A 115,343-nucleotide genomic window follows, 5' to 3' on the forward strand; every position below is an offset into this window, starting at 1 on the left:
TTCTTGAAGCCTTTTTTTAAGGATGTGCGTTCCAATATGTTTACCCATGACAAATCTTCGTTTGTGCCCAACTAACTCCGGCGTTATAGGTTCATAAGTTTCTGCTTTTTTAATTACTCCATCTGCATGGATTCCTGATTCATGGGCAAATGCATTTTCACCTACAATGGCCTTGTTTGGCTGCAGATAAACACCAGTCATTCGGGCCACCATTTTAGAGATTTCATAAAGCATTTTTATATTTATATCGGTTTTTTGATCATAAAGTGAATATAGGGCAACCACTACTTCTTCTAGGGATGCATTTCCTGCCCGTTCCCCAATACCGTTTACTGTAACATGGGCCTGTGTTGCCCCAGCCCTTAAACCAGAGAGAGTATTAGCTACTGCTAGTCCAAAATCGTTATGGCAGTGCACACTTAAGGGTACGCCCAGTTTACTTAATCTATCATAAAATTTTGTGGCTGTTTCTGGGGTGAGCATTCCCACTGTATCACAGGCACATATTCTATGTGCACCTGCATTTATTCCTTCCTTGAAAACTTCTGTTAAATATTCAATGTCACTCCTAGTTGAATCTTCCGCTGATAATTCAACCAGTAAACCATGATCAACTGCATATTCTGTACAGTCCACTGCAAATTGTTTAACTTGGTCTCGAGTTTTATTTAATTTGTGTTCAATATGTAGGTCAGACGTCGGAACAACGAGATGTATGCTGTCAACTCCACATTCCAAAGCCGCATCAATATCAACCTTAACTGCTCGGGTAAAACTGCATATCTCTGTATCTAATCCTTCAGAAACTATTTTTTTGATTCCTAGTCTTTCACCTTCTGAAGTGATTGCAGAACCTGCCTCAATAACATTTACACCTAATTCATCTAATTTCATGGCTATTCTCAGTTTTTCATCAGGAGTTAATGAAACTCCTGGAGTTTGTTCTCCATCTCTTAGTGTAGTGTCAAAAATTCTTACTGCCACAAAATTCCCCTCTCAAATTTTGATATAATTATTAAGTCTTGTGAATTTAGATAATGTAGTTCACAGTATATCTAATTATTTAATTCTAAATAATATACAATTAATCCTAAAATTCTTGTTTTCCAAAAAAAGTTAATTGAATTGGAGTAGTTGATCTTATTCAGATTTTTTAAATAGAACTAAACATTTCTATTCTATTTTTTGTAAAACTGTAATTATCCTGGTTAAACTTTTATGCATTCTTATTTCATGTCTTTCTTTAATTTTAAACTTAGTATCTCTTATTAAATCATTAATATCAATATAATGAGGAGTGGCTAAGCATAAACGGCCCTTAATTTTAAGTAAACTCTGCATGTTTAAAAGCGCCCCTATATACAGCTTTTTACTTTCCTCACCTGCTGTTGAAGCAGATATACCATAAGGAGGATCAGTTACAATAGAATCTACAAATCCTTCCAGTTCAATATCCCTGGCATCCCCCTGAATAATATTATAATTTTTTATCCCGCAAGCATCAAGGTTTTCAATAGTACCTTTAACCATTTTTTCATCTATATCCACCCCTAAAATCCTGGCCCCTATAATACCTGCTTCAATTAATATTCCGCCAGTTCCACAGAAAGGATCAAGAAGTGTATCCCCTTGTGTGATTCTTGAAAGATTCACCATACACCGGGCCAATTTAGGACTCATAGAACCTGGATAAAAAAAAGGTCTTTTATGTGGTTTCAAATTAAAGAAATGTTTTTTATCAACTTTTACTTTCCTAATTCCTACCAAAATTTTCTCATCAGTGAAAGTTGCTCTTATAAATGTCTCAGGATTTTTTAGATTTACCTTTGCTTCATCTAAAGCAGCTCCTGTTAACCTTCCCATATCCCGTTCAATTTTTTGAGAATCAATAATACCAGAATAATTGATTTTTTTGACTCGAATTGCATAATCTTTCTTTATGTGTTCTTTCCATGGAAATTTTTCAAATTCAGAATAAAGATTTTTAATATCTGTTTCAAAGAGTTTTTCCACTATTTCATGCACATATCCCAATCTTCTACCTAGAACCTCAATATAATTTTTATTGTCTGGAATTTCAAGAATTAAAATTCCATCCAAATCATTTTTTATGTGATAATTAATTCCTTCAGATTCAAGAACAGCAATAACTTCTGATTTAGGCAGAGTTATATTTTCACGGGACAAAATTATGTAGATTTCCATAATTTACTTATCCTCCTGAATAAAACTTTAGGAAGCACTGAAAATATTATTCCGCCCTTTATCATCTCTTTTATCAAAGGAGACTGGGTGTCCATGTCGCCGTATTCTGAAATTATTTGTTCAGCACCTTCATTTTTAAGTTTTAGAAACATTGAATCAAGTTCACTGTCTTTCATCAATTCAAAAGTTTTCTGTATTTGAAGCTGGACATTTAGTTCTCTCCCAAACTTCTTTTTGCATATACGTTCGTAATCGTTTAAAAGTTGAATATCATCCTGTTCAAGAGCTTTGGTAGTGACATCTGAAGCAATTTTAGCACATTCAAATCCAATCAATAAACCACCACCAGTGGTAGGTTTTACTTGCGCAGCCGCATCTCCTAAAAGAATAACTCTATCTTTAACCAGCTTCTTTTTAGGGTCGTATATGGGTATGAAACCGTGATATTTCTTTAAGACTTTTGATTTTTTAAATTTGACATTTTTATCAATAAAATCCTTCAGGATCCTGTTCATCTTGTGATAGTCAAATCGTGAAAATAAACCAATTCTGACCAGGGAATCAGATAACGGTATCATCCAGATGAAACCTGGAGATATGCTTGAATTTACATATAAGTGTACATGATCTGGGTTTAAAATTGGTTGATCCATATCCACTAAATATTGAACAGCTTCAAATGTTTTTGGTGGTTGATTAATATAACTAGATATGGCTGAAGCATGGCCACCGGCACCAATTATAACTTTGGCTTTTAACTTTTTAACCTGATTTTTATATTTGACTTGTAATTCTCCTTTTTCAAAGTCAACATCAAAAACTCTGTGGCCTAATAACAGTTCACAGCCTTTATCAAGTGCTGATTGAACTAAAAATTGATCATAAGCAACTCTATCCAATACATATGCTGCAGGATCTTTTTTTCTAACTAAAAGAGTATTATCTGAAGGAGAATGCAAATAAGCACCGTAAACCTTGTTTATAATTACATGTTGGGGTAAAATATTCACTTCTTTAATTTTGCTTCCCAACAATCCAGCACATTGTAGTGGAACTCCTATTTTATTCTTTTTATCTAAAATAGCCACCCTATAATTTTTTTCTGCCATATATCTGGCAAAAGTGGAACCAACCGGACCTCCGCCCACAACAATTACATCGTAATCCACATTATTGTCAGTCATGATACCTTATCCAATTAATGGTATAATATGCTTTAATTTAAGTTTTTAAAATATAAATATTGTTTCTTAAGATAAATTAAAATTGGAACATTAAACTAACTTAAAACTAGGATAAATAAATTTTTAGGTAATTTGATTAACTCTTTTTCATTATTTATCTCTTAAACTTTTCAGAATGACGTTCGGTTATAGGTCTTTGTGATTTAGGTTTAGTTTTCGTCTCTTGGTGAATTTCGTCTTTTTGGGGAGGTTCATCTTCAAATCCGTAGTAGTCTCCCTCAATTAAATCATTAATCATATTCTCAACCTTGTCAGGAGTTGGTACATTTTCCAGTATTATTCTGGTCTGTTCATGTCCACCAAATATTTCAATATCTCCACTGGAAAATATTTTTTCCATAATACTTTGGCTTATATTAATGTCTTGAATTTTCTCATAATGAATAAATGCTTTATTTTTTCTGATTAATCCTTTTTTAACTACAACTCTGTAATTTGTTAACCTGTAAATTGTGTTATTCCATGAAATAAGATTCCATATACTCCATATAACTAGTAAAAATATTATAAGATAAATTATTAAGGTTACCCACTCTACAAGAGGTATTTGGATCATGTTTATAATATAGTTTTGAAGCCTTGCTGCCAGTTGAATAATTGTTCCTGAAAAATATAGTATTAGAATTATTACTATAACTTTAATAAGCGCAGATTTTGCTCCTATAAAGAAATTCGGTTTTGTTTCAAATAAGACCTTTTCTCTGGTGTGATATTCTGTATTGTCTCTGCCCATCATATTAAATCACTGGTTAAATTTTCTTTTACTTATCTAAATAATTTTTTGTAAAATCAAATAAATGAAAATTAAATTTTCTTTTACTAATCTAAATATTTTATGTAGAACCAACTAAATGAATATGATGATTAATAAGAAGATAGAAATTCATGAAACAAAAATACAGTTAAAAACTGACATTAAGCCAACTGGACTGACTGATTACATTTTCAAACTTAGAATAATGCTTAAAGATTTTATCAGAAGAAATCCAGAATTTTTAACAAGTTTAGAACCATTAAACATTTTTGACGGACCTTTAATTGCAAAAGTGATGTTAAAATCAGGGCAAATAGCTAAAACCGGGCCTATGGCTGCTGTGGCAGGAACTATAGCTCAGTTTAGTATGAATTATCTTCTAAATAAGGATTCTGAATATGTAATAGTTGATAATGGTGGGGATATTTCTCTTAAAACCGATAAAAATGTTGTTATTGGCCTATACGCGGGTTCATCATCACTTTCTGGGAAAATTGGATTTAAAATAAAATCCCACCAAACGCCCATGGGGATCTGTACATCTTCTGGAACTGTTGGTCATTCTATAAGTTTTGGCAGAGCAGATTCTGTTACTATTTTTGCAGATGAAGCAAGTATAGCCGATGCTCTGGCCACATCTATTGCTAATGAAGCACAGGCAGAACAAGACCATGATGCCGTACAGAACTGTCTGGATTTTGCAGATAATTATCGGGAATATATGAGAGGTGCAATGGTTATAGTTGGAGAGTCTGCAGGTACCATTGGAAAAATTCCCAAATTCATCCAAACTGATAAAAAAGTAGTTTTAGGAGATTTTTTTGATTTAATTTAAAGTTAATGGTTACTCTTTTTAACTTGAATTAGCTTATAATAAAAGGATATATTCTAAAAAAAGTTTAAAATAGCCTCAGATCGCCCATCATTCATCACAAATCAGAGCTCATAGGGTTCATCATCGGCTAAAAATATTTTAAAAATAAAAAATGTTCGTGGCATATTGCATTGCCACTTATAGATTTATTCTGGAGTCTAGATAAAACCTGTGTAATTATCCAAACATTACACCAGATTCTCTCTTAAATTCTTCTTCACTTTCCATGCCTACTATCTTATCAACAGCGTCCATGAAATCGTTCATAGTAACAATGTCCCTTTCTTCCCTTATTGCGAACATTCCCGCTTCAGTACATATGGCTTTAACATCAGCACCAGAAGCACCTTCAGTAATGGATGCAATAAGTTCTTTATCTACATCTTCGTCTAAAGACATTGTTTTTGTATGAATTTTGAGAATCTCTAATCTTCCCTCTTCATTAGGGATAGGAACTTCTATGAAACGGTCAAATCGACCAGGTCTAAGTAATGCCGGGTCAAGAATATCTGGCCTGTTGGTCGCTGCAACAATTCCAACATTACCCCTTGCTTCAAATCCATCCATTTCTGCTAATAATTGCATTAAAGTCCTTTGAACTTCTCTATCACCACTAGTTGAGCTTTTAAGTCTCTTAGCAGCAATAGCATCAATTTCATCTATGAATATTATGCTGGGTGCTTTTTCCTTAGCTAATTCAAATACTCCTCGAACCAACCGGGCACCTTCACCTATGTATTTTTTCACAAATTCTGATGCTACAATTTTTATGAAAGTTGCATTAGTTTCATGGGCAACTGCCTTTCCAAGAAGTGTTTTACCTGTTCCAGGAGGCCCGTATAAAAGTACACCTTTTGGAGGTTCAATTCCAATATTTTCAAATAATTCTGGTTTCTTTAAAGGTAATTCAACAGTTTCTTTTACCTCTACTACCTGTTCACGTAATCCACCTATCTGTTCGTAAGAAACATCAGGTTTTTCGTCAACCTCCATGCCAGTAACAATAGGATCCTTCTCTGATGGTAAAACATCAACTATGCTGAATGTTTGTTGGTTCAAAGCCACCCTTGCACCGGGCTCTAATAAATCTTCATCTAAAAATCTTGAATAGCCTATGACAAAATGTGGGCCAGTACTACTTTTTACAGCAATTCTTCCATCTTCTAAAACCTCAGTTATAGTAGCGATTACCAATGGTGGAGATCTAAATCTTTCTACTTCTCCTCGAAGAGATTTAACTTCTCTATCTAACCTAATTTTTTCATTTTCTATTAAAACTTTATCTTTTTCAAGTTTTCTTAATTTCCACATTAGGTTCCGCTTGGTTTTAGTGTTTTCCTCTTTAAGAATCCTAATTTCCTTTTTTAAATCTTCTATTTTTTTTAATGCAGTATTGGAGGTATTTTCCATGATCCTAGATCACTCCTATTTAAATTATATCGTTACTATCTTGTTTTTGATAATATTTAAATATTGAGGTATAAATTATATAATGAGAAATTTTTAAGGGATCGTCATGAGATGCGAGATATGTGGAAAAAATATAATTGGAAAACCAATGCGCACAAAAATTGAAGGATCAGTTATGTACGCCTGTAATGAATGTGCGAAATTCGGTAAAATACAAAGAGAACCAGCGAAGCCTAGAAAACCTAGAGGTAGTCGAAGGCCACCAATAAGAAAAGAACCTAGTTATGAGGTTCATGAAGATTTTAATAGAATTGTTAGAGAAGCTCGAGAAAAAAAAAGATGGTCAAGAGAAGATTTGGCCGAAAAAATCTATGAAAAGGTTTCAGTAATTAACAGAATTGAATCTGGAAAAATGATTCCAGATATAAAATTGGCTAAGAAATTAGAAAACAGTCTAAAAATTTCCATTGTAGAAAAAATTGAAGATACTCAGAGCGAGGAATTTAAGGCCTCAAATATACGTGGATCCACTATAGGAGATATTGCAAGAATAAAGAAAAGGTAATTTTCTTATCTCCACAAATCCACCTTTTTTTAACATATATAAAAATGAAATTTAATTTAAACAAAAAAATATTTAATAATTATCTTCTTTTTTTATTCTTTTTGGGAGAATAATAACCTTCCAATTCCTTAGCATGATCAAAAAGAATCTTTAAATCGTTAAAATCTTCATATTCCTCACTGATTACAGTTAAATGTGCAGGAGGATGTATCTTTTTTATATGCATTATGCTTTTGGTTGTATCTGCTTTTACAATTACAAGTGCAGATATCCTGGATTCTGTTCTCAATTTTTGTTTTAAAATTTTCTCTGCAATTTCATCCGCTTTTTCTGATATAATCAATTTGGGCTTACCTATTACTTTTAAATTAGCATGCCTTTCAATATCAGAAATAGAATTTAAGAGCTTTGATTTATTCAAAGCCCGTATAAGTATTAACGCCATTTTATAACCTCTATTTTAGAAATGAGGTGATCAGTGTACTTCTAAATAGAACCAGTAGCACCAAAACAAATCCTATAGCAGTTTGCATATTTCCTACAATGTCAATTATTCCAGAACTTATAGGAAGATTCCATGGGGGAGATGTTCGATCGCCTGGTAATGGATCAAAATAAACTCCAACTGCTCTTGAACTCTGTTTTACATTGATATCTTTGGGTTCAACATAGTTTACACCCACTAGAAGCCCATTATCAATACCTCGATTGATGTCGTTTGCTATTTCATTGACATTGTAACCATCCTTTTTAACCGATGCTTTGACTATTTCACTGGTAGTTTGAACTACTCCTGATTCATCGGTTCCATAAACTGAGACAACCACACTCTCTGGAGTAACTGTTATGGCATCTCCTAGAGCTTCGTATGCATAAACTGTTTTCAGAGGTGTTCCATCTATTGGACAGGTCATGTAGTTTTCAGCAGATGGAAAACCAATACCCCACCCGTCTTCTGGACATACTTTACGGTATGGTTCGTTCATAGGAAATCCGGTTTCATTAACTTTTTGTGGAGTGAACATGTCCCCAGTACTTACACTTGAAACAAGGTTAACTGCACCCCCACCATATTTCTCACCAGCTTCATTAGAAACTTTACCAAATACTTCGCTCATGATTTCAGTGGCCGGATAACCATCCCTTATCATTTTACCGATCATTACTGCAGTTTCTTTACGGACACTTTCAGCAGTTCCATATTGTGGATTTCCATGAGTGTTTCTCAGGTGAATTATAGCTCCTTTTGTTCCAGGTTCTAAAACTGCCAAACCTCCGGAATGGGGTGTTACAGTTATCACACCATCATCAGATACTTCAACCACATAAACATCAAATGATCCACCTACAGCTGCACCTCCTGTGGGGGATCCAGTCATTATACGAATCCCTGAAAATGAGTTTGCAGCATTAGCAGCTTCAGAAATTGAAGATCCAGATTCCAATCTTCTTAAAGTCTCAACTATAGCTTTAAGTCTTGGAGTAGTGTTACCTTCCCCACCAGATAAAACCGCAAAATGATTTTCTTTTGACTCTAAAAATGTCACAGAAAACATGTTAGGAGCAAAAGACATACTCCCTGCCGCAGCACCATTAGGATCCTTACCAGTAGGATCAGTAATAATTACACAGTTCATGGTTGCTGCAGACGTGCTCATAAACATTATAAGGGTGACTATTAATACTAAAACCTTTTTCAATAGCCTCCCCCCTTAACATCTGCTGTAGCGAAATCTTCAATAACATTTATGGTTACTATACCAGTTTTTGTATCAACTTTTACATCTGCCGCTGCAATTGGAGCTATCCTTGTCCCAGAAATAGTGGTACGCATAGCAAATTGTTCGGCAGTTGCTATGGCCTCACTTAAGGGTAAACTACGCTTTGACGTAACCAATGTATCGCCATCAATATAACTTCCAGGTCTAAATCCAGATGCAGCTACATTGGCCCTAATCGAATCGGTAGGAACTATATCATTACCCTTAATTATCACTCCTGCAATGGGGACACCCTCTGGTGTTTCAGTAGATGAAGCGTAAGCTACATAAGTCATAAGTCTACCTGAAACAATCAGCATGAATGCCAGTATGAGAATAATTAGCGTATCTCTTCTTATTTTAATAAACATTTTTTACACCGTTTTCAATGTAAATTTATTTAAACACCTATAAAAATTTAATTTAATAAATAAATAGTTTACTATTTTATTTAGCATTTTAAAAGTCATAATACTATTAAAAATTAATCTTGACCCAAAAATGATTTAATATAATCTTTAGATTTAAATGCAGCTTCACCAAGACATACAACAATATCAGCATCAGTTTCTATCGATTTTTTCAATCCTTCAACTACATGTTCTGGTGTTGCACCTAAAAGACCTTTTCTGAACTCTTTTGGAACTTTATCAGTGAATACTATCTTAGAATTTGAATCAAACTGTAGTGCTGCTTTTCTACTATAGAAAGAAGCAGGAATTACATAATCAACCAGATTTAATGCTCTTTCTAAAATATCCACATCTCCCGAACTTCCAGATTCTGAGGCAATGGTTATTACAGCTGCAATTTTTTTACCTATATAAATCTTACTCAATTCTTGAAGCACAGTTTGTACTCCATAAGGATTATGTCCGTAATCAATAATTATATCTTTTCCCTGGAAATTTTTAACATATTCTAAACGTCCAGGCACTCCTTCAAATATTTTAACTGCCTTAACTATATCTTCATCAGAAATTTTAAAGAATTCCCTCGCTGCAATAATGGCACCCATAGCATTGTAAACATTGTGCAAACCCAATATATTTAAATGAATATTTAGGTTTTTATCCGGACATTTCAGGGTGAAACTTCTCTTTTTAATATCAGTTGCAAGGTACATTGGTTCGGGCCTTTGAATACCGCATTTACAGTTATAATATCCCACTCCAGCAATGGTCTCATCTAATTTAATGTCTTGGCCACACCAACATGTTTTCATGTTTTCATGTGTAAATTCATAATCAATCCCAAAGGTTATAAGATCGCCATGGTAACTTAAAGATTCCACCAGACCCATGAGGGTAGGATCATCAGCATTAATTATTAATTGCTTACCCTGAAGGTATTCTACTAACTCTCCTTTAACCTTAGCATAATCTAAAAAATTTCGAACACCAGCTAAGTGATCCGGGGTTATATTAGTTATAATACCTGATGAAGGATTACATCTATCAATTATAAACTGTAAATCCCCTTCATTTCCCATGATTCCGGTTTCAAGAACTGCTACATCACCTTTTAGACGGGCCTGTAAGGGAGGAATGTATTCTGCATTTCCTTGTAAATTTTTAAAATTATGCTCTGCTGGTTTCAATCCAGAATATTTACATATATGTTTTAGAAGAGTAACTGTAGTTGTCTTCCCATTAGTGCCCGTAACAAACAAAACGGGTTTTTCAGGTTTGAACATTTCCAATATGTCTTCAACACTGATTATTTTAGTTTTATTAATTCCATCAGACTTTTCTACATGTTTTTGAATTTTTTTAAATAATTCAGAAGATTTTGATAGGCTTATAGGAGGTATCACATAATCTAATAAATCAAAAAAAGAGTCTGGATGTTCTTTAAAATATAATTCGACATCATATTTATTTAGAGTGTAAATATAATCACATACTTCGCGGGACTTTACATCAGTTCCCCTTACTTTAGAACCGTTATCCATTATTACCCGGGCCGTCAAATTACCTGTTGCACCACAAATTCCTATAACACCAAACAATTCATCCATGTTTAGCACATCCATCCCTGATTCCATTGATCATTGACTGTTTGACCTGTTCATACGCACTGATGGCTCCAGGTCCTACATGTAAAATAATATCCCCTGAATTAGAATATTTAACTGACAATTCAGCAGCAGTCTTCATATCTTCCACTGCAACTTTAACAGAATCAGAATCTTGAGCTCCTTTTAAAACTTCTTCTGCTGCGTTCATGTCTAATTTTTTGATACTTTCATTATAACCACTGGCAATTATGGCTTTACTGTGGTTTCCAAGGATTTTTCCTATAGTTATTTTATCTCTAACAGTAATTCCATCTGGGTTATCAATTACAATAACCAACGGCTTTCCATTAAAAAATTCTAGACTGGTTTGAAGTACTTCTGGTAAATGCGCTGCATCTAGATATACTTCTCGATCGCAATAATTACCTAAATATTCCATGCGACCAGGAACTCCATTAAAACTGCTTAACGCCAGTCGAACACTACCTTCACCCAATCCATATTTTAAAGCAGTAGTAGCGGCACCTACCGCATTTTCAACATAGTATAAAAATAATTTGAAATCTGTTTCAAATTCGCCTTTAAAATCAGAACTTTCATATTTTATGTTAAGTTTAGAATCATTTAATTCCCCATAAACATTGCAAAGATTTTTTATTTTAGAATCACTGGTGCAGTACCAAGTTATATTATTATAGTGAGTTAATTTATCCATAAATTCAATACATTGAGTATTTACCACCAAATTCTCGCACATGTCCAATATTAGGCTTTTTCGTTCCACATATTTTTTCATGGACCATTCAAATTCTGTTAAGTGTTCTGGATAAATATTGGTAATAACACCAACCTTAACTTTCAGTTTTGAGAGTAAACGTAAAGTTCCATGGGGAAGTTCCAGTATAGCTATATCATTTTCCTTATGATGTCCCTGAATAATTCCATCAATTATAACTTCACTTAAAAGATCGGCCATCTGTGAAGAGCAAGTCCATACCTTAAAACCGGCTGCCTTAAACATTTCAGATATGATCAGTGTCGTGCTGGTTTTACCAACAGATCCAGTTATTCCAATTACGTCGATGTTAATTTCATTATCAATTAACTCTCCAATATCCTGATCATTAACTATTTTTATATTATATTCAATTAACTGTTTTTTTATGGGAGAATTTTCAGGTACTGTGGGAGAAATATATGCTAAATCAAAATCTGAAAAATTTTGCAGTGAATCAGAACCTAATCTGAGTTCAATACCACTTTCTTCCATTTTAAATAAAATAGTTTTCACATCATCTGGAAAATCATCTATTGATTTCTGGTCAGTGACCACCACATCTGTGCCAGTATAATTTAATATTTTTGCAGCAGGTCGTCCTGCATTTCCAGCACCAATAACAATACATCTCATTAATTGGCCTCATCTATTATTATAAAATTGGTTATCATGTTTTTCTTATAAAGATCAATCAAAATATTTAATTTTTTATAATGATTTATTACAATATCTAATTTCTTACAAAAATTATTCTGCATATTATATTTCTAATAAAAATTTATTATACTGTCTTATCTACTTCGAAATTCTTTAATTTCATAAAAAAATACAGTGCATGTAAAGATTTTATCTATTAATTTAAATGAACTTAATCATATAAAACTTTTTCACATTCAGTAACATTATTAATTATTTTTGTAAGATTAGAAAATGTTTCAGTCCAAGCATTTCTGATATAATCATCATTTACTCTTTCTGCATCTTTAGAAGCAAGATCTATCCTTATAGTGGGAGAACAGCCAGGCATTCCTAATGCTGCGATTGTAACTATTTTAAAATCTCTTAAAAGAAGCATGGCAAAGATACAAGCCACGTCCTGGTGGGATAAATCTGTTTTAATATTTCTAATACGCAATTCATCCATTAGACCATTAGCAGTCAGCATAATACCTGTAGGTGTTTCTTTTATATTGCTGAATTCTTGGTTTAAAGATTGGAAGATATCTTTTTTCTTTTCAAATCCCTGAAGCATTTTTTCTGGAGTGAAATCTTCCAAAGCACGCATCATCCCTGCTATAATTGGAGGTTGTGCTTCTAATCCGAATTCATAGGCTTTTGATTTTATTTTTTGGATATAATCCTTTTTACCAGCCATAATACCTCCACGGGGGCCGTTCATCAATTTATATGTACTGGTAATTACAATATCTGCACCCATATCCAATGCCCGGGGCTGATTATATATTATCGTTCTCAGTCGTGCACCAGATGCATCATCAACAAAGACGGGAATATCTTTTGATTTGGCTATTTCAACTACTTTAATGAAGTCTTCTTTCTCAATTATATCATGATCCATGGTTGAACCAGTGAGCATTACTAGAGATGTTTTATCGGAAATAGTAAATTCGTCAATGTTATCAAATTCTTTATAAGTTCCTCCCACCAACTTTATGCTTCTGGGAGTGGCCGGATGTGATGGAGACCTCTGAAGATAGTGTACTACTTCATCTCCTTTATTTACTAGGGCAAGAATAGTTGCCAGTATACCTGCAGTGGTCCGATTAAATGCTAATATTTTTTCTCCACCAAGGTGTATTTTTCCTAATTCTTCTAGTCTTTCCTTAAATATGGCTGGCCCTACATAAGTCTCCAGAATTTCCATATCTTCTTTTTTTATTGGAAATCCTCCGCCGAGTCCTGTCAAATCATAAAGACTTGATCTTCCATTTTTAGAAATTTCTGATCTTATTATTTTAAGACCAGCCTCTCTTTTTCTTACCTCATCTTCAGAAGATAAAAGAAGCATTTTTTCTCTCCTCCGTATAATACTCCTCATTATTTTTTGGTTTGAATAAAATAGAATTCATATTATCAAAAAAGTAAGTCTTTAAATATGGATTATCTTTTTTATAAGTATTATTAATAATCTTCCTTTTTAATTTTGAGTTTAAGCCTATTTTTTTCATTTTATTTATCCTTAAATATTTTTTTCAACGTAATAAAATCCTGTTATACTCTTTAAACGGTTAATGATATCAATTCCTATGAATTATGATTACTATTAATTCTGTAAAGCTAAATTTAATGAGTTACAATATATTGTACTCTTATTGTATAATAATGCATACTCAAAAAAATAAAGAAGCTTACTTATTATCTAGTTAGATCTTGATTAATATTCTTAGAAATCATAAAAACATATAATATCAGCAAATTTATGTTAGCTTCTTTTATTTATTTATGTGATTTTGAATTCTTTTCTCTTCATGTATTTAATATTCTATTATTTTAATGTTTGTGCACTAGGTTAAATAAGATTTTAACTATAATCAATGTTTTAAATATTAATTACCATGAAAGTATTATGAGACATAAATTATAATCAATATTCATAAATCTAAATTTTTGAAAACATCTTTAACTACTTTTTGTGCTGGATCCATACCCTGTGCACCAATTAACAATATGATATCATCTCTTTTAGCAGATAAAATGGCATATTTAATTGCATCATATAGTTTATCCTTAAATACAAAATCTATATTCTCATTTCTCAATATTTTAAGGTATACATCCTTTTCATCTGCAGTTACCAGATTAGCACTGTCAACTACATCAACACTACTGGTAATGATTAAATTGTAATCAGAATCACTTAATCCTTTACTTTTTAATCCTTCAACCAGAGCATCTGCATTGAATTTATTAATCTCCCATCCTCTAGAACCTCTTATGGCAGATACGATTATAATATTAGCATTAGGTAAGGATGTTATGTTTTTTATGGTGGCTATGATTCCTTCTGGATTATGAGCAAAATCATCAATTATCAAAGGTTTTTGGTTGAGGATTGAAAATCTCCGGTCAAGAGCTTGATAAGAAGCTACTCCTTTTCTGATAATCTCATCATCAACACCTAATGCAACTGCTGCTCCAACAGCAGCCATGATGTTATAAATAAAATGCTCACTTTTAAATGGTAAAATCTTTTCTTCAATTAATAATTTATCCTTATAATAAATGCCGTCTTTTTTAGATGATATTTCCCCTTCCCCAAAGAAGATGTAATTATTACTTGGTTTTAATAAATCTTTCATTTTATAAACCAATGGATCAAGCGAATTAAGTACGGCACAGCCATTTTCTAGCGCTTTAACTGAACCAGCAGTTTCAGTAAACATTTCATGGATAGAATTTACTAGATTTACATGATCCAATGCGATATTTGTTACAACCACCACATCTGGATTTATAGCCTGGGTCATTATATAAGGATGATTTTCCATCAAACGATCCGGTAATCCTTGAACCTCTGAAACTTCAATTATTAAATATTCAATGTCTTGATTATATTCTGCAATTTGTTTAGATACCATTGGATCAATTAGGGTGTTGAATTCTGATTGGGCATCAGTATTACAATATGTAGAATACCCCGCTTCGTTTAATATATTATAAAGTAAATGAGCCGTTGTAGATTTTCCATTGGTACCGGTTACAACCACTTTCTTAGAATCCTTGGCAAAAGTGTCAATAGCCCATTTAAGGGCAAATGCATTGGCAATTTCAATCCGTTCAACAGTTATTAAAGAGATACCAATATCTTCAGCAGCTTTTATTGCAGATCCACGGGCGTCTTCAGTTATAACACAAGAAACTTCCTTTTCAGCAGCAATTCTAATACCGTTTTCATCTATCCAGTAACGTATAACTGCGTCTCCGGGAGATGCACTATTTAAAAAATTAAATGTGCCGCTTATTTTATTGTCGGGACCAACTAAATCTCCATTGATCTTATCTGCTACAAAGGATGTTTTTATTTCTGTCATTTTAATTCACTTAGAAAAATCCGTAAAAATAGATCAATGTTATACATATAATCAAAGTAGAAATCCAGTAGATGGCTGTAATTTTCTTCTCAGAAAAGCCTTTGTAATGTAAGGTATGATGTAAAGGCTCAACTGGTAATTTTATAATCTTTGATCGATGTAAAAGACTTATTATTACCGATATTATTGGTACCGCCAAAGCAATGACTGCAAAATATACTATATCTCCTAAAATAGCTGCAGTGGCATAACCTGCCCCTAAAGCAAAAGAACCTGTGTCCCCCATAAATATGGTTGCAGGATACTTATTGAAAACCAAAAATCCACAGCATATTCCAGATATAGCTATAAAAGGAACTGCAAAAGCAATATTTCCATTTAATAGTAATATAAATCCACATGCAGCAGATGCTATGGCCATTATTCCCGCAGCAAGACCATCCATACCATCAATAAGGTTAATAGCATTTATTGCACCTATTATACCAAATATTACCAGCGGAATTACAAATATTCCCCAGTTAACCCCACCAATAGTGTAACTAACTGTTCCAGTTACTATTAGAAATAGTGCAATTAAAAACTGGGCAAAGATTTTCTCTCTTTCTTCTACCTCATTTTTTATAGGAGCTTTTCCAATAATTTCCACTTTTTTCTCAGCTAAGAATTTTTTAAGTTCTTCTTTTGCCTTCTCAGTAGCAACTCGTGCTTCTTCACCAGTTTTTAAAGTCAATTTTCCAATTTTTATAGGGGCCTTGTAGATATTTCGGATTATATCCTGAACCTCTTTGGTTTTAAGTCCAATCAAATCATCCATCATGCCTATAATACCTGCAGTTAACATCATCATGCACGTTATTATAAGGTTTTTATTTCCGAAATAGATACATGAAATTATGAGCATGCTCAATAATATGGCCATTCCACCCATGGTAGGTGTACCTGTTTTGTGCTGATGCTCAGTTACAATAGGACTGTCTGTGATTCCTGCATTTTTCAGTACCTTTCTTACAAAAACTGTGAAAAATGTTGAAGCTAAAAATGTTAAAATAAATATGTAAATACCAGTATAGTAAACATTCAATCTATCACCTTTAACAATTATTCAGAGCTAATTCCTTATTAATTTTAAAATTCATCCCCATTTTTTTCATGGTTTCAAGTGCTTTTTTGGCATTTTCATCTCTTATAGTTATTCTCTTAAATGCAGGAGGACCATGCAAAATCCATGAATTGCCACTTGAAAAATCTTTTTTCATAATTAAATCTTCAGATAAACTATCCAATTTCTCATGATTTTTAACAGGTATTTCCATTGCATAATAACTCTTCATTCTAGCCTGGATATCATTGACCTTCCATTCTCCTAATGCCATGTCCACTAATTCATGCATGGGATTGATATCACAACAGGCAGTGGTTATATAACGGGTCCCGCTAGGTCTTGTGTTCATCTCTAAAACATAAATATTTTTAGTTTTCGGATCAAATATCAGATCCACATCAGTATTACCCTCAGCACCTAAAAGATTGGTAATTTTTAGTGCCATATCTCTGATATAATCATTATCCATACCTTCAATTGAGGTAGGGGCTGTTTTAATTTTATCCAGAGGATGTAAACCTTCAATCGTTGTTTTTCCCTTATTAACTGGGGTTAATGGTATGCTTTGATTATTCCATCTTAGTACTTCTACTGAAATTTCAATGCCTTTAATAAATTCTTCAGCAATAACTGTGTTGGAATTCTGGAAGTACTGTGAAAATTCTGATTCAGATTGAACAATTTTTAATCCACTACCACCCTGCCCTTCAAAAGGTTTTAAAACAACAGGTAGATTAATATTTTTATTATCATCATTAAGATCTTCACAGGATATTTTTTGATAGAGGGGAGTTCGTATATTATTCTCAAGAAGAAATTTTTTGGTTTCAAGTTTATTTACTGAAGTTTTTGCAGCATTTACTGGTGATGCCACCACCGGCAAACCGTAATTTTTTTCCAAATGTTCCTTCATTTCTGCTAGCTCAACTAATGGTCTATCCACACCAATGAGAGGAACTACTGCATCAACATCTTCTTTTATTGCAATTTCTGCTGGTTCTGTCATACCTCTTGATACTGAGTAGAAAACATCTGCAAGTTCTATGTTGGGTGCAGAAGAATTAGATTCAGTTAAAATGCTGGTAATACCTTTTTTTGTTGTGTAAGATGCCACATCATCAAATAGTCTGGCCCCAATAAATAACAATTTCATTTTAGATCACTAGTGCAAATTAAAGTTATAATATGAGATTATTATTTCTTTAAATATAAATAAACTACTAAAATCGTGATATTAATAATGTAATATTAAAGAAATCTCTATTAATTAAAGTAAAATATTAAAAAATCAAATTGAAAGGAATAAATCCTTCCAATAACATTCATTTTTTTAGTGGGTTGTGGGATTTTGTAAAATGCCTTTAGGGACAATTTCCCCGATTTTTTGCATCTTTTCTAAAAGTCCTTTTTTACCTTTACCAATAAGAGCATGTTTTAAGACATCACTAAGTGTTTCCACTGGTATTATTTCAATTTTTTCTTCATATCTCTTTTCAATCAGAACATCATGAATGTTTGATTTTGGTATAAGAACTTTTGTGATCCCTGCCTCGGCAGCAGCTTCGATTTTACCGGTTACTCCACCTACAGGGAGAACATCACCACGTATACTCAATGAACCAGTTAGTGCAACTGATTGATCAATAGGTATTTCTTCCAAGGCAGATACTACTGCAGTAGCCACAGAAACACTGGCACTGTCTCCTTCTACTCCTTCATATGCTTGTAGGAATTGTATATGGATATCGTAATTTGAAATATCGGTTCCAGTATGTTTTTTTATTAGGGCACTGACGTTTTGAACAGCTTCCTTGGCAATTTCTCCTAATTTACCCGTGGCTATTATTCTTCCCTCTTCTTTACTTTGAGCTGGAGCAGCTTCAGCAACTATTGGAAGTATAATACCACTTCTATCTCCAATTATGGCCAATCCATTGACACGCCCTATCTCTGTTCCTTCTGATTTGAATACCCTATATTTCTTTTTTTGTACAATGTAACGATCTGCAATCTGTTGTTCAAGGGTCCTTGCAAGTTTTTTAGCGTTGAGAACATGTTTTAACTCGACAAACTCTGTGCCCTCTCCTTTTGCAATGTCACCTGCAGCCCGGACCAAACCACCTAAATCTCTTAAACATAGAGTTAGTGAATCTTTTTTACCTGCTCTTCGTTGAGCTTCTCTGATGATTTCTTTTACAGCTTCTTTATTGAAGTGTGGTATTCTACCATCTTTAACTACTTCTTGAGCAACGAACTGCACCAGTTTCTGCCGATTTTCAGGAGTGTCTTTCATACTGTCTTTCATAAATACTTCATAACCATAACCCCGTATTCTTGACCTAAGAGCTATGTGCATTCCTTCTAAGACTTGTATATTTCCTGATGCAACCAGGACAAAGTCACAGGGCACAACTTGTGAACGAACCATAGCTCCACTGCTTGTTTCACTCTGTCCAGTGATTGAGTATTTCTTCTCTTGCATGGCAGTAAGTAGTTCCTGCTGGGTTCTCATCTTCATTGTACCAATTTCGTCAATGTAAAGAACTCCGTTGTGTGCACGGTGAATCATTCCTGCTTCAACACGCTCATGAGCAGGAGTTCCCAGACCTCCAGATTGGTACGGATCATGTCTAACATCACCTAGAAGAGCTCCGGCATGTGCACCAGTAGCATCAACAAAAGGAGCTATTTTATTTTTTTCATTAGATACCAAAAGTTTAGGTATCATAACAGATGTTTTAGGTCTCATTTGTTGAAGAGCTAAAAATACAATACCTGCTGCAATTATAGCTGCGAGATACTGTTTCAAAATGAATCCGATGACCAGTATAAGGGAAATAATGATCATCATAAACATGTTTTTCTTGTCATCCTGAGCTTTTGCCTTGGTTTTATGATTCAACACTATGGCCTTTCCTTCTCCAGCTGGAACAGCACCAATTAACGGATTGTTAGAATCTTCCATGTTTGGATAGACTAATATGTCTTGCAATTGTTCAGGAGGTAACAATTCTGCCATAGCCATAGCTAGCATTGATTTACCAATACCGGGTTCACCAATTAACAGAACATTCCTTCTCTGCTTAGCAGCCTTTTTTACAGTTTCAACTGCTTCTTTCTGACCAATAATTTGGTCAATAAGCCTATCTGGAACTTTAATATCTTTAGATGTTTCGTAAGTATTCAAATTTAATGAATTGTTGGAGTTTTTGGTTAAATTTGTCATTTTTTATGAAGACCTCCAAAAGTGGATTGATTTTCTGTTTCAACAACTTTAACTTTTTTTAAATCAAATTAGGTTATAAAAACAATTTTCATAGTACTTATTAATTTATAACTATGCATATTCTGTTGATAGACATAGTATATATAAATATCTATTAAAGTTACAAAAGGTAAAATAATTATCCAAATAAAATGTATTATATTATAGTTGAAAAATTAGCTATTTATATTTTGTCATCAATCATTAATTATCTGTCATCATCTACTATCATTCAATAATAATTAACAAAAAAATTAAATTCTACCAATTAATATAAAAGAATATAAAATAATTCCAAGATAGTTAAAAAGAATTTTTCAATGACTTATAATTTATCGGAGGCCATACAGTGGGTTTAAACAAAAAAACAACATGTATAATGGTACAGGGAACATCTTCTAATGCAGGTAAAAGTGTGGTTGTAGCGGCTCTCTGCAGAATTTTTTCCAAAAGGGGATATGCTGTAACCCCTTTTAAATCACAAAATATGTCACTTAACTCTTTTACTACTAAAGAAAATGCAGAAATTGCAATGGCCCAGGTTTTACAGGCGGAAGCAGCAGGAGTAGATCCATCATATAACATGAATCCTATCCTTCTAAAACCAAAAGAAGATTTTATCTCACAAGTAATTGTACATGGAAAACCTGTGAACGATATGAACTTCTACGATTACCAAAATTCTTTTAGAAACAAAGCCATCAAAGCTATCAAACAATCATTAGACAAATTAAAAGAGGAATACGATATAATAGTTATGGAAGGAGCTGGATCTCCAGCTGAAATAAACATGATGGATCGTGACCTGGCTAACATGAAAATCGCGGCGATGGCTGATGCCGACGTTATACTAGTTGCAGATATTGACCGGGGAGGCGTTTTTGCTTCTATTGCTGGAACATTCGCACTTTTAAATGAAGAAGATAGAAACCGGATCAAAGGTATTATAATCAACAAGTTTCGAGGTAATCTGGATATATTAATACCAGGGATAAAGCAGATTGAAGAGATTGTAAGAGTCCCTGTACTGGGCGTGGTACCCTATGATGAAAGTCTCAAACTTCCAGAAGAAGATTCAGCATCCCTATCCGAACGGAATTATAAAAAAGGCGAAAAAGTAACTATAGGAGTTCTAAGACTTCCACGCATTTCCAATTTTACAGATATAGATCCTTTGGAATATGAACCCGACATGGGAATTAAATTGATTGAAATGGGATCTAATATGGGTAAAATAGATGCCCTCATATTGCCTGGAACCCGTAATACCATTGGAGATCTTATAACACTTAAAAAATATGGATTTGAAGATGAAATTAAAGAAATATCTCATGAAATACCTATATTTGGTATATGTGGTGGTTATCAAATATTAGGCGAAAAGATATTTGATGAATCATTAAAAGAATCAAAATACGGTTCTGTGGAAGGAATTGGAATCCTGGACATTAAAACAAAATTTGAGAAAATGGACAAAATAATAACCCAAAGCAAAGGCGAAATATTAGGAAGTAGTCTATTTTCAAGTTTAAAAGGAAAACTGGTTAAAGGATATGAGCTTCATGAAGGTATTTCTGTTATAGGTGAAACCAAACCCATGTTCAAAGTAGTTGAAGGCTGCGGTAATTATCCTAAATCTGGCTTTGATGGTGCAACTTCTGGTTTAACCTCTGGGACATATTTTCATGGAATATTCCACAATTTCCAATTTAGAAGAGTCTTCACTGACTACTTAAGAATGGAAAATAGTCTTGATCCATTAAAATTCCAATATGACGATTTTGAAGATTTAAAAACATTTTCCATAAATCGACTAGCAGAAATAGTTGAAGAAAACATAGATATGAGTGTTATAGACAATTTAATAAAATCTTAAATAAAATTGTACACTATACCTATTTTTAGAATATAAAAAAATACTCTTTTGTCATGAACCTGTGCAAGGTCTTTATACTTTAAGTTAGGAACACACAAAAGCCAAGAAAAATATCTCTCCATAAATTCTTAAAGATGAAAATTCATAATATTAATTAGTAAAAACTATGATCTAAATTCCAAATAAATAGTTGATATATCTTTCAAATTCGGTTAAATAAAATTTAACGGATAATAAGGGGGGATTTTAATGGAAAAAGTATGTAATGTTTCGGATGTAACTGAGAATTCTATGAAAGGGTTTTCTGTTAAAGAAGAAAATGTACTTATTGCAAATATCAGTGGAAAATTTTATGCTGTAGACGCTGTCTGTCCACATATGGGTGGTTACCTGCCTATTGGTAAACTTGAAAATAATATTATAACTTGTCCAGTACATGGTTCCCAGTATGATGTTAAAACTGGAAAACTCGTTAAAGACGTTCCTCGTCTATTAAAAATTGTTACTGGCAGTGGCTCACATGATTTAAATAGTTACGAAGTTGAAATAAAAGATGAATCAATCTTTATCAAGCTTTAAAAATATGAACACACAATGTCAATAGTAAAAAAAATTAATTCTTCGTTATTTTTTTAAATTCCAGCCAGTACTGGACGGGCAATGGTAAAAACAATCACCAGAGTCATTATTATTCCAATAATAACCAGAGGAACTCCTGCCTTTAATATTTCTTTTACGGACACGTAACCTGTTCCGTGGGCCATGGCCACAGTTGGATCTGCCATTGGAAACATGAAAGATAACGAACATGCTATTGCAACGGGGACCGCATAAGTTCCTGTTGGAAGGCCTGTTGCCCCTTCAAAAGTTACCGATAATGGTATTAGTATGGCAGATAATGCTATATTCGACATGACTTGGGTTAAAACAACTGCAATTACCATAAGGATTACTGTCATTACTAAAGCAGAAGGATCATTACCTACTAAAGATACTAAATCCTTAATCAACCAGCTGGCAGCACCCGTATTAAGTAAAGCTGCCCCTAATGATAGTGCACCTCCAAAGAATACAATTAAACCCCAATCCACATTTTTTTGTGCATCTTTCCAATCTATTATGCCGAAAATAAAGAATAATGTTGCACCAATCAATGCAATGGAATAACTATTCAGTCCAGTAAACTGAGTCGTCACCCATAAAAATATTGTAAATAAAAGTATACCTAAGGAAAATTTCTCATTTCTTGACATTGGCCCCAGATTACTAATAGTGGAGTTGATTATCTCTTTTCCACCTTTAATCTCCTTAACTTCAGGAGGAAATATGATGCCCAAAACTTTCCAAATAACCAGCATCATAATTATGGCCAGTGGAAAACCGAATATCATCCAGTCAACAAATGGTATATGAGTATAAGCTGCTGCCATAAGGTTGGGTGCAGTTCCAATTTCCGTTCCAAAACCACCAGCTAATGAACCATAAGATGCCCCCAGGATCATGGCCTTGGCAAAATTGCTTTTACCCCATTTAGCATCTTTGACTCCCATCAAAGAAATCACTTCTTTAATAACAGGTAAGAGCATAGCAAATGCCACCACATTTTCAATCCAAGCAGACATCAAACCTGTTGAAAAAACAGCAGCAAATAATGTCATATTAGGTGTTGTTCCTAATTTAGACAACATAATATATGTTATTCGCTTAGCCAGACCGCTTTTTCTTATGGCTTCAGCAATGATAAATCCACCTATCATTAAAAAAAGTATAGGATTGGCAAAACCAATCACTGCATTATCAAAGCTTTCAATACCTAATATTGGTTGTATGAACAATATTATTAATGAGGTAACTGCTAGGGGGACTGTTTCTGTTCCCCACATTATAACTGCAAAAACTAAAAGAGCAATTGATGCATGTCCCGCGAAACTTAAACCCTCTAACGGTATTAACATTATGATTGTTGCGGTAATAATGGCTAAAGGAAGACCAATTTTCTTTAGGTTCGTATTTCATTCCCCCGGAATAGTTTTCATCGTGATATTGATTTTTTGTATAAATAACTTTATTGGAATCATAAATTGTAGTTTTAAATTCTATATAAACTTATGGATAATTAAGACATTTACTGGTATATTAATTATAATAGTATTTAATTCACATTTAATTTAAAAAATAGTAACTATTTAGTAATTTAAGAGGTAATTTAAGAAAATAAAACACTTTACCTAAAACTTTATATAGGATGAATCTAAAATCATGGGTATGCGGCGTTAGTCCAGTCTGGTTAAGACTCTGGCCTGCCACGCCAGTGACCCGGGTTCAAATCCCGGACGCCGCATCGCGGCTGTAGTCTAGTCTGGTTAGGACTTGGGCCTTCCAAGCCTACGACCCGGGTTCAAATCCCGGCAGCCGCATTGAATTACTAATTCTCGTTTTTATATATTTTAGAGGTTTAAAATACTTTTTTATAACTTTTTCAAAAAGTCCAATCTGTTCATTTCATTAAAATGAGGGTCTATCAAAATAAGATCATCTACAATAAAAATATTATACTTCTGAAACGAAAAACAGATAGAATTTATCAATTTTTTAAGTTTATAAAGTAATATTAAAGAATTAAAGAAATAAAAAATAAATTGGTAAGTTTAAAAAATAAACAATACCCCCTTTACCCAATACTATTAAACTGCAACTAAAATTTCTGCTGCAACCAATCTACATATATCTGTCTTGGTTATTACACCTACAGCTTTATCATCTTCCAATACCAATAATCCAGATATATCTGCCCTTAACATCAAATTTGCAGCATCTTCAACACCATCATCTGCAGAAATGGTAATTATTTCTTTAGCCATAATGTCGGTTACTTGTATAACCTCCATTTCTTTCGGCCCGGGTTTTAAGCTTCCTAAAACACCTATCAGATCTGAATAGGAAATTACTCCTATAGGATTATCATCATCATCTAATACAAAAAGTCGACGTACACCATGTTTATACATCCTTTCAAAGGCTTCTAATGGTCTGGTGTATGGACTAATTTTTATCACATCTGGATTCATGGCCTCTTTTACTTTCATTATATCACTCCACTAACTCCCCTTTAATTCCTTCTTTAAAAGTCTCAACTTCCATAATTTTTCAGAAATTATGTTGTGAACCTATTACTTTTTATATTTCAGAGCATCACATTTGTTATATTTTACGGAAATATTTTAAAGTCAAAATTAAAAATGTATAGAAAAGATGTATAAAAAAGACAATGCAAAAATAATATAACAAAAATTTAAATAGTATGAAAAAGTATTATGATAATAACCAATTTGTGATAATTATTCAATTTGGGGGTATATTATGATGAGAATAAGCATGTCATTACCAAAAAAATTGTTAAATGAATTTGATGATGTTTTACGGGATCGAGGTTACCAATCCCGTTCAAAAGGAATAAGAGATGCATTAAAAGATTACATTGTCCGTTACCAATGGATGAATGAAATGGAAGGAGATAGAATAGGGATTATCGCCGTTATTTACGACCATCATTTCACCGACGTAATGGAGGACCTGACCGACATCCAGCACGACTACCGTGACTATATAAACGCAGTTATGCATGTTCACATGACTGAAAAGTACTGTCTTGAAATTATTGTAGTAAAAGGAGACGTTAAATACATAAGAGAACTGACTGAAAAGATAATGAGATTAAAAGGCGTAGAACATGTTAGATTAACCAGTACCACTGCAGGAGAAACAATCGACCACGATTAAGGTCATTAGTAATAAAATTAAGTAATAAAATAATTAATCAAATTTAATTTATTTAAATCTAAATTTTTTTTATGCAACTTTTTACTACACCCTATCATTATAACCTTTTATCTGATTATGAAAGGTTATCTGCTTTTTTTTATGCTATACAAGAAAATTCTAAAGGAATAGTTTACGATATTGGCACTGGTAGTGGAGTACTATCCATATTTGCTTCTCCCTATGCCAAAAAAGTATATGCAATCGAATTAAACCAGAATGCATCATTATGTGCTCTTGAAAATTTTAAATCTTATCCTAACATCCAGTTAATAAGTGGTGATGCTAAAAATATTGAATTTCGCGAAAAAGCAGATCTCATAATATGTGAAATGCTGGATACTGCTTTGATTGACGAAGAACAAATACCTGTCATTAAAAACATGTCACAATACTTAAAAAAGAATGGTAAAATTATTCCCTACAAAATATTAACTGGAATAGAACCGGTGAGTATGAAAGCAGAACATATATGCTATGAAAATGAGGAATTACCCTATCAAGAAGTATTAGGGGACCTTCAAATATATAATGAAATTAATTTTATAAAAGAAATAAAGGAAAACCTCAATGTAGACTTGCAAATTAAAATAAATAAAAAAGGAACATTTTCAGGAGTTAAATTAACCAGTTTTACCCTTTTAACACAGGATATGGTCTGCGGTCCAACTCCTATGATGAATCCCCCTATGTTTATTCCCACTAGCAAAATAAATGTGGAAAAAAACAATAAAATAAGAATAAATTTAAAATACCAGATGGGTGGTGGATTAGATAGCATTAGAATTAAAGCTAAAAAAATTTTTAAATAACTCTAAAAAAGTGGTTATACTGGGAATTGGAAATGATATGAGAGGTGATGATGGTCTAGGACCTGAAATTGCCCATAGATTATCTAAAAAATTTAGTGAAGATCTTCATACTGCTATTTTTGATGGAGGTACTGTGCCTGAAAATTATACCGGAACCATAAAAAAAGAAAACCCCTCCCACATAATTCTAATTGATGCTGTAAATATGAATAAAACTCCTGGTTTCATAAAACTTGTGAGTAAAGATGAAATAGCTGATTATAACATATCCACCCATGCTATGCCCATATCCTTCTTGATCAATTATTTAGAACACCACACCAAGGCCCAAATAATTTTAATAGGCATTCAACCAAAAGAAATAGATTTTAATGGAAAGATTTCCATTGAAGTAGAAAAAAGCCTGTTTCATTTGACGGACCTGTTGGAAAAATTATTAACTAAATCCTAATATGAGTTTCATGGGATAATAATATTGATTTAATTAGAATTAAATGATTAAAAATTAAAATAAAAAATTAGAAAGTTTATTTTATTATACAAAATGTTAAATTAGTTTCCTATTGTACAAATGTTAAAATAAAAATAAATTATTATTTTTTAAGGGCATCTGCAATTAGGGGGGCCAACGAAATTACGCTCACATCTGATCGTAAAGTGTCGGTGGCAATTACATCATCAACACCACTTGCAAATATTTTAAGCAGTGCATCGTCAACCATTACTGGATGAACACAAGCTACTGTTATCTTTTTAGCATCATGACTTTTTAAAATCTGAGATGCATTAACAATTGTTCCTCCAGTGCTGATAATATCATCAATTATAACTGCATGCTTACCCTCAATATTCATATTTTTAGGCTTAGTTTCCACCTTTTCTGGGGATATGCGTGTTTTTTCAAGATAGTCACAGTCACAGTCTAACAGACCAGCAAGCTCCTGGGCATGATCTAGGGCACCTTTATCAGGGGCTATTATTATAGGATCGTCAATAGTTCTTTTAATAGTTTGGGCAATCAGAGGCATAGCTGATAGTTCATGTAAGGGGATGTTAAAAAAATTGGCCATATTGTTTTCATGGAGATTCACACAAAATAATTCAGAAACACCTGCCGATTCAAGTAGTTCAGCTATAATCTGAGCTGAAATAGCTTCTCCCGATTTAAAACGTTTTTCTTGTCTACCATATCCAAAATAAGGTATAACTGTTTTAATGGTTTTAACGCCCAGATCTTTAAGGGTTTTAATAATAAATAAGAGTTCAACTAAATTTTCGTCCTGAGGAAAACCTGTAGATTGAACAACAACTGCTTTTTCTTCTATTTTTCCATTAATACGTATATATCTCTCTCCATCAGGAAATTTACGGGTTTCAATAGGGCATAATGTCTCTTGTAATTCTGCTGCAATTTTAGCAGCTAATTTTTGGGATGCTGAGCCTCCAATTATCAAAAAAATCACCTTTTAATCAGTATAAATAAATATCAATATAATGGTTACACATTTTATTAATGTAAATCAGATTATCCTAATAGTTTTACTAAGATTAACCTGAATTGTTTTGAAATTAATTCTTTTGTTAACTTATATAAGTAAGATGTTAGTAAGATTCTTATTGATAATAAAATATCTGGTTTATAATTTCAAAATTTATAAATAGATGATAAATAATTGTTTAACAAGTCTTAAATAAAATTTTAATCAACAAAAATTCATATTTTATTAGAATAATGTGATTGATTTAATATATGGATGTTAATACAATTATATGAGTTATTTACAATGATTAAGAGGTGAAGAGATGCATGAACTTTCTATGGCCGATGCAATGGTTAAAACTGTGATTGAAGTGGCAGAGAAAAATGATGCTCAGGAAATTACCGAAGTCTCAATAGAATTAGGAGAGATGACTCTATTAAATCCAGAACAATTAAAATTTATGTTGGAAGTTTTAAGTGAAGACACATTATTGGAAGGTGCAGAAATTATTATAGATACAATACCCATTGAGATTAAGTGCCACGGGTGTGGTTATTCGGGTAAAACTCCATCTGATGATCTAGATCATTATGCACCTATTTTAAACTGCCCCGAATGTGAATCAATGGAACTTGAAATTATTTCAGGAAGAGAATGTAACGTTAAAAGTATTAAAATTGAAAAAAGTGATGAAGATGCATAAGATAGCTGAAGTTGAAATTCAACATGACATTATGATAGCTAACAAAAAATTAGCTAAAAAGAATCAAAAAATCCTTGACAAACACCATGTTTTTGCAGTTGACGTTTTAGGAGCAATAGGCTCTGGTAAAACCTCCCTTATAGAAAATTTAATACAAGAAATGAATTATAATATCGGGGTTATTGCTGGGGATGTTATCAGCAGATTCGATGCAGGAAGATTCAAACAATACGATGTTCCTGTGGTTGGATTGAATACTGGAAAAGAGTGCCACCTTGATGCCCATTTAGTGGAACACGCATTTGGTGATCTTCCCCTCAACGACATAAACTTGCTTTTTATTGAAAATGTAGGTAACTTAATCTGTCCCGTGGACTTTGATTTAGGATCACATATTAGAATGGTGGTAATTAGTGTAAGTGAGGGTGACGACACTGTAGAAAAACATCCACTAATCTTCAAAGATGCGGATCTGGTGGTAATAAACAAAGTAGATATTGCCGAGGCAGTTGGAGCCGACCAAGACAAAATGGTTTCTGATGTCCAAGCACTCAACCCTGAAGTTGAAGTTATAAAAACCAGTCTAAAAACAGGTGAAGGTTTAGAGGATATTATAACAAGTATCGAAGCTTTTATTAAAGAAGAACAATTATAATTGAATACTTAATTTTTATAGAAGAATAAAAGTTATGGTTGAATTAGCCAATAAAACAATTTAAAGTATTAAACAATAATATGGTGATTTTGTGAAAATATGGATTGATATAACCAATTCGCCACACATCCGTTTTTTTAAGAGTATAATCGATTTTTTCCAAACTGAAGGAGAAGAAGTTATTATCACCGCCCGAAAATTTGGGGATATTCACAAATTACTGGATCTATTTGAAATGGAATACATCTCTGTGGGAAAACACGGGGTAAGTCTAGCTGAAAAACTAAATGAAAGTACAAAAAGATCCTATGAACTTGCAAAAATTATTGAAAAAGAAAAACCCGATGTAGGACTAGCCAAACATTCTATTGAACTTCCTAGAGTTACATTTGGACTTGGAATTCCCAATATCTACGTTCTTGACAATGAACAGATGATGGCTGCTAATAAACTTACATTACCCCTTTGTAATAAGATAATAGCTCCAAAAGCCATTGACATGTGGAATATCCTTCAGTTTGGTGCAGACCCTAACAATATTATAAGGTATGACGGTACTAGTGAAATTACTCACTTTAAAAATTTCCAGTATAATGAAAATATTTTTGAAGATCTGAATTTAAACCTAAAAAAGTCTAAAACAATTCTTATGCGACCTGAACCGTCACTGGCAGCTTATTTAGATGCAGATTGTAATGAATCTGTACTATCACCTATTGTTGATGTGCTGGAAAATTATGCTAATATATTGATTATTCCTCGTTTCAAAGAGCAAGAACAGATATTTGAAAATAATAAAAATGTGATTATTATCAAGCCCCCGGTAGACACATTTAGTCTTATGAAACGTTGTGATCTGGTTATTGGTGCAGGGGGTACCATGAACCGGGAAGCTGCTCTTCTAGGAACTCCGGTTATATCATGTTATCCCGGGCGTTTGCTTGCAGTTGACAAACATTATATCGATATGGGGATGATCAAACGATCAACTAATCCCGAAGAAATTGTAAACATCGCTTTAAAGCTTTTAGTAAATAAAAATAATAATGGAGAAATTAAAACAGATGATCTGTTCCATATTATTGTGGACAATGTTTATAACTCCATAAAAAGTTAGATTTCATTTATCCAAACCATTTATGCTTATTTTTATAAGATATTTCCATTTTTTGTGTAATATCAACTTCAATTTTATTAGTAATCAGTTTACCCCAAAAATATGTTATAAAATGGATAAATTCTATATAAGTATTAAAAAATTAGAAAATAAGAATGGACTGACCGGGATTTGAACCCGGGGCCTCCGCCATGCCAAGGCGACGCTCTACCAACCTGAGCTACCAGCCCTATAACTCCCATTAGATTGAGGTAATATTTAAAGTTAATGTTCATAACTTTCATTTTAACTAATCTGTAGCTTATCTATCTAAAAAAATAAGTATAATAAATAAATTTCATTTCTAAAAATATTAAATAATCTGTGACGCAAAAAAAATTTAAATCGGGTTTAAAATGAATTACAAATTACGTAATGTTATAGAAAGCGATTTTATTGCTATAGAAACACTTGCAAAACAATGCCAACCCATGTCAACTGAACGAACCTCTATTTACCATATTTTCACTAAATTTTTCCAAAAAACATCCTTTATCTTAAAATTAGATGGAGATGAAGAAATTAGTGGTTTTTTATTAGGTTTCATATCTCAAAAAAATCCACAAGAGGCATATATTCATTTGTTATGTTTAAAAGATGAAATTAGAGGCCGTGGATTTGGTAAGAAGATTATTGATAAATACATAGAAGTAGTTAAAAGTAAAGGATGTAAAAAGATTACGTTGATAACCAAACCCGTGAATAAGAAGGCCATCACATTTTATACCAAACTGGGTTTCAATTTAATTTATAAGAAAAATATGGAAACAATCAAAATTGATGGTATAACTGCAGTTAAAGATTATAATGGAACTGGAGAACATATGGTTATTTTTCAAAATACTTTGAAGGATTAATTTAGATGGGTACTATAATAAAGTTTAAAAAGAGATCATTACATAAACTAAGAAAGCATATATCAGAATATTATATTTTTATTCATTAAATAAAAAGAATAATAATCATATTTCTATTCACAATATAAAAAAAATAATGATTTTAATAAAAGGAATGAATTAAAATTTAGATTTGAATTCTAAAAATATGATTTTTTGCAGAGTTAATCTAAAATCAAAGAAATTTGTATTTATTAATCAAAATTTAACATATTAAAACTAACTAATTAAAATAATAAAATTTAAATTATCATTGAAATTAATACTATAAAGTTATTTAACCGAATTTGGAGGAATAAATTGCCTTTAATCGCTCAGAATCATTTACAATTTATAATAGAAGTAGCCCTTATACTTTACGCAGGTGTAATGTTTCTTTTAAACATTGTCCCCCTTTCTATGACTATTGTGCTTTTCATGTCATTGATTCTATGTATTGGTTTTAGCCTGATGTTTGGTATTGATACACTTTTGTTACTGCTGCAGACGGGTCACTACGAATTAACCCATTCCTTTGGACCAATAGCTCTCTTAGCTGCAGTAACGGCTCTGGCTACGCTCCCTATTATGAAAGAAAGTGGTGTGAAAACTGGAAGTCTTAGAGGATTTATTGTTCTTTTAATCATAGTAATAACCATTGCTGGAGGATTAATGCACAGGTCATTTCTTCTATTATGGTTAATGGGATTATTAATAGGATATTTTATAATTTCAAAGTCATTCCGACAAAAATCGGTTTTTACCATTAAAAAGCTATTATTATTTGCAGGAATTGGAATTGTCGGATTTGGATCATTAGAAATGCTTTCAAGAGTTCTTGAAATGCCCGTTTTAAGTCCATTTCTTAGAATTTTTAGAATAGAATCTTTTGCAGATCCAAGTATAGCCATGGTTTTGAAAAATTCAACACTCTTTGGTCATGAACACGGTGCCTGTTATTGGGGAGATCAATGTCTTAATGGAACCGACGGTTATATAACCCTGCCAATGTCATTGATAATATCTTTTGGATTGCCATTCCCTCTCTTCTATGGAATACTGGTTAGCAAAAAGGATGTAATAGATTACATGCTACCCGGTATATTTGGATTCACCTTTGATTTTGGATATATCGGCTTGATCGTCCTGTTGCTCTGGTGTCTGGCCACGATTTTCTTAGGATTTAAGATACTTTCCATATACCGTGAAAAGAGAGAAAATGGAGATAAAAGACTTATGGGTAGAGAAGCCCTGCTAATAGGGTCATTAACTGCATTTATAGCCCAAAGCATAGTGGGATTATTCTTAATGAACCGGTCCATAAACGGAACTGCCCTTTTAACCTTCCTATTTTTAGGTGCACTAGTAACAGCCCATATAATGAGTTTAAAAACAGAATAGAGGATTAATTTAGATTGATACATCAAATATGTAGTATATAGTTAGACTAAATACTTTAAACGCAAAATATATTTTATTGAAATAAAAATACCATTTCAAAGGTCAAAAATGGAGGAATTAAATGAAAAAAGCCATAATATTATTAGGATGTCCTGAATCACCATCACAAACACCTATGGCTATCTATGTTACCAATAAACTTAAAAAAAAAGGATACGAAGTCACCATATCCAGCACCCCATCTGCTATGAAGCTTTTGGAAGTTTCGGACCCTGAAAGTTTTTATATAGAAAAAAAAATAGACGTGGAATCCTGTCTTGAAAGTATAGAGGAAGGTTCTTTCGATTTATTGGTTGGATTTGTGCATCGTGATGCTGCAGTCTCATATTTTGTAACCTTTGAAAATATTTTAAACACTAAATCTTTGGCTATCATATCAGAACGGGAAATGGAAGTAGTAAATGAATATGTGAACATGATAAAAGAATCCACCAATGCCGAAATAGTATCGGCCCGGGCATATCACAACCCTACCCCACTCCGAGTTAAATTTGATAAAGCTTTAAATAAAATGGAGAAATAAAATGTTCTGCCTCGAAACATATCTTAAAGAATCTGATGATTACCAAATACACATGAGCCGTTCTGGTTTTAAGGAATGCGCCAAATTCATAGAAAAAAGCGGTGAAGAAGTTGTTCACGTTAAGGCTGGAGCAAAAGTAGTGGGGGCACGTATAATCGGAATTCCACCCATTCCTATAGGTATAAATCCCGAAAAATCTCAGATTATGATTCCATATACCAAGCCATGCTATGGTACTGCTGTAGTAGAAGTACCAGTTGAACTGGAAGAGATTGAAAAAATTAGAGAAATATCATTAGATTAATATAAATTTTGATTTTTAAAAATTAAAGAATATATTATAAAAAAATGATTCCGTGGAAACGAAATCTACCACAGAGTAATATAAACAGTATCACCCTCTTTTTTCCCTTTAACCAATTGTGATTGTCTCATAATGGCAAAATGATTCTCTAAGTCAGTTGGTGATAGTTTAAACTGTTTGATGAGATCAACTCTTGTTACTTTCTCTTTTAACTGAATGTACTGATAGATGTTCTTCTGAATTTCAGATAAGCCTTCTGTTCCCTGAAATCCCTGAGATTTTCTGAAATTCTTTTTGGCTCGCTCTCCTAATGGATTACATGCTTTTATTCTGTGTTGAGTATCTATATAACAATCATCACATAAAACCTGCTTTGCAGACTTATAAACTTCGTTTTCTAAGAGTGATTTGCCACAGCTCTGGCAATGTATCTTGTTGGCCATTTCATTTCATCTCCTTAATCATCAAGAAGGAATGATGCAAAAGTAAAACCTGAACCAAGACGTACTTGGCCTGCTACTGCTGCAGCTTCAATTATTTCCTCTTGAGTTGCACCAGCCATGATGGCGTGTTTTTTATGTGCTTTAACACAGTGCTGGCAATTTACTGCCACTGCACATGCCAATGCTATTAAAGACTTGTCTTTTGATGATAATGCACCGTCTTTCAATATTTCTGATGCTAAATTCTTAAATGCTGTATCTAACTCGTTACTTACTGCCTCTGTAAATCGATAAGGTCTTGGTTTTTCTTCTGTCAATTTATCTACTCCTTAAATATAACTTTGATTTTATTTTTATTATTATAAAAAATTTATTTTTACATATTTTAAAAAAGATATTATTAAATCTATGAATAAATAATTGGATAGGAGGAAAAAAAATGGACTTTAAGGATTGTATAAAATTCGCAAATGAAACACCAGTATGTTACCTTGCAACAGCAGAAGGAGATCAACCCAGAGTAAGGGCACTAGGATTTTGGTTTGCTGATGAGAACGGCTTTTACTTCCAAATTGGGGCTATAAAAGATATGTACGGACAGCTTCAAGCCAACCCTAAAGTTGAAGCGTGTTTCTGGCAGCCAGATGAGACCACTGGAACCATGATGCGGGTGGCTGGTGAAATCGAGTTTGTTGATGATCCAGAACTTAAAAAGAAGGTTATAGAAGATAGACCATTCTTGAAAGAGTTCGGCATGACATTTGACCATCCGGGACTTATAATTTTCCGTATCGCCAAAGGTGAAGCCTATTTCTGGACAATGCAAACTAACTTTGAGCCTAAGAAGTTCATCAAATTTGGGGATTAAATAACTGGGATTGATAATTATCCCTTACCTTTTATCCCTATTTTTAATGAATTATCTACTCTTAATTGCAAATTTTTAAACTAAATTTATTTTATATAGTTTAAATATAAGATTTCATTAATAAAAATTTAAAAAAAAGGTTTTGAATTACTATTTAGAGGTTAAATATGTTAACTACAGTTGTGGGAAGTTATCCCCCCATCCCACAAGAGCCAAAAACATTCAAAGATAAATTTTTAAATATATTAGGAGCTTATGATAATTATAAGCCAGCCATAGCTCTGGCAGTTAGTGATCAAATCAAAGCAGGGGTGGACATTATCTCTGATGGTCAGGTAAGAGCGGGTATGCTGGAAATTTTTGCAAATGCAATTCCTGGAATGATGGTTGAAGATAAGACTCCGAAGATTGTGGGAAAAATACGGCCCTCTCCAGCATCTATATGTGGAGAAGACTTTAAGTACACCCTAAAAATTGCCCAAAACATTTCAAAAGATTATGGTAATTCTAAAAAAACTCTTAAAGAAGGTGTAAAAGGAGTTAAAGGTATCATAACCGGACCATCTACACTGGTTTTCTCATCCAGAATAGAAGGATTTTACAAGAAAAAGGATGATGCTATTATTGATTTGGCATACGCATTAAAAGAAGAAGCCCATTACTTAGAAGATGCTGGGGCTATTTATATCCAGATTGATGAACCATTCATCTCTACGGGCATGGTAAATATTTCCACTGCAAAAAAGGCAATTGAAATTATAATTAAAGATCTATCAATACCAGTGGGTTTACATGTTTGTGGAGATGTAACCAGTGTTTTTGACCAGCTTTTAATCTTCCCTGTAGATATCATTGACTGTGAATTTGCTGGAATCCCTGGAAATATGAAAGCACTGCAAAATGTTAATTTCCATGGGAAGAAAATAGGATTTGGATGTTTTGATACTAAAAACGATAGAGTGGAAACTAAAGAAGAAATAGAAAATTTGATAAAAAAAGGAATAGATCTAATCGGATCAGAGAATATGATTATAGATCCAGATTGTGGGATGAGAATGCGATCACATGATTCTGCATTTAAAAAACTTAAAACAATGGTAAAAGTAGCAAAAACTCTTTAAATCCAAATATAGTTACAATTAAAATATTACAGTTAATATTATTGAAATTTAACAGATAATGAAAAATCAGTGGAGAATTTAATATGTCATTTCAAATTGAAGTTAATGAAATAGCAGACGGGTGGGAAACACTTGTTAGAAAAATAATGAAAGAAGGTAAAGAGATAAAGGATGAAAGAGGGTCTCTTACTAAAGAAATTTTAAACACTGTAGTTACCATAATTAATCCACTTGGAAATAAAATGTCAGAGGACTTTTACCTAAACAAAATTGCCAAAGTACAGGAAATCAGGATCCCTGAAGGATACTTTTGGAGTGGTGAAAAACTGGAACTGTACTCTGAACAATTTTTAAGCAAAGACCGTCAGGGATTTGTATACACTTACGGTAATCGGCTTAGAAAACATTTTAACGATATTGATCAGATACAGGTGGCCATTGACCGACTAAAAAACTGTGAAGAGTCCAGAAGAGCCATCTCTGTAACATGGGACCCCACTGTTGATACAAAAACTGAAGAAGTGCCCTGTATGATCTTAGTTGACCTTAAAATAAGGAATGGGAAGCTTTATACAACTGCACTCTGGCGTTCACATGACATATACGGAGCATGGTTCCCTAACGCAGTTGGCCTTACACATTTGGCTAAATATGTAGCTGAAAAGCTTGATGTGGAGGTGGCAACAGTTACTATTCATTCTATTAGCGCCCATATATATGAAGTTAATTTTAAAGATACAGAAAAGATTTTAGAACTATAAAAACTATTTTTAGTATAATTAATCTATTTTAGTATGAAAATAAATGAAGAATTATTGGAATTTCTAAAGAATTATAGTAAATTAATTAAGGAACAATTTGCTATGAATCATAGGAGTATAACTTAATGCTTTGAGTTATAAGAGTAAACAAATTTTGTATTCATATAATTGTTTATGAGGTGAAATAATGGTAAGTGTCAATCTTGAAGCTAAAAAGACAGTAGATTTAATGATAGAAAAAGCAGATGAATTAAATATTGCAGTATCCAAACTTGAAAATGGTTCAACAGTTATTGATGCGGGTGTAAACGTTTCAGGAAGCCTTAAAGCAGGAGAACTTTACACCAAGGTTTGTTTGGGTGGACTGGCAGACGTGGGAATCTCCATTCCAGGAGATTTATCTGAAAAATTCGCTTTACCTTCTGTTAAAATTAAAACCGATTCTCCTGCAATATCAACCTTGGGAGCACAAAAAGCAGGTTGGTCTGTAAGTGTAGGGGATTTTTTTGCCCTTGGTTCAGGCCCAGCAAGAGCATTAGCATTAAAACCAGCAGAAACATATGAAGAAATAGGGTACAAAGACGATGCAGATATTGCTATACTAACTCTGGAAGCTGACAAATTACCTGGAGCAGATGTAACTGATGCCATAGCCAGTGAATGTGGTGTATCGCCTGAGAACGTGTTTGTACTGGTTGCACCAACTGCATCCCTAGTAGGATCTATTCAGATAGCAGGAAGAGTTGTGGAAAATGGTACCTATAAAATGCTGGAGGCACTTCACTTCGATGTTACCAAGGTTAAAATAGCTGCCGGCATTGCACCTATAGCACCAGTAGACCCTGACGGACTGAAAGCAATGGGGAAAACCAACGATGCTGTTTTATTTGGAGGTAGAACCTACTATTACATAGAATCAGAGGAAGGCGATGATATAGAATCATTAGCAGAAAATCTGCCATCTTCATCATCTGAAGGATATGGTAAACCATTCTACGATATATTTAAAGAAGCAGATTATGATTTCTACAAGATTGATAAGGGAATGTTCGCACCGGCTGAAGTTGTTATAAACGATTTAAGAACTGGTGAGATGTTCAAAAAAGGATATATTAATGCAGAACTTCTCATGAAATCCTTTGGAATCTAATTATTATTAGATTTCTCTTATATTCTCTTTTAATTTTTATATTCTTTTTTAAGTTTCTCTTTTTTATATTATTTAAAACTAGTAAAAACTGAATTAGAAAATTTTTTGTGCTTATAATCCAAAAAAAGGGCTAATTTACTGTCTAAGAATTCCATCAATTTTCAATGCCTTTAAAATTTTATTTACTACATGTCTAGTGCCTATAATCCTGCCTAACATTGTACCTGCTGTAAGGCTTAGAATAGTTGCAAATAAAGGAGTTCCTTCTATCCAATATCCTAAAAAATATGTTCTAGTTAACGTAAAAATAAGATAAAATACCAAAATAACTGCACCAATCCAATCTATGTTACTTATAACAATATTACTTTCTTCATCCCAACTAATGTGGAACATGCGGCTGACTATAATACCTATCATCATTCCCACGAATACCCCAGCTATAGCCAATAGAACATTAAATATACCTTGTGATACTTCAAATATTATCACAATTAATATAACCATCGCTATAATCATATAAATTCTAAGACGCTTTATAATACGGGGATCAATGTATTGAGATTCAGATGATTCATTTCTTTTCATTTATATTTAGTATTTTAACCATTCATATAAAAATATTACATTAAAAAAATAAAAATATCAGAACCATCATAAATCATATTAAAAACCATATGGGGGTGTTATTATGGAATTGAAAACAGATTTATTAAGAGTAAAAACCAGTAGAAGGGTGGAAATAGTAGATATAACCCGTGATTTAAATGAGTTAATTAAATCGAATAACTTCAAAAATGGGATAATTGATATATTTACCAGACATTCTACCTCGGCAATAGCCATTAATGAGAATGAGTCTGGTTTAGTAAATGATTTCCAGAATACTTTAGAGTCAGTGATTCCCACTGGGAACAATTATAAACATGACCAAATTGACAATAATGCTGATTCCCACATACGGGCCTTCTTTATTGGCAGTAGTGAATCAATTCCAGTACAAAATGGTTCCATGAATTTAGGGACCTGGCAGAGTGTATTTTTTGTTGAACTTGATGGTCCAAGAAACAGGACCGTTATAGTAACCCTTATAGGAAAATAAAAAACTTATAATAATTTTTAAAAAAAGAGCATAAATTATAGAAAAATTTTATCATTACATTTTAAAGAATTAAAAAATTGAATTTTTTATACTGTAAATTCAATTTCAAAGGCTATGACTGGATATTCCAGATCAAATTGGGTGATAACTTCTGGATTTATCTCCCCAAAGAATCCTTTAAGTTGAATTTCACTTTTTGGTGTTTTAATTCCCTTTACAGCAGCACAACGGCCCTGTATAAAGGAGGGATGATCATAAACATCGACTTCCATTTGCAAACCTAAATTTGCGATAACTGCATCCATTATTGATTTTATTTCAGTGAAATTGGCACTAGAATGAGTTACGGCTCCGGCGAGTTTTTTGACTGTTCTAACATGGGTTTCCCTATTTTTATCTATGTAGACTGTATCTCCTATCTCAAAAATTTTTTGAGGCAGTTCTTCGTGTTTGTTATCCTCTAAAAACTCCATAAGCCCATTTAAAAGACTTTTACGGATCATTGTCCGCTCCACCGATATTGGTTGGGCCACTTCTACCCTTTCATCTTCAATAAGATTTAAATTTTTGTAATGCTTTTTTTCACTGGTTAGCATGAGGCTCATAATCTCATAGAAACCCATTCCTATTAAAATTTCTCTTAGGAGATTATCAAAAGCGTCCCATTTATTTTCTTTTCCTACTGTGGCTATTTCCGGCATTTCCGGTTTAATCCTGTTAAAACAATGGCCAATGGCAATATTTTCGATTATATCCACTTCATGGAGTATGTCAATTCTATATGCAGGAATAGTGACTTCAATTTCTCCCATTTTAGTGTTGATTGCACCTAATCGAACTTTTTCAAGCATCTGAACCATGTCTTCCTCAGCCATGTCTATTCCAATAATTTTCTGGGCATTCCCCACTTGGACCAGCTTTTTCTTAGGCATTAAATTGGGTGTGGTTACAGTTCTATCAGAATAATTGAGTTTCACTGATTTTATCTTGGCTCCTGCTTCAGCAAAGGAAGTAGCAATTATGTTCAGCGCATAATTTACTGCCTTCTCATCAGTACCTGTAACATCAATTAAAACGTTTTTAGTATTCTCAGTGAGTTTGGTAAGCTCACCATTGATAATAGGCGGCATGGAGAGTACTTCATCATGGAAATCCAGGATGAGGGGATATCTATCATACTGGTCAATTAGATGTGCATATTCAATTCCTTTTTTATGTTCCTGTAGGATTTCTTTAAGACTCATCTCTTCCACAGAATCTAGAGGTATGAAAGTTACTCTATTCGGATCAGCAGCCCTATACACAAATGGAGGTTCAATAACATCCAAATTGTGAATTCCAATAGCCACCTTTTTTCGATCACGTCCAATAACCCAGTGCAGATCCTCCTGGAATTCCATGATCTGTTTTAATTTATTCTCATTGAGATTCACACCTTCTACTACGCAGAAAGCAACATAAGGTCTGACCTCCTTTAAGCTAGGATCTACTTCAACTTCCATACCTGAACTGCTTATTTTATATTCCGGCAGTCCAGTTTCTATTCCTAAAAATCCTTTCAGGGTTCGCGCTATCCCTTCTACACTGAAGTGATCCGGACGATTGGGAAAAAATTCAACCCGAATTGTTTCCTGGTCATAATCTTCAATATCACTTCCAATCATGGGTAGAAGTTCTATCAGCTTTTCCTGTGATATTTCTGTTCCTAAAACCTGGTATAAATCTTCATAATCAAATGTTATAACTGGCATATTATTTTACTCCGTTGGTGAATATGATTACCTAGATTAGATTATTCATTTCTCTATAAAATGACATTCAAATAATAAATGATAGTCAATGATTTAGTATTTCTTTAATTAATAAATATTGGTCAATTACGTCGTGATTAATAATTAATTAATAACAGGCACATCAACTGAGATAATTTTTTTATCTTCCTGAAAACATTAACATAAAGAAAAATGACTCAATAGTGAAATGGAGAGCTCTATGATAAAGGTGAGTCATTTTATATCCAGATAACTCGTGGTATAAATCAATTACCATGTGAATTAACGCTCCTAAAAAGCCAATTTCCACAGAGAAAAACACCAAGGATAAAACAATAAAATGGAAAATTGACTCCAATATCTCGTGTACTAGCCATAATTTAATGTTAGATGCCACAGTTTCTTTTATTATTCCAGCAAATAAGATATAAAAATCAACAAAGACGTTCCAAAACAGGAAACTGTGAATTTCATCACTTATAGCTAGAACCACTGCAACATAAAACCATAAAAGTTCCATTTACTCACCAAATAGACAATTCATATACGCAATATTTATCTGTTAATTTTATGACACTTAATATATCATAGTATTTAAACAAAACCTATATATTATTTTAACTTGTGCCCAAACAATATAATCAAGAAAGGAGAAGTAAGATGAGCAAAGACAATATTCCTAAGGACTATGATCACAAAAAAGAGACATCATGGCAAGAAATATGGCAGAAAAACGATATTCATAAATTTATAGGTGATGAAAACCGTCCCAACTACATTATTGACACACCACCACCATATCCCACTGGATCCATACACATGGGGCACGTTTTAAACTGGCTTTACATGGACATTATTGCACGATTCAGTCGGATGAAAGGGTTCGACGTACTGTTTCCCCAGGGTTGGGACTGTCACGGACTTCCAACTGAGGTCAAAGTGGAAGAAACACATCACATTAAGAAAAGTGATGTTCCTCGGGAAGAATTCCGGAAAATGTGTATTGATCTTACCCGTGATAATATTAAAATGATGAAATCCCAGATGCAGCAGCTGGGATTCTCTCAGGACTGGTCCCGGGAATATGTGACCATGACTGATGAGTACATGCAAAAAACCCAACTATCGTTTCTAAAATTATATGATCAAGGAATGATCTATCAAGGAATTCACCCTGTAAACTGGTGTCCTCGCTGTGAAACTGCAATTGCCTTTGCTGAAGTAGAATACTCCGAAAATGAGACTTACCTCAACTATCTGGAGTTTCCAGCAGAAGATGGTAAAAAGGGAGTTATGATTGCCACCACCCGACCTGAACTATTATCTGCCTGTGTTGCAGTTGTGGTTCATCCTGAAGATGAAAGGTACCATGACCTGGCTGGTAAAGAGGTAGAAGTTCCTATTTTCGGCCGTAAAGTAAAGATTATAAAAGATAAGGAAGTTGACCCAGAATTTGGTACTGGTGCAGTTATGATATGTACTTTTGGGGATAAAACTGATGTTTCATGGGTTAACCGTTATAATTTGGATATTATTGAAGCCATTGACGAGAAAGGTACTATGACCAAGGCAGCCGGCAGATATGAAGGTCTTCCTTTATCAGTGTGCAAGGAGAGAACTATTGAAGATCTTGAAAATGAGGGAATTCTGATTAAAAAAGAAAAGGTAGATCAAAATGTAGGTCAGTGCTGGAGATGCAAAACACCCATAGAAATTTTGGTTAAGAAACAGTGGTTTGTTGCAGTAAAAGAGATGATAGATGATGTTGTAGGGGCTGCAGAGAACATGAACTGGGTTCCAGAACATATGAAAACCCGTTTGTTAAACTGGACTGGTTCTATGGATTGGGATTGGTGCATATCCCGTCAAAGAATATTTGCAACCCCCATACCAGTATGGTACTGCAGCAAATGTGGAAAGGTACATTTACCATCCACAAAGGACCTTCCAGTAGATCCCGCCCGTGACACATTTAAAGGTGAATGTGAATGTGGAAATAAAGAATTTATGGGAGAGGTTGACGTTTTAGATACATGGATGGATAGCTCCATAAGTCCTCTGGTTATAGCAGGATGGCCTTATAATGGATATAATAATCTATTCCCCTCTAATATAAGACAACAGGGTCATGATATAATACGTACCTGGGCTTTCTACACCATACTCAGATGTAAAGCATTAACTGGCATTGCCCCATTTAATGAAGTGGTTGTAAATGGTATGGTCTTTGGCGATGACGGCCATAAAATGAGTAAATCACGGGGAAATGTTATAACACCTGAAGATGTTATCGAAGATTATGGTGCCGATGCCCTACGTTTATGGGCCTCTAACAGTGTCCCTGGATCTGATGTTCCCTTTGAATGGAAAGACGTTAAATATGGATATAAATTCTTAAGAAAATTCTGGAATGCTTTTAGATTTATTAACATCCATATATCTGAATTTCAAGTAGAAGGATCATCAGATACTATTATAAAAACATTAAAACCATTGGATAAGTGGATATTGTCCAAGTTGAACCACGTTAATGAGATTGTGACAAGTTCCCTTGATTTATATCAATTTGCTGATGCAGTATCCCATATTCAGCAATTTATCTGGCATGATTTCTGTGATGAATATATTGAATCAGTTAAATATCGATTGTACACTGACTCGCCAGATATGTTAAATTCAAAGATTGCCGCCCAGTATACCCTTAAAACAGTGATTCTGACTACTTTAAAGCTTTTAGCACCTATAACTCCTCATTTTGTTGATGAAGTTTATCAACATGTGAATACTGATGAAGATATTTTAAGTATTCATTCCACTTCTTGGCCAAAATTTGATCCAGAATTAATTAACAAGGAAGCTGAAGATGTTGGAAACACTGGTGTTCACATTATTGGGGAGATAAGAAGATTTAAATCTACCTCAAAAATGCCATTGAATGCTAATATAAAAGCAGTTAATATATACACTACTAATAATGAATTATATGAAAAAATTCAGATATTAGTAGATGATATTAAGGGTACCATGCGCATTTCCCAGTTGAATGTGGAAATGGGTAACCCTGATGTTCAGGAAATAGTGGTGGAAGTCTCACCACAAATGGCAAAAATCGGACCAGAATTTAAAAAAGAAGCTCCTAAAATTGTACAATATTTACAGTCAACCCCTCCTCAGGAAATCGCAACCCAACTAAAACAAAAAGGATTCATCAATATTGGCGATTGTAAAATTACTCCTGATCACATCACCACAAAAAAAGAAGTTGTGGGGAAAACTGGAGAAAAAGTGGAAATACAACAAATAGAGGATTTAAATGTTGTATTGGAGATAGTGGTTTAATGGAATTAAATATCCAAAAAACAGATAAAATTCAGGGCGTAGTAAAGGCCCCTCCGTCTAAAAGTTACACCCACCGGGCGGTGATTATATCTAGTCTAGCTGAAGGTAAATCAACCCTTAGAAATCCCTTATATTCTGAGGACACAAATGCATCTATTGATGCCTGCCGATCTTTTGGAACCATAATTGAAACATTTGATGCCCACTGCCAAGTTACTGGTACTGGTGGTGTTATTGAAACCCCTGCAGATGTGGTAGATGTTAAAAATTCGGGTACTACACTGCGTATCATGACCAGTGTTTCTGCTCTCTCACCAGGTACAACAGTTTTAACTGGTGATAACTCTCTGCGCAAAAGACCCATGCAGAATTTATTAGATTCACTCCGAAAACTTGAGGTTAATGCTTATTCAACCAGAAATAATGGTATGCCTCCCATAATTATAAATAGTGGTTTTAAGGGAGGGAAAACTAGTATAAAAGGAGATATAAGCTCTCAATTTCTATCATCTTTGCTTATTGCCTCGCCCTATGCTAATGAACCAGTCAGTGTTGAGGTTAAGGGAAATTTCATATCCAGACCCTATGTGGACATGACTCTGGATGTTATGGAAAAATTTGGGGCAAAGGTGGAGTTTGATGTTGAAGAAAACATATTTCACATTGATAAACAGATTTATAAAGGCCTAGATTATGTTGTTGAAGGAGATTATTCCTCTGCGTCATACCTGGTTGCCGCAGCAGCTGCACTTGAATCAGAAGTGACAATTCAAAATCTTTTCAAAGATTCCAAACAGGGAGATAAAATTATATTGGATATTGTTCAAGAAATGGGTGCAGAACTTAAGATTAAAAACGATGAAATCACCATTACAGGAAATGGAGAGTTAACAGGTATAGATGTTGATCTGAGTAATGCTCCAGATCTGCTGCCTACTATGGCGGCTCTGGGAGCAGTGGCCCAGGGAAAAACCAGAATATTTGGAGCAGAACATGCCCGTTACAAGGAAACTGACCGTATTCACACTAGTGCATTAGAACTTTCCAAATTAGGCGTATCAGTTTGTGAAAAAAAAGATGGACTAACCATTGAGGGTGGTGCACAGGGAGGTGTGGTTGATTCACATAAGGATCACCGGCTGGTAATGGCCCTGACCATTGTGGGACTTAAAGTAGGTAACTTAAAAATAAATAACTCCTCTTGCTACGAAGTATCATTTCCTAATTTCCCCCAATTCATGAAAAAATTAGGATGTAGGATGTAAACATGAAAAAAAGGAATAGAGAGACTAAAATTGTGATTTTAGGATCATATAACTCGGGAAAAACTACAACTATTGAAAATCTGGTGAACAGAGAAAAAGTTACTAAAATAGAACATAACGGTACCACCGTGGCTTTGGACTATGGGAATATCCTGATTGATGGATCTAAAATCCATATATTTGCCACTCCTGGACAGAAAAGGTTCAAATTCATGCGCCAAATTCTGGCAAGAGGTTTAAATGGTGCAATCTTGGTAATTGACAGTTCTGTAGGAGTAACAGATACAGACCACGAAATAATGGATAAATTAGAAAGAAACAATATACCTTATGTTATATTCGCAAATAAACAGGATATTAATCCTGTTGAAATTGATATTGGAGATAAGACTGATGTTCCTATTATACCTACCATTGCCACTGACGGTGAGGGAATCCATAAAGGATTTGAGTTACTTCTGGAACTTTTAGATTAAATAATTAAATAGATTTTATGCAACATTTATTGTTTTTATAAACTGTTCTTAGGGAGGCAACCACAATATCTAAAAATATCGAAGAAATTATGGAAATTCTCTTGAACAAATATGATTTAAGGGTTTTTGAGGATGGTGACCCTTATAGGGTCCTTATTCGCACCATATTATCCCAGAGAACCCGTGATGATAACACTGATGCTGCGTCCGCCCAACTTTTCTCTAAATATCATACTATACAAGAAATTGCCCAGGCTGATGTTGAAGACCTCCAACCATTAATTAAAAAGGCGGGTTTCTACCGGGTTAAATCTCAAAGAATAAAAGATGTCTCCCAGATGCTGCTGGATGAATATGATGGAAAAGTACCAGAGAAGATAAATGAATTGTTAAAACTTCCTGGTGTTGGTAGAAAAACTGCCAACTGTGTACTGGTATATGGATTTAAGGAAGCGGCAATACCTGTGGATGTGCATGTTCACCGAATATCCAACCGTCTTGGACTAGTGGATACAAAAAACCCCGAGGAAACTGAGTTTGAACTGGAAAAAATTGTTCCTCAAGATCTTTGGATTGACCTTAATGATTTGTTAGTACAGTTTGGCCAAGATATTTGCAGGCCTATCAGTCCCAAACATGAAGAATGTCCCATCAGAGATTACTGCGATTTTTACAGAGATATGAAAAAACAAGTTGATTAAAATAGCATTTATTTTAATTATGTAATTTTTACAAATTTTCTCAAAAAAAGTATTACTAAACATTGTTATTAAGATTATTCTTAAAAATAAAAAACCCTAAAAATTGTTTTTAAAAAAAGTTTTTATAAAAAGAAGTTCCTGAAGTCATAAGACCTCAGGAATATTATCGGGGTCGTTTGGTTGGAGGCGGTAACGACCTTGATAATTATTATTGAGTAATTAAGGAAAAGAATTTGGTAAATCGATATTTATTTTTTATCATCTTTTGAATGAAGAAATGACTTTGATGCTAGGTCTTTTTCTAAGGCCCTTAATTTTTCTGCTAAAAAATCAAGCACCCTTCTTTTTTCAGCAAAGGACACCTTCTTTTTAGATAACATGTTAATTAATTCCGTGATACTTCTTGCAGACTGAGTGCCCTTTTCTTCATCCATCAATATCAAATCTCTTTTTCCTAGTTCTTTTGAAGGAACCACGCCTACAGCGCCGAATATTTTACCGTTTTCATCCTTCAAATCTATAGAATTAGAAAAATGGTTTTCATTTTCTTCTTTCATAGCATACTCTCCATAAGTATATCCATGAATATGATGTTTGACTCTATTTCAACTAAATACATCTAATTACACCTTCTTACTTCATAACATATAAATGTTTTGATCATAAAATTTTTACATAGACAAGTATTAATAATGTAATAATAGTTGAAAATTTCTTAACCAGATTAATTAATTTCATAGTTTAAGACTCTTTATTTTTGGGGGAGCTATATGACAAATGGGATGAGAGGGGATAAGAAAGAGGAAAAAATAGTTAAAAATTCCGCAAATATTTCAAAAATATTCCTAAAAGATCTACCCCCAAATCCACAGGATTTAGATCAACTATTTAACGATTTTCAGAATCATCAAACCAAAATAAAGCAGCAGAATGAAGAAGTGTTGAAAATATCCCCAGAATTAAAAAGTTCAGTTAGTAGATATCAAAATCTTTATGAATTTGCTCCATCAGGTCATTTTACTTTAGATATGAATGAAATAATAATTGAAGTTAATTTTGCCTTTTCTGATCTGTTAGGTGAGAAGAAAATTAATTTACTTGGAAAAAAATTCACAGAATATTTAGATTCTATTTTCTCGGAAAAATTTCATGAACACTTAAAAGAAGTCATAAAAAGCAAATCAGCCCAAATATGCGAATTAGAACTTATTAAAAAAGATGGAAATAAACTAAGTGTTCAATTAAAAACTATACCCCTTTTTAGCAATGAAAAATTAGAATTTAAAAATGCAATTTTGGATCTTACCAAACTAAAAGAAGTTGAAGAAAAATATAGGTTATCTGCTCGTTATAATCGTTGTCTAATCGAAACAAGCTTAGATCCACTGTTTACTATTGCAACAGATGAGACTATTACCGATGCAAATCATGCCACTGAAAAAGCTACTGGTTTTTCCCGAGATGAACTAAAAGGGACTAATTTTTCTAAATATTTTACTGATCCTAAAAAAGCCCAGGAAGGTTTCTGGCAAGCTCTGAAAAAAGAAAAATTAAAAAATTATTCATTGGAAATAAAACATCGAAATGGACACATAACACCAGTTTTATCCAATGCAACTGTCCTTAAAGATAAATCCGGAAAAATAATCGGAATATTTGTAGCTGCAAGAGATATAAGTGAAAAAATACGATCTAATGAAAAAATAAAACAACTGGCAAATATTGTAAAATACTCTGATGATGCAATAATAGGTAAATCTCTTGATGGAAAAATAACAAGCTGGAATAAAGGGGCTGAACGAATTTTTGGATATTCGGCAGAAGAAATCATAGGTAAACACGTCGAAATATTAAGATATCCTGATATTAATGGAAAAGCTAAAGATTTAATTCAAATGCTCAAAGAAGGTAAAAGGCTTCATAATTTTGAAACAGCACGTTTTAGAAAAGATGGCAGCAAAATAGATGTTTCCATAAGTTGTTCACCTGTTTTTAATAGTTCAGGAGAACTAATAGGCACATCAACTATTGCCCGAGATATTAGCCATAGGAAAAACGCAGAAAGAAAACTAAAAAAATACCAGAAAAATCTCGAAAAGATTGTCAAAAAGCGTACTAAAGAAGTTGAATTTCAAGCACATTTATTAGAACAAGTAAGGGATGCTATTATTGTAACTGATGATGAAAACCGGATAAAATACTGGAACAAGGGTGCCGAACAGTTATATCATATTAAATCGGATGATGCGATTGGAAAATATCGTGATGATGTCTTTAAAATTAAATGGTTAAGTCTCGAGGATGAGAAATCTTCCGATATTCATCTTAGAAAAAGAGGATACTGGCAGGGAGAAAATGTGCACATTAAACACAATGGTGAAAAGATCTGCGTAGAATCTACAATTAATAAAATAATTCATGCTAGAGATAAGGGATTTATTGCTATAATAAGGGATATATCTGAACGAAAAGAAATTGAAAATGAATTAAGGAAAAGTGAAGAGAAATACAGGAGCATAGTTGAGAAAAGTCGTTCAGGAGTATTTTTAACAGATTCAACATATAAAGTAAGCTATGTAAATCCTCGGATGGCCGAAATGTTAGGTTACACTGTTAAAGAAATGATAGGTAAAAATATTTTTGATTTCATTGATCCAGAAGGACAGGACAAATTTATAAAACATTTAAGAAATCGCAAAGAAGGATTAGACAATATATACGAAGTTAAATTTTTAAATAAAAATGGTTCGACCCAATGGATGCTTATATCCACAAATCCTTTATTAAATATTAAAAGAAAATATTTAGGATCAGTATCCGTGATGATAGATATTAACGCGCGCAAAGGTGTGGAAAAGGTGATGATTGAGGAAATGAAAGAAAAAGATCAAGACCTATTGTTTATAATGAGCAACATGATGGAAGCAATCAAACCTTTAATCAATCAAAAAAGTCGAGAAGACTTTAAAGGAAAATTCACTTAACCAATACTAAAAATATGTAAATAAAAATCTGAATTCAACTTTAAAAAACCAAATTAGAATACAGTGAAGTTATATCCTCCATAATTTTTAATGGACTATTCTCCACCAGTTACAACATCTAATTCATGTAATCTTTTTCTCTCTTCCATCTCACTACCTTTAATACAATAAGTATTGAATATAGTTCCGACCCCAAGAGCCTGTGCTAATGGACATTCTGGACATAAACATCCTAAATCGTCAATTATACATCCTTCACTTGTTCCAATAACACAGTATAAACCTTCTGCAGCATTTTCTGCACAATCGTTGTATGTTGGACATTTAGAACAGATACACTGTTGTTTTAATGAATTGATAGCACGTTTTTTATCTTCTTCAGACATATCCATGATTTTAAGTACTTCAGCTTCAAATCTATCCAACAAATCACCCCCATTAATTCATATTTACTATTATGAATTTTATAAGATAAATAGATAAATAAAAAAAAATTGAAACTGCTTATTTTCCAGTGCAGAATAACTGATACTATTTTAAAGCAGCCACTTCAGATGCAAAAGAACCTAAAACCTTTTTTGAAAGACCCTCCACAAATTTCAACGATCCCGCACATTCATGTCCACCCCCATCAATACCTGCTTCTGGTATCTCCTCTGCAAGTTTTAAGACAATGTTATTTAAATTAAAACCAAATGTTTCATTTACTGCATCAGTTGCTCTTATTACACTAAAATCCGGTCCATAAGATAGGGTTATTATAGGCCGGTCTTCTCCGTACTTTTGAACCATGCTGTCATGGACATATCCACAGGTTTTTCCAGGGGCAGGAAAGGTGAATTTATGGGCATACTTTTCCACATCCAGAACATTGAATACAATGCCATTGGGCAATTCTTGAGTTTTTAAATTAGGGAGGGCTGCACGAAGCTGAGAATCAACACGTTTCTGAGACTCTTTATACAGTGCATCCACCAGTTTCACATGTTTTTCTCGATTAGCCAAACCAAGAATGGTATCTATAATACCTCTTCCATTCATGAACCTGAGATAAAACGCCTCAAAATCAACAGTTGTAGCTATCCTTTCCAGATCTTTCAGATCATAACCTTTAGATGAAGCCATCTCTATATATTTTTGGGCTTCATCAGATCGTGCGTGATCACCTACTGCCGCTATACCTGGCAGGTGGGTAAGTTTATCTCTAACTTGAGGATTTATCATCTTTGCTATCTCCACAGCTAGAGCCCCTGCAGTTATCTGTGAATCTCCACCCTCAAGGTAAGGATTAACATGCACATCCACGTATTCATCTACAGCTACCTTTCCATCATTAACCTGGCCAGGATAGTGATGATCCACAACTACCACTTCAATATCGTATATTTTAACCTTCATCAATGCTAACAAATCTTCTTCAGTGGAACCATTATCCAACAGTACAATCAATGGAAGTTTTTGGCCGTGTCTTTCCAGATCTTCTAAGGCAAAGGATAGATCCTTTACCACATCCTCTATTTCATAGAACGGTGCTTTACTGGGCGCTCTCTTAAAGTAGTGCCATTCTGCATCACTGTCTGGATTCATCTCTTTTAAGAGGGGGATAACTGCTTTTTCAATGGCTACCCCTGCACAGATGCCGTCGGCATCAGCATGATGTCTTACCAGTATGGATCTTCCATCAAAAACTGCTCTTCTAATAGCTTTAGCAGCTAATTTCATCCTTTCTCTTAGTTTAAGAAGAGTTTCACTTTCAATTAAAAGATCAGTTTTTTCTGGTTCAGCTCTTTCATCTATAGCATCATCTATTAGTTTCCTAGATTCACTGGCTTCCTTTCCTCTTAATCTTTCAATTGACTCTGATTCAATCTGAATCTTCCCACCATGCAAAGATACTTCCCCAATGGCTTCTACAATGTTACCAACATCTATATGAGGATATACTCTTACTCCCGGCTCGTCAAAGGCCGCCACCCATGTTGTACTGGTTTCATCAGATATGGTGAAAATGGTTGGTCCTGAGGTCTGCTGTATCTGGATTACTTCACCTACAATTCGCACCACATTTCCCATGGATTTGGTGGTTATATCTCCAATTTTAGTTCTAGATATATTTCTTTTAAGTTTAATTAATTCATAACTGCCCTTAATCCCTGATAAAGCCAGATCCACTTCTCCACGATTTCTTTTTATTTCTATTATTTTGACTAATATTTCATCGCCAACATTATAGTCAGGTTTACTAATTCTAAGAAGTCCATAAAGCTTCTTACTTAAACTAACAAAGACTCCATAGTTTTCCACCCGGGTAATCTTTCCCTTGTAATTAGCCCCAGTTTCTAGATCATCCATGGTGCAGCTTGAATGTAAAACATAGACTTTATCTTTTTCTTGACAGTTTTCACAGTAATCTTTAGGATATTCGATTTCCTTTCCACATTTTTTACAAACATTAAACTCGCCTTTACCTTCACAGTCAGGGCAGGTTTCAGTTACTTCTATTTCTCCCTTACCTTTACACATACTGCAGGGAACTTCCTGCTCCTCATCAAGTTCAAACCGCTTCATTGCATTGTTTGATACTCCTTTGAAATGCTTTTTCATGTCCACTTCTGCTTTTACTCCTGTTCCATGGCATGTTTCACATATCTTGTAACTGGTAACTTTGTAACCCTTACCTTTACACTCTATACATTGTTTTTTCATAATTATCTCCATTATTTTATTTAATTAGTAAATTTAATTGATTCTGTTATAATATTCATTTAAAACAAATTAAACGGAATTATGTCTCGATTTACTTTAAGAATTTAGAAAGATTCTTTATTAATTAATATCAAACAAATTCAAAGTAATATAATATATCCCTTAAACAAACTTAGAGGGATTCTGTTTTACTATCTCTTCCTTCTGATTCATGTATTCTACTGCCTTTTCCATGAATTGATTGGCAGATGATACATGTGTATTGGCTGTTTCATTGTCTCCTGTTGCAAAAAACTGAATAGCCATGTTAAGCTCAGATGTGGCACTTAGTTTTGCATCAATCTCATTGATAACCAGTCCAAAATATTCAATATAAACATTATCTCCAGTATCTTTAGCAAAATCATTAGCATCCTGCGCAGCAGATTTGGCCAAATTAAACTCACCAGTTGCATTTTCACAATTTTGTAGAGCTTTATCAAAATTGAAGTTGTTGGCATTCCAAGCTGCATCATTGAAAGATTTATCACCCTGTTTAATGTGATTATTAATAGTAGGTGCCAGTTCATTAATTTTATTAGTGTCTGATTGAATACAACCCGATATGGGTAAGATTATCAAAATCAAAGTCAATATTAAATACTTATTTTTCATATTCCCACTTTTGATGTGTTATTACAGCAATACTCTTCTATAACTCCAATTTTAATATGTTATTAATTATAAATTTAAATTTATAGCTAATCTATTATATTATCTTATATATCTAAGTTAAGAAGTTTTATCTAATTACTATAAAATTAGCAAATAATTAACGAAAAAACTTTTAACACCGCATAAAAAAGTTCAGAAAAGTTTAAACTATTTTTTCAGATAAATATAAAAAAGAAAAAGAAAATAGTGGTTATTTAACTGGATATCCACAAACCATGAATATTGCAGTAATCTCTGGCAGTTATAGATTCTATAGGAGAATCTATTTCAAATACTGCTTCTGGTCCATCACCAGGTTTTAGGAACTTTTTGTAGATGGCTCCATCAACCATAATTTCTATCCATTCAATGTAATGATCCTCTTCCATAGGATGAGGAATTGATCCAATTTTAACCTTCACACCAGACTCTGTTTTTTCCATTACCGGAACGTGTTTTTCAGCTCCAGTATCTTTATTTCGCTCCTCTAATAATTCCATAGGCTGTCCACAGCAGACCAGTTCCCCAATACCCGGATGAACTACTTCCACTATATTTTCACAAACTTGGCATCTATAGACCTGATTTAGCTCAGTCATTTTTAGTCACGGTCCATGTTTTTAAAATGGCTTAATTTATGTGATCCCAATTTAGCTTTATTTAAAATTCTTCGTTAATTATTTCGAAGTATTTAGTTGGGTGATCACAGGATGGACATTTTTCTGGTGGTTCCTCACCAACATGAGTGTATCCACATTTTCTGCAACACCAAGTAACTGGTTTTTCCTTTTTGAACATTGTTCCAGCTTCTACTTCTTTTAAAAGTTCGATGTATCTTTGTTCGTGGTGTTCTTCAGCATGGGCAATAGATCTTAGCCGTTCTGCTATGTCGGTTAGTCCTTCTTCTTCTGCAACGTCTGCAAATTCAGGGTACATTTCAGAGTTTTCATAATGTTCACCAGCAATTGCTGATTTTAGGTTTTCCGCAGTGTCTCCCAATATGGTAGGGGCTTCAGCTTCCACCACAATTTCGTCTAAATCCTGATCCATCTTGTCTTTTAATTGATTAATTAATCTGAAAAGCCATTTAGCATGTTCTCGCTCATTATCTGCAGTCACCAGAAAAATTTCCGACAACTGTTCATATCCTTCTTTCTTTGCAATCTTAGAATATATGGTGTACCTGTTTCTTGCCTGACTTTCGCCAATAAAGGCTTTTGTTAAGTTTTTTATGGTTTTTTCCATAATTTCACCTTCTTTTTACAATTTAAAATATTCACTCACAAATAAATATAAGTTATTTCCACTTTATAAATTTTTATATAAAAATTGTAAATCTGCTTTTATTATTATAAATAATAAATAATGATTAATAATTAAAATAAACTCATCTAATAGCTTAAAATAAAATGTGTATCCTGATTTTACTAATTTTATAATGGAAATAATTTATTATTTTATCCTTAAAAATTGGGCATTTACGGCTACAATCACAGTACTAAGAGACATTAGGGCCGCACCCATAGCAGGACTTAGTAATATCCCATAACTGAACAAAACACCTGCTGCTAAGGGTATAGCAAAAGCGTTATATCCGGTAGCCCATAAAATATTTTGAACCATTTTACGGTAAGTAGCCTGGGCTAGTGTTATTATCTTAACCACATCTTGAGGATTGCTCTTAACCAGCACTATGTCTGCGGTTTCCATGGCCACATCAGTGCCTGCACCAATAGCTATGCCTACATCTGCCTGAGCCAGTGCCGGAGCATCATTTACACCATCACCAGTCATGGCCACAACCAACCCTCTTTCTTGAACTTTTTTAACTTTAAGTGCCTTTTCTCGTGGCAAAACTTCGGCAAAATATTCATCTAAGTCCAGTTCATCGGCTACCCAACGAGCCACTTGTTTATTATCACCAGTTAACATAATACATTGGATATCTTTTTGTTTAAGTTCAGATATTGCCTTTTTAGATTCAGATCTAACAATATCTGCCAGGGCAATACAACCTTTAACTTCACCATCTATTAAAATAAAAACAACAGTTTTTCCCTGCTTTGATAATTTATAATATTTTTCTTCATTAATTTCCAGATTGTTCTCTTGTAGGTAACCAGGACTTACCACTTTAACTTCTTGACCCTGTACAATACCTTCAGCACCTTTACCTGGTATCGAATTAAAATCATCAACATCAAGTACTTCCTTTGCTTTGGACATAATACCCTCTGCAATAGGATGTTCACTGCGGTTTTCCACAGCAGCAGCAAAATTTAGGAGTTTTTCATCGTTTATATTATCCTGAAAAGATATTACGTCTGTTACACCAAATTTACCTTCAGTTAGTGTTCCAGTTTTATCAAAAATGACCGCGTGAATTTTTCTGGCCTGTTCAAAAGAGGTACGACTTCTAATGAGCAACCCCTCCTTGGCTGAAAGGGCTGTGGATACTGCTACTACCAGAGGAACTGCAAGACCCAGAGCATGCGGACAAGTTGTAACCATCACTGTTACTGTTCTCTCAAGAGAAAATGCGAAACCTTCGCTCATAAAAGCTAACCACACAAATAAAGTTATTCCTCCCCCGGCAAGTGCAATAAATGTTAACCACATTGCAGCCCGATTGGCCAAATCCTGGGTTTTTGATTTACTTTCTTTTGCTTCGTTTACCAGTTCGATAACCTGAGATATGAAAGAATCTTTACCAGTTTTTTTAATAGTAACGTTTAGTGATCCTTCACCATTAATGGATCCTCCAATTACCATATCTCCCCCTTTTTTATAAATTGGTTGTGATTCTCCGGTTAGTAAGGATTCATCTACAGAACTTTCACCTTTAACTATCTCTCCATCAGCGGGTATTTTCTCTCCGGGTCTTACCAATATTTTATCTTGTACCTTTAATTCTTCTATATTTACATCCTTAACCTCGCCAGGAGCCACTATTTTATGAGCTTTTGAGGGAATTAACTTAATTAATTCCTCTAATGCTCTGGAAGCTCCTATTACAGACCTCATCTCTATCCAATGGCCTAAAAGCATGATGTCAATTAAGGTTACCAGTTCCAGAAAAAAAATTGAACCATACAATCCAAAAATTACTGCACTACTGTATAAATATGCTGTGGTAATGGCCACTGCAATAAGGGTCATCATTCCCGGATTTTTATCTCTAATTTCCCTTACAAATCCTTTAAAAAATGGATAACCCCCGTAAAAGAAGATAATTGAAGAGAGTATAAATAGGATGTATATATCCCCATTAAACCCAATAAGCTCCCTTATTCCCAATAGTTCCTGTAACATTGGTGATATAAAAATCACAGGGACGGTTAATATTAAGGATACTATAAAACGTTTTTTAAAATCGGCAAGCATTCCACGATGATGATTGGAGTTACCATGGTCTTCATGACTATTATTATCCATTTTAGAATCATGATTATGAAATTTTTCATCACGGGAATTATCTTCTTTATCAGCATGTCTTAATTCATGGTCCTTTTTCAAAATTTTTCCCCCATAAAAATTAGCTAATAATGAATCATGTGATTATTTTACGTTTAATAAATCTTTCATCTCATCAATATTTATGGTTGGTTTTTTACATGCTCCTTCAGTACATATATATACCGTGGCTTTACCATTTAGTGGTTTTTTAAAGTTTAATGTTTCAGATATCTGTTTTAGATCATTTGAAAGTTTTCCTTCTTCTCTGAGGATAAGAACTTTATTAGGGAGGAAGTTGTTATAAATAATTTCCAGCATATCTGTTGTATCTTTGAATTTAGGATTTCCAGCTATCACTATTTCATATGATGGTCCTAATTTAAAATCTAATGCCATTAAAAGCTGTGTGTAGGCACTTGGTGATCTTTTAACCTTTTCAGAGAATGTTTTTTCAGTGGATACTGCCTTATCCACATATTCCAGATTTTCGGTTATAACTGCCAATTTCAGTAAATTAAGCATTTGAACTGAGTTTCCAGCAGGTATTGCACTGTCATAACTTTCTTTTTTTCGAACAAGTATCTCTTCAGCATCAGCACTGGTAAAATAGAATCCTCCAGTTTCTGAATCCCAGAACTGTTTAAGGAGGATTTCATTTAACTCCAGTGCCATCTTTAAATATTTTGATTTAAATGTGGTTTCAAACAATTCCAACAAGCCCCATATAAAAAAGGAGTAATCATCCAAATTTCCCATTCCTGTTGCTTCACCGTCACGGTAGCTGTGTATTAATCTACCGTCCTTTAACATGTTCTCCAAGATGAAATCTGCAGCAGAAATTGCAGCTTCCCGGTACTCATCTGCTTTGAAGACTTGGGCACCTTTTGAAAGAGCAGCTATCATTAAGCCGTTCCAGTCAAGTAGTATTTTATCATCTTTGTGCGGGTGTATTCTGCTTTCCCGTGTCTTGAAAAGTTTTTGGCGTGTTTTTTCTATTTTTTTCTCTAATTCTTCTTGAGAAATATTCATTTTTTCTGCAATTTTTGATAGAGACATTTTCAGGTGCAAAATGTTGGTACCTGTCTTTTTAAGAGTTGACTCCTCCTTGAAATTCCCTTCTCCTCTCACATTAAAGATACGGGACATCAACTCGGCATCTTCACCCAATACATCTATAAATTCATTTTTTGTCCACACGTAAAATTTTCCCTCTACTCCCTCACTATCTGCATCCTCTGCTGAGTAAAAACCTCCTTCATTGGATTGCATATCCCTCAAGACATATGTAAAAATTTCTTGGGCCGTTTTTTTGTACAGAGGATTTCGGGTTATTTGGAAAGCCTCAATATATGCTATGGCAATCATGGCTTGGTCATATAACATTTTTTCAAAATGTGGAACCAACCACTGAGGATCCACAGAATATCTATGAAAACCGTGTCCAATATGATCATATATTCCCCCATTTTTCATGGAACTTAAGGTTTTTTCCACCATTTCCAGTGCTTTTTGATCATCATACCTCATATGGTACCTTAAAAGGAACATCAGGTTGTGAGGTGATGGAAACTTCTGGATCATCCCAAATCCGCCGTAATTTTCATCATAACTTTCCTGAAACATTGAATATGCCTTTTTAAGTATTGATTCATCCAGTTGATCTCCAGGAGATGTTAGCGATATTTCCTCTACAACATCAACAATTTTATCGGCAGATTTCAGGGCTTCTTCTGGATTTTTGGACCATAATTCCTTTATGTTTAGGGTTATATCTTTAAGACCGGTGCGACCGTATATGGTATCCTTGGGAATGTATGTCCCAGCAAAAAAGGGTTTTTTATTTGGAGTCATAATAATAGAAAGGGGCCATCCTCCGGTTCCGGTAATTACCTGACAGACCGTCATGTACACACTGTCAATATCTGGTCTCTCCTCCCTATCTACTTTAATAGATATAAAAGTTTCATTCATTAATTGAGCCACATCAGGGTCTTCGAATGATTCATGAGCCATGACATGACACCAGTGACAGGTAGAATATCCTATCGAAAGGAATATAGGTTTATTTTCATCTTTGGCTTTTTGGAATGCCTCTTCACTCCAAGGATACCAGTCCACCGGGTTGTGTGCATGCTGTAATAGATAAGGATTTTTTTCTTTAATCAATTTATTGGTATATTCTGCTTCTTTTTCAGATTTTGGGGACATTTTTGTGCTCCTGCCAGATAAATAATTATTAAGAACTGATTTAAGACAATTTATAGGTTAAATAAAAGATTTATGGAATAATTTTTTAAAAAAAATAGAGACATTGTATCGGTTATTGGCTTAATTTGATAGAGTTATGCATTTATTTATCATTGGTAAATAATATAAAATTTATTATTATACATAAATTCAAAAGTTAAAATGAGGATAGTAAAAAAAATAACTCTAAAAATAATATTAAAATAAAAATGGAAAATTGATATAATACATTATTTCAAATGATTTATGATAAAAAGTCAAAAAAATGAATTTATGATTTATGATAAAATTTCATGGTGATAGGGATGAGCCTTATAATGACTTACATTGGCAGCCACGGATGTGTGATGATTGGTGACAAACGGAGAATAGCTTTTTTTGGAGATAAAGAATTAATCCAAAAACTGGAAGAAGAACTATATTCGGGGAAGATTAAAAATGACGAAGAACTCTTAGAAAGATCCAAAAGCCTTGATGTTACAATTAAAGTAGTGGATGATGCTAAAAAGGTTAGAAGTTTAGGAGATGTGGTTGTTGGAGAAGTAAGATTCAAAACAACCTTCGAAACCCGACGAAAACGGATTTATGCCACCACCAACGGCTATGATATAGTGGAGCTTTTAGGATCAAAGATTGATAAAATTCAGAAGGGTGAAAGTTCTATCATTGTCTTTGGAAATAAAATGACTAAAAAAATTGCCAACGACACCATCCGTGAAAACTGGAAACCCAAAACCAATTTGAAAGATATTGGAGAGTTATTTAAAGTTATTATGGAAGAGATTGCCCTTTTAACTCCTAGTATTAGTAAAGACTACGATTTTTTTGTTAAATCCAAGAATATGAACAATAATGAAGCTCAGAAGCTTCTTAGAGAGACTATTGTGAGGGATGTTAAATTACTGGAGAAATGGCGCAATAAACTGAAAGATGACCTTTTGGAGAAGGCCCGTAGTATCGAAATGGCAAAAAAAATTATAATTGAAGGCCAAATAGGTCAAGTTAGTGGTATTAACGACGATAATATTGAGATTACTTTAAATAATGATATTGAGGCTCTGGACATTGATTGGAATGTGGTGGCCCATACTGGTGAAAAGGTTTCTATGGGTATTAATGATCCCTCTCAGGTTAAAGAGGGGGACTTGGTAGTTATTGAAAAGGAAAACCTATGTATTAAAAGAACCAAATCACAATTAAAATGTGAAGTAATATTATGCAAAGCAGATGAATAGAGCAATTTACTGTGGAAAATACATAATTACATTATGCAAAGCAGGTGAATGGATGAAGTTAATTTTTTTAGGAAGTGGTGGCGGACGCTTTCGCGACCATTACTCAGAAGCGAATGACCGGCGGATTTAGAATAGAAGGGATTGATAATAAAAATCTCCACATAGATCCTGGTCCTGGAGCACTGGTTAGAACTTATCAGTTTGGATTAAATCCAATAAAAACAGACGCAATTCTGGTTTCTCACTCCCACACTGACCACTACAGCGATTCAGAAGTTATGATAGAAGCTATGACCCGCGGTGTAACCCGAAAAAAGGGTGCTGTTTTTGGTAGTTTAAGTGTTATTGAAGGTTTTAAACATTGGGGACCCTGTATATCTAAGTATCATCTTAGCAAACCCGAAGTGACTATTTTAGGTGCTAATAAAACCCGTAACCTGGGAAATATAAAGATTAAAGGAACTAAAACTGTCCATGGAGATCCAACAGGAGTGGGTTTCCAGCTGCAGACTGAAGATTTAACTATTTCCTATACTTCAGATACAGAATACTTTGAAAAGTTACATGATTATCATAGTGGTGCAGATATATTAATTGCCAGTGTTATCAGACCATCTAATGAAAGAATTCGTGGCCATATGTGTACCGAAGATTTCATTAAACTGGTAGATGAAGTATCACCTAAACTTGCTATTATGACTCATCTGGGAATGAAGATGGTAATGAACAATGCTGATGGGGAAGCAGAAATAGTAAAACAAAAAACCGGTGTTAACACTATTGCTGCAAGTGACGGATTAAAAATTGATTTAGATGCCTACATTTCCAAACAACAAACTTTAGACGCATTTTAAATTATTCAGATTTGATGAAAAAAACTTTTAAATAAATTGATTACAAATTTTTAAACTAAAAACAAACCTTATTTAAAATAAAAATATATATTTGCCCTGGTAGCTTAGTCGGTAGAGCGCGGGATTCGTAATCCCGAGGTCGCGGGTTCAATTCCCGCCCAGGGCTTTATAAATGTTAATCTCTTTTTATATTTCTAATATCTCATCAACCACCATTTTACCCCCACAAGCACAGGAATTTATAAGATCACCTACTAAATAGGGTGGACGGTTCCCAGAAACTTCAAATTCTTCTTCTTCATTGCATAAACTACAACTGGCTTTTACAATCCATTCCATATAAACACCTTCTCTGGTAAATTAATAGATAAATGACTATTTTTACACGTCTAATTTAGAGGGGTGTATGAAACCTCCCCTTATTAAATGATCCGCTAATATAATAGCAACTGAAGCCTCGGCAACACTGGTTACCCTAGGACATATGCAAGGATCATGACGTCCTTTGATTTCTATTTCAACATCTTCCATTTTAGTAAGATCAACAGTTTTTTGAATCTTGGATATAGATGGTGTGGGTTTAACTGCCATTCTAACCATTATAGGCATTCCATTAGATATACCACCTAATATTCCTCCAGCCTGGTTGGTTGTTGTTCTTATTCCATTTTTAGATACGTAGTATTCATCGTTCACCCCGTAGGCAGTAAGGGTGGAAACTTCAAATCCTGCTCCAATTTCAACTCCTTTAACCGATCCAATAGACATTAATGCCTTGGCTAGATCTCCATCTAATTTATCGAAAACTGGTTCACCCATACCTGCTGGTGGATTTAAAACCACAGTTTCTACAATCCCACCTATTGAATCTCCTTCATCTCTAACTTTTAGAATTAATTCCTCCATTTTTCTAGCGGCAAAAGGATCAGCGCATCTTACTGGATTTTCTTTTATTTTTAATTCTATCTGGTTAATGTTCACTATATCAGCTTTTATATCGCCAATTTGAGTAACATGGGATATTACTTTTATGTCATGTGATTTTAGGAGCTTTTTTGCTACTGCTCCCCCTATGACCTGGCCGATTGTGGTTCTTCCACTTCCACGGCCTCCTCCACGATAATCGTAATGTCCATATTTATTGATCCAGCAAAAGTCGCCGTGTCCTGGTCTTGGTTTGTCCTTTAATGATTCATAAACTGATGAATCCACGTCTTTATTAAATACCACAGCTGCAATTGGGGTTCCATCAGTTTTTCCATGGAATACTCCAGATAAAAGTTGTACTTGGTCAGTTTCACCTCTGGAGGTGGTTATATCACTGGTACCTGGCCTTCTTTTATCAAGTTCATTCTGTATATCTGTGCTGGATAATTCCAGACCTGCTGGACATCCATCAACCACGGCACCAAGTGCTGTGCCATGGCTTGAACCAAAAGTTGTAACCTTAAATATCTGGCCGATTGTATTTCCTGACATGGATCAATTCCCCATTGGGCATTTAAATTTTATTTTATAAACATAATTTAACTATATTATGCTATAATATCTAGCTTTACTTTTATTAATAGATAACAAATAACAAAAAAATACATTCCAGTTTTAACGTTTTTAAAAAAACCCATTTTTGATCGACCATAAAATGGAATGCCCATTTTTAGCCCAAAATAGGATTATATCTATCATTTTTTTGCATGAACAATACAATGAGTACCATTTACTCTGGAAATAATATTTCCCTTTTCATCTTTGAAAAATTCATTTTCTAAATCTTCAAAGTCTAAATTTTAAACTAAAGTTAAATCATAATTTATCCTCTTTAAATTTCTAATCACTATTTAACAAATTATAACCTGAGGTAAATCTGATCCGCTTATCAATCAATATTCAGTTATTTTAGTTAATTAAAACCAATATCAACACAAAAGACTCAATTTTTCAATTAATGTCTTCAATAAGGATTATTTTATCATCCTCAAATTTGAAAATTGATTTACCTTCTATTTTAATAGTTTCTCCAGCTTTAGGTCCATCAGGAATATCCATGGCTAGTACTCCAGTGAAGTCTATTTTATTTTCTAGCTGGTTGCCTTCAATTTTCTGTTGGATTATTTTCATTTCCCTTTTTTTGAAGAGGTCTACTGCTTTTTCAGCCTGAGTTTTGAGGTTTTCTTTTCCTTGAATCCTAAGGTTGACTTGGCCCTGAGCAATGTTTTTAAATTCAACATCATCATGAATGTGTTTAATCATTTCTTCCACGTCAAAATCATTATAAGCACGGATATATTTATCAACGATTTCTTTCATACCTTTTTCATCCATAATAACTATCCCCTTGACCTTATCCTAATTTGTATCATAAATCTTCTTAAATTTATACTAAAAGCTTGCTAATTTTACCTTCTATTTATTTTGTATAATTTTATATAGATTTCAATTGCTATTTATTAATTATGAGTAAACCTAATAATCAGATACGATTGATCTATCATGAACTGTTCAATCTTTACGGACCCCAGGGGTGGTGGCCCTTACTGAATCACCATGATTCTAAGGTGGATAAATCTGGAAGTTTGAAAGGTTATCATCCTGGAAATTATGATCTACCATGTGCTACCAACGAAGTTTATGAGGTGATCTTGGGCTCAATTTTAACCCAGAATACATCCTGGCTCCAGGCTGAAAAGGCTCTTTTGAATTTGAATGGATTAAATGTTATAAAACCTGGCCGATTCATGGAACTGGATCAAGAAAGCCTAAAATCGCTGATTAAATGTGCTGGATTTTTAAATCAAAAAGCTGTATATCTAAAGGAAATTACCAAATTTTTTTTATCATTAAAGGGCAGAACGCCCACAAGAAAAGAGTTACTTGAGGTTAAGGGGGTTGGAAATGAAACTGCAGATTCAATACTCCTTTATGCTTATAAACAGCCAGAATTTGTGGTTGATGCTTACACAAAACGTATATTTTCACATTTAGGATTGGTGGATGAGAATGTGAAATATATGGATTTAAAGGAATTATTTGAATCCAGCCTACCTAAAGATATGGCAGTTTACAATGAGTACCATGCTTTAATAGTGGAACATGCTAAAAGATATTATCAGAAAAAACCTTATGGAGAAAATGATCCCCTCCAAAATTTGTTGAAATAATTAAAAAATTAACTTATTTATAAAAAAAGTTCTAATTAAATAAAATTATTCTTCTAAAAAAATTTATTAATTGGCTTTGAATAAATTATTTGGTGGTAAAATGCAGTTTCCAATCACAAGAATGAGAAGACTTAGAAAAAATGCTCAAATAAGAAAAATTTTAAGTGAAACAAGTTTAAATGCAGAAAATTTCATATATCCCATGTTCATTAAGGAAGAACTAAAAGATGGAGAAAAAGAGGCTATAAAAACCATGCCTGGCCAGTACAGATATTCTCTAAACGATGCGATGGAGGAAGCAAAAAAACTGGAAGATATGGGTCTGTGTTCTGTCTTACTATTTGGAATGCCCAGTAAAAAGGATGAATTTGGTTCCCAAGCATATGACGAAGAGGGAATAGTTCAGCAAGCTGTGGGCCTTTTTAGGGATGAAACTGATCTGGTGATTGTAACTGATGTGTGTATGTGCCAGTACACTTCCCATGGCCACTGCGGAATTGTGGAAGAAGATGTGATCCTAAATGATGAAACACTGGATTATCTATCCCAAATTGCACTAAGTCATGCCGAAGCAGGTGCAGATATTGTAGCACCTTCAGATATGATGGATGGCCGGGTGATGGCCATAAGAGAAATTCTGGATGAATACGGATTTTATGATACCCTGATCATGTCTTATGCTGCCAAGTATGCTTCTTCATTCTACGCACCCTTTAGAGATGCAGTAAGTTCAGCTCCGTCATTTGGTGACCGAAAAACATACCAAATGAACCCTGCCAATTCTATCGAAGCTTTAAGAGAAGCTGAAATGGACATAGTCGAAGGGGCAGATATAATAATGGTAAAACCCGCCCTGGCCTACCTGGACATAATTAAAGACATTAAAACCGAATTTAATATTCCAACTGCCGCTTACCAAGTAAGTGGAGAATACTCCATGCTAAAAGCAGGTATTGAAGCCGGATACTTGACTGAAGATTCCATCTTAGAATCATTGCTGTCCATTAAAAGGGCTGGTGCAGACCTAATAATATCCCATTTCGCCCCTTATTTCCTGGGGAAAGGATAATATTAATAATTAGAGGAAAATAATGGATCCTGTTCTAATAAGCAAAGCAGCCCAAATAGCATCAGTACTGGAAGTAAGCGGACATCCTAAACCAGGTAATGTACACCGAACCCAAGACTTTGATGACATGGTATTTGAAGACTTTCTAATCAGTGGCATTGTTATTGGAGATGAAATAAAAAAGGCTGCTAAAAGGGGACTTAAATATCAAGGCAGAAAAGACAAATTCAACCAAATCCACCTAGGAAAATTGATAAAGCAAGCTGTCCTTGAAACTGATAAATGGATTGCTAACAATACCAATCTCGGTATTATAATGCTTCTAACTCCCATCTCAGCTGCAGCAGGTATGAGTACTGATCTGGATGATCTTCGAACCAACGTGGATAAAATAATGAAAGCCACCACGTCCCAGGATGCAGTTAACTTATACGATGCTATAAACATTGCTGATGCTGGGGGAATGGGAGAACAAGAAGATCTAGATGTTTCAAGCCAGAAATCCAAGAACTCCCTTCTAGAGCAGGATATCAGTATGTTCGATGTTCTTAAGATTTCATCTGAATGGGATTTATTAGCCTTTGAACTTACTAATAAAATGCCAGTGACATTTGAGGTGGGTTATCCAACATTTTTAAATCATAAAACAGAACACGGTATAAACAGAGCCACAGTTCAAACATTTTTAACCATCCTCGCCAATTATCCCGATACCCTGATCAGCCGGAAGTATGGAAATAGTGTAGCTAGTAAAGTTTCACAGGATGCAAAGATTATATTGGAAAAAGGGGGAATATTAACTGATAAAGGCCTAAACATGTTGGAATCATTTGATCACGACCTTATGGATAACAAGTTAAATCCCGGTACCACTGCTGATCTAACCGCATCATCCATAATGGTGGCCATTTTAAGCGAATTAATGGATTAAAATTTATAAATATATTCAATTTAAATTAAAAATAAAAGATTAAAGATAATATTACTTGGTGTTTTTAATGGATGCAAAGCTGCAGAGAACTATCAATGAGTTACACATATACGAAAAGAAAATTTTGAAAGCTTTAGAAAAACTGAACTATGAAGCCACCCCCGAGGAAGTTTCCAAGTTTCAGGATATGAACATTAAATCTGTGATGAGTGCAGCCGGCTCTTTAGAATCCAAAAAACTCATAGAAGTTCACAAGGTTACTGATGAAGTTATCAGCCTCAGTCAAACTGGTAAAAAATACGCCCAGGAAGGATTGCCCGAACGTAAAATACTCCAAATACTGGATAAAGAAGAATCCATGCCCATGGGTGATCTAAAAGATAAAGCTCAGCTTGAAACTTCAGAGGTCAAAATAGCTATTGGCTGGCTTTTAAAGAAGAAATGGGCCCTTATTGACAAAGGTATGGTGAAAATCACCCCAGAAGGTAGAAATGCAGTTGATGAAGAATACAAGGACGAAACAGTACTGGAAAACCTACTGGAAAAACAGAAAATGCTTCTTTTCAACCCCCCTCAAATTATCAAAGAAGGATTTGATCTCCTAAAAAAGCGGAAGGGTATAATTAATATTAAAAAAGAGCCCAAATACACATTCAAAGTAACAGATGAAGGAAAAAAACTCCTAGATATAGGTATAGACATCACCAAAGAGGCCACCCAGTTAACCCATGAACAGTTAAAAACCGGTTCATGGAAATCTCTGAAATACAGAGGATATGATATTAACGCCGAACATCCAGAAATTTATCCAGGAAAGATTCATCCCTTAAGAAGGATTATTGAAGATATCAGGAAAACATTTTTAGAGATGGGTTTCACTGAATCCCGTGGTTCAATTTTAGAGTCTGCTTTCTGGAATTTTGACTGCCTCTTCCAGCCCCAGGATCACGCAGCCCGGGAGATGCAAGATACATTTTATATTAAAAATCCACAACATGTGAAACTTCCCGGTGAAAAACTGGTATCTAAAGTCTCAGAAGCCCATGAAACTGGTGGAAGTACTGGTTCTGAGGGTTGGGGTTACTTGTGGGATGTGGATGTGGCCAAACAATCGGTTCTCAGAACCCACACCACCTGTGTATCTGCCCGATTTCTGGCTGAAAATAAACCTCCATTGAAGATGTTCTCAGTTGGACGGGTTTTCAGAAGGGAAACCATAACTTACAAGCACCTTCCTGAGTTTCATCAGGTTGAAGGAATAGTGGCTTCAGAAGACATTAACTTCAGAAATCTTTTAGGAATACTGAAAGAGTTCTATCATAAATTAGGCTTTGAAGTACGATTCAGACCAGCTTACTTCCCATACACTTATCTTTCTACAGAATGCGAGATTTATCTTCCTGAAAAGGAATCATGGGTAGAACTGGGAGGAGCGGGAATGTTTCGACCAGAGGTACTGGAACCACTAGGTGTTGAAACACCAGTAGCTGCATTTGGTCTGGGAATAGAAAGACTGGCCTTGAAACAACTAGAAATAAATGACATAAGAATGCTTTATAAGAGTGATATTGGCTGGTTGAGAAAACTTCCAGTTACCAGAGAAATTTCCCTAGACTGATAAAAAAAATAATTAAATCCCCTTATTTTTAGGGGTTCACCTGGTAATATTCCCCATCACTCTTTCTCACTTTTTTTATCAACCCCTTAATTTCCAGGGATATGATTATATGGTACATTCTAAAGGTGCTGAGATTCAGATCCCCGTAAAGCAAGTGGCCCTCTAAAACATGCCGGGATACCATAGAAGAGTCATCAGTAATACTTTTTATAATATCAAAAGCTTTCATCTCTAACTGGTTCAACTCCTCCTTTTTAACATCAGCCCTGGAATCAACTACCTGGACCTTGTGATCATTATCTTTAAACATGACATGATCATTATTTACACGAACAACTAATTTTTTGTCAATTAAAAGGCTTATTATCTCTTTGACTTCATGTTCAGACATGTTTAAATCCATTTTCAGAATATTAGGGGATATTCCTCCACCAAATTCTGCCTGGAAATATTTTATCTGATCTAGAACAATGTTTTCCTTTTTGGTAATGGTAATCATAAAATTCACTTAACTATTTTCTTACAGGATTCTGCAGCATGCCTTTGACTTTAGCATCCAGGTTGTCGGCATGGTGCAATGCCACTGCCTCAGGTATTTGAGGACTTACTGGTGAACCCCAACCATTTTTCACATCACCGTGATGGCTTAAAATCAGATGGAGGAGTTTGTTTTTTACATTTTCAGGCATTTCTATTTTTTTAAGTTTCTCATTAACCATTTCACATGATATAAAGAGGTGGTCCAGTAATTCACCCTCCTCAGACAGAGTAATACAGGTTGCATATTTATTATATTGATAGGCATCCAATTTTCCTATATCATGGAGAATAGCTCCAGTGTATAATAGATCAGCATCTAAATCAGGATAAAATTCACAAATTTGTTTACAAAGTTTTAAAACTCCTACAGTATGTTCTAACAGTCCCGCTATATAGTTGTGGTGATAAAATTTAGCTGATGGTGAATCATAAAATCGGAGTGTGAATTTTTCATCATCAAAAAAACAAACTAATAACTCCTTTAAATGTTCATCTTTAATATTATCTATAGTGTTTTTTATTTCCATGATTAATTCATACTGATCCTGATCAGAGGTTATGATAAAATCATTTAAATCATATTTACCATCAGATAATTCATCAAAATCTTTAATTATTATATTGAACTGCCCAGAACCCCTTGGAAACTCGTTTACTGTTCCTTCGATTTCATAAACTTCGCCTTCATCTAGGGATTCCATGGTTTCTTTCACATTTTCGGCAAAAATTCTTCCTATGATTTCACCGGTATTATCGGAAAGCCTTAAATCTATATAGAATTTATTGTTTTTACCTTTTTTCAGGGTTTTTTCTGATATCACAAACATGGATTTGATAGGCCTTCGTGAATCTAAATTTTTAACAAAATCTTCCTCTGATTTACTGGACATTTTGATCTCCTCAATAATTATTACTTTTTGTAGTATAAATATTATTAATGAAATTAAATAATTTAATGATGATCTAAATCTCTCCTATGGGAGAGCTCAGGGTTAATCACATCAATCCCATTATCTTTCAAAACTGAAAATTCCTCTTTTTTATTTGTGTGGATGGGATAAACCGTTTCTGGTTGTATTTCTCTTATCATGTTAAGTATTTCAGTTCCATTGGCATGTCCTGATGCATGCATTCCCTCTTCAATCAGCTTCAGATTAAAGTGATCCAGCCAGTTTAGGGCTTTCTTATAATCAATTTCCATCTCATCATCAAAGGGTTCGGTAACTGATCTAATATATAATCCCTCCTCTGGTTTGATGTCAATTAATTCCTTTAACTCAAAAAAGTCGCAGCGGAACATGTAGTTTTCTGGTTCTTCTTTAAGGTCTTTATAGTTAATGGTATTATTCCAGTCCAAGAAATCTCTTTCCCATTTATCATAATCTGTCTTAACATGATACTGGTCAATGCCCAGGGCACATGTCCATTCTTCACCAAAACAGGCAAATGATTCATCTCCAAGTAAGCCCCAACCTTTACGGGGAGTGTATACTACCACATCATCAATTTTAGGGTAATCACTACCATAGAAAAGGTTCAGCATGTAGGCCTGTTTCAAATTTACAACCAGTTTACGATCAACATTACAGGCCACCTCATAAAAAGTTAAAAGCCGATCCAAATCCCTTATAGGATAGTTTATAACCACTAGTCCATTATAACTGGATATAAGTTCTGTGGCATTGTTTTTTATGTCCTCTTCAGTTACACTAGTAGTTTCTGCAATTCGTGTCCCTTCTGAAAGCATGACCGTAGGATCGGCCTTTTTTGCCTCTTTAACAAATTTTTTTGTTAATTCTGGCCTCTTTCCATGAAATCTTAAATCTCCAGTATATATGATTGCATCATTCTCATTTTCCAGTATAAATCCAGTTGCACCTGGAAGAGAATGATCCACTGGAACGCTTTTAACTGAAAAATCCCCTAAATCATAATTCTTGTAGGGTTTCATTACATTTATATTCCTTTTAACCCGTGCCAGGTCCCCTTGAAGTCTTTTATATCCTTCACCTCTTTTTTTAGGTATAAACTGGAAATCTTTCTTTAAAGTGATTAAATCCGTAAATGAAACACTAGTGGTCTTCTCCAGGACTTTCATAATGAGGTAAGACTGTTCAGTTAGGAATATGGGAATATCTTCTCTTAAATGATGTACATAAGCAGAGTGATCCATGTGGGCATGGCTTAATAATACTCCATCAACAGAAGGTTTATCTGTACTGTGCAGGCCAGAATGTTTGAGGTAATCCTCCCTGTATATCCCCTTTATCTCAGGGAGTAATCCGAATTCAATAAAATCTAATATGCCGTTGGCTTTTCGGGGCTGTAAAAATTCTGCAAAGTATTTGTTAGCTTGAGAAAAGCTCATCCCAAAATCAAGAAAAAGGGAAGTATCCTGAAAACTGGTTAATATTTTGTTTCCACCAATCTCGTCAACTCCACCATAAAAATCTAAACTGGTCATCTTTATAATTCCTTTTATAACTCTTTATTTAGTGTATTATAATTCATTAAAACATATGCAATATAGGTAAATTAAAATTGTATAATAAAATATATTTATTAAATATAATAATAATGGTGTTTTATTTAATTCAAATTTATCAACATGTTTGGAACCAGGCCATTTTAAACTTATAAAAAGATCCAATAACAAAAAGACCTGGAATTTATTCATAAAGGTTTATATAACCCTAAATTCTTACAAAATAAAGTGGTTTTCAATGTCAAAAATTATAAAATTACTGCAATTAATTGTATTAATCGGATTTCTAGTAGCTATTTTTTTCCTGATCCAAGGCCAACCAGTTGAAAATATCCAACCAATTAAAGGTGTAATTGTACTTCCCACACCAGAAACAACTGGAAACATATCAGTGGAGGATGCCATAAATAAAAGGAAATCAATTAGCACTTACCAGAATAAATCTTTAACTTTAAAAGATATTTCACAGCTTTTATGGGCAGCCCAGGGAATCACTGACAAAGAAAAAAACATTAGAACAGTTCCCTCTGCCGGAGCAACCTATCCATTGGAGATTTATATTCTTACCGGAACTAATGGAGTAAATGGTCTGGAAAGTGGATTATACCATTATAATCCCCTTAAAAACCAATTAGAATATATAATGAAAGGTGATCTACGAGTAAACCTTTCAAGTACAGCTTATGGACAGGGTGGTATTGCAAATGCCCCTGCCATAATCATAATCACCGGAGTGTACTCCCGCACCCAGAACAGATATGGGGATCGTGGTATTCAATTTGTCCATATGGAAGCAGGTCACGCCGGTCAAAATCTTTACCTGCAAGCCCAGGCACTGGATCTGGGTATGGTGTTAATTGGCGGATTTTCCAACAAAGACGCACAGAAAATCTTGAAATTACCCTCCGATCAGGAAGTACTATATCTAATACCGGTTGGACATCCCACCAATAGTTAAAAAAAATATTATTAAGCTTATTAGTGACTATCCAATCGTTTATTAGATTAATTAACTACTACCTGATTTTTTATTAGTATTAAATATTCTAAGGGATACATATGCTATCAATCCACCTACTAAACCGTATATAACAGCTGCTATTATTCTTATTAATACTGCTTCTGTAAGTAACAGAATACTGTTCCAGTTGGGAAGACTAACTTGTCCACCATGAACTGCTATGGAATATATGAGATAAAATAACATAAATACCACTCCAATAACTAATCCAATCATTAATGAGTATTTAACATTAAATTCTCTTTTAAAAAAGTTTGACAAAAATGCACCTACCACCGGTCCAAAAAACCATGCTAACAAGGGAGCATTGACCAGTATCAGGACTATGGATATTGCACTGCCAATTAATATTGATTTAGTGTCTATGGATAGTTCTTTTATATTCATGTTAAATCTCCTTTCTTCTGCCACGTGTAAATTACCCCAATTTATACACTTATTATCTTATTTAAATCCTTGATAAATATTTATTAAGATATTTAATATTAGTAGAGGTTGTATATAGATTTAAGAAATTCATAGCATATAAACTACACGAAAAGGTATAGATTAGTGTATCCATTTATCTATGGAGAATATGGATATTATTACCTTGAATTTAACCGTTTAAGGGAAATTTATTACAATTCCCATAACAAAGTTTATAAGTTTGTTTTAAGAATATTAAACCACTAAATTTTTTATTGAATTTTTAGATTTCATAAATAAAAGACGAATTAGAATATAATTACAGTTTCAAGTGGTAAAAAATTCTGCTTAAAATTGTTACACAAATTAATGATTTTGGTCGTGATATTGAATGTCAGGAATTGTAGGATATGGAGTTTATATACCTTCATACAGAATTAAAGTTGAAGAAATAGCCCGAGTATGGGGAGACAACCCTAAGGCAATTTCAAGAGGACTAGTAGTAAATGAAAAATCAGTACCAGGTCCCGATGAGGATACAGCAACCATATCAGTGGAAGCTGCAAGAAACGCCCTTAAAAGGGCTACGATAGACCCCCAAAAAATTGGGGCCGTTTATGTCGGTTCAGAATCCCATCCTTATGCTGTAAAACCAACCTCAACCATCGTTGCAGAGGCAGTGGAGGCAGCACCAGATATGACTGCAGCTGATTTGGAATTTGCATGTAAAGCCGGAACTGCAGGTATGCAGATTTGTATGGGACTGGTTGACTCAGGAATGATTGAATATGGGTTGGCAGTTGGATCAGACACAGCCCAGGGTGCACCTGGTGATGCACTAGAATACACAGCATCAGCCGGTGGAGCAGCCTATGTTATCGGTAAAAAAGATACAATAGCCAACTTTGAAGAAACATACAGTTACACCACTGACACACCTGATTTTTATAGAAGGGAGGGTCAACCCTATCCACGGCACGGTGGACGGTTCACAGGAGAGCCAGCATACTTCAAACATGTATTATCTGCAGCCAAAGGATTGTTGGAACGCTTAAATAAAGATGCCTCTGACTTTGACCACGTGGTCTTCCACCAACCCAATGGAAAGTTCTATTTAAGGGCAGCTAAAAAATTAGGATTTAACAATGAACAGGCAAAAACCGGACTTTTAACACCAGTAATTGGGAATACATACTCTGGAGCCACTCCACTTGGACTGGCCGCCATACTGGACATTGCTAATCCTGGTGATAAGATACTTGTTGTAAGTTACGGTTCTGGTGCTGGAAGTGACGCTTTCAGCATAGAGGTAACTGATAAGATCGAAAAACAGAGAGAAGCTGCACCAAAAGTAGCAGATATGATTGAGAGAAAATCTTACGTTGACTACGCAGTTTATGCTAAATATAAAGGAAAATTAAGGATGGCCTAGGGGGCGATTAATTTGAGAGATGTTGCAATTATAGGAGTAGCACAAACCAAGTTCGGAGAATTGTGGGACACATCATTTAGAGATATGATAACTGATGCAGGACTAGGAGCAATCCAGGATGCAAACATAGAAGGAGCAGATTTGGAGGCGATGTATGTAGGAAACATGTCTGCAGGGCTGTTTGTCGGGCAGGAACATATTGCTTCTTTGATAGCTGACCATGCCGGCCTAACACCAATTCCCTGTGCTAGAGTAGAAGCAGCCTGTGCCTCAGGTGGATTAGCATTAAGGAACGGTATTATGGCAGTAGCTTCCGGCTACCACGACATTGTAATTTCAGCTGGTGTGGAAAAGATGACCGATGTTGTTGACCCAACACCAATGATAGCCAGTGCCTCAGATCAGGAATGGGAAGCCCAACAGGGAGTAACATTCCCTTCACTATATGCTATGATGGCACGGCGCCATATGTACGAGTACGGGACTACTCGTGAACAATTAGCCATGTTTTCTGTAATAAATCACAAAAATGCATCAAACAATCCCCGGGCACAATTTCCAATGGAGATAACTGTAGACCAGGTACTTAACTCGACTATGGTGGCCGATCCTTTAAGATTATTGGATTGTTCACCAGTATCTGATGGTGCAGCTGCTGTAATTTTATGTCCAGCAGAGGATGCTAAAAAGTATACAGATACACCAGTTTATGTTAAGGCTTCGGCCCAGGCTTCTGGTACCCTTGCCTTACATGATAGAAAAAGTTTAACCACTATTGATGCCACGGTAAATGCAGTCCAAACAGCCTATAAAATGGCTAAAATGGAGCCAAAAAATATTGGTGCAGTTGAAGTACACGACTGTTTCAGTATAAATGGACTTTTGGCAATAGAAGATCTGGGTTTTGTAGAAAAAGGAAAAGCAGGAATTGCTGTTGAAGAGGGAATGACTGAAATCGATGGTAAAATACCTGTAAATCCATCAGGTGGACTTAAAGCAAGGGGTCACCCACTTGGTGCAACTGGTATTGCCCAGACAGCTGAAATTGTATGGCAACTTCGTGGTGAGGCTGGTAAAAGACAGATTGAAGGTCTAGAAACCGGTATGACCCACAATATTGGTGGAACTGGTGGAACTGCTGCAGTTCATATTCTGTCACTTTAAAAAATAGGTTAACCTTGAGAATTAAGGATTCTTAGGGTTTAATTTATATTATTTCTTTTTTTATTTTGAATAAAATTTTTCTTCTCTAATTAACCTACATTATTGAACTGTAATTTTTATGGCTCTAGAATCTGATCCACCCATACTGTCATTTACTGTAAAAGTTACATTGTATTCTTTATCGTCTTCTTCTGTAGGAGTCCAAGAAAATTTACCACTTAAAGAATCAAGATTGGCACTAGCTGGTCCATTAATCATAGTGTAATTCAAATTATAATTAGCAGTACTAATACCTGCTACTGTAAATTCTAAAGTTTTACCCACACTATTCAACTGATCTTCAAGTGGGAACATTACAGTCCGGTTCGGTGTCCCCATTCGGTGACCTATAAAACCAGCAATTCCACCAACCGCAGCACTTGCCACTCCAATTAAGCCTTCCATTTTTTCTGAAAACCCTATACTCACAATTATGGCAATTAATGCCACTGCCGTTAATCCTATGAGTCCCAAAGCCTGTACTTTATGACGGCTGCGCATATTAAGGCTTTGCACTTTCCAGGCAAATATTGCAGTTACTAAAACTAAGATTGCTCCAATTATTATCAAAATTTCCACATATTGTTCCAAAAATAATCCCCCTATTAATATATGAATTATTATTATACTAATTTTTTATGATAATTATCCCCAAGCCACTGAATAAAAAATATATTGAAAAATAATTCAAAAACTATGACTACCTATAAATTAGATCAAATTTTAAACCCAAAGCAATATATTTAATTAACACATTAATGTTCTATCTCTAAAAAATAGAAATAAGGAGGTTTTTATTTGGATAAGAAATATATTGCCCTAATTATCGTGGCCCTGGTTGTAATTATAGGTGTAGGAGGATATTTTACATACCAGGAGCATCAATCTAGTAATTATAACAATTATCTTAAAAAATCAGATGGTTTATGGTTAGATGCTAGATCATCTTTTACACAAATCAATATGGAAAATGAATCATCTAAAACTAATATCAACTATATCAATGACTCTATCAACTTCACAGATCAAGCTATTAATAGTACCCAGGAAATGATGAAAATTGCTCCGGATAATGCAACCAAAAAATTTGCCAAGATAAGAATAGAACAATTCCAGGAATCTAAAAAGATAATGGGACTTTATCAACAAATAATCGGAAAAATGCAAACCGGTGGAGTAGAAGAAGCAATAAAAACTGCCAATTCACTTGAAACACAATTAACCACCAGTACCCAGAAGTTAGATTCTCTACAAAATCAATTAATTGAATTGGTCAATTCGAACCCATCACTTAAAAATCGTTTAATAACTGTTTTAGGTGAAGAAAGAGTAGATGAAATGATAAAAAAGCCTGAAAACTCAGGAAACGGTTGAATCAATTTACTCTTTATTTTTTTAATTAATTGAATATAAAATCATTTATGAAATAATTTAAGTAAAATAAAATTAATTTTTAATTTTTCATCCATTTAAAAGATAATAGTGTATTATAAGATTAAGGAATTACTGTAGGCAAACCCATTGTTTTCCATCTCATTATTCCTCCTAAAAGATTATAAATCTCTTTAAAGCCCATAATACTCATCAAATCCATGGCACTCTTACTTCTAACCCCACTTCTACAATAAATTAAATAAAAATTATCCTTGTTCAGTTTTTCCAATTCATCTTTAAAATTAGCTGAATAATAATCCAGGAGCACTGCTCCTTTTATATGGTCTTCATTAAATTCTGCAGGAGTTCTAACATCCAGTACAATAAAATTAGAATTATTACAATTTTCTTCTATTATATTTAAAGCTTCTTGGGGGTTTACATCCATTAACATATTTTTACCACTTACCTGTTTTTAATATTATTTTTACCAGATGCTAAAAATAATTTTCCAATCAAAATATTAAAAAAGTGAATATCAACTTTTAATTATTTTTAAATCCTAAAATAGGCCGGGTTAACCTTTCTAGTACATCCCTTAAAATATCCTTAAAAAGTAGTAATTCTTCCCGACGAATACCTCCTAATAACCATAATAGAACCACATAAACTAAAAATGATAAAACTACTCCGAAAAGAATATTTAATGGCCCAATTGGATTTAGAATTACCAATAACCCTGACATCAATATTGATGCCACAATAGTTTTAGAAATAAATCCAAAGTAAAAATTGCACCTTAAAAATTTAAAAGAATAGTGTAGGGTGACAATAAAAGCAAATAAATACACTAAGAGAGTGGTAACTGCTATTCCAATTATTCCAAAATAAAAACCAAATGTAAGATCCATTACTAAATTAAGGACAATAGAAATCAACCATATATTCCCAGTTATCTGAGTTTTCCTCTCCAAAAATATTATCTGACTTATGATACCATAAAGTCCAAAGAACAATCCTCCTACAGCCACTATAGGCGTTATAAGATAACCATTAAGGGCCATATTGGGAGTGGATAAAAGTAGGAGGAGAGGTTTAGATAGTATGGTCAGTATAAACACTGACGGTATGGCCATTATTAAAAAAAATTTAATAGAATGGTTAATTAATGATTTAATCCTTCTCACATTATTTTGGGCATAATACTGGGAAAGTATAGGCAGTAAAACCGTATAAAATGGAGATAATAGTATGGATATAATGCTTCCCAGTAAGTATCCCCCAGAGTAGTATCCTACAAATGACAATCCAAGAAGAAGTCCAATGAGATACCGATCAGTTATATCCAGTATCCAAAAAGATATATTACTGGGTATGGTAGGCAAACCAAAATTTAAATAAGCTCTAATATTATGAAATTTTGGTAAAGTGAAACCTATCTTGGAGATGATAAGTAGATACATTGCAGCAAAAATGATGATTTGAGCTATTAAAAATCCAAATACTGCTCCTGTGATGCCGTAACCTAAAAATAATGAAAATGAAACAATAATAATTATTAGATATGCATTTAAAAATGTGAAAAAGGAATAAGATTTCATCTGATTAAATGTTCTAAAAAAATCAAATGATAACAGAATTAATCCTGCGATAAATATGCATACTGGCAGTACCAGGGATACTATAAAATTTCCCTGAAATAATACGTCTGCTATGGGCTGGTAAAATATTAGGAGTAGTACTGCCACAAATAGACAACCCATTATCACCAGGAAAGCTATGGTATAAAATGTTTCTTTTATCTCCTCCGGGTTTTGGGATGCTGATAAAAATCGTACCATGGTATAAGGAAGGCCCAAAGCAGCAATTGCCGGGATTAAAGTAATGGTATTATTAAACTGTATCCAAATACCATAGTTTGCTGCTCCCAAGCTTTTGGAGATGATTGGCAGCAAAATAAGGGGACTCAAACTTACCAGTATACTGGTTATTCCCACTAAAATAATTTGTTTTACAAAATATTTGTATTCATCAATAATTACACAACCAAAAATGTTGTGTTACACTCATATCAATACATTATATGTTAATTATATACATTAACTAATGACATGATAAAAATTTTCACTGTTTTTTTATTTTTATAATATGGAATTTGGAACTGTTTCTCCTAGTTAAATTATATTTCAGATAAAATAATCAAATTAATCTCTGAATAATGTAATAATTTTCAATTTATATTCTCATTCTATCATATTAAATAGATAATTGGTTGTATAGCAGAATTTAATTGATACCTATTTCTTTTTTTAAAATAATCGTTCATTATATTAAGTGCTTAAAACATAGTTATACTAAAAAATAAGCAGTAATAATTAGGTATTTAAAGAATGATGTGGAGGTATGAATCTATGAAAGTAGTTGAGGCTGTGATTGGTAAAGAAGTTATAGATGAATCTGGTGATCAGGTAGGTATAGTGGAGGATATCAATTGGAACTTTGAAGATAACAGGATCGAATCTATTATACTAAAAGAAGCAGGTATATCTGCCAAAATAGGGTTAGGCGATGAGAAAATTGTAAGTTATGAAATGATCAAGACCATTGGAGACAAAGTATTGATTAAAGGCCTGCTTTTAGCTAAGAAATAATTGTAGATATAATGAGTGATGATTTTTTTAGATAAAAAAAGTTAAAAAGGAGAGATGATGAATATGGGAGATTTAAAAGGGAAAATTAAAGAAAAAAAAGGAGAAGTAAAAGGTAAAGCAAAAGAAATGGAAGGAGAATTAAAAGGCAAAGTTAAAGAAACTGAAGGTAAAATGAAAGGTAAAATGAAAGGTAAAATTAAGGAAGAAAAAGAATAATAAAAGCCAATATTGAATAAAATCGACATCAAGAGACTAATTTTATGACCCATTTTAATAGATATTCCAAGGTATAATTGGGGGGATAAGTTATGGTTAATGAGGAAATAGTTGAATCAAAAGATGAAATGAAAAAAAAGATGGAAAAAATGAAAGAAGAAGCTTCAAAAAAGAAAGAAAAAATAAAAGAAACAACAGGTAACGTCAAAGAAGACATCAGCAAAAAAAAGGAAGATGTAAGTGAAAATATAGAAGAGATAAAAGAAGAGGCTTCAAAAAAGAAAGAAAAAATAAAAGAAACAACTGGTGAAATCAAAAAAGAGGCTGTTGAACAAAAAAATAAACTAGAAGAAGAGAGTGAAGCAGAAGGTATGACTCCTCCAGAAAAATTATTAAATGATATTGTAAAAGGTTTCCAACAAAGAACAGGGGAAATTAACGAAACTATAGCCGATTATGCAAAAGAGTATAAAGGTTCAAAAATCAAAAAACCATTGATTGATGTTTTAGAAACCAATGAAACTATAATAATCATAGCCGACCTTCCTAAAGTAAAAAAAGAAGATCTTGATATTGGTATCTCCAGAAATATTGTAGAAATCGCCACAAAATTCAAAGAAGATGTTGATATTGAAGGTGCAAAATTCATACAAAAAGAGAGAAGTTATGGTGAAACCAAACGTTCAATAAATTTGTCAAGTGATATAAAAATTAAGGAAGTTTCTGCCAAATTAAAAGACTGTACACTAACAATTACACTCCCTAAAGCCGAAAAAGATGTAGCTAAAGTACAAATAGAATAATATTCAACTAGTTGATTTTTGATGTAGAATACATCAAGAATTATATTTTTTTAGATTCGTTTTAGATTTTAAATTAAAAAATAAAAAAGTAAAGGTTTTTTAACCTTTATCTTACATCATTGGTGGCATTCCACCCGGCATTCCACCCATACCTTCCATTCCTTCCATGTCAGGTTGTCCTCCAGTGCCGCTAGATGCAATTACATCGTCAATTCTTAGAATCATTTCGGCAGCTTCGGCAGCAGATTGTATAGCCTGTTTTTTAACCCTGTGAGGTTCAATTACACCAGCCTCGTACATGTCAGCAACATCACCTTCAAACACGTTTAATCCCATGTATGAGGAGGTTTCGTGTGCTGCTCTTAAATCCACCAGAGAATCAATACTGTCCAATCCTGCGTTTTCAGCTAAGGTTTTTGGAACAACTTCCAATGCTTCTGCAAATGCAGTTACTGCTAATTGTTCTCTTCCACTTATGGATTCAGCGTAATCTTTGAGTTTTTTGGCCAGTTCTATTTCAGGTGCTCCTCCACCAGCTACTACTTTTCCATCTTCTACGGTAGCTGCGACCACACCAATTGCATCGTCAACTGCTCTTTCAATCTCGTCTACCACGTGGTTAGTGGATCCTCTAACTAGTAGGGTTACTGCTTTTGCTTCTTTGCAGTCTTCTACGAAAATCATTTCTTCGCCAGAAATTCTCTTCTCAGAAACTAATCCTGCTTCTCCAATGTCTGCGGCAGATAAATCTTCGATATTGCTTACTACTTTAGCACCGGTTGCTTTGGATAGTTTGTCTATGTCTGATTTTTTAACTCTCCTAACAGCCATTACATCTGCTTTAGCTAGGTAGTGCTGTGCTAGGTCGTCTATTCCTTTTTGACAGAATAGAACTTGTGCTCCGCTGTCTACGATTTTGGTGACCATGTCTTTGATCATTTGTTCTTCTTGTTCAATGAATGCTTGCATCTGTGTTGGGTCAGTGATTCTGATTTCTGCATCTACTTCAGTTTCTTTTACTTCGATTGCAGAGTTTAAGAGTGCGATTTTGGCATTATCTACTTTTTTAGGCATTCCAGGGTGTACTCTTTCTTTGTCAATTATTACACCTTGGACTAGGGTTGATTCGTCTACTACTGCGCCGTCTTTTTTCTCGATTTTAATGTGATCTGTGTCAACGTCGCCGTTTTCCTGTACCTGTTTTACAGCATCTACTACTAGTTCTGCTAGTGGTCTTCTTGCTTTTTCAGTTCCTTTACCAGTCATTGCAGTCATTGCTACTTTTATGAGGGTGTCTTTATCATCTGCTTCAATTGCGATTGAATTTAAGATTTCTTGTGCTTTTTCAGCGGCTTGTCTGTAACCCATTGCAACGATGGTTGGGTGTATGTCCTGGTCCAGTAAGTTTTCTGCTTTTTTGAGTAATTCTCCAGCAATGATTACTGCAGTTGTGGTTCCATCCCCTACTTCATCTTCTTGGGTTTTAGCCACTTCTACTAACATCTTAGCTGCAGGGTGTTCAATGTCCATTTCCTTTAGAATGGTTACTCCGTCATTTGTGACTACTATGTCACCTAGGGAGTCTACTAACATCTTGTCCATTCCTTTCGGACCTAAAGTTGTTCTTACTGTTTCAGCTAGAACTTTTCCAGCCATTATATTCATTCTTTGGGCATCTCTTCCTAATAATCTACTTGTACCTTCTGGTAATACTAAAATTGGTTGGCCTTGGCCAGCACCAAATTGTTGTGCCATCTATTTCACCTCTCTTGTTTGTAATTTATCGATGGGTTAGAGGTTCTATAAATAGTTTTGGGTAGATTATTTTATATAGTTCATAAAAAAAGGAGTAACCCCACACCCTCTTAAAGTAAGCTGAAAGGATTATAAATTATTTATTTGAAGAAAAACACTGATTAATTGATAAATATAATGTTTATAATACATAGTTCAATTATTTAATAGTATATAAATAGAACCGTGATGAGAATGATTGACTTAACCCACAAATTGTATAATAAAATGCCAGTATATCCAGGCGACCCACCAGTTAAAATTGGAGAGATTAAAAATCACCACATGGATGAATATTCCCTCTATAAATTCCAAGGAAACATGCATATGGGCACCCATCTGGATGCACCCTACCACTTCCAAAAAGGTGGAAGGAAAATTTCAGACTTGAAACTCAATGAACTAATTCAAAAAGCCAGAATCATCGATGTTGATAGTAAGAAGATAAAAGTAAAACACTTAAAATTCTTAAATGACGAAAAGGTTATTATTTTCAGGACTGGGTGGTCAAGTAAATGGGGAAAAGATGAATACTTCATTAAAAATCCCTATTTATCCTCAAAATGTGCGAATTATCTTGTAGAACTGTGTGTTAAAGGCATTGGGATTGATGCCCCCAGTGTTGATCCTTTTGGTGATACATCCAATCACAAAACTCTCTTATCCCATGATATTTGGATATTGGAAAACCTAACCAATCTAGATAAAATCTACCATGATCAGTTTAAAATTTATATCATTCCCCTACTTCTTGAGACAGAAAGTTCTCCAGTAAGGGCCTTTGCTGACCTATAATCTTTACAGAATTGAATACGAAATCAAAATAATAATTATAAAATGATAACAGCTTAATACAGTAATTATCAAAAATAGTATAGATCAATTTAATATCCTTGAAAATATTACAATTATTTCTTCTGTTTCTTCCAGAATAATTCCTCATTCTTTTTATAAGATTTAATATAGTCTTTTCGTTCCAAATTCTTTAAAATAAAGTTGAAATTATCGTAGGATAACTCTTTAAAGGCTATCTGGGTAATTTGGGAGTGGAGATCTTTGGTGGATCCCTCTTCAAAGGGTAGAAGTTGGTAGACTTGCGACTGGAAGGAGGTTAGATCTTTTTTTGGTTTAGCAGTTAATAATTCGAAATACTTCTTAATCTCTTCCAATTCTTTCAGATCATCAGATTCGGTATTAACAAGCGTAGGTACTTTTTCTACAGGTATATTCTTTAATTGTTTTTCTTTTTCGTCTAAATTCTCTTTTAAACTGGTTATTTCATTTTCTTTTTGAAGTAAGTCCTTTTTAAGGATGGTGATTTTTGAATTTTTATTTTTAAGTTCTTTATTAAACCCCGATAATTCCTTTTCCAACTTATTTATCTTATCATTAAATCCAACCAGTTTAGATTCAAGTTTAGCTACAGTTTCACCCTTATCTTCACTTTCAGAGTCTTCCAGTTCTTTTTGTAATTTGTTGATTTGAAGTTCTTTTTTCTCAAGGAGATTTTTCAGTTCATCAATATTTTCAGAGCGTCTTTCCAGATCATAAACCCTAGAGTTTTTCTGTTCAATCTCTTCCATGAGTCCCGATAATTCCTTTTCTTTCTCTTTTAATTTTTGTTTAACGTTTTTAATCTCTGAATCCTTAGCCTCAATTTTGTTTTGGAATTTTTCTTTGAGATTTTTGATTTGAATTTCTAAGTCCTCTCTAACCTTGGCTATAACCTGATTTTTATCTTCCATATCCCGTTCAAAGTCTTCTTTTAACTGTTTAATATGTGAATCTTTATCTTCAACTGTTTTTTTAATAAAAGTTCCTTTATCTTCTAGAGATTTTGCAATATCTCTTTCTTTGTCCAGTTTTGCTTTCAGGTCCGAAATGTGTGATTCTTTGATCTGCAGTTTTTCCTGTAATCCAATTATTTCCACTTCTTTCCTCTCAAGTTCGAGTTGAGTGTCTTTAAATTTTCCTATCATTTCTGGATCTTCAATTTCCCCTACCTCATCCGAGCCTTCCTTGCATTTTTTAAGATCCATTTTTAGTTTGCTTATCTCCAGGAGACATGCTTTAACTAACTCCTTCAACTGCTCCTTTTCTTTATCCTTTAGAAACTGCATTGTATCACACTCATGCCTACTTGGAAACTAAAATTTAACATTGCATATCATATCTGGAAACTAAAAGTTACCTACTATAAATTTGGAAACTGTATTCTAACTCACTTTGTTAATTAATTTATCTTTCATCCTTAAAATGTTATCCTCATATCTCAAGACCAATAATGAACATAGTATTCCAATTACTGCACCGATCACTACATCAAAGGGGTAATGGACTCCTATGTATATTCTGGAAAATCCAACCAGAAATGCAAATAGTAACAATGGGATTAGATAGCCATATTTCAGTCCAATAATAGTGCATCCAATAAATGATGCTGCAGAATGTCCAGAAGGTAAGGAATATCCTCCTATAAAGATGAAAAATCGTATTTCATCCAGCACTGTGTAGGGTCGAGGCCGGGCAAAGCCCATCTTCAAAAGTTCAGTTATAACGTAACCTAAAATCAAAGCTATAATAATTAGTAAAGCAGTATTTCTCCCTTTTTCGCCTCTGAAAATAAATAAGTAAATACATATTAACACCCAAAATATCTGGGTACCAGCAATAGTAATGACCGGCATTATCACATCAAGAAAATGGTTATGTATCTGCACATTAATTAAATAGAAAATGGAAACATCAAGCTCGGTCAAAGTCAGGGTCAAATTGTTTAACATTTATTTCCACTCTCTTTTTAAAAATTGGTTTTAACTTTTATAATCCACTGTTTTAAATTTATAATAATATATAACTTTTATAATCCATTCATTTAAACTTTCAATAAAAGTTTTTTAATGGTCTCTTTTAAATAAAAAAATATAATATGGATTTTGTTAAATAATAAAAAGTTAAAACCCAAAAAAAGTAAGAATTAGTAGAGCAAAGATTAAATACTCTACCTTAAAGTTCACAATATCTCATTTATTAACTCTGCGTTAAGTATAGATGCTCCTGCAGCACCTCTTACAGTATTATGTCCAACCAATATGTATTTCAGGTTTTGTTCAAATACTGGATCTTTTCTAACTCTGCCAACTACAACTGACATTCCGTTTCCTTCATTTCTATCCATTCGTGGTTGCGGCCGGTCATCTTCCTCCCTTATTACAACTGGCTGTGGGGGAGCAGAGTATAACTCCAGTTTTTGAGGCAGTCCTTTAAAGTTGTTGAATGATTTTTTAACATCATCCACATCAAAATCATCCTCAAATTCTATGAAAACTGCTTCAGTGTGCCCATCCAAAACTGAAACCCGGTGACAGGAAGTACTCACCCCAAAAGAGGCAGGAGTAACCACACCTTCATCGATATCTCCCAGAAGATGCAGAGTTTCAGATTCCATTTTTTCCTCTTCCTCACCAATATATGGGACCAGATTGTCAATTATGGCCATAGATGGCACTCCGTTGTATCCTGCACCAGATACAGCTTGCATAGTTGATACATATACCCTTTTTATGTCAAAACGGTCATACAATGGTTTTAAGGTTATGGTTAAGGCTATGGTTGAACAGTTCGGATTAGTTACAATAAAACCATCCCATCCCCTGTTTTTCTGTTGAATTTCAATCAAATCCAGATGCTCTGGGTTCACCTCAGGGATTACCAACGGAACATCAGGTTCCATCCTCATGGCACTAGCATTGGAGGCAACTACACAGGATTCGGCAAATTTTGGTTCAACAATAGCTGCTGTATCTGCGGGTAGGGCAGAAAATACTATGTCCACATCTTTTACCTCAGCAGGATCAGTATCCACTACTATTGTGTCTTTTACCACATCTGGTATTTTAGTGTCTAAATGCCAGGTTACTGCATCTTCATATCTTTTTCCTGCTGATCTTTTTGAGGCAGTTAAGGCAGTTATCTCAAATTTAGGATGATCTGCCAATAGTTGTATGAATCTTTGTCCTACCATTCCAGTTGCTCCAAGAATACCCACGTTTACCATTTTATCACCTGTTCTATTATTTTTAATAATTTATTAAATCTCACCACTTAAAGATTATTACTACTTAATAATTTTTTAATTAATACATCCCTTTATCATTTTATTATTTAAACCCCAATACATCTGCCATATCACTTATTTTTCCCGAATCTGCATCTTTAATAAATCTTAAAGCCTTTATAACACCACTGACAAATGCCTGTCTGCTATGAGCCCGATGGACAATCTCTAATCTCTCACCATCACCGGCAAATAGTACCAGATGATCACCCACAATATCTCCACCTCTAACTGCATGCACACCGATTTCTTCAGGTTTTCGGGCTCCGACCATTCCAGATCTCCCATAAACTCCAACATCATTAACATCCCTGTCTAATTGTTGGGCTATTATCTCTGATGCTCTGACTGCTGTTCCTGACGGTGCATCTGCCTTGTATTTGTGGTGGGCTTCAATGATTTCCACATCGTAGTCACTTAAAATAGGAGCTAAATCCTCTAATATTTTAAAGAAAACATTTACTCCCACGGCCATGTTAGGTGCTATAACTGCCTTGATATTATTGTTGGTTACAGCGGCCTGAATTTCAGCCAGCTGTTGGTCTGAAAATCCTGTGGTTCCTACCACTAGATTTACGTTGTTTGACGCAGTAGTTTTTATGGTTTCAACTGCTGCATCAGCTATGGTAAAATCAACAAGGATATCTGCCTTACTTTCCTTTAAAACCGGACCCAAATTCTGGGAACCATTGACTGGCACATCTAAAGTGCCAATGCCTATTAATTCTCCCACGTCTTTTCCCTCTAAAGGAGTATTTGGAGCTTCTATTGCAGCTACTATTTCCATATCTTTCTGTTCTAAGATGGTCTTAATTATTTTGGACCCCATTCTTCCACATGCACCTGTTACAGCCACTTTTATCATTTTACCATTCTCCATTTATAATAATTATAAAAAAGTGAATAAAATTAGTAGAGATTTATTAAGACCAAGATTTGCGAGATTAAAGTCAAAATAAATCGGAATATTGTAAACTACCCTCATATCCCAAGATTAGAGTAGTGAAAGTTTTTGAAGAACCTTCTTTAGTTCTTCTTTATCTTGATCCTTTAAAGGAGCAAGGGGCATTCTAACATGACCTGCTGGTCTTCCAATCATGTTTAATGATTCTTTGGCAGGTACTGGGTTGCTTTCAATAAATAGTACTTTCATAAGATCATATATCTCATAATGGATATCCATAGCTCTTTGGAAATCTCCTTCCAAAGCTGATTGTACCATAGCACTCATCCGAGCCGGGTCAACGTTGGCAACTACACTTATAACTCCTTTTGCTCCCATGGATATCATAGGCAGTGTGAGATTATCGTTTCCACTAATTACACGAAAATCGTCTTCACGTCCAATTTCTTGGAGCTTTTTCATGATCATGGATACTTTGTCCAGATCAGGGCTGGCCTCTTTAATAGCCACAAAATTATCCATTTGAGCAATTTGGCCAATAGTTTCCACATCTATATCAGTACCAGTACGTGAGGGTACATTGTAAATTATTATAGGAATTTCAGTTGAGTTTGCAAGCATTTTATAGTGCTCATAAAGCCCATGCGGCTGTGGTTTATTATAATAAGGAGTAATAACTAACGCAGCATCGGCTCCTGCTTTTTCAGCATATTTAACCAGATCCAGTGCTTCTTTAGATGAGTTACTTCCAGCTCCAGCTACAGTTATGACTCTACCACCCACTTCATCTATTAAGATGTCGATCATCTTTTTCTGTTCGTCGTGAGTTATGGTAGCAGACTCCCCCGTAGTTCCGGCAGCTAACAATCCATTTACACCGTTTTCTATCAAATAATTTATGTTCTGTCGCATCCCTGCTTCATCCACTCCATCATCTTGTGTAAATGGAGTAACCATTGCAACTGTTGTTCCTTCTATTTTCATTTTAAGACACCCCTTACAAGTTCATAAGCTTTTTTACCATCTTTTCCATCAACAAAAATAACAACTGAAGTTTGACTTGATGATATTTCCACAATATTAATATTGTCTTTACATAAAGGTCCTGTGATTTCAGTGATTATCCCTGGAGTGTCAATAAAATCTGGACTGGTTACAGTTATCATAGATATTTCTATACCCAGTGATAGAGAACTCAAATTCTCATTTTCCACCACCACTTCGTGTAATACTTCGTGGGCTTTTTCGGCCTCTTCACTATTAACAAAGAAAGTGATGGAATTTTGGCCAGTTGACACTCCATAAATGTTTATATCATTTTTAGAAAGAGTATGGGCTAGTTCGGCTAATATTCCAGTTTTGGTCAGAATTTCCTCACCAACCACAGCAATCACAGATATTGGATCAGCATTTAAGGCGGTTGTTTTCAGCATCTCATTTTTTGATGGCCCTATAATTTCAGTTCCAGGTGCTGAAAGATCACCATGCTCGTATCCAATTATTTTAGCATTAATTTTAGGATCTTTATATTTTAGGGCATGAGGATGCAGTACCTGTGCTCCGTGCGTTGCCAAATCCCTCATCTCTTCCACGGATATTTTTTCAAGCTTTTTTGCTGTATGCAACTTGTTGGGATCAGTGGACATGACCCCGCCTACATCAGTTACAATTATAACTTCGTCGGCTTTAAGACAGTGGCCCAATAAAAAGGCAGTTATATCGCTTCCTCCCCTTCCTAGGGTGGTGATATAACCATTTTCATCTCTTCCTAAAAATCCACATATGACTGGTATGATTCCTTGGTCGAGCATCTTCATTAATTCTCTGCAATTCTTCTCAGTCATTGCAAAATTAACCTTTGCATTTAAAAGGTCGCTGTTGGTTATTATGGGCCATTTATCCATATAAGGATCAATATATTCGGATTTCACACCAAGTGATTCGATTGCAGAAGATATTACCCTCACGCTAGTCATTTCACCCATTGAAACAATTTCAGCAAGCTGTTTTTCTGTTACAGACTTTTCCATGGCCTCATCTACAATGTTTAAGAGTTCGTCGGTTGTTTTATTGATTGCAGATACCACTACTACTACCTTCTTACCCTTCATGTATTCATTAACCACAGCTTGAGCTGCTTTTTTTATTTTTTTGCCATTTCCAATGGATGTTCCTCCGAATTTGGCCACTATTAATTCCATTAACCTTCACAACCTTATATAAGTTAAATTTATAAAAAATTTATAGCATATAATGAGTTATTCTAAGAGAGTTGTTCTAAGAACGTTGACTCATTAACCTTGTAACATAACCAGCTATTTTGTTACGTAAATGTTTGGTACTCACCGTTGAATATTCTTGTACTAATATTTTGTTTTCATCGAAATCTGCAGTGAATCTACCTGGATGAGTCTCGATTAATTCTTTAGCCATTCTCTTTACAAATGAAGTTCTAATGTTACCCATTTTATTTTCTCCTTAAAATTTTTTCTTGTTCATTCTTATTTAAATCTGTCAATATTTCCATAACTTTACTGAGATATTTCTCTTCTATATTATTTATCTCAGCAATTTTTTTAGTTTTTTCTTGGATGTAATATTCACGTTTTTTATCTTCTATATCCATATCCAAAACTATTTTGGCATTAGCGACATCTCTGGCGAGAGATGTACGCTCACTTATAAGATACAGGATCTCTTCATCTATCCTGTCAATCTCCTTTCTTGATTTTTCAAGAAGTCTGAGAGCATCTGATTTATCCAATCTAAATCACCATTGTGCCTTCATTATCTACCTCGGTTAATATAATGTTTCCCGGGTAAGAATCCCACGCTTCTTCAACTTTATGACAACTTTCCTCATCAACCACGGCTACAAAGGATGGTCCTGTACCTGACAATCCAGACGCTACCGCACCCGAATTTAAGGCATCTAAAGCAATATTAGGATCAAATCCAAGCGCTGCACAATATAAAAGTCCATTTAAAGTTAGAGCATTAAAAACATTACCTTTCAAAGCTTCATCAAAGGCAATTTTTACCCATGGCGAAAGAAGCTTCATTCTATTAACATCTGATTGTGAGGTTAGTGATTTTTTATCCGGCATATATATTAATATGTTTTGTTTTTCCAGCACATCATGGCGAATAATACTCCTTTTCATATTATCAGTTATAGTGAGCCCGCCAAAGTATGAAGCAGTAGCATCGTCAAACGCTCCAGTAATGGTCACACCAGCCTCTAGAGAAGCATCAATTCCCATGTTAACTAGATCAAGGTCATTAATATCATCTTTAAAACCAAATTCTTCCTTAATTGCATAGCTCGTGGCCATAACCACCGCATTGGAGGTTGCACTACTGCTGGAAAGACCCGAAGCCATGGGGAGAGTGGAGTGAGTTTTAACTCTAACGCCGGTTTCTACCTTGAATCTTTCCAGGACCTTCTGCACACACAGATCCATTAGTAATGTGTCAACTGGCTCATCAGAGGTGCATTTAATCTTTGATGATCGCAGTTCCACCTCAGCAGTAACATAAAGTCCTATTCCAAATGCTGAACCAAATCCCGTGGATATGGCATTAATTACAGTAGCTGAACCTGGAGATTGAACAGTTTTATTCAAATCAAATCACCTTTTTTATAACAATACATTATGATCAACCAAAATATCACCATTTTGGAAAAATCCTAAGATTAATAAGATCAACCCAATTATAAGAATAATTAGTATTAAATAGACCCCTATTATGATTAATTATTTATACTTTAGAATACACTTATTGAAACACCAAGTATTGACAATAAAATTTGATAAGTAATGTGATAGCATGAATAAAAATACTAAACATCTTGTAATTATAATTGGTGGATTAATTGTATTATCCCTTATTACTACTGTATTCTTAACATATATAGGTAGTTTTTTTGGAACTTCATTTGGAGGTACAGTGGCTGTTATACCCCTCCAGGGCGAAATAGGGTATAGTTCCTCTGATATTTTAGGGGGAACAGTAGTCGACCCTGAAACGATAAAAACACTTATTCATGATGCTGAAAATGATATAAATGTGAAAGCTATCGTTTTAGAAATAAATAGTGGGGGTGGAAGTCCAGTTGCCAGTGAAGAAATAATGGAAGCTGTTAAAGACTGTAAAAAACCAGTTGTTGTTTGGATAAGTGATGTAGGTGCATCAGGAGCATACCTTGCCGCATCTCCTGCAGATAAGATAATTGCCAGTCAATCATCTATAGTAGGAAGTATTGGAGTTATTTTAAGCCTGACCAATCTTTCTGACCTCTACCAAAAACTTGGAATTAACCAAACTGCCATTACTGGTGGAAAATATAAAGATATAGGTGCTGATTATAGGGAATTAACTTCTGAGGAGAGGAAAATGCTCCAAGAAATGGTGGATGAAGATTATGACCACTTCATCAGCCTCGTGGCAGAAAACCGTAATTTAACCAAGAAATACGTTGAAAGTATAGCTGAAGGAAAGATATACACGGGTACCCAGGCTAAAAATAATAAATTAATCGATGCAGTGGGAAACAAGAACTATGCATTGGATGAAGCAGCTAAAATGGGAGGAATTGTAGGACCCTATGATGTGGTTACATTAACACCCCCCGCATCCTTTGAAGAAATGCTTGCTGGCTTTTCATCAAAAATCGCCTATTCCCTTGGTAAAGGTATTGGAGAATTTATGGAACAAGGCACAATTGAGTATGTATTCCGATAAATGGGTGCAAATTATAAAAAGGTTTATCCAATAAGTAAAATTTAAGTATTAATACTATTTAAATTTCAGACGTTCAAAATTATGGAGGAACAAAAATGGTAGTAAAAGTAGAAGTATTCACATCACCTACATGCCCATACTGTCCTATGGCCATAGAAGTGGTGGACGCAGCTAAAAAAGATTTAGGAGACTCAATTGAAGTTGAAAAAATCGATATTATGCAAGATCGTGAAAAAGCCATAGAATATGGTTTAATGGCAGTTCCAGCAATTGCTATAAATGGTGTTGTAAAATTTGTTGGTGCTCCTTCATTAGAAGAGCTAATGGCTGCTCTTAAAGAAGATATGAATTAAAATTTATTATTAGAGTTAAAATGGAAAGATTTAATAAATCCCCAAATAAGGAGATTGAATTTGGCATAACCACAGGGACTGCGGCTGCGGCTGCATCTCTCGCGGCTTTTTTAGCCATAAAAAATAAAACTATTTCTTTTGTAGATATTAAAACACCAGTTGGTATCCTTAAAATTGATGTTGCTAATTTTAAATGTTTGGATGAAAAATCAGGGCAAGCATGTATTTTAAAAAAATCATATAATGATCCTGATGTAACCAAAAATATGAAAATATGTGCCCAGGTAAAAATTATTGACCAACCACAGATAATCATAAAAGGAGGTAAAGGTGTGGGTACCATCACTAAACCTGGACTCCAAGTACCTGTTGGTGAAGCAGCCATCAATCCAACACCCCAATCCATAATTGAAGAAAATTTAAAACTATTTTTAGAAAAAAATCAAGGTTTAGAGGTAATTATTAGTGCACCTAACGGAGAGGAAATAGCTAAAAAGACCATGAATCCCCGCCTGGGTATAATAGGAGGCATATCCATTCTTGGAACTACCGGTATTGCCAGACCCATGTCATCTAAAGCTTACATGGAATCTCTGACTTGCCAAATTGACGTAGCTTTGGCCCAGGGGTATGACCAGTTAATTTTTGTACCCGGTAATATTGGACAGAAACTGGCCTTAAAGATTTTAACTAAAGAAGAAGATCAGATTGTGCAGATGAGTAACTTTGTAGGGTATATGTTAAAAGAAGCCGCCCATAAAGGTGTTAAAAATATCATTTTAATGGGACATGCTGGTAAACTGGTAAAAATTGCAGCAGGAATATTTAACACCAAAAATAGCATAGCCGATGGAAGAGCAGAAATAATTGCAGCATATGCTGGACTGGTTGGTGCTCCTCAAGATATAATAAAAAAGGTATTTGAATCTAAAACCACTGAGGATATGATCGAAATTTTAAATGAGAAAGATCTAGTAAAAGAGGTTTTCAACTCCATTGCAGAATCCATTAAATATAAATGCGAGAAAAGATTTTCCATTAATTTTGAAGTAATTATTGTAAGGATGGATGGAACCATCCTAAACTCTATTTAGCGGTGTTAACAATGAAAATATGTATGGTTGGACATTTCCCCCCACACATTGGAGGTGTTTCATCCTACACATATCTCTTATCCCTTGAATTGGTTAAAAGAGGAGATAAAGTATATGTTCTCACCTATCCCCATAGTGAGTTAACCAGTAACGCCTATTTAAATGGGGGAAGTGTTCCTAAAAACAACTTAAAGAGCATCCATATAGAAAATGCATTCGCCCCTAATATTAAGGGCCTGAGAGGTACTATTTTCACTATTACGGCAAGTTTCAAGTTAATGAGGATGGTTAAAAAATATAAAATTGACTTGATACATGCTCACTATATCATGCCCCCTGGTTTAATAGCAGTTATAGTAGGTAAACTGTTAAAAACTCCGGTTGTCCTTACCATCCATGGATCTGACATTTTTCGTCTGAGCCGTAAATCAATACTAAAACCCCTGATAAGATATATTTTAAGAAATAGCAGTCAAATATTTGCAGTAAGTGAAGCCGTTAAAAGTGAAGTAATACAACTAGAAAGAGACCTGGAGGATAAGATAGAGGTTACTTGGAATGCAGTGGACTTGAAAAAATTCAATCCCCAAAATGACAGTTCATTCAGGGAAGAATTGAATCTTGAACCAGGAAAACCATTAATACTTTTTGTGGGAAACTTGGTGGCTCAAAAAGGGGTTAAATATTTAATTGAAGCCAAAAAATTTTTTAAAAATGATTCATACTTGGTAATCGTTGGTAGCGGTCCGTTGCAAAGAGAACTCAAAGCCATGGTTGAATATGAAGGTCTAAAATACGTGAAATTCGTAAATGCACGAGATGACATAGAAAAAATAATGCCACAAGCAGATGTGCTGGTTCTACCTTCCACATCAGAAAGCTTTGGAATAGTTTTACTGGAGGCCTTGGCCTCGGGTGTTCCAATTGTTGCAACAAATGTAGGGGGTATCCCTGAGATAGTTACAGGTGATGTGGGGATAATTGTGGAACCTAGAAATCCGGTGGCAATTGCCGAAGCTGTGGATAAAATCTTGTCTGATCCCCAATTAAAAAGTGAATTTAAAAGTAACGCTCGTAAACGGGCTTTTAAATATTCAAAACTGGAAATTCCTTACTAATTAGATTATACTAACAAATTGTCCAGTTCCCCTAAAAAAAGTAATTATTGATTTTTTTAAAATTTTAAGATTAATTATCTTTAAAGTGATAGTCAATTTTATTATACTGGTTAACCAAGAATTATCCATAGAATTATTTTAAGGTGACCAGATGAGTGAAAAAGAATTCACACACCTCTCAGATGAGGGTGTACGTATGGTAGAGGTTGGAGAAAAACCTGTTGTTAGAAGAAAGGCTGTGTCTCGGGGTAAAATATATTTAAAACCCCAAACTATCAAATTAATAGAAAATAATGAAATAAAAAAGGGTAATGTATTAACCACTGCTCAGATTGCTGGAATTAATGCAGTTAAATCAACCCATCATTTGATTCCCCTTTGCCATTCTCTTAAAATCACCGGAATTAATGCCACCTTCCAGGTTGAAAAAGATTTTATAATAGTAGAATTTAGTGTAAGATCATCTGGAAAAACCGGAGTGGAAATGGAAGCCCTGACAGGAGTAAGTGTTGCACTTCTTACTATTTGGGACATGGTTAAAAGTGTGGAAAAGGATGAAAACGGACAGTACCCCTCAACACGTATAACAGATATTGAAGTCATAAAAAAAGAGAAAAGTAAATATTATTTTTAACCAATAATGGGAGATGTCCAAGACGACAGAAAAAAGTGAAAGAGCCCATATCATAAAAAAATTAAGCAAATACAGATCACATCTGAAAGGTAATAGAGAAGATTTACTTCTAAAATTGACTAAATACTATGAAAAAGATGATTCAGAGAAGGAACAGGGCATTTATACTGTTAAAACTGACTTGAAAGATATAAAAAATATAAATTACTCTAATCCCTACGAAACGTACCTGGCGGCCCAAATAAAGATCAGTGAAAAATTACCTCCTATTCTGAATGAGCATATATCTATGCTAGAGGCGGGAAATGACATAGATAAAACACTTGAATCATTCGAATTTGAAGTTTACAAGGTTAAAAAAGATATTTATAGTGATATGAATGAATGGAAATCTATTATAGATCATATACCAGATTATAGATTATTTGAAATTGAATTAAACCCTAAAGGACCGGGAGATTTATTGATTAACGAGTTATTATGGATTAAAGAATATGAGGAAAGATTCGAGAACGGTTCAGAAGATGAATAAATGATGCGTAACTTTCAATTAATATAGTTCAAATAGAGAATTTTCTATATTGAAACTTTTATAAACTACTTTTATTAAATTATATGAAAATAAACGTACTGATACCATGAAAGATATAGACCCTGTTTTAAAAGAGATAATTGGAGAATGTTATCCCACTATTGAAAAATTAAATCCTGCACAAAGGGCAGTTGTAGATTCTGGTTATCTTGATGATGATACTAACTACATTATAGCTATACCCACTGCCAGTGGTAAAACCCTTCTAGGAGTTATGGCTGCTATTAACACAATTTTAAAAGGTGGAAAGGTGGTTTACGGTGTTCCCCTATTATCTATCCAGAACGAGAAGGTTAAAGAATTTAAAGAACTGGAAAAACATGGCATTAAAGTGGGAAAACATCCCAAATCTTCAGACTTGGCAGTAATGGTCTTTGAATCATTTGATGCTCTAACCCGATTTTCATGGAACACCTTGCACGAGGTGGACCTCTTGATTGTGGATGAATTCCACATGATAGGAGAGTACTCCAGAGGTCCTACCATCGAATGTGCCATAAGCAGATCCAATATAATAAATCCATCCATGAGAATTATAGCACTTTCTGCTACACTAAAAAATCTTAATGAATTATCAGATTGGATGGAGGCCCATGTGGTTGAGCATGACTACCGACCAGTACCACTGCACAAGGACGTGCTAACCACTGAAGAGATGGGAGTAAAAAACAAGAACGAAGTAGTACTGAAAGTGTTGAATCATAGTATAGAAGACGAATCCCAGATTTTAGTATTTGTTTCCACCAGAAGATTCACCGAATCCCTGGCAAATAACATAGCTGGAAAAATAAAACGAAAAATTCCATCTGATAAGAAAAAAGCCTTTAAAAATGTGGCTAAAAAGATATTAGACGTGCCTCAGAGGCGGGGATCCCGGCCTACTACAATTTGTTTGAAACTGGCAGAATGCGTGGAAAATGGTGTGGCTTTCCACCATGCAGGACTCTTTAATGAACAAAGAGAGATTATAGAGGATGAATTCCGGGCGGGAAATTTGTACATGATAACTGCTACCCCCAGTTTAATGTACGGAGTGAATTTACCATCTAAAAATGTGATAATAAGAGATTACACCCGCTGGACCAATCAAGGTCCACAAAATATACCTGTATTTGACTACGAGCAGATGTCAGGACGTGCTGGCAGGCCCCAATATGACAGCGAAGGATACTCCTACCTTATAGCAAAGAGTCTAGACGAAGCCTACAACCTTAAGGACTATTATGTTTATGGTGAAGTAGAAGCCACCAATTCCAAACTATTAGAAAACAAGGACGCAGTTTACCGGCAGATAATTGCCCAGGTAGCATCTAAATTATCAAATAATCAGACAAAAATACTGGACTTTTTTAACCAAACCTTCTATGGTTACCAGATGGTTCATAATGAGTATATGAGTGTTTTTGCCGCAGAAAGCATGGAATATGAAATCAACACAGCCCTAGAATTTTTGATACAAAATGGAATAATTCAACCCACCCCTGAAGGACTTAAAACAACAGATTTTGGGACTCTTATCGCCAAAACCAATTACTCCGTGGAAAGCGCAGTTCGCCTAAAAGAATTTGCTCTCCAGGGAGAATTTGATATCTACAAACTTATATACGAGATCTCAAAAACTCCGGACATGCCAAAAATCGCATTCAAAGGCCGTAAGAGCAAGGAGCCCGTCCGGGATAAATTGAATAATAAAGGAATATTCGTTGTTGACACAGGACTGGCAGAAGCCACTGCTGCCACGTTAATAGAGTGGATTGACGAGCGAACTGAGTACCAGATTGAAAATGCATTCAATGTTTATGCAGCAGCCACAAGACGTGCAGCCTATGAAGCATCTCAAATGATAAAGTTCTACAGAGATATCTGTCAGGTTTTTGGTATCTATTCTTATACAGACAAACTGGATAAACTATCGGCCCGGTTGTACTATGGTGTAAAAGACGATGTAATATCATTAGTAGTTAGTGTTAAAAGGCTGGGTAGAAAACGGGCACGGGCACTGTGTAATACCTTTGGCAGTGATTTGAGCTATGTTTCTAAAGAGGAACTCATGAAAGTTGAGGGTATAGGACCTAAAATCGCTGAATCAATAAAAAAGAAGTTTAATGCCGAATGACAAAATTGAAAATATTTTTACGGAAGATTTAAATGCTTTGGACTGATAAAATTGATTTTTTAGATACTAAACAGGATCTTTTAGTATTCTTAAAACTAGATATGAAGAATATTCATATTTCTGACGTGATGAGGGCCTGTGGATTTCTATTAGAAGAAGCAAAATTTGTACAACCAAAATATGCAGATAAATTTATCAAATCATATGTTGAAGGTTTTATTTTAAGAGTAAAAGAACTAAAAGATGATAATAATAAATATAAAGGTTCCCTCAATATGGGAGAACTTCAAGATTCCATGCAACTTTTAGATGATCAGGAAAAACTGGTGATTAAAGTTCGTTCTGTAGATTCTCATTTCTTCAAGATTTATAAAATCATTTCCCTTTACACTACTTATATATTGGAGGAACCTATCCATATAGTGGGAACACCATTTCCTGGTGGATTTGAGGTTAAATATGAAAATGGGGATTATTACTGTCCTGTGAAAGACAAACAGAAGGATAATCCCAATGCAGTGTGTGGATTCTGTATTGCTATTCAAGATGAAGACATAATTTAGGATGATCATTTATGAATAAAATAGATGAAATTGATTTAGATAAAAAAATCCTTAAAATGGACCTTCTAAATATCTTAAAGAAGGAAGCCTCCTATATCAATATAAATGATATTATGAGGGCCAGCGCCTTTCTAAGGGAAGATGCCAAGTACATGCAAAAAAAGTATCGGGAAGATTATATTAAAAGATTTACCGATGCCTTCTTCAGGAGACTGCGGGAACTTAAAGATGACAGAATAAAATATGAGAGCTATGTGGATAATCAAAAACTTAAGGAAATGTTAGAAATACTCCACCTCCAGGAAAAAGAAGCTCTTGAAAGAAATGATAACAATGAATTACCTTTTATAAAGATTGCTAAGATTATTCCAGTATACACCACATTCATAAAAGAGGAATCAATACATCCAGTAGGTACCAGTTTTCCGGGGGGTTTTAGACTACGTTATAAGGATGGAGTGTTCCTATGTCCAGTTAAAGAGAAACAATTAAAAACACCCAGTGCACTTTGCCGGTTTTGTGTGAGTGTGCAGGATAAAAGTGTAAAAGACTAAAACTAGTTGAAAATTATCTGGAATTTTACCAAAATAAATCATCAATTTTAAAAAAATGTTTAGGAAAATTTCATCCCTTAACTCTCAACCTTACCCAGTCTTCTCCCCGGCTGGTAAGATATCCTCCCAGTGCCACCAGGTAGAGAAGTACAGGATATGCAAGTAATCTTTCAGCTCCGCCATCACCCAAAGTTGCTATCAATGGATTTCCAGTTCCATCACCGAATATGAACAAGGATATTATAACTAAAAGTGCGGTAAATCCCAGTATCATGGATATTATGACCATTGGTATGTTAAGACCTAATCTGTAGGAAAAAATTGAGGCTAAGCTTCCAAAAATAAAGGTCATCATGGCAAAAAATACATGTGGCCCGCCGGTGTACCCGGGAAATAGTCCAACTCCTATTGTCCCCACTGCCATCAGGGCCAAACACGCTGAAAACAGTCGGCAACCACCACTTTTTAATATTAAATACACTGCTGCCAGGGCTAAAATTCCCATTAAAGTTACGCTAACATTGAATATTGTAGCAGAAGGTTCCACCGGTACAACAGTGCCCCCCAGATCACTTAATGTATTGTCAGCTGTACTGTAACCTGGAAACTGGGTCTCGGCTATGGTCACTGCCATAAAAAACTGTATAAATGCTACCATCAATATTATACCAGCTATTTTATAGTAATTTATTTCTGGTTTGAATATGCTTCCCCTTTGAATCTCCATAATCTCACCCCTAAATAATTATATTTAAGTCCTTGACTGAATAATTTGATTATAATTAACTATGTGTAATACATAATTAATAGATGGCGGTTTAATTTTAACAGCAGTTTTTTCTAGATAAGTTGAAGAACATCCTAAAATTAAAGCCATGTGTTACTAGCATGAAAAAACTGGGAAAACGACGATGGTAGCATATTCAAGTTGAGGTTGGATTCTTCGCCATCAGCACTTCAAGCTTATAAAAATCAGATAAAAATGGATTTTTCGTGAAAAATGCATTATTGAGTTAATAATTATATTAATCAATCTGAATTAGTTCTAAGAAGATCTTTAGCCTTAACTGCGCGATAAGTTTTGCCTTTATAATTAAATGAAGGTGATATTGCACCATTGGAACAAAAAGAGGTACATCTTAAACAGTATTCGCAATTTATTAAACTAACTGGATATTTGCCTTCACTCCATTGGATATTATTTACTGGACATAACTCTGCACACAAACCGCATTTACTGCATTTTTCTTCATTTACTTTTATATGGAAATATTTTTGATTGATATGGGAATGGGTTAATTTCAAACCTAAAATGGAAGCATAATAAATGGCATCTGATAGTACGGGTACTCTTCCCCACCGGGACCTTCCTTCAATTATATCCCATGCATATTTTCCAGCTTCAACCAGTCCTTTTTCAACTTTTTCCTTATTTGTTGATTCATCCTGGATATAAAATATATTAGGAGGCATTATTATTTCTTTTGCACCAATAGGGGTGTATCCTTTCTTTTTGACTATCACTCTGAGGGGGCCTACCATACCTCCAGAAAAGCCTGCCAAAGTGTCTACCATGAATATTTTAGTACCTTGAGATTTAGGCAGATTCTTGATAAATTTCCATACAAAACTAAAGGTAGAAAATTCTGCAACAGGAAATCCCAAGCCAATAGTATGATTCAAATTTATATCATTGGGACTGGAATCTTCAATCCGAAACAACCTGGTTTCAACACTATTTTTTTTAAATATTTCAGTCATTTTTTTAATCACAAGGTAAGTGTTTCCTGTGCCTGAAAAGTAGTAAAAATCAATATTTTTCATCTAATCAACCTAATCTACCATTTTACTCTAATTAACTTATCTTAATCCCAATTTCTATTGGTTTTATAAATTTATCTTCAAAATGTGGAATTACATCCTCCAGTTTTAAATTATCATCTACGATCATGTAACTTAAAATACCGTCCAGGGCTGCAACTAAGGTTAAAGCACTGGTTCGAGTATTATGAGATTTAAATTCGCCAGATTGAACTCCACAAGAAAACATTTCTTCAAAATATTTAAAATAATCTCTGGTAAATCTTTGATAATATCCTAAAAGTTCAGGCTTGTCCAAAATTTTGGCTACAGACAAAAATATGATAGTAAACTCTTGGGGATGATTTATCCAGTAATTGAGATAATTTTCAATGAAAAAAAGGAGTCTTTCTTTTACTGATCCTGATTTAAGGGCCTGGACCATGATTTTTTCTATATTCTTGCTTATCTTTTCATTGACAAACATTAAGATCAAGTCTTTGCTTTTAAAGTGATAATAAAGTCCACCTTTACTTACTCCTGCCCTTTGGGCTATGGCTTCCATAGAAGTGTTTTCATAGCCTTTTTCCAGAAATTCATCTACTGCAGCCTGGGTTATTTCTTCTATCCTTTTTTCTCTTGATTTTTTTATGGTCATAATATCTCTTACATACCGACAGTCGGTATTTATGTTTTACTTACATATAAAATGTTCCATACCCTAAAATTAATCAGGCCTCATAATTATAATGAACATCCATAATCCAGAAAGGATTCGAATTAGGGCTATAACAAATGGAAAAATGTTTAAAACAGATATCAAAAATGTATTAAATGGTGTGATTAGTGAATAACAATCAAAAAATCCCATTGTTAATAGTATCTATTGGAGCATTTTTAATCCCATTTATGGGAACTGCCCTGAACATAGCCGTTCCTTCCATTGGAATGGAATTCATGTTGGATGCCCTGTTTGTAACTTGGATACCCACCTCATTCATACTGGGTAACGCCGCATTCATACTGGTTTTTGGAAAAATTGGTGATATATACGGGCGCAAAAGAATATTTCAGTATGGCGTTTTGATTTTTACATTGGCATCAATAGTAGCTTTATTTAGTAACTCCAGTGTTGTACTATTAATATCTGTTTTTTTCACAGGCTTGGGATCTTCCATGATCTATGCTAATGCCGTGGCCATTTTAAGTTCAGTTTTCAAAACTGGACAAAGAGGAGGGGCTTTGGGGGCCTATGTGACTGCTGTATACGCCGGAATTTTAGCTGGTTCCATACTTGGCGGTTTTCTTACAACTTCACTAGGTTGGAGAAGCATATTTCTATTTGTACTATCTTTAGGATTCTTCTTACTACTCCTGATCCTCTGGAAATTTCCTCAAGATTGGAGAGATGCCGAAGGAGACAGATTTGATTATAAAGGAGCATTTATTTATTTACTATCAATACTGGTTATCATGTATGGAATCTCATTTATTAACAGCTATCAAGGCATTTTATCAATTATTTTAGGATTAATGGGTTTAATACTTTTTGCATGGTGGGAGTTGAAGTTTGAAACTCCTATTTTAAATATAAACCTGTTTAGAAACAGGATTTTCGCAATTTCCACCGTTACCATATTAATTATGCAAATTTCTACCTCGGCCATGTGGTTTCTTCTTAGTTTTTATCTGCAGTCAGTGAAATTAATTTCACCAGATTTAACAGGATTAATTCTGGTTATACAACCTTTAGCCGTGGTTTTATTGTCCATTTACACTGGTGTTCTCTCAGATAAGATCAAAGTTAACGCTGTGCCCACAGCCGGACTTATATTAACTTCTCTAGGACTCTTAATATTTGCAAATTTAAATGGAAAATCACCGGTAGAATTTTTAGTTCTGGGTTTAATTTTGGTTGGTGCAGGAGTTGCTCTTTTTTCGTCCCCAATTACCAATGCCACCATGAGCTCTGTTTCCAAAAAATATTATGGAATGGCATCAGCCACTGTCTCCAACATGGTTTTTACGGGTCAATTACTGAGTATGGGTGTGGTCATAATGATATTCAGCATTTCCATGGGAACTTCTGTACTATCAAGGGTCAGTGCTGAATGTTTTTTAAGATGTATGAATACTATTTTCTTAATATTCACCATACTTTCATTGGGAGGGGTTATACTAACCCTACCTCTTTTAAGAAAGAAAAAAGAGTAACTAATATTTAAAAAATACAATAAGAAAAATCTTTAAGAATGACTTCAATTTCAAAGAAAACCATTATAAACTAATGAAAAACACTAAAAATTATCCCAATTCAAATTTTCACGGATAACTGAAATTATTTTTGCTCTAAATTTTAGAGATAAATCCAACTTGTCGTCCTGGGCCGTTAAAGTACTCTTACCAAAGCAGGGATCATTAAATACTACTCCATGAAATTCTACCGGGTCACGGTAACGGGGAATCAAGTGCCAGTGCACTTGAGGATGTGGTGGGAGCTTAATATAAGCCGTGTTTAGAAGACATCCCCAATTGAACATGGTTACATTGAAAGCCTTTTTTAAACCAGATTCTAAAAGCCGGACAATTTGTTTAAACTCTTTCCACTCATCTGGGGTTAATGATGATAATAAATTTGCTTTCCTTTTCAGGGCCACCACACATGTACCCAGATTTTTCTGGTCACGGTCAAGGAATACGATCCAGTACTTGGTTTGGGTAATAAAATCAATAGGGCCGTGATTCAGTCGTTCTAAAAATTCATATTCCATTTATAAACCTATTCCATTTTACTAATCAATTTTTTAAGAAAAATATTATAAAATGTAGGACATTTAATTATAGCCAAAACAAATTTAATTAAAAATTATACGATGGCTTTTTATCCTCCACCATCGCATAATTCAGAACTCATATCAACATCTTCTAAGTTCTGCTTCATTTTATCAATTTTGGACTTGATATCCTCTTCTTTGACTTTTTTAGTTTTTGATTTTTCTATTTTATCCAATACTTCCAGGTATTCACTGTTGTACCACAGATCATTTTCCATTTTTGCCCATGATCCCTTTTCTTCAATTTTGACGTCGAATACTTCGCCTATAGTTCCGGTTCCAGAATATATAACATGTGAACCTTTTGAAATTGGTTTTCCACGTGCATCAGTAATTTCCATAAAAACACCCCCATTGATTATGTTGATTATATATGATTGAAATTCAATCCTCTTCTATTTCTAATTTAGTTGTTTCTGGTTCTTCTTCAGATTCTTCCATTCTATTTTCTATTTCTTTCAGGTCAATGGTTAGAACTACATAATCTCCAATTTTATCCAGTTCTTCCGGGGTTACCACGAAACTCTTAACCCAAGGAGGTATTTCTCCTTCGGATATTGTAATATTAGTTATTAACCCTTCTGCAGGTTTTACAACCATGTCTGTTACTTTGCCAACATTATTAGCAGTTTTATCAAGAACTTTTTTCCCTAAAAATTCGCTTACTTCCATTAAAACACCTATTAATATTCTATATATTGGAATATATAATTTTTATCAGAGGCTAAAATTGGATTGTTATGGTTAATATTCATGATATCTGCAAAAATTAATGATTAAATAATATTGATTTTTGAGAAAAATAGTTTTAAGATGCATGAAGGAGAAAATATTAGTCTAGTTAACAATCTTGATTGGTTATTATCAATATTCTAAAAAAAATGGTGTGAATATGCGCTCATCCTTAAAGTTGATAACTGTTTTTGGAATTCCCATAGAACTACACGTTTCATTCTTGTTCCTGATTTTATTCATATATGCTATGGTATTTTTAAATTTTATTCAACTTCAATTGGCAGTATTAATTACTTTACTCTTTGTCACTGTGGTCATCCATGAATTAAGTCATTCCTATGTGGCTCAGAGGTATGGTGTGGCAATAGAGAGAATAATACTCCTACCTATTGGTGGAGTATCCCAAATGGAAGAAGTACCAAAAAATCCTGTTCAGGAACTTTGGATATCCATTGCCGGTCCAGTGACTAATTTTGTGATTGCCGTGGTTTTTTATCTTATTCTAGTAGCAGTTCAAGGTATTATTCCCCTTGTTTATTCAGCTTTTATCTACGATTTTGTCCTGGTTAATGTGGTACTGGGTGGATTTAACATGCTCCCTGCATTTCCCATGGATGGGGGTCGGATTTTAAGATCTATTCTGGCTAAGAGAATGAACTATCTCAGGGCCACTAAACTATCAGCTAGTATTGGCAAACAACTTGCGATTATTATGGCAATTGTAGGATTATTAATCCTTTTTAATCCATTCCTAGTTTTAGTTGCTCTTTTTATTTATATTGGGGCGGATCAGGAGTATAAATCTACTGTGATCTCATCACTTTTAGAAGATGTTTTTGTTAAAGACATTATGACCAAAGAGGTTAAAATTTTCCATCCATATACTACAATAGATGATGCATTAAAAACCATGTATCAGAAAAGACATATGGGATACCCTGTGCTGGATGAAGGCAAATTGGTAGGCATTGTTACTTTTCATGATATATCTCAGATACCGGATACCAAAAGAAACATTAACATTAAAGAAATAATGACAGAGAAAGTCATAACCTCTACTCCTAATGAAGGGGTAGTAGATGCACTTAACAAAATAACCGTAAACAATATTGGCCGACTACCAGTAATGGAAGATGAAAAATTGGTGGGAATAATATCCAAAACCGATATCATGAGGGTTTTAGAGATTTTAAGCCAAAAAAATCAGAAAATGTAATCTGTTTAAATGAATTTACCCTATTTGTTAATTAAAAAGTTATCTTAATTTATTAAAATTAAAAATTAAATCTATTTTAATAAAATATTAATTTAAATAAGTTTAAAGACAAAAATTTTATAGGAGATTTCTAAGAATGGAAAATGCTTGCAGACTCATCATAGAACAGATAAAGTCTGGAAAAATAAAGAATAAAAAAGAATTAGAAAAGGTTAAACATCAAATTTGTAGAGATTATGACCTAGAAAAGTTTATGAGCAATTCCCTTATACTAAAATACGCATCTCCTCAGGAGAAAAAAGATATATCAACTATTTTAAGAAAAAAACCAACCCGAACACTCTCTGGAGTAGCCATTGTGGCAGTCATGTGCCAGCCTACAGAATGCCCCCATGGCCGATGTCTTTACTGCCCAGAAAGTGAAAAAGCACCCCCTAGTTATACTGGAGAAGAACCTGCTGCTTTAAGGGCTAGAATGTACGATTTCCATCCCTACAAACAAGTTTACAACCGACTTCAACAGTTAGAAAGCATTGGACACCCATTGGATAAGGTGGAACTAATAATAATGGGAGGTACATTCCCCGCCCATTTCCTATGTTATCAGGAATGGTTTGTTACAAAATGTCTGCAGGCTATGGTGGATTTTGGAGTGAAAAAACCCTCCATCAATGTATCCAACGACACGAAGGAATCTCCAAATTCATTATCTGATTTTTATACTGAATTCACATATCTTGCTGACATCCAAAAAGCCAACGAAAAATCATTAATTAGAAATGTTGGTATGACCTTTGAAACCCGCCCCGACTTCTGTAAAGTTCAGGATGTGGATCGGATGCTTAAAATGGGAGTAACCAGGGTGGAATTAGGTGTTCAAACCATTTACAACTTCATATATCAACGGGTAAAACGTGGCCATGACATTAATGATGTGGTGGAATCATCCCGGATCCTTAGAGACTCAGGGATTAAAGTAGCCATGCACCTTATGCCCGGACTTTTCTCTGACTTTGACCGGGATATGCGCATATTTAAGCGGATCTTCTCTGATCCTAAATTCAAACCAGATATGCTCAAAATATATCCCTGCTTGGTAACCAAAGGAAGCAAATTATATGAAATGTGGAAAAAAGGGGAATATAGCCCATACACTACAGAAGAAGCCGTGGATTTAATAGTAGAGATAAAAAAGATCCTTCCCAAATGGGTTAGAACTATGCGCATTCAGCGGGATATTCCTTCACCATTAATTGAAGCTGGGGTAAAAAAATCTAATCTTGGTGAGTTAGTTTACAATAAAATACAAGAACATGGAATAAGTTGTAAATGCATACGCTGCCGAGAAGTTGGACACAAAGCAATTCATGGAACAATTCCCCAAATAGAACATGTCAAAATTGTAAAAGAAGAGTATAAAGCAGGTGAAGGCCGGGAAATATTCCTATCATTTGAAGATATTAAATCAAATATTCTAATTGGATTTTTAAGGTTAAGAATTCCATCAGATAAAGCTCACCGCCGAGAAATAGATGATAAAACTGCCCTGGTACGGGAACTGCATGTATATGGCCCTATGATACCTTTGGGTAAAAAGGTTGAAGATATGTGGCAGCATAAAGGTTTTGGAGAAGAACTTTTAGCAGAAGCAGAACGCATATCCCTAGAATCATTCGATAAAAAGAAAATTTTAATAAACAGTGGAATAGGGGTTAGGAATTACTATCGCAAATTTGGATACGAACTTAAAGGACCCTACATGTCCAAATCATTAAAATAGCCATGAAAATTCGTAATTATTAAAACCAATTAAGAGGTGATTTTATAACTCAAATAAGCGAATCTCCCCAGGAATTTGCAAAAAGAATTGATCATACCAATGTAAAACCCGATGCCACCCAGGAAGATATAAAAAAGTTATGTGATGAAGCAGTACTATATGGATTTTCCTGTGCCTGCGTCACGCCAACCAATGCAGAATTAGCAGTTCAAATCTTAAAAGATACCAGTATAAAAGTGTGTATGGTAGTAGGATTTCCAACAGGCGTTCAAACACCTGCAACCAAAGCTTTTGAAACCAAAGAAGCCGTTGATAAAGGCGTGGATGAAGTGGATATGGTTATGAATATTGGGGCATTAAAATCCAGCCGGGATGATATAGTAGAAAAAGACATTGCTGGTGTGGTAAATACTGCAGATGGTAAAATTGTTAAGGTGATACTGGAAACCGCCCTTTTAACAGATCAGGAGAAGATCCGGGCATGTTTAATTGCTGAAGCTGCTGGTGCTGATTATGTTAAAACATCTACTGCCTATGGAGGCCTTAGTGGTGCAACTGTTGAAGACGTGAGACTAATGAGAAATACTGTAGGCTCAGACGTAAAGATAAAAGCTGCAGGAGGTATAAGAAATTTAGAAACTGCCCAAAAGATGATTAAAGCTGGGGCAGATAAATTAGGAACCTCTACAGGAGTTCAAATAATTGAAGAACTCTTAAGAAAATAAGTTATTTGAAAAGTGTTGCTAAAAAAATTTTATTTGAAAAAATACTCTGGGGGGTTTCATATTACGGAAAGTCCAGAATACACTGTTGAAAGTAAGGATGGAAATATAGAGATAAGAAGGTATCCGGGTTATATATTAGCGCAGGTAAACGTGGATGAAGATTATGATACTGCACTGGGTCATGGTTTTTCTATACTAGCCGGTTATATTTTCGGGAACAATCATAAGAAATCAAAAATTCCCATGACGGCTCCAGTCTCTGGCGAAAACATGAAGGAATCTGAAAAGATTCCCATGACCATACCAGTTACCGGGGAAGAATTAACTGAATCTGAAAGGATAAAAATGACCACTCCGGTTACAGAAGAATTCTTAAATGGAGGAAAAAAAATATCCATGACTGCACCTGTAACCGAAGAGAAAACAGGTGAACATGTATATCGCATATCCTTTACCATGCCAGCTAAGTATACCCTAGACACTCTTCCATTACCTAACGATAAAAGAATTCAGTTTAAAGAAGTTAAGGATCAAAAAAATGTTGTATTAAGATTTTCGGGCAGAGCAAGGAAAAATCTGGCTCAAAAAAAAATTGATGAATTGAAAAAATGGCTTGCAGATAATAATTTAGAAGCTAAATCTAATTTTATTGTAGCCCAATATAATCATCCTCTAATACCTGGATTTTTCCGGAGAAATGAAATTATCGTGGAGATCTAGTCTGTTAAAATAAGTGAATCTTTAATCCATTGCAGATCAATTTATTCAAAAATAAGATAATCCCTTTTATATTAGTTGTATATTTTGGTATAATGTGTCTCTTTGGGCTGGAATGCGTCCGGCATCATTAATTATTCTCTCTAAATTAGAGGGTGGAGTGTATACTCCGTGTTTTGCCCCTGCTGATCTGGATATGTTTTCCTCACCTAAAGTGCCTCCCAGATCGTTTGCACCTGCAGTTAAACATAATTGGGCAAATTTAAAACCGAGCTTCACCCAGGAGACCTGAATATTCCTTATTAAGTCTCTAAACATCAAACGAGCCACTGCATATAATTTCATATCTTCCAGTCCAGTTGTCCCCGGACTGGCAATTCCTTCTCTAAATAGGGGTGCATTTTGATGCATGAAGGTCAATGGTACAAATTCAGTGAAACCACCAGTATTTTTTTGAATGTTTCTTAGAAGTTCCAGATGTTCCACCCTTTGATTTTGATTCTCTACATGTCCATACATCATAGTACAAGTAGTAGGAATGCCAGTGTTATGAGCAGTCTCTACTGTCTCAATCCACTGGAATGTTGAAAGTTTGTTTGGACAGATTATACTACGCACATCGTCATTTAAAATTTCAGCAGCGGTTCCAGGCATTGATCCAAGTCCTGCATTTTTTAAAATTTTCATAGCCTCTTTTATGGATATTTCAGCCTTCGATGCTCCGTAGAATACTTCCATCGGAGAGAAAGCATGCAAATGTATGTTGGGCAGTTCTTCTTTCACCCTTAAAATAATTTCTTCATAAAAATATATGTCTATATCGGGATGTAAACCTCCCTGTATACAGATCTCTATTGCTCCCTGATTTTCAGCATCTACAGCCCTTTTGACAATCTCATCAATGTTTAAAAAGTAAGAAGTTTCATCGTTTGGATTTTTTTTGAAAGCACAAAATCCACAGTTTCCCGTGCATATGTCAGTGAAATTTATATTCCAGTTTTGTATGAAAGTAACCGTATCACCAACTATATCCTCTCTTAAGATATCTGCAGATAGTATTAGTGCCTGAAATTCTTTTCCATCTGTTTTCATTAAGATTTCAGCTTCTTCGACAGATATTTCCCTTTCCAAGGCTTTTTCTAGTATTTTTTCTATCTGAGGATCAATGTTTAACTTGCTGAACATATGATTTCATATTCTAATTTAGCAGTTTAAAATTTTTGGTTAAATGTATGATCCAATTTTTTGAACTTTATAGTGTTGAGCCTACCCAAAAATTAGACTAAAAACGATAAATTTAAATATGATTGAGTCATAGCTTAATCTGGAGGTGAAATTATGGCTGAATTACCAATCGCTCCAGTTGGGAGAATCATAAAAAATGCCGGTGCTCAAAGAATCAGCGATGACGCAAAAGAAGAATTAGCTAAAGCATTGGAAGAAAAAGGCGAAGAAATCGCTAGAAAAGCTGTGGCTCTCGCAAAACACGCTGGAAGAAAAACCGTCAAAGCAGATGATATTGAAATGGCCGTTAAATCAGCTTAATATTTTTATTTTTTCTCTTTTATTTTTTTTAAGGAATCTCTATCAATTTTTAATGTAGTATATTGTTTAATTTTCAACACTCAGATTAGTATTGATCATTTTTCGATAATTAACATTGATCTATCAATTTCCATATGATCCAATAATAAAAAAGTTTCATTATAATAAATTAATTACATCTTAAGATTAGATTACTGAAATACTTTTTTTGGTTCAATAATTTAATATAGATCTTCGAATAAATCTATTGAAATAGAAATAATCTGGAGCGATAATATGAGTACTAAAGATAATTTAATGGAAGCATTTGCTGGTGAATCACAAGCAAACCGAACCTATCTGGCTTTTGCAAAAAAAGCTGATGAAGAAGGATTTTTCCAAGTTGCTAGATTATTTAGAGCTGCTGCCGAAGCAGAAACCGTGCATGCCCACAATCATCTCACAGTTTTAGAAGGGATAAAAAGCACAGAAAAAAATTTGAAAGCCGCTATAGCTGGGGAAGAAGAAGAATTCAAAAAAATGTATCCAAAGTTTATTGAAGAAGCTAAAGAAGAAGGGGAAGATGCTGCTTTATGGAGCTTTGATGTTGCTAATAAAGTAGAAGAAATACATGCCAATTTATACAAAAAAGCATTGGAAACCCTTGGAAAAAATGTTGAAGTCATATATTACGTCTGCAACTTCTGTGGAAACACCATTGAAAAAGAAGCACCAAATATTTGTCCAATTTGCGGAGCTCCCAAGTCAGAGTTTACTGAAATCAAATAGTATTAAAATTTTTTTAAATTAGAGTTTAATAATCTTCTTTAGTTATAAAGTACATCAGGTTATCTATTTCCAAAAAATCATTATTAAACTATTTTTTTACTATTTTTCATCTTTATCAAATTTTTCCTCAGAAAATATTACTTTAAAGTTTGTACCATCGTTTTTATCCAATTCAATAGAACCCCCTATCTGGTCAGTTAGACTATTAACTAATTGTAGACCTAAAGAATGAGAATTTTTATAATCCACATCATCTGGAAAACCTATGCCATTATCTTTTACACTTAATACATATTTTTCATCCTTTTTATATAACTCAACATTAATATCGCCTTTTTTTCCTTGAGGAAATGCGTGTTTCATACTGTTAGTTACCAATTCATTTACGATAAGCCCTAATGGTACAGATGTGTTAATATCTAACATTAAATCTTTTACATTAATATTGAAAGATATTTGGCTAGGACTAGGTACATAAGTGTGATAAAGTTCTGTGGAAAGAGTTCTGATGTATTCTCCAAAATTTATACGTTTAAGATCAGTTGAGCGATAAAAATGTTCATGTATAATAGCCATAGATTTTGCACGGTTTTGACTCTCCTTAAATATATCTAATGCTGCTTTATCTTTGATGTATCTAGATTGAAGGTTCAATAAACTGGAGATTACCATTAGGTTATTTTTTACTCTGTGATGAATTTCTTTTAGAAGTATTTCCTTTTCTTTAAGTGATTGTTCTATTTCATCTTCCATCTGTTTGCGTTCGGTGATATCCTGATTTGCCCCATATGTTCCAATCATATGCCCCTCATCATCCTTCAAAATTCCAAAACGAACCATGATATACCTTTCTTCCCCATCAGCCCTAATTATCCTATGTTCCAATGTTCTGAAATAGTTAGGATCATCAGTAGCCAAAGCTGCATCAATTTCATTTTTCACTACAAGAGCATCATCAGGATGGACGAATTTTCGGGCATAATCTTCAGAAGACATTTTATTTCCACCCTGCTCTGCAGTACTGGTACCATACAACTTATAAAACTCATTATTAAAAGTGAATAGATCCGAATCAACATCATATTCCCATTGAACCAGCTTAGCCAAATCCATAGCAATTTTAAGCTTTCGCTCACTCTCTTTGATCGCTTTTTCAGCTTTTTTTCTCTGAGATATATCTCTGGCCACCGATAAAGCAACTTTTTTCCCTTTATATGAAAATATATGTGAATTTATCTCTACTGGAATTTTTACACCATTTTTAGTGATATGAGTTCGTTCAAAAGTTACTTTGCCTGTTTCCAATAATTCACGTATTTTTGATTTATCCACTTCTCCAGGGATTCCTATATCACTAGGTTTCATCTTTAATAATTCTTCGCGAGTATAACCATATCTCTCAATGATAACATTATTAAATTCAATGAAATTGCCAGCATGTCTATTTTTAAGTTCTATTAATGTTATTACATCATTAACATTATTAAATACAGTTCTAAAGAGTTCTTCACTTTCTTTTAGAGCAAGTTCATCCTTTCTAATTTGGGTTATATCCCTACCAATTATGGAACTGCCAATTAATTTACCATCCTTATCTTTAATAGGTGAGACTGTTAATGACACATAAATTTTCCGGCCGTCTTTTCTATACCTAACAGTCTGAAAATGTTCTAAAGTCTCCCCTTTTTTGATTTTATTTATAAATATATCAATTTCTTCTGATTTTTCAGGAGGAATTAGAAATAAGTGATTTTTACCAATTATTTCACTTTCTTTGTATCCGTATATCTGTTCTGCACCCTTATTCCAGCTTATAATAGTTGCATCTAAATTTTCACTTATAATAGCATCATCAGAATTCTCAACTATAGCTGCAAGTCTTGCTTGTAATTCTTCAGCTTTTTTTCGTTTAGTAACGTCTCTGGCAATACCTAAACCAACTCTTTTACCCTCTAATTTTATAGGAAAGGCACTTATCTCAACATTAATTTTTTTACCACTTTTAGTTTTCAAAATAATTTCGTCCGGACCTGTTGGAAATCCAGCACTATTTTTAGCTAAAATTTTCAAAACTTTTGGAATTTGACCTAAAGGCAAAATTCCAACTTCTCTAAAATCTTTACCAACCAATTCGTCCTTTTTATAACCAATCAGCTCTTCAGCTGCCTTATTACCATCTATAAATCTTCCTTTAGCATCATTTAAATAATAAGCAGCAGGAGCATATTCAAAAAGAGTTTCAAAACGTTTTTTAGAGCTTTTTAATTCAGATTCAAACTTTTTACGCTCTGTGATGTCCCTAATTATGGCAGTATAAAATATTTCATCATTTGATTTCCAATTGACAACAGATATTTCAAAAGGAAATTCAGAGCGATCTTTCCTTAAAGCAGTTTTAGCAGCCATTTTATTTGAATTTAAATCTTTTGTAGGTTTAAATTTCTTGAATTTCTTTTTAAAAATTTCATGATACTGTTCGGGCATTATGAGAGTAATATTTTTACCTTGAACCTCGTCTTCAGTGTATCCAAAAATTTTTTCTGCACCCTTATTCCACGATACAATTCTCGAATCGTGGGATATGGTTATGATTGCTTCCGCAGCAGTTTCAACAACTGATTTGTACTTCTCGTTAGATTCTGTTATTATTTTTCTAGATTTAGCTATTCTTTCACTTAAAATAATCACTACAATACTTACAAAAATGAATATAACTGACCTTAAAATATCATTTATTAGAATATCTTCTGTTTTTCCTGACAAAATTGTACTTATTATCAAAAGTAGTGCCAAATAGACAGCAACCAGAATACCCTTTCTTTTCCACCATATTGCTGCTAGTATTATGGGAATATAAAAAAGGTGGGTGAACACAATTTCTATATTCAAAATAAAATGAAAATAGTAAGTTAATATAGAATAGAAAAATATCAAAATACCCATAAATCCAATTTTATAGTACTTATTGGGATCTTTTAGATCAATTTTCATAATATCCCTTAATGTGTTATATAATAAATTGTTCTGTCATTTTAATTTAATATCAGTATTGTTTTATCAAGGGTTAATCATTTATTTTATAATATAAATTAATAATAATTTTAAAAAAACCAGTTTTAATTAGAAATTTTTATATTTCTAATGAAAATTGGGGAAAAGGTTATATATGAATATCACCATACCCTAGATGGACTCGACTTGGGCCGGTGGTCTAGGGGTATGATACCTCCCTGACACGGAGGTGATCACGAGTTCGAATCTCGTCCGGCCCATTTGCCGTGGTAGTTCAGTTGGGAGAACGCCAGACTGAAGATCTGGATGTCGCTGGTTCAAGTCCGGCCCACGGCACTTAATTTTAATTCTAATCTTTATAAAAATAGTTAATTACTACTTTTTACATTATATAAAAAAAAAATCAAAAGTAATTAATTCATTTATTGTATTTAACTATTTTACACTTAACTAAGAAGTTTACCTACCATATAGGTGGATCGGGCCTCTAATATTTCCACATCCCGGAAGGTACCAGGTTCTGCTTCATCAACAATTACCATTTTATAAGAATCTGTAAATCCAGTGAAACCTCCCTTTGGGCCTTTTCCCGTTATTAAAATCTTATGTTTAGTGCCTAGAAGTCCCTGGTTTTTTTCGTAGGTAATCTTAAATTTTAGATCATCAAGTATCTTAGAGCGTTTCTTTACTATATTATAATCAATTTCATTAATTGAAGAAGATGTGGCTCTGGGCCTATGTTTATACTTGGAGATGTGTATGAAATCAGGTTCAATTTCCTGCATCAAGTTGCAGGTATCTTGGAATGCATTTTCATCTTCTGTAGGGTATCCCACAATTACATCAGTAGCAATCGATATCTCTGGTATCTCCTCCCTAAATCTGTTGATTATATATTTAAACTCATCAACTGAGTGTCCGCGTTTCATATCAGCTAATACCCGATCATTTCCACTTTGTATAGGTATGTGGAGAAATTTATATATTTTATCTCCTTTAAATGCCTTTATAACATTTTCAAGATCTCCCATTATATTTTTTGGGTGCATCATTCCTATCCTTACCCTGAAATTTCCTTCAATGCAGTTGATTTTTTCCATTAAAACAGATAAGGTTTCTCCCGTATCTTTTCCATAAGCGGCAGTGTCCTGGGCTGTAAGTTGAAGTTCTATACATCCATCATGGATAGCTTTTTCTGCTTCCGAAACAATTACCGCTGAAGGATAGCTCTGTAGTTTTCCACGGGCAAATCTGGTGCAGCAGTAAGTGCATTCCCCTATACATCCTTCGCAGATTTGAATTATGTTTATGTATGGATTATACCGTATTTTTGGAAGACCTGCTTTTACGTCAGCAGTAAACCCAGTTAATCTCGGTTTTTCTCCTTGGGATACGGATTTTACCACAGTGGATACGGATTTTATCTGATGAGGGCCAATCCATCCTGCGTCTGGAGCAATTTTTTTCAGCTTTTGAGGGTCTATTTCCACCATACACCCGGCCACGATAAGTTTTTTATCGGGAAAATGTTTTTGTAACTTGTGGATTCTATTTAACATCTTTTGTTCAGTGGGATGTTTCACGTAACATGTATTGAGAATTATCACATCAGCATCTTCCACTTTAGGGACTATATCTGCATGGTTTTCCTCTAACATGCCAGCCATTATCTGGGAATCGCCCTGATTAAAGGTGCATCCAAATGTCTCAATGTAAACTTTCATCTCTATCAGCTTTAGTAATTGTATTGGTAAAATTTTATAAAATTTAAAACTAGATATGTGTGTATCTACCTTAAAATTTAGTAATTAATCAATAAATATAGAATTTATTTGAAGGAACTCCAT

114 protein-coding genes and 6 tRNA genes (1 of these 120 only partly in view) are annotated in these 115,343 nt (G+C 34.2%); 59 read left to right on the top strand and 61 right to left on the bottom strand.

Translation table 11 applies throughout. From position 1 onward, the window contains the following. From CIT01_01340 to CIT01_01355, 4 genes are all read right to left on the bottom strand, one after another. Positions 1 to 984, bottom strand: the 5' portion of a protein-coding gene (locus CIT01_01340; GenBank protein AXV36943.1) for a 2-isopropylmalate synthase. The gene continues 507 nt to the left of window position 1, outside the view; only the first 984 of its 1,491 coding nucleotides appear in the window; it begins with the start codon at positions 982 to 984; the stop codon falls past the left edge of the window. Positions 985 to 1,173: 189 nt separating this feature from the next. Then, positions 1,174 to 2,205 carry a TIGR01177 family methyltransferase gene (locus tag CIT01_01345; GenBank protein AXV36944.1) on the bottom strand — a complete coding sequence of 344 codons (1,032 nt, stop codon included), beginning with the start codon at positions 2,203 to 2,205 and terminating at the stop codon, positions 1,174 to 1,176. Beyond that, positions 2,190 to 3,389: a geranylgeranyl reductase gene (locus CIT01_01350; protein ID AXV36945.1), complete on the bottom strand. Its 1,200-nt coding sequence runs from the start codon at positions 3,387 to 3,389 to the stop codon at positions 2,190 to 2,192. Before CIT01_01350 ends, CIT01_01345 begins: the two co-directional genes overlap by 16 nt. A gap of 154 nt (positions 3,390 to 3,543) precedes the next feature. Continuing rightward, positions 3,544 to 4,185 (bottom strand): hypothetical protein, encoded by a 642-nt coding sequence (locus CIT01_01355; protein AXV36946.1) that lies wholly within the window; start codon positions 4,183 to 4,185, stop codon positions 3,544 to 3,546. Positions 4,186 to 4,309: 124 nt separating this feature from the next. On the opposite strand from CIT01_01355, the gene CIT01_01360 reads away from it, so the two are divergent. Beyond that, on the top strand, positions 4,310 to 5,038 hold the full coding sequence (locus CIT01_01360; protein ID AXV36947.1) for a hypothetical protein: 729 nt from the start codon (positions 4,310 to 4,312) through the stop codon (positions 5,036 to 5,038). Positions 5,039 to 5,254: 216 nt separating this feature from the next. Here CIT01_01360 and CIT01_01365 read toward each other — a convergent pair whose 3' ends face one another. Beyond that, positions 5,255 to 6,487 (bottom strand): proteasome-activating nucleotidase, encoded by a 1,233-nt coding sequence (locus tag CIT01_01365; protein ID AXV36948.1) that lies wholly within the window; start codon positions 6,485 to 6,487, stop codon positions 5,255 to 5,257. Positions 6,488 to 6,593: 106 nt separating this feature from the next. On the opposite strand from CIT01_01365, the gene CIT01_01370 reads away from it, so the two are divergent. Next, the gene (locus CIT01_01370; protein AXV36949.1) at positions 6,594 to 7,052 is read left to right on the top strand and encodes a TIGR00270 family protein; all 459 of its coding nucleotides are present in this window, start codon (positions 6,594 to 6,596) and stop codon (positions 7,050 to 7,052) included. A 79-nt stretch (positions 7,053 to 7,131) separates the two neighbouring features. Here CIT01_01370 and CIT01_01375 read toward each other — a convergent pair whose 3' ends face one another. The 11 genes from CIT01_01375 to CIT01_01425 all read right to left on the bottom strand — a co-directional run bounded on the left by CIT01_01375 (position 7,132) and on the right by CIT01_01425 (position 19,993). Beyond that, a complete protein-coding gene (locus CIT01_01375; GenBank protein ID AXV36950.1) occupies positions 7,132 to 7,497 on the bottom strand; it encodes a hypothetical protein in 366 nt (121 codons plus the stop codon). 10 nt (positions 7,498 to 7,507) lie between these two features. Beyond that, complete coding sequence (locus CIT01_01380; protein AXV38684.1) at positions 7,508 to 8,716, bottom strand: hypothetical protein; 1,209 nt, start codon at positions 8,714 to 8,716, stop codon at positions 7,508 to 7,510. A gap of 32 nt (positions 8,717 to 8,748) precedes the next feature. After that, a complete protein-coding gene (locus CIT01_01385; protein ID AXV36951.1) occupies positions 8,749 to 9,183 on the bottom strand; it encodes a hypothetical protein in 435 nt (144 codons plus the stop codon). 113 nt (positions 9,184 to 9,296) lie between these two features. Then, positions 9,297 to 10,859, bottom strand: a complete 1,563-nt coding sequence (locus CIT01_01390; protein ID AXV36952.1) for a Mur ligase — start codon at positions 10,857 to 10,859, stop codon at positions 9,297 to 9,299. Next, entirely contained in the window at positions 10,825 to 12,243 is a 1,419-nt protein-coding gene (locus CIT01_01395) for a UDP-N-acetylmuramoyl-L-alanine--D-glutamate ligase (GenBank protein ID AXV36953.1), read from the bottom strand. The genes CIT01_01390 and CIT01_01395 overlap by 35 nt, the downstream gene beginning before the upstream one ends. A gap of 235 nt (positions 12,244 to 12,478) precedes the next feature. Further along, a complete protein-coding gene (locus CIT01_01400) occupies positions 12,479 to 13,639 on the bottom strand; it encodes a TIGR03576 family pyridoxal phosphate-dependent enzyme (GenBank protein AXV36954.1) in 1,161 nt (386 codons plus the stop codon). Next, positions 13,620 to 13,799, bottom strand: a complete 180-nt coding sequence (locus tag CIT01_01405; protein AXV36955.1) for a hypothetical protein — start codon at positions 13,797 to 13,799, stop codon at positions 13,620 to 13,622. Before CIT01_01405 ends, CIT01_01400 begins: the two co-directional genes overlap by 20 nt. A gap of 423 nt (positions 13,800 to 14,222) precedes the next feature. After that, on the bottom strand, positions 14,223 to 15,662 hold the full coding sequence (locus CIT01_01410; GenBank protein ID AXV36956.1) for a UDP-N-acetylmuramyl peptide synthase: 1,440 nt from the start codon (positions 15,660 to 15,662) through the stop codon (positions 14,223 to 14,225). A gap of 10 nt (positions 15,663 to 15,672) precedes the next feature. Continuing rightward, positions 15,673 to 16,746 (bottom strand): phospho-N-acetylmuramoyl-pentapeptide-transferase, encoded by a 1,074-nt coding sequence (locus CIT01_01415; GenBank protein AXV36957.1) that lies wholly within the window; start codon positions 16,744 to 16,746, stop codon positions 15,673 to 15,675. Positions 16,747 to 16,756: 10 nt separating this feature from the next. Beyond that, positions 16,757 to 17,920, bottom strand: a complete 1,164-nt coding sequence (locus CIT01_01420) for a hypothetical protein (GenBank protein ID AXV36958.1) — start codon at positions 17,918 to 17,920, stop codon at positions 16,757 to 16,759. A gap of 177 nt (positions 17,921 to 18,097) precedes the next feature. Beyond that, on the bottom strand, positions 18,098 to 19,993 hold the full coding sequence (locus CIT01_01425; GenBank protein AXV36959.1) for an ATP-dependent protease LonB: 1,896 nt from the start codon (positions 19,991 to 19,993) through the stop codon (positions 18,098 to 18,100). Between the two features lie 418 nt (positions 19,994 to 20,411). Between CIT01_01425 and cobQ the strand changes: the two genes are divergently transcribed. Together cobQ and CIT01_01435 are read left to right on the top strand one after the other, a co-directional pair. Further along, the gene (cobQ, locus tag CIT01_01430; GenBank protein ID AXV38685.1) at positions 20,412 to 21,908 is read left to right on the top strand and encodes a cobyric acid synthase CobQ; all 1,497 of its coding nucleotides are present in this window, start codon (positions 20,412 to 20,414) and stop codon (positions 21,906 to 21,908) included. 249 nt (positions 21,909 to 22,157) lie between these two features. Continuing rightward, positions 22,158 to 22,487: a hypothetical protein gene (locus tag CIT01_01435; GenBank protein AXV36960.1), complete on the top strand. Its 330-nt coding sequence runs from the start codon at positions 22,158 to 22,160 to the stop codon at positions 22,485 to 22,487. A gap of 53 nt (positions 22,488 to 22,540) precedes the next feature. Here CIT01_01435 and CIT01_01440 read toward each other — a convergent pair whose 3' ends face one another. Next, positions 22,541 to 23,863, bottom strand: coding sequence for an anion transporter (locus tag CIT01_01440; GenBank protein AXV36961.1), 1,323 nt, complete (start codon positions 23,861 to 23,863; stop codon positions 22,541 to 22,543). A 312-nt stretch (positions 23,864 to 24,175) separates the two neighbouring features. On the opposite strand from CIT01_01440, the gene CIT01_01445 reads away from it, so the two are divergent. Together CIT01_01445 and CIT01_01450 are read left to right on the top strand one after the other, a co-directional pair. Next, positions 24,176 to 24,249: transfer RNA gene (locus CIT01_01445), tRNA-Gly, on the top strand. 2 nt (positions 24,250 to 24,251) lie between these two features. Continuing rightward, positions 24,252 to 24,325, top strand: a tRNA-Gly gene (locus CIT01_01450). A gap of 267 nt (positions 24,326 to 24,592) precedes the next feature. Here CIT01_01450 and CIT01_01455 read toward each other — a convergent pair. After that, positions 24,593 to 24,994 (bottom strand): histidine kinase, encoded by a 402-nt coding sequence (locus CIT01_01455; GenBank protein AXV36962.1) that lies wholly within the window; start codon positions 24,992 to 24,994, stop codon positions 24,593 to 24,595. A gap of 274 nt (positions 24,995 to 25,268) precedes the next feature. Between CIT01_01455 and CIT01_01460 the strand changes: the two genes are divergently transcribed. The 3 genes from CIT01_01460 to hycI all read left to right on the top strand — a co-directional run bounded on the left by CIT01_01460 (position 25,269) and on the right by hycI (position 26,990). Then, a complete protein-coding gene (locus CIT01_01460; protein ID AXV36963.1) occupies positions 25,269 to 25,688 on the top strand; it encodes a nickel-responsive transcriptional regulator NikR in 420 nt (139 codons plus the stop codon). 71 nt (positions 25,689 to 25,759) lie between these two features. Continuing rightward, positions 25,760 to 26,539 carry an RNA methyltransferase gene (locus CIT01_01465; GenBank protein AXV36964.1) on the top strand — a complete coding sequence of 260 codons (780 nt, stop codon included), beginning with the start codon at positions 25,760 to 25,762 and terminating at the stop codon, positions 26,537 to 26,539. A gap of 37 nt (positions 26,540 to 26,576) precedes the next feature. Next, positions 26,577 to 26,990 (top strand): hydrogenase maturation peptidase HycI, encoded by a 414-nt coding sequence (hycI, locus tag CIT01_01470; protein ID AXV36965.1) that lies wholly within the window; start codon positions 26,577 to 26,579, stop codon positions 26,988 to 26,990. A gap of 142 nt (positions 26,991 to 27,132) precedes the next feature. Here the strand turns inward: hycI and CIT01_01475 are convergent, their stop codons facing one another. Next, a complete protein-coding gene (locus CIT01_01475; protein ID AXV36966.1) occupies positions 27,133 to 27,993 on the bottom strand; it encodes a ribose-phosphate diphosphokinase in 861 nt (286 codons plus the stop codon). A 349-nt stretch (positions 27,994 to 28,342) separates the two neighbouring features. Between CIT01_01475 and hypA the strand changes: the two genes are divergently transcribed. The 3 genes from hypA to CIT01_01490 all read left to right on the top strand — a co-directional run bounded on the left by hypA (position 28,343) and on the right by CIT01_01490 (position 30,495). Further along, positions 28,343 to 28,723 carry a hydrogenase maturation nickel metallochaperone HypA gene (gene hypA / locus CIT01_01480; protein ID AXV36967.1) on the top strand — a complete coding sequence of 127 codons (381 nt, stop codon included), beginning with the start codon at positions 28,343 to 28,345 and terminating at the stop codon, positions 28,721 to 28,723. Continuing rightward, positions 28,716 to 29,378 (top strand): hydrogenase accessory protein HypB, encoded by a 663-nt coding sequence (gene hypB / locus CIT01_01485; GenBank protein ID AXV36968.1) that lies wholly within the window; start codon positions 28,716 to 28,718, stop codon positions 29,376 to 29,378. The genes hypA and hypB overlap by 8 nt, the downstream gene beginning before the upstream one ends. A gap of 91 nt (positions 29,379 to 29,469) precedes the next feature. Beyond that, entirely contained in the window at positions 29,470 to 30,495 is a 1,026-nt protein-coding gene (locus tag CIT01_01490; protein AXV36969.1) for a hypothetical protein, read from the top strand. Between the two features lie 156 nt (positions 30,496 to 30,651). On the opposite strand, the gene CIT01_01495 is transcribed toward CIT01_01490, so the two are convergent. After that, positions 30,652 to 30,725: transfer RNA gene (locus tag CIT01_01495), tRNA-Ala, on the bottom strand. Between the two features lie 165 nt (positions 30,726 to 30,890). Between CIT01_01495 and CIT01_01500 the strand changes: the two genes are divergently transcribed. From CIT01_01500 to CIT01_01515, 4 genes are all read left to right on the top strand, one after another. Beyond that, complete coding sequence (locus tag CIT01_01500) at positions 30,891 to 31,391, top strand: hypothetical protein (protein ID AXV36970.1); 501 nt, start codon at positions 30,891 to 30,893, stop codon at positions 31,389 to 31,391. Between the two features lie 339 nt (positions 31,392 to 31,730). Then, a complete protein-coding gene (locus CIT01_01505; GenBank protein ID AXV36971.1) occupies positions 31,731 to 32,810 on the top strand; it encodes a hypothetical protein in 1,080 nt (359 codons plus the stop codon). 121 nt (positions 32,811 to 32,931) lie between these two features. Further along, positions 32,932 to 33,393 (top strand): hypothetical protein, encoded by a 462-nt coding sequence (locus CIT01_01510; GenBank protein AXV36972.1) that lies wholly within the window; start codon positions 32,932 to 32,934, stop codon positions 33,391 to 33,393. A gap of 1 nt (position 33,394) precedes the next feature. Beyond that, positions 33,395 to 33,697, top strand: a complete 303-nt coding sequence (locus tag CIT01_01515) for a hypothetical protein (protein AXV36973.1) — start codon at positions 33,395 to 33,397, stop codon at positions 33,695 to 33,697. Positions 33,698 to 33,762: 65 nt separating this feature from the next. Here the strand turns inward: CIT01_01515 and CIT01_01520 are convergent, their stop codons facing one another. Beyond that, entirely contained in the window at positions 33,763 to 34,140 is a 378-nt protein-coding gene (locus CIT01_01520) for a hypothetical protein (protein AXV36974.1), read from the bottom strand. Between the two features lie 14 nt (positions 34,141 to 34,154). Beyond that, entirely contained in the window at positions 34,155 to 34,457 is a 303-nt protein-coding gene (locus tag CIT01_01525) for an alkylhydroperoxidase (protein AXV36975.1), read from the bottom strand. 122 nt (positions 34,458 to 34,579) lie between these two features. On the opposite strand from CIT01_01525, the gene CIT01_01530 reads away from it, so the two are divergent. The 4 genes from CIT01_01530 to mch all read left to right on the top strand — a co-directional run bounded on the left by CIT01_01530 (position 34,580) and on the right by mch (position 38,040). Continuing rightward, complete coding sequence (locus CIT01_01530; protein AXV36976.1) at positions 34,580 to 35,008, top strand: pyridoxamine 5'-phosphate oxidase; 429 nt, start codon at positions 34,580 to 34,582, stop codon at positions 35,006 to 35,008. A 167-nt stretch (positions 35,009 to 35,175) separates the two neighbouring features. Beyond that, the gene (locus CIT01_01535; protein ID AXV36977.1) at positions 35,176 to 36,129 is read left to right on the top strand and encodes a methionine synthase; all 954 of its coding nucleotides are present in this window, start codon (positions 35,176 to 35,178) and stop codon (positions 36,127 to 36,129) included. Positions 36,130 to 36,212: 83 nt separating this feature from the next. Then, a complete protein-coding gene (locus CIT01_01540; GenBank protein AXV36978.1) occupies positions 36,213 to 36,890 on the top strand; it encodes a thymidylate synthase in 678 nt (225 codons plus the stop codon). Positions 36,891 to 37,077: 187 nt separating this feature from the next. Then, on the top strand, positions 37,078 to 38,040 hold the full coding sequence (mch, locus tag CIT01_01545) for a methenyltetrahydromethanopterin cyclohydrolase (protein AXV36979.1): 963 nt from the start codon (positions 37,078 to 37,080) through the stop codon (positions 38,038 to 38,040). A gap of 135 nt (positions 38,041 to 38,175) precedes the next feature. On the opposite strand, the gene CIT01_01550 is transcribed toward mch, so the two are convergent. Beyond that, positions 38,176 to 38,628: a hypothetical protein gene (locus tag CIT01_01550; protein ID AXV36980.1), complete on the bottom strand. Its 453-nt coding sequence runs from the start codon at positions 38,626 to 38,628 to the stop codon at positions 38,176 to 38,178. A gap of 103 nt (positions 38,629 to 38,731) precedes the next feature. On the opposite strand from CIT01_01550, the gene CIT01_01555 reads away from it, so the two are divergent. After that, positions 38,732 to 39,142 (top strand): hypothetical protein, encoded by a 411-nt coding sequence (locus CIT01_01555; GenBank protein ID AXV36981.1) that lies wholly within the window; start codon positions 38,732 to 38,734, stop codon positions 39,140 to 39,142. A gap of 86 nt (positions 39,143 to 39,228) precedes the next feature. Here CIT01_01555 and CIT01_01560 read toward each other — a convergent pair whose 3' ends face one another. Together CIT01_01560 and CIT01_01565 are read right to left on the bottom strand one after the other, a co-directional pair. Further along, positions 39,229 to 40,893: a phenylalanine--tRNA ligase subunit beta gene (locus tag CIT01_01560; GenBank protein AXV36982.1), complete on the bottom strand. Its 1,665-nt coding sequence runs from the start codon at positions 40,891 to 40,893 to the stop codon at positions 39,229 to 39,231. Positions 40,894 to 41,074: 181 nt separating this feature from the next. Further along, on the bottom strand, positions 41,075 to 41,434 hold the full coding sequence (locus CIT01_01565) for a hypothetical protein (protein AXV36983.1): 360 nt from the start codon (positions 41,432 to 41,434) through the stop codon (positions 41,075 to 41,077). A 140-nt stretch (positions 41,435 to 41,574) separates the two neighbouring features. Between CIT01_01565 and CIT01_01570 the strand changes: the two genes are divergently transcribed. From CIT01_01570 to CIT01_01585, 4 genes are all read left to right on the top strand, one after another. Continuing rightward, positions 41,575 to 44,253, top strand: a complete 2,679-nt coding sequence (locus CIT01_01570) for a valine--tRNA ligase (protein AXV36984.1) — start codon at positions 41,575 to 41,577, stop codon at positions 44,251 to 44,253. Beyond that, positions 44,253 to 45,518 carry a 3-phosphoshikimate 1-carboxyvinyltransferase gene (gene aroA, locus CIT01_01575; GenBank protein ID AXV36985.1) on the top strand — a complete coding sequence of 422 codons (1,266 nt, stop codon included), beginning with the start codon at positions 44,253 to 44,255 and terminating at the stop codon, positions 45,516 to 45,518. The genes CIT01_01570 and aroA overlap by 1 nt, the downstream gene beginning before the upstream one ends. Positions 45,519 to 45,520: 2 nt before the next feature. Then, the gene (locus CIT01_01580) at positions 45,521 to 45,994 is read left to right on the top strand and encodes a hypothetical protein (GenBank protein ID AXV36986.1); all 474 of its coding nucleotides are present in this window, start codon (positions 45,521 to 45,523) and stop codon (positions 45,992 to 45,994) included. Positions 45,995 to 46,083: 89 nt separating this feature from the next. Continuing rightward, positions 46,084 to 46,695 carry an endonuclease III gene (locus tag CIT01_01585; GenBank protein ID AXV36987.1) on the top strand — a complete coding sequence of 204 codons (612 nt, stop codon included), beginning with the start codon at positions 46,084 to 46,086 and terminating at the stop codon, positions 46,693 to 46,695. 248 nt (positions 46,696 to 46,943) lie between these two features. Here the strand turns inward: CIT01_01585 and CIT01_01590 are convergent, their stop codons facing one another. After that, complete coding sequence (locus CIT01_01590) at positions 46,944 to 47,252, bottom strand: hypothetical protein (GenBank protein ID AXV36988.1); 309 nt, start codon at positions 47,250 to 47,252, stop codon at positions 46,944 to 46,946. Between the two features lie 213 nt (positions 47,253 to 47,465). On the opposite strand from CIT01_01590, the gene CIT01_01595 reads away from it, so the two are divergent. Then, entirely contained in the window at positions 47,466 to 49,679 is a 2,214-nt protein-coding gene (locus tag CIT01_01595) for a hypothetical protein (GenBank protein ID AXV36989.1), read from the top strand. A 95-nt stretch (positions 49,680 to 49,774) separates the two neighbouring features. Here the strand turns inward: CIT01_01595 and CIT01_01600 are convergent, their stop codons facing one another. The 7 genes from CIT01_01600 to CIT01_01630 all read right to left on the bottom strand — a co-directional run bounded on the left by CIT01_01600 (position 49,775) and on the right by CIT01_01630 (position 58,742). Continuing rightward, complete coding sequence (locus CIT01_01600; GenBank protein AXV36990.1) at positions 49,775 to 50,104, bottom strand: hypothetical protein; 330 nt, start codon at positions 50,102 to 50,104, stop codon at positions 49,775 to 49,777. A 106-nt stretch (positions 50,105 to 50,210) separates the two neighbouring features. Continuing rightward, the gene (locus CIT01_01605) at positions 50,211 to 52,385 is read right to left on the bottom strand and encodes a hypothetical protein (protein ID AXV36991.1); all 2,175 of its coding nucleotides are present in this window, start codon (positions 52,383 to 52,385) and stop codon (positions 50,211 to 50,213) included. Positions 52,386 to 52,547: 162 nt separating this feature from the next. After that, entirely contained in the window at positions 52,548 to 53,039 is a 492-nt protein-coding gene (locus CIT01_01610; GenBank protein ID AXV36992.1) for a hypothetical protein, read from the bottom strand. A 254-nt stretch (positions 53,040 to 53,293) separates the two neighbouring features. Continuing rightward, positions 53,294 to 53,677 (bottom strand): desulfoferrodoxin, encoded by a 384-nt coding sequence (locus tag CIT01_01615; GenBank protein ID AXV36993.1) that lies wholly within the window; start codon positions 53,675 to 53,677, stop codon positions 53,294 to 53,296. A gap of 61 nt (positions 53,678 to 53,738) precedes the next feature. After that, a complete protein-coding gene (locus CIT01_01620; GenBank protein AXV36994.1) occupies positions 53,739 to 54,323 on the bottom strand; it encodes a rubrerythrin family protein in 585 nt (194 codons plus the stop codon). 207 nt (positions 54,324 to 54,530) lie between these two features. After that, positions 54,531 to 56,513 carry a heavy metal translocating P-type ATPase gene (locus CIT01_01625; GenBank protein ID AXV38686.1) on the bottom strand — a complete coding sequence of 661 codons (1,983 nt, stop codon included), beginning with the start codon at positions 56,511 to 56,513 and terminating at the stop codon, positions 54,531 to 54,533. Between the two features lie 123 nt (positions 56,514 to 56,636). After that, positions 56,637 to 58,742: a thioredoxin domain-containing protein gene (locus tag CIT01_01630; protein ID AXV36995.1), complete on the bottom strand. Its 2,106-nt coding sequence runs from the start codon at positions 58,740 to 58,742 to the stop codon at positions 56,637 to 56,639. 344 nt (positions 58,743 to 59,086) lie between these two features. Between CIT01_01630 and CIT01_01635 the strand changes: the two genes are divergently transcribed. From CIT01_01635 to CIT01_01645, 3 genes are all read left to right on the top strand, one after another. Then, entirely contained in the window at positions 59,087 to 60,016 is a 930-nt protein-coding gene (locus tag CIT01_01635; protein AXV36996.1) for a hypothetical protein, read from the top strand. Positions 60,017 to 60,093: 77 nt separating this feature from the next. After that, on the top strand, positions 60,094 to 60,870 hold the full coding sequence (locus CIT01_01640) for an MBL fold metallo-hydrolase (protein ID AXV38687.1): 777 nt from the start codon (positions 60,094 to 60,096) through the stop codon (positions 60,868 to 60,870). 93 nt (positions 60,871 to 60,963) lie between these two features. Next, a tRNA-Thr gene (locus CIT01_01645) sits at positions 60,964 to 61,036 on the top strand. Between the two features lie 215 nt (positions 61,037 to 61,251). Here the strand turns inward: CIT01_01645 and CIT01_01650 are convergent. Next, positions 61,252 to 62,349, bottom strand: coding sequence for a chorismate synthase (locus CIT01_01650; protein ID AXV36997.1), 1,098 nt, complete (start codon positions 62,347 to 62,349; stop codon positions 61,252 to 61,254). Between the two features lie 459 nt (positions 62,350 to 62,808). Beyond that, positions 62,809 to 63,192, bottom strand: coding sequence for a hypothetical protein (locus CIT01_01655; GenBank protein ID AXV36998.1), 384 nt, complete (start codon positions 63,190 to 63,192; stop codon positions 62,809 to 62,811). 131 nt (positions 63,193 to 63,323) lie between these two features. Here CIT01_01655 and CIT01_01660 point away from each other — a divergent pair, with 131 nt between their 5' ends. The 4 genes from CIT01_01660 (at position 63,324) to CIT01_01675 (ending at position 67,646) form a co-directional block, all read left to right on the top strand. Continuing rightward, the gene (locus tag CIT01_01660; GenBank protein ID AXV36999.1) at positions 63,324 to 64,028 is read left to right on the top strand and encodes an endonuclease III; all 705 of its coding nucleotides are present in this window, start codon (positions 63,324 to 63,326) and stop codon (positions 64,026 to 64,028) included. A gap of 100 nt (positions 64,029 to 64,128) precedes the next feature. After that, positions 64,129 to 65,097 (top strand): porphobilinogen synthase, encoded by a 969-nt coding sequence (locus CIT01_01665; GenBank protein AXV37000.1) that lies wholly within the window; start codon positions 64,129 to 64,131, stop codon positions 65,095 to 65,097. 22 nt (positions 65,098 to 65,119) lie between these two features. Next, positions 65,120 to 66,028, top strand: coding sequence for an ATP--dephospho-CoA triphosphoribosyl transferase CitG (locus CIT01_01670; GenBank protein AXV37001.1), 909 nt, complete (start codon positions 65,120 to 65,122; stop codon positions 66,026 to 66,028). Between the two features lie 67 nt (positions 66,029 to 66,095). Beyond that, the gene (locus CIT01_01675; protein AXV37002.1) at positions 66,096 to 67,646 is read left to right on the top strand and encodes a phenylalanine--tRNA ligase subunit alpha; all 1,551 of its coding nucleotides are present in this window, start codon (positions 66,096 to 66,098) and stop codon (positions 67,644 to 67,646) included. Between the two features lie 28 nt (positions 67,647 to 67,674). Here the strand turns inward: CIT01_01675 and CIT01_01680 are convergent, their stop codons facing one another. The 3 genes from CIT01_01680 to CIT01_01690 form a co-directional block, all read right to left on the bottom strand. Further along, positions 67,675 to 68,145, bottom strand: coding sequence for a hypothetical protein (locus CIT01_01680; protein AXV37003.1), 471 nt, complete (start codon positions 68,143 to 68,145; stop codon positions 67,675 to 67,677). A 13-nt stretch (positions 68,146 to 68,158) separates the two neighbouring features. Next, positions 68,159 to 69,076 (bottom strand): phosphohydrolase, encoded by a 918-nt coding sequence (locus CIT01_01685; protein ID AXV37004.1) that lies wholly within the window; start codon positions 69,074 to 69,076, stop codon positions 68,159 to 68,161. Positions 69,077 to 69,138: 62 nt separating this feature from the next. Then, on the bottom strand, positions 69,139 to 70,650 hold the full coding sequence (locus tag CIT01_01690) for an RNase J family beta-CASP ribonuclease (protein AXV37005.1): 1,512 nt from the start codon (positions 70,648 to 70,650) through the stop codon (positions 69,139 to 69,141). Between the two features lie 259 nt (positions 70,651 to 70,909). Here CIT01_01690 and CIT01_01695 point away from each other — a divergent pair, with 259 nt between their 5' ends. After that, positions 70,910 to 71,629 carry a hypothetical protein gene (locus CIT01_01695; protein AXV37006.1) on the top strand — a complete coding sequence of 240 codons (720 nt, stop codon included), beginning with the start codon at positions 70,910 to 70,912 and terminating at the stop codon, positions 71,627 to 71,629. Between the two features lie 51 nt (positions 71,630 to 71,680). On the opposite strand, the gene CIT01_01700 is transcribed toward CIT01_01695, so the two are convergent. Then, the gene (locus CIT01_01700; protein AXV37007.1) at positions 71,681 to 72,079 is read right to left on the bottom strand and encodes a hypothetical protein; all 399 of its coding nucleotides are present in this window, start codon (positions 72,077 to 72,079) and stop codon (positions 71,681 to 71,683) included. Between the two features lie 412 nt (positions 72,080 to 72,491). On the opposite strand from CIT01_01700, the gene CIT01_01705 reads away from it, so the two are divergent. Together CIT01_01705 and CIT01_01710 are read left to right on the top strand one after the other, a co-directional pair. After that, complete coding sequence (locus tag CIT01_01705; GenBank protein AXV37008.1) at positions 72,492 to 73,532, top strand: hydroxymethylglutaryl-CoA synthase; 1,041 nt, start codon at positions 72,492 to 72,494, stop codon at positions 73,530 to 73,532. A gap of 12 nt (positions 73,533 to 73,544) precedes the next feature. After that, positions 73,545 to 74,696 carry an acetyl-CoA acetyltransferase gene (locus CIT01_01710; protein ID AXV37009.1) on the top strand — a complete coding sequence of 384 codons (1,152 nt, stop codon included), beginning with the start codon at positions 73,545 to 73,547 and terminating at the stop codon, positions 74,694 to 74,696. A gap of 99 nt (positions 74,697 to 74,795) precedes the next feature. Here the strand turns inward: CIT01_01710 and CIT01_01715 are convergent, their stop codons facing one another. Further along, a complete protein-coding gene (locus tag CIT01_01715) occupies positions 74,796 to 75,326 on the bottom strand; it encodes a hypothetical protein (protein AXV37010.1) in 531 nt (176 codons plus the stop codon). Between the two features lie 207 nt (positions 75,327 to 75,533). On the opposite strand from CIT01_01715, the gene CIT01_01720 reads away from it, so the two are divergent. Next, a complete protein-coding gene (locus CIT01_01720; protein ID AXV37011.1) occupies positions 75,534 to 76,109 on the top strand; it encodes a hypothetical protein in 576 nt (191 codons plus the stop codon). A gap of 121 nt (positions 76,110 to 76,230) precedes the next feature. On the opposite strand, the gene CIT01_01725 is transcribed toward CIT01_01720, so the two are convergent. Both CIT01_01725 and CIT01_01730 read right to left on the bottom strand, forming a co-directional pair. After that, positions 76,231 to 76,563 (bottom strand): sulfurtransferase, encoded by a 333-nt coding sequence (locus CIT01_01725; GenBank protein ID AXV37012.1) that lies wholly within the window; start codon positions 76,561 to 76,563, stop codon positions 76,231 to 76,233. A 91-nt stretch (positions 76,564 to 76,654) separates the two neighbouring features. Beyond that, positions 76,655 to 78,145: a polysaccharide biosynthesis protein gene (locus tag CIT01_01730; protein AXV37013.1), complete on the bottom strand. Its 1,491-nt coding sequence runs from the start codon at positions 78,143 to 78,145 to the stop codon at positions 76,655 to 76,657. A 375-nt stretch (positions 78,146 to 78,520) separates the two neighbouring features. Here CIT01_01730 and CIT01_01735 point away from each other — a divergent pair, with 375 nt between their 5' ends. From CIT01_01735 to CIT01_01745, 3 genes are all read left to right on the top strand, one after another. Next, entirely contained in the window at positions 78,521 to 78,760 is a 240-nt protein-coding gene (locus CIT01_01735; GenBank protein AXV37014.1) for a photosystem reaction center subunit H, read from the top strand. A gap of 63 nt (positions 78,761 to 78,823) precedes the next feature. Next, positions 78,824 to 78,976 carry an LEA domain-containing protein gene (locus CIT01_01740; GenBank protein ID AXV38688.1) on the top strand — a complete coding sequence of 51 codons (153 nt, stop codon included), beginning with the start codon at positions 78,824 to 78,826 and terminating at the stop codon, positions 78,974 to 78,976. A gap of 92 nt (positions 78,977 to 79,068) precedes the next feature. Then, a complete protein-coding gene (locus tag CIT01_01745; protein AXV37015.1) occupies positions 79,069 to 79,779 on the top strand; it encodes a hypothetical protein in 711 nt (236 codons plus the stop codon). Between the two features lie 111 nt (positions 79,780 to 79,890). On the opposite strand, the gene CIT01_01750 is transcribed toward CIT01_01745, so the two are convergent. Further along, positions 79,891 to 81,534 carry a thermosome subunit gene (locus CIT01_01750; GenBank protein AXV37016.1) on the bottom strand — a complete coding sequence of 548 codons (1,644 nt, stop codon included), beginning with the start codon at positions 81,532 to 81,534 and terminating at the stop codon, positions 79,891 to 79,893. Between the two features lie 228 nt (positions 81,535 to 81,762). On the opposite strand from CIT01_01750, the gene CIT01_01755 reads away from it, so the two are divergent. Continuing rightward, the gene (locus CIT01_01755) at positions 81,763 to 82,368 is read left to right on the top strand and encodes a hypothetical protein (protein AXV37017.1); all 606 of its coding nucleotides are present in this window, start codon (positions 81,763 to 81,765) and stop codon (positions 82,366 to 82,368) included. A 113-nt stretch (positions 82,369 to 82,481) separates the two neighbouring features. Here the strand turns inward: CIT01_01755 and CIT01_01760 are convergent, their stop codons facing one another. From CIT01_01760 to CIT01_01800, 9 genes are all read right to left on the bottom strand, one after another. Further along, a complete protein-coding gene (locus tag CIT01_01760; GenBank protein ID AXV37018.1) occupies positions 82,482 to 83,693 on the bottom strand; it encodes a hypothetical protein in 1,212 nt (403 codons plus the stop codon). Between the two features lie 96 nt (positions 83,694 to 83,789). Further along, positions 83,790 to 84,356, bottom strand: coding sequence for a phosphatase PAP2 family protein (locus CIT01_01765; protein AXV37019.1), 567 nt, complete (start codon positions 84,354 to 84,356; stop codon positions 83,790 to 83,792). Positions 84,357 to 84,586: 230 nt separating this feature from the next. Continuing rightward, the gene (asd, locus tag CIT01_01770) at positions 84,587 to 85,630 is read right to left on the bottom strand and encodes an aspartate-semialdehyde dehydrogenase (GenBank protein AXV37020.1); all 1,044 of its coding nucleotides are present in this window, start codon (positions 85,628 to 85,630) and stop codon (positions 84,587 to 84,589) included. Positions 85,631 to 85,733: 103 nt separating this feature from the next. Then, entirely contained in the window at positions 85,734 to 86,555 is an 822-nt protein-coding gene (gene dapB / locus CIT01_01775) for a 4-hydroxy-tetrahydrodipicolinate reductase (protein AXV37021.1), read from the bottom strand. Positions 86,556 to 86,684: 129 nt separating this feature from the next. Then, on the bottom strand, positions 86,685 to 87,578 hold the full coding sequence (locus tag CIT01_01780) for a 4-hydroxy-tetrahydrodipicolinate synthase (GenBank protein ID AXV37022.1): 894 nt from the start codon (positions 87,576 to 87,578) through the stop codon (positions 86,685 to 86,687). After that, a complete protein-coding gene (locus CIT01_01785) occupies positions 87,575 to 88,795 on the bottom strand; it encodes an aspartate kinase (GenBank protein AXV37023.1) in 1,221 nt (406 codons plus the stop codon). The genes CIT01_01780 and CIT01_01785 overlap by 4 nt, the downstream gene beginning before the upstream one ends. Positions 88,796 to 88,871: 76 nt before the next feature. After that, a complete protein-coding gene (locus CIT01_01790; GenBank protein AXV37024.1) occupies positions 88,872 to 89,060 on the bottom strand; it encodes a 30S ribosomal protein S17e in 189 nt (62 codons plus the stop codon). A 1-nt stretch (position 89,061) separates the two neighbouring features. Continuing rightward, a complete protein-coding gene (locus tag CIT01_01795) occupies positions 89,062 to 89,358 on the bottom strand; it encodes a chorismate mutase (GenBank protein AXV37025.1) in 297 nt (98 codons plus the stop codon). Position 89,359: 1 nt separating this feature from the next. Then, entirely contained in the window at positions 89,360 to 90,220 is an 861-nt protein-coding gene (locus CIT01_01800; protein ID AXV37026.1) for a shikimate kinase, read from the bottom strand. Positions 90,221 to 90,425: 205 nt separating this feature from the next. Between CIT01_01800 and sppA the strand changes: the two genes are divergently transcribed. The 9 genes from sppA to CIT01_01845 all read left to right on the top strand — a co-directional run bounded on the left by sppA (position 90,426) and on the right by CIT01_01845 (position 98,364). Next, the gene (sppA, locus tag CIT01_01805; GenBank protein ID AXV37027.1) at positions 90,426 to 91,340 is read left to right on the top strand and encodes a signal peptide peptidase SppA; all 915 of its coding nucleotides are present in this window, start codon (positions 90,426 to 90,428) and stop codon (positions 91,338 to 91,340) included. A gap of 95 nt (positions 91,341 to 91,435) precedes the next feature. Continuing rightward, positions 91,436 to 91,693 carry a thioredoxin gene (locus tag CIT01_01810; GenBank protein AXV37028.1) on the top strand — a complete coding sequence of 86 codons (258 nt, stop codon included), beginning with the start codon at positions 91,436 to 91,438 and terminating at the stop codon, positions 91,691 to 91,693. A gap of 20 nt (positions 91,694 to 91,713) precedes the next feature. Next, on the top strand, positions 91,714 to 92,787 hold the full coding sequence (cbiD, locus tag CIT01_01815; protein ID AXV37029.1) for a cobalamin biosynthesis protein CbiD: 1,074 nt from the start codon (positions 91,714 to 91,716) through the stop codon (positions 92,785 to 92,787). Positions 92,788 to 92,798: 11 nt separating this feature from the next. After that, positions 92,799 to 93,905, top strand: a complete 1,107-nt coding sequence (locus tag CIT01_01820; protein AXV37030.1) for a glycosyl transferase family 1 — start codon at positions 92,799 to 92,801, stop codon at positions 93,903 to 93,905. A 151-nt stretch (positions 93,906 to 94,056) separates the two neighbouring features. After that, on the top strand, positions 94,057 to 94,539 hold the full coding sequence (locus tag CIT01_01825; GenBank protein ID AXV37031.1) for a cyclic pyranopterin monophosphate synthase MoaC: 483 nt from the start codon (positions 94,057 to 94,059) through the stop codon (positions 94,537 to 94,539). Between the two features lie 13 nt (positions 94,540 to 94,552). Further along, a complete protein-coding gene (locus tag CIT01_01830) occupies positions 94,553 to 95,071 on the top strand; it encodes a hypothetical protein (GenBank protein ID AXV37032.1) in 519 nt (172 codons plus the stop codon). 106 nt (positions 95,072 to 95,177) lie between these two features. Then, positions 95,178 to 97,247 carry a DEAD/DEAH box helicase gene (locus CIT01_01835; protein ID AXV37033.1) on the top strand — a complete coding sequence of 690 codons (2,070 nt, stop codon included), beginning with the start codon at positions 95,178 to 95,180 and terminating at the stop codon, positions 97,245 to 97,247. A gap of 32 nt (positions 97,248 to 97,279) precedes the next feature. Then, on the top strand, positions 97,280 to 97,810 hold the full coding sequence (locus tag CIT01_01840) for a hypothetical protein (protein ID AXV37034.1): 531 nt from the start codon (positions 97,280 to 97,282) through the stop codon (positions 97,808 to 97,810). Between the two features lie 11 nt (positions 97,811 to 97,821). Further along, positions 97,822 to 98,364: a hypothetical protein gene (locus tag CIT01_01845; GenBank protein ID AXV37035.1), complete on the top strand. Its 543-nt coding sequence runs from the start codon at positions 97,822 to 97,824 to the stop codon at positions 98,362 to 98,364. 70 nt (positions 98,365 to 98,434) lie between these two features. On the opposite strand, the gene CIT01_01850 is transcribed toward CIT01_01845, so the two are convergent. The 3 genes from CIT01_01850 to CIT01_01860 form a co-directional block, all read right to left on the bottom strand. Next, positions 98,435 to 99,091 (bottom strand): hypothetical protein, encoded by a 657-nt coding sequence (locus tag CIT01_01850; GenBank protein AXV37036.1) that lies wholly within the window; start codon positions 99,089 to 99,091, stop codon positions 98,435 to 98,437. A 302-nt stretch (positions 99,092 to 99,393) separates the two neighbouring features. After that, complete coding sequence (locus tag CIT01_01855; protein AXV37037.1) at positions 99,394 to 100,188, bottom strand: 4Fe-4S ferredoxin; 795 nt, start codon at positions 100,186 to 100,188, stop codon at positions 99,394 to 99,396. A 31-nt stretch (positions 100,189 to 100,219) separates the two neighbouring features. Further along, positions 100,220 to 100,822, bottom strand: coding sequence for a TetR family transcriptional regulator (locus tag CIT01_01860; protein AXV37038.1), 603 nt, complete (start codon positions 100,820 to 100,822; stop codon positions 100,220 to 100,222). Between the two features lie 188 nt (positions 100,823 to 101,010). On the opposite strand from CIT01_01860, the gene CIT01_01865 reads away from it, so the two are divergent. Next, a complete protein-coding gene (locus CIT01_01865) occupies positions 101,011 to 102,378 on the top strand; it encodes a hypothetical protein (protein ID AXV37039.1) in 1,368 nt (455 codons plus the stop codon). Between the two features lie 83 nt (positions 102,379 to 102,461). Here the strand turns inward: CIT01_01865 and CIT01_01870 are convergent, their stop codons facing one another. The 3 genes from CIT01_01870 to CIT01_01880 form a co-directional block, all read right to left on the bottom strand. After that, on the bottom strand, positions 102,462 to 102,935 hold the full coding sequence (locus CIT01_01870) for a hypothetical protein (protein AXV37040.1): 474 nt from the start codon (positions 102,933 to 102,935) through the stop codon (positions 102,462 to 102,464). A gap of 110 nt (positions 102,936 to 103,045) precedes the next feature. Continuing rightward, on the bottom strand, positions 103,046 to 103,339 hold the full coding sequence (locus CIT01_01875; GenBank protein AXV37041.1) for a hypothetical protein: 294 nt from the start codon (positions 103,337 to 103,339) through the stop codon (positions 103,046 to 103,048). 43 nt (positions 103,340 to 103,382) lie between these two features. Continuing rightward, positions 103,383 to 103,670, bottom strand: coding sequence for a hypothetical protein (locus CIT01_01880; protein AXV37042.1), 288 nt, complete (start codon positions 103,668 to 103,670; stop codon positions 103,383 to 103,385). 220 nt (positions 103,671 to 103,890) lie between these two features. On the opposite strand from CIT01_01880, the gene CIT01_01885 reads away from it, so the two are divergent. The 4 genes from CIT01_01885 (at position 103,891) to CIT01_01900 (ending at position 108,174) form a co-directional block, all read left to right on the top strand. Continuing rightward, a complete protein-coding gene (locus CIT01_01885; GenBank protein AXV37043.1) occupies positions 103,891 to 104,949 on the top strand; it encodes a sporulation protein in 1,059 nt (352 codons plus the stop codon). Between the two features lie 136 nt (positions 104,950 to 105,085). Next, positions 105,086 to 106,729 (top strand): tRNA uridine(34) 5-carboxymethylaminomethyl modification radical SAM/GNAT enzyme Elp3, encoded by a 1,644-nt coding sequence (locus CIT01_01890; GenBank protein ID AXV37044.1) that lies wholly within the window; start codon positions 105,086 to 105,088, stop codon positions 106,727 to 106,729. 53 nt (positions 106,730 to 106,782) lie between these two features. Beyond that, positions 106,783 to 107,454, top strand: a complete 672-nt coding sequence (deoC, locus tag CIT01_01895) for a deoxyribose-phosphate aldolase (protein AXV37045.1) — start codon at positions 106,783 to 106,785, stop codon at positions 107,452 to 107,454. A gap of 60 nt (positions 107,455 to 107,514) precedes the next feature. After that, positions 107,515 to 108,174, top strand: coding sequence for an SOUL heme-binding protein (locus CIT01_01900; GenBank protein ID AXV38689.1), 660 nt, complete (start codon positions 107,515 to 107,517; stop codon positions 108,172 to 108,174). 66 nt (positions 108,175 to 108,240) lie between these two features. On the opposite strand, the gene cofH is transcribed toward CIT01_01900, so the two are convergent. Beyond that, positions 108,241 to 109,356: a 7,8-didemethyl-8-hydroxy-5-deazariboflavin synthase subunit CofH gene (gene cofH, locus CIT01_01905; GenBank protein AXV37046.1), complete on the bottom strand. Its 1,116-nt coding sequence runs from the start codon at positions 109,354 to 109,356 to the stop codon at positions 108,241 to 108,243. 153 nt (positions 109,357 to 109,509) lie between these two features. On the opposite strand from cofH, the gene CIT01_01910 reads away from it, so the two are divergent. Next, entirely contained in the window at positions 109,510 to 109,716 is a 207-nt protein-coding gene (locus tag CIT01_01910) for a histone (GenBank protein ID AXV37047.1), read from the top strand. 276 nt (positions 109,717 to 109,992) lie between these two features. Beyond that, positions 109,993 to 110,484, top strand: coding sequence for a rubrerythrin (locus tag CIT01_01915; protein AXV37048.1), 492 nt, complete (start codon positions 109,993 to 109,995; stop codon positions 110,482 to 110,484). Positions 110,485 to 110,583: 99 nt separating this feature from the next. Here the strand turns inward: CIT01_01915 and CIT01_01920 are convergent, their stop codons facing one another. Continuing rightward, positions 110,584 to 113,475, bottom strand: coding sequence for a hypothetical protein (locus tag CIT01_01920; protein ID AXV37049.1), 2,892 nt, complete (start codon positions 113,473 to 113,475; stop codon positions 110,584 to 110,586). A gap of 209 nt (positions 113,476 to 113,684) precedes the next feature. Between CIT01_01920 and CIT01_01925 the strand changes: the two genes are divergently transcribed. Both CIT01_01925 and CIT01_01930 read left to right on the top strand, forming a co-directional pair. Continuing rightward, positions 113,685 to 113,756 (top strand) — tRNA-Val (locus tag CIT01_01925). Positions 113,757 to 113,759: 3 nt separating this feature from the next. Further along, positions 113,760 to 113,832: transfer RNA gene (locus CIT01_01930), tRNA-Phe, on the top strand. 110 nt (positions 113,833 to 113,942) lie between these two features. Here the strand turns inward: CIT01_01930 and CIT01_01935 are convergent. After that, a complete protein-coding gene (locus CIT01_01935) occupies positions 113,943 to 115,220 on the bottom strand; it encodes a threonylcarbamoyladenosine tRNA methylthiotransferase (GenBank protein ID AXV37050.1) in 1,278 nt (425 codons plus the stop codon). Positions 115,221 to 115,343: the final 123 nt, after the last annotated feature.

The organism is Methanobacterium sp. BRmetb2, assembly GCA_003491285.1.
Lineage (GTDB): Archaea > Methanobacteriota > Methanobacteria > Methanobacteriales > Methanobacteriaceae > UBA117.

Coding starts and splice junctions, on each gene's coding strand:
- CIT01_01345 (AXV36944.1), bottom strand. CDS start 2,205: ATGGAAATCTACATAATTTTGTCCCGTGAAAATATAACTCTGCCTAAA.
- CIT01_01350 (AXV36945.1), bottom strand. CDS start 3,389: ATGACTGACAATAATGTGGATTACGATGTAATTGTTGTGGGCGGAGGT.
- CIT01_01355 (AXV36946.1), bottom strand. CDS start 4,185: ATGATGGGCAGAGACAATACAGAATATCACACCAGAGAAAAGGTCTTA.
- CIT01_01360 (AXV36947.1), top strand. CDS start 4,310: ATGATTAATAAGAAGATAGAAATTCATGAAACAAAAATACAGTTAAAA.
- CIT01_01365 (AXV36948.1), bottom strand. CDS start 6,487: ATGGAAAATACCTCCAATACTGCATTAAAAAAAATAGAAGATTTAAAA.
- CIT01_01370 (AXV36949.1), top strand. CDS start 6,594: ATGAGATGCGAGATATGTGGAAAAAATATAATTGGAAAACCAATGCGC.
- CIT01_01375 (AXV36950.1), bottom strand. CDS start 7,497: ATGGCGTTAATACTTATACGGGCTTTGAATAAATCAAAGCTCTTAAAT.
- CIT01_01380 (AXV38684.1), bottom strand. CDS start 8,716: ATGTTTATGAGCACGTCTGCAGCAACCATGAACTGTGTAATTATTACT.
- CIT01_01385 (AXV36951.1), bottom strand. CDS start 9,183: ATGTTTATTAAAATAAGAAGAGATACGCTAATTATTCTCATACTGGCA.
- CIT01_01390 (AXV36952.1), bottom strand. CDS start 10,859: ATGGAATCAGGGATGGATGTGCTAAACATGGATGAATTGTTTGGTGTT.
- CIT01_01395 (AXV36953.1), bottom strand. CDS start 12,243: ATGAGATGTATTGTTATTGGTGCTGGAAATGCAGGACGACCTGCTGCA.
- CIT01_01400 (AXV36954.1), bottom strand. CDS start 13,639: ATGCTTCTTTTATCTTCTGAAGATGAGGTAAGAAAAAGAGAGGCTGGT.
- CIT01_01405 (AXV36955.1), bottom strand. CDS start 13,799: ATGAAAAAAATAGGCTTAAACTCAAAATTAAAAAGGAAGATTATTAAT.
- CIT01_01410 (AXV36956.1), bottom strand. CDS start 15,662: ATGACAGAAATAAAAACATCCTTTGTAGCAGATAAGATCAATGGAGAT.
- CIT01_01420 (AXV36958.1), bottom strand. CDS start 17,920: ATGAAATTGTTATTTATTGGGGCCAGACTATTTGATGATGTGGCATCT.
- CIT01_01425 (AXV36959.1), bottom strand. CDS start 19,993: ATGACAAATTTAACCAAAAACTCCAACAATTCATTAAATTTGAATACT.
- cobQ (AXV38685.1), top strand. CDS start 20,412: ATGGTACAGGGAACATCTTCTAATGCAGGTAAAAGTGTGGTTGTAGCG.
- CIT01_01435 (AXV36960.1), top strand. CDS start 22,158: ATGGAAAAAGTATGTAATGTTTCGGATGTAACTGAGAATTCTATGAAA.
- CIT01_01440 (AXV36961.1), bottom strand. CDS start 23,863: ATGTTAATACCGTTAGAGGGTTTAAGTTTCGCGGGACATGCATCAATT.
- CIT01_01455 (AXV36962.1), bottom strand. CDS start 24,994: ATGAAAGTAAAAGAGGCCATGAATCCAGATGTGATAAAAATTAGTCCA.
- CIT01_01460 (AXV36963.1), top strand. CDS start 25,269: ATGATGAGAATAAGCATGTCATTACCAAAAAAATTGTTAAATGAATTT.
- CIT01_01465 (AXV36964.1), top strand. CDS start 25,760: ATGCAACTTTTTACTACACCCTATCATTATAACCTTTTATCTGATTAT.
- hycI (AXV36965.1), top strand. CDS start 26,577: ATGAGAGGTGATGATGGTCTAGGACCTGAAATTGCCCATAGATTATCT.
- hypA (AXV36967.1), top strand. CDS start 28,343: ATGCATGAACTTTCTATGGCCGATGCAATGGTTAAAACTGTGATTGAA.
- hypB (AXV36968.1), top strand. CDS start 28,716: ATGCATAAGATAGCTGAAGTTGAAATTCAACATGACATTATGATAGCT.
- CIT01_01500 (AXV36970.1), top strand. CDS start 30,891: ATGAATTACAAATTACGTAATGTTATAGAAAGCGATTTTATTGCTATA.
- CIT01_01510 (AXV36972.1), top strand. CDS start 32,932: ATGAAAAAAGCCATAATATTATTAGGATGTCCTGAATCACCATCACAA.
- CIT01_01515 (AXV36973.1), top strand. CDS start 33,395: ATGTTCTGCCTCGAAACATATCTTAAAGAATCTGATGATTACCAAATA.
- CIT01_01520 (AXV36974.1), bottom strand. CDS start 34,140: ATGGCCAACAAGATACATTGCCAGAGCTGTGGCAAATCACTCTTAGAA.
- CIT01_01530 (AXV36976.1), top strand. CDS start 34,580: ATGGACTTTAAGGATTGTATAAAATTCGCAAATGAAACACCAGTATGT.
- CIT01_01535 (AXV36977.1), top strand. CDS start 35,176: ATGTTAACTACAGTTGTGGGAAGTTATCCCCCCATCCCACAAGAGCCA.
- CIT01_01540 (AXV36978.1), top strand. CDS start 36,213: ATGTCATTTCAAATTGAAGTTAATGAAATAGCAGACGGGTGGGAAACA.
- mch (AXV36979.1), top strand. CDS start 37,078: ATGGTAAGTGTCAATCTTGAAGCTAAAAAGACAGTAGATTTAATGATA.
- CIT01_01550 (AXV36980.1), bottom strand. CDS start 38,628: ATGAAAAGAAATGAATCATCTGAATCTCAATACATTGATCCCCGTATT.
- CIT01_01555 (AXV36981.1), top strand. CDS start 38,732: ATGGAATTGAAAACAGATTTATTAAGAGTAAAAACCAGTAGAAGGGTG.
- CIT01_01560 (AXV36982.1), bottom strand. CDS start 40,893: ATGCCAGTTATAACATTTGATTATGAAGATTTATACCAGGTTTTAGGA.
- CIT01_01565 (AXV36983.1), bottom strand. CDS start 41,434: ATGGAACTTTTATGGTTTTATGTTGCAGTGGTTCTAGCTATAAGTGAT.
- CIT01_01570 (AXV36984.1), top strand. CDS start 41,575: ATGAGCAAAGACAATATTCCTAAGGACTATGATCACAAAAAAGAGACA.
- aroA (AXV36985.1), top strand. CDS start 44,253: ATGGAATTAAATATCCAAAAAACAGATAAAATTCAGGGCGTAGTAAAG.
- CIT01_01580 (AXV36986.1), top strand. CDS start 45,521: ATGAAAAAAAGGAATAGAGAGACTAAAATTGTGATTTTAGGATCATAT.
- CIT01_01585 (AXV36987.1), top strand. CDS start 46,084: ATGGAAATTCTCTTGAACAAATATGATTTAAGGGTTTTTGAGGATGGT.
- CIT01_01590 (AXV36988.1), bottom strand. CDS start 47,252: ATGAAAGAAGAAAATGAAAACCATTTTTCTAATTCTATAGATTTGAAG.
- CIT01_01595 (AXV36989.1), top strand. CDS start 47,466: ATGACAAATGGGATGAGAGGGGATAAGAAAGAGGAAAAAATAGTTAAA.
- CIT01_01605 (AXV36991.1), bottom strand. CDS start 52,385: ATGAAAAAACAATGTATAGAGTGTAAAGGTAAGGGTTACAAAGTTACC.
- CIT01_01610 (AXV36992.1), bottom strand. CDS start 53,039: ATGAAAAATAAGTATTTAATATTGACTTTGATTTTGATAATCTTACCC.
- CIT01_01615 (AXV36993.1), bottom strand. CDS start 53,677: ATGACTGAGCTAAATCAGGTCTATAGATGCCAAGTTTGTGAAAATATA.
- CIT01_01620 (AXV36994.1), bottom strand. CDS start 54,323: ATGGAAAAAACCATAAAAAACTTAACAAAAGCCTTTATTGGCGAAAGT.
- CIT01_01625 (AXV38686.1), bottom strand. CDS start 56,513: ATGGATAATAATAGTCATGAAGACCATGGTAACTCCAATCATCATCGT.
- CIT01_01630 (AXV36995.1), bottom strand. CDS start 58,742: ATGTCCCCAAAATCTGAAAAAGAAGCAGAATATACCAATAAATTGATT.
- CIT01_01635 (AXV36996.1), top strand. CDS start 59,087: ATGAGCCTTATAATGACTTACATTGGCAGCCACGGATGTGTGATGATT.
- CIT01_01650 (AXV36997.1), bottom strand. CDS start 62,349: ATGTCAGGAAATACAATCGGCCAGATATTTAAGGTTACAACTTTTGGT.
- CIT01_01655 (AXV36998.1), bottom strand. CDS start 63,192: ATGGATGAAAAAGGTATGAAAGAAATCGTTGATAAATATATCCGTGCT.
- CIT01_01660 (AXV36999.1), top strand. CDS start 63,324: ATGAGTAAACCTAATAATCAGATACGATTGATCTATCATGAACTGTTC.
- CIT01_01665 (AXV37000.1), top strand. CDS start 64,129: ATGCAGTTTCCAATCACAAGAATGAGAAGACTTAGAAAAAATGCTCAA.
- CIT01_01670 (AXV37001.1), top strand. CDS start 65,120: ATGGATCCTGTTCTAATAAGCAAAGCAGCCCAAATAGCATCAGTACTG.
- CIT01_01675 (AXV37002.1), top strand. CDS start 66,096: ATGGATGCAAAGCTGCAGAGAACTATCAATGAGTTACACATATACGAA.
- CIT01_01680 (AXV37003.1), bottom strand. CDS start 68,145: ATGATTACCATTACCAAAAAGGAAAACATTGTTCTAGATCAGATAAAA.
- CIT01_01685 (AXV37004.1), bottom strand. CDS start 69,076: ATGTCCAGTAAATCAGAGGAAGATTTTGTTAAAAATTTAGATTCACGA.
- CIT01_01690 (AXV37005.1), bottom strand. CDS start 70,650: ATGACCAGTTTAGATTTTTATGGTGGAGTTGACGAGATTGGTGGAAAC.
- CIT01_01695 (AXV37006.1), top strand. CDS start 70,910: ATGTCAAAAATTATAAAATTACTGCAATTAATTGTATTAATCGGATTT.
- CIT01_01700 (AXV37007.1), bottom strand. CDS start 72,079: ATGAATATAAAAGAACTATCCATAGACACTAAATCAATATTAATTGGC.
- CIT01_01705 (AXV37008.1), top strand. CDS start 72,492: ATGTCAGGAATTGTAGGATATGGAGTTTATATACCTTCATACAGAATT.
- CIT01_01725 (AXV37012.1), bottom strand. CDS start 76,563: ATGTTAATGGATGTAAACCCCCAAGAAGCTTTAAATATAATAGAAGAA.
- CIT01_01735 (AXV37014.1), top strand. CDS start 78,521: ATGAAAGTAGTTGAGGCTGTGATTGGTAAAGAAGTTATAGATGAATCT.
- CIT01_01740 (AXV38688.1), top strand. CDS start 78,824: ATGGGAGATTTAAAAGGGAAAATTAAAGAAAAAAAAGGAGAAGTAAAA.
- CIT01_01745 (AXV37015.1), top strand. CDS start 79,069: ATGGTTAATGAGGAAATAGTTGAATCAAAAGATGAAATGAAAAAAAAG.
- CIT01_01750 (AXV37016.1), bottom strand. CDS start 81,534: ATGGCACAACAATTTGGTGCTGGCCAAGGCCAACCAATTTTAGTATTA.
- CIT01_01755 (AXV37017.1), top strand. CDS start 81,763: ATGAGAATGATTGACTTAACCCACAAATTGTATAATAAAATGCCAGTA.
- CIT01_01760 (AXV37018.1), bottom strand. CDS start 83,693: ATGCAGTTTCTAAAGGATAAAGAAAAGGAGCAGTTGAAGGAGTTAGTT.
- CIT01_01765 (AXV37019.1), bottom strand. CDS start 84,356: ATGTTAAACAATTTGACCCTGACTTTGACCGAGCTTGATGTTTCCATT.
- asd (AXV37020.1), bottom strand. CDS start 85,630: ATGGTAAACGTGGGTATTCTTGGAGCAACTGGAATGGTAGGACAAAGA.
- dapB (AXV37021.1), bottom strand. CDS start 86,555: ATGATAAAAGTGGCTGTAACAGGTGCATGTGGAAGAATGGGGTCCAAA.
- CIT01_01780 (AXV37022.1), bottom strand. CDS start 87,578: ATGAAAATAGAAGGAACAACAGTTGCAATGGTTACTCCATTTACACAA.
- CIT01_01785 (AXV37023.1), bottom strand. CDS start 88,795: ATGGAATTAATAGTGGCCAAATTCGGAGGAACATCCATTGGAAATGGC.
- CIT01_01790 (AXV37024.1), bottom strand. CDS start 89,060: ATGGGTAACATTAGAACTTCATTTGTAAAGAGAATGGCTAAAGAATTA.
- sppA (AXV37027.1), top strand. CDS start 90,426: ATGAATAAAAATACTAAACATCTTGTAATTATAATTGGTGGATTAATT.
- CIT01_01810 (AXV37028.1), top strand. CDS start 91,436: ATGGTAGTAAAAGTAGAAGTATTCACATCACCTACATGCCCATACTGT.
- cbiD (AXV37029.1), top strand. CDS start 91,714: ATGGAAAGATTTAATAAATCCCCAAATAAGGAGATTGAATTTGGCATA.
- CIT01_01820 (AXV37030.1), top strand. CDS start 92,799: ATGAAAATATGTATGGTTGGACATTTCCCCCCACACATTGGAGGTGTT.
- CIT01_01825 (AXV37031.1), top strand. CDS start 94,057: ATGAGTGAAAAAGAATTCACACACCTCTCAGATGAGGGTGTACGTATG.
- CIT01_01830 (AXV37032.1), top strand. CDS start 94,553: ATGTCCAAGACGACAGAAAAAAGTGAAAGAGCCCATATCATAAAAAAA.
- CIT01_01835 (AXV37033.1), top strand. CDS start 95,178: ATGAAAGATATAGACCCTGTTTTAAAAGAGATAATTGGAGAATGTTAT.
- CIT01_01840 (AXV37034.1), top strand. CDS start 97,280: ATGCTTTGGACTGATAAAATTGATTTTTTAGATACTAAACAGGATCTT.
- CIT01_01845 (AXV37035.1), top strand. CDS start 97,822: ATGAATAAAATAGATGAAATTGATTTAGATAAAAAAATCCTTAAAATG.
- CIT01_01850 (AXV37036.1), bottom strand. CDS start 99,091: ATGGAGATTCAAAGGGGAAGCATATTCAAACCAGAAATAAATTACTAT.
- CIT01_01855 (AXV37037.1), bottom strand. CDS start 100,188: ATGAAAAATATTGATTTTTACTACTTTTCAGGCACAGGAAACACTTAC.
- CIT01_01860 (AXV37038.1), bottom strand. CDS start 100,822: ATGACCATAAAAAAATCAAGAGAAAAAAGGATAGAAGAAATAACCCAG.
- CIT01_01870 (AXV37040.1), bottom strand. CDS start 102,935: ATGGAATATGAATTTTTAGAACGACTGAATCACGGCCCTATTGATTTT.
- CIT01_01875 (AXV37041.1), bottom strand. CDS start 103,339: ATGGAAATTACTGATGCACGTGGAAAACCAATTTCAAAAGGTTCACAT.
- CIT01_01880 (AXV37042.1), bottom strand. CDS start 103,670: ATGGAAGTAAGCGAATTTTTAGGGAAAAAAGTTCTTGATAAAACTGCT.
- CIT01_01885 (AXV37043.1), top strand. CDS start 103,891: ATGCGCTCATCCTTAAAGTTGATAACTGTTTTTGGAATTCCCATAGAA.
- CIT01_01890 (AXV37044.1), top strand. CDS start 105,086: ATGGAAAATGCTTGCAGACTCATCATAGAACAGATAAAGTCTGGAAAA.
- cofH (AXV37046.1), bottom strand. CDS start 109,356: ATGTTCAGCAAGTTAAACATTGATCCTCAGATAGAAAAAATACTAGAA.
- CIT01_01910 (AXV37047.1), top strand. CDS start 109,510: ATGGCTGAATTACCAATCGCTCCAGTTGGGAGAATCATAAAAAATGCC.
- CIT01_01915 (AXV37048.1), top strand. CDS start 109,993: ATGAGTACTAAAGATAATTTAATGGAAGCATTTGCTGGTGAATCACAA.
- CIT01_01920 (AXV37049.1), bottom strand. CDS start 113,475: ATGAAAATTGATCTAAAAGATCCCAATAAGTACTATAAAATTGGATTT.
- CIT01_01935 (AXV37050.1), bottom strand. CDS start 115,220: ATGAAAGTTTACATTGAGACATTTGGATGCACCTTTAATCAGGGCGAT.